Annotated in this window: 80 protein-coding genes (1 of these 80 cut by a window edge); 54 read left to right on the top strand and 26 right to left on the bottom strand. The window is 68.2% G+C overall.

Going from position 1 to position 89,690, the window contains the following annotated elements:
* The 5 genes in view from V7Z82_RS05910 to V7Z82_RS05930 are tightly spaced (at most 60 nt apart) and all read left to right on the top strand, a layout consistent with a single transcriptional unit that may run on beyond the window.
* Positions 1-369, top strand: partial view of a polysaccharide biosynthesis C-terminal domain-containing protein gene (locus V7Z82_RS05910; protein ID WP_334148991.1) — the 3' portion only. Its footprint begins 726 nt before the window's first position; only the last 369 of its 1,095 coding nucleotides appear in the window; its start codon lies off the left edge, out of view; its stop codon occupies positions 367-369.
* Between the two features lie 2 nt (positions 370-371).
* A complete protein-coding gene (gene wecB / locus V7Z82_RS05915) occupies positions 372-1,502 on the top strand; it encodes a non-hydrolyzing UDP-N-acetylglucosamine 2-epimerase (protein WP_334148993.1) in 1,131 nt (376 codons plus the stop codon).
* Positions 1,503-1,562: 60 nt separating this feature from the next.
* On the top strand, positions 1,563-2,678 hold the full coding sequence (locus V7Z82_RS05920; protein ID WP_334148995.1) for a glycosyltransferase: 1,116 nt from the start codon (positions 1,563-1,565) through the stop codon (positions 2,676-2,678).
* A gap of 8 nt (positions 2,679-2,686) precedes the next feature.
* Entirely contained in the window at positions 2,687-3,763 is a 1,077-nt protein-coding gene (locus tag V7Z82_RS05925) for a hypothetical protein (RefSeq protein ID WP_334148997.1), read from the top strand.
* A 31-nt stretch (positions 3,764-3,794) separates the two neighbouring features.
* Complete coding sequence (locus tag V7Z82_RS05930; RefSeq protein ID WP_334148999.1) at positions 3,795-5,000, top strand: lipopolysaccharide biosynthesis protein; 1,206 nt, start codon at positions 3,795-3,797, stop codon at positions 4,998-5,000.
* Positions 5,001-5,026: 26 nt separating this feature from the next.
* On the opposite strand, the gene V7Z82_RS05935 is transcribed toward V7Z82_RS05930, so the two are convergent.
* Entirely contained in the window at positions 5,027-6,229 is a 1,203-nt protein-coding gene (locus V7Z82_RS05935; protein ID WP_334149002.1) for an O-antigen ligase family protein, read from the bottom strand.
* 381 nt (positions 6,230-6,610) lie between these two features.
* Between V7Z82_RS05935 and V7Z82_RS05940 the strand changes: the two genes are divergently transcribed.
* Positions 6,611-7,924 carry a UDP-glucose dehydrogenase family protein gene (locus tag V7Z82_RS05940; protein ID WP_334149004.1) on the top strand — a complete coding sequence of 438 codons (1,314 nt, stop codon included), beginning with the start codon at positions 6,611-6,613 and terminating at the stop codon, positions 7,922-7,924.
* Between the two features lie 22 nt (positions 7,925-7,946).
* Here V7Z82_RS05940 and V7Z82_RS05945 read toward each other — a convergent pair whose 3' ends face one another.
* Positions 7,947-8,999 (bottom strand): hypothetical protein, encoded by a 1,053-nt coding sequence (locus V7Z82_RS05945; RefSeq protein WP_334149006.1) that lies wholly within the window; start codon positions 8,997-8,999, stop codon positions 7,947-7,949.
* Between the two features lie 186 nt (positions 9,000-9,185).
* Here V7Z82_RS05945 and V7Z82_RS05950 point away from each other — a divergent pair, with 186 nt between their 5' ends.
* Complete coding sequence (locus tag V7Z82_RS05950; protein WP_334149008.1) at positions 9,186-11,039, top strand: DUF4012 domain-containing protein; 1,854 nt, start codon at positions 9,186-9,188, stop codon at positions 11,037-11,039.
* Between the two features lie 3 nt (positions 11,040-11,042).
* Here the strand turns inward: V7Z82_RS05950 and lepB are convergent, their stop codons facing one another.
* Entirely contained in the window at positions 11,043-11,744 is a 702-nt protein-coding gene (gene lepB / locus V7Z82_RS05955) for a signal peptidase I (RefSeq protein WP_334149009.1), read from the bottom strand.
* A gap of 86 nt (positions 11,745-11,830) precedes the next feature.
* On the opposite strand from lepB, the gene V7Z82_RS05960 reads away from it, so the two are divergent.
* The gene (locus V7Z82_RS05960) at positions 11,831-12,883 is read left to right on the top strand and encodes an acyltransferase family protein (RefSeq protein ID WP_334149011.1); all 1,053 of its coding nucleotides are present in this window, start codon (positions 11,831-11,833) and stop codon (positions 12,881-12,883) included.
* A gap of 10 nt (positions 12,884-12,893) precedes the next feature.
* On the opposite strand, the gene V7Z82_RS05965 is transcribed toward V7Z82_RS05960, so the two are convergent.
* The 3 genes from V7Z82_RS05965 to V7Z82_RS05975 form a co-directional block, all read right to left on the bottom strand.
* The gene (locus V7Z82_RS05965; protein ID WP_334149013.1) at positions 12,894-13,883 is read right to left on the bottom strand and encodes a MauE/DoxX family redox-associated membrane protein; all 990 of its coding nucleotides are present in this window, start codon (positions 13,881-13,883) and stop codon (positions 12,894-12,896) included.
* A 90-nt stretch (positions 13,884-13,973) separates the two neighbouring features.
* Positions 13,974-14,480: a hypothetical protein gene (locus V7Z82_RS05970; RefSeq protein ID WP_334149015.1), complete on the bottom strand. Its 507-nt coding sequence runs from the start codon at positions 14,478-14,480 to the stop codon at positions 13,974-13,976.
* Positions 14,481-14,675: 195 nt separating this feature from the next.
* On the bottom strand, positions 14,676-15,572 hold the full coding sequence (locus tag V7Z82_RS05975; RefSeq protein WP_334149017.1) for a helix-turn-helix domain-containing protein: 897 nt from the start codon (positions 15,570-15,572) through the stop codon (positions 14,676-14,678).
* A 547-nt stretch (positions 15,573-16,119) separates the two neighbouring features.
* Between V7Z82_RS05975 and V7Z82_RS05980 the strand changes: the two genes are divergently transcribed.
* Positions 16,120-17,220: a PqqD family peptide modification chaperone gene (locus V7Z82_RS05980; RefSeq protein WP_334149019.1), complete on the top strand. Its 1,101-nt coding sequence runs from the start codon at positions 16,120-16,122 to the stop codon at positions 17,218-17,220.
* Here the strand turns inward: V7Z82_RS05980 and V7Z82_RS05985 are convergent.
* The 4 genes from V7Z82_RS05985 to V7Z82_RS06000 form a co-directional block, all read right to left on the bottom strand.
* Positions 17,211-18,671 carry a polysaccharide biosynthesis tyrosine autokinase gene (locus V7Z82_RS05985; RefSeq protein ID WP_334149021.1) on the bottom strand — a complete coding sequence of 487 codons (1,461 nt, stop codon included), beginning with the start codon at positions 18,669-18,671 and terminating at the stop codon, positions 17,211-17,213. The genes V7Z82_RS05980 and V7Z82_RS05985 overlap by 10 nt on opposite strands.
* Positions 18,672-18,777: 106 nt before the next feature.
* Positions 18,778-19,512, bottom strand: a complete 735-nt coding sequence (locus tag V7Z82_RS05990) for an arsenate reductase/protein-tyrosine-phosphatase family protein (protein WP_334149025.1) — start codon at positions 19,510-19,512, stop codon at positions 18,778-18,780.
* Positions 19,509-19,973 carry a VanZ family protein gene (locus V7Z82_RS05995; RefSeq protein ID WP_334149027.1) on the bottom strand — a complete coding sequence of 155 codons (465 nt, stop codon included), beginning with the start codon at positions 19,971-19,973 and terminating at the stop codon, positions 19,509-19,511. The genes V7Z82_RS05990 and V7Z82_RS05995 overlap by 4 nt, the downstream gene beginning before the upstream one ends.
* Before the next feature lie 56 nt (positions 19,974-20,029).
* On the bottom strand, positions 20,030-20,974 hold the full coding sequence (locus V7Z82_RS06000; RefSeq protein ID WP_334149029.1) for a Ppx/GppA phosphatase family protein: 945 nt from the start codon (positions 20,972-20,974) through the stop codon (positions 20,030-20,032).
* Positions 20,975-20,977: 3 nt separating this feature from the next.
* On the opposite strand from V7Z82_RS06000, the gene coaA reads away from it, so the two are divergent.
* From coaA to V7Z82_RS06055, 11 genes are all read left to right on the top strand, one after another.
* Complete coding sequence (gene coaA / locus V7Z82_RS06005; protein ID WP_334149031.1) at positions 20,978-21,955, top strand: type I pantothenate kinase; 978 nt, start codon at positions 20,978-20,980, stop codon at positions 21,953-21,955.
* Between the two features lie 87 nt (positions 21,956-22,042).
* Positions 22,043-23,890, top strand: a complete 1,848-nt coding sequence (gene glmS, locus V7Z82_RS06010) for a glutamine--fructose-6-phosphate transaminase (isomerizing) (RefSeq protein WP_334149033.1) — start codon at positions 22,043-22,045, stop codon at positions 23,888-23,890.
* 130 nt (positions 23,891-24,020) lie between these two features.
* The gene (locus tag V7Z82_RS06015; RefSeq protein WP_334149035.1) at positions 24,021-24,380 is read left to right on the top strand and encodes a holo-ACP synthase; all 360 of its coding nucleotides are present in this window, start codon (positions 24,021-24,023) and stop codon (positions 24,378-24,380) included.
* The gene (gene alr / locus V7Z82_RS06020) at positions 24,377-25,483 is read left to right on the top strand and encodes an alanine racemase (RefSeq protein ID WP_334149036.1); all 1,107 of its coding nucleotides are present in this window, start codon (positions 24,377-24,379) and stop codon (positions 25,481-25,483) included. The genes V7Z82_RS06015 and alr overlap by 4 nt, the downstream gene beginning before the upstream one ends.
* Complete coding sequence (gene tsaE, locus V7Z82_RS06025) at positions 25,480-25,965, top strand: tRNA (adenosine(37)-N6)-threonylcarbamoyltransferase complex ATPase subunit type 1 TsaE (RefSeq protein WP_334149038.1); 486 nt, start codon at positions 25,480-25,482, stop codon at positions 25,963-25,965. The genes alr and tsaE overlap by 4 nt, the downstream gene beginning before the upstream one ends.
* Before the next feature lie 40 nt (positions 25,966-26,005).
* Positions 26,006-26,629, top strand: coding sequence for a tRNA (adenosine(37)-N6)-threonylcarbamoyltransferase complex dimerization subunit type 1 TsaB (gene tsaB, locus V7Z82_RS06030; protein WP_334149162.1), 624 nt, complete (start codon positions 26,006-26,008; stop codon positions 26,627-26,629).
* Entirely contained in the window at positions 26,626-27,132 is a 507-nt protein-coding gene (gene rimI / locus V7Z82_RS06035) for a ribosomal protein S18-alanine N-acetyltransferase (RefSeq protein ID WP_334149040.1), read from the top strand. The genes tsaB and rimI overlap by 4 nt, the downstream gene beginning before the upstream one ends.
* A complete protein-coding gene (gene tsaD, locus V7Z82_RS06040; protein ID WP_334149042.1) occupies positions 27,129-28,196 on the top strand; it encodes a tRNA (adenosine(37)-N6)-threonylcarbamoyltransferase complex transferase subunit TsaD in 1,068 nt (355 codons plus the stop codon). The genes rimI and tsaD overlap by 4 nt, the downstream gene beginning before the upstream one ends.
* Positions 28,193-28,714 (top strand): hypothetical protein, encoded by a 522-nt coding sequence (locus tag V7Z82_RS06045; RefSeq protein ID WP_334149044.1) that lies wholly within the window; start codon positions 28,193-28,195, stop codon positions 28,712-28,714. Before tsaD ends, V7Z82_RS06045 begins: the two co-directional genes overlap by 4 nt.
* A gap of 4 nt (positions 28,715-28,718) precedes the next feature.
* Positions 28,719-29,792 (top strand): hypothetical protein, encoded by a 1,074-nt coding sequence (locus V7Z82_RS06050; RefSeq protein ID WP_334149047.1) that lies wholly within the window; start codon positions 28,719-28,721, stop codon positions 29,790-29,792.
* Positions 29,776-30,987 carry a hypothetical protein gene (locus tag V7Z82_RS06055; protein WP_334149050.1) on the top strand — a complete coding sequence of 404 codons (1,212 nt, stop codon included), beginning with the start codon at positions 29,776-29,778 and terminating at the stop codon, positions 30,985-30,987. The genes V7Z82_RS06050 and V7Z82_RS06055 overlap by 17 nt, the downstream gene beginning before the upstream one ends.
* A gap of 9 nt (positions 30,988-30,996) precedes the next feature.
* Here the strand turns inward: V7Z82_RS06055 and V7Z82_RS06060 are convergent, their stop codons facing one another.
* Positions 30,997-32,214, bottom strand: coding sequence for a class I SAM-dependent methyltransferase (locus tag V7Z82_RS06060; RefSeq protein ID WP_334149052.1), 1,218 nt, complete (start codon positions 32,212-32,214; stop codon positions 30,997-30,999).
* 142 nt (positions 32,215-32,356) lie between these two features.
* On the opposite strand from V7Z82_RS06060, the gene groES reads away from it, so the two are divergent.
* The gene (gene groES / locus V7Z82_RS06065; RefSeq protein ID WP_045279293.1) at positions 32,357-32,653 is read left to right on the top strand and encodes a co-chaperone GroES; all 297 of its coding nucleotides are present in this window, start codon (positions 32,357-32,359) and stop codon (positions 32,651-32,653) included.
* Positions 32,654-32,832: 179 nt separating this feature from the next.
* On the top strand, positions 32,833-33,765 hold the full coding sequence (rarD, locus tag V7Z82_RS06070) for an EamA family transporter RarD (RefSeq protein ID WP_334149054.1): 933 nt from the start codon (positions 32,833-32,835) through the stop codon (positions 33,763-33,765).
* Between the two features lie 54 nt (positions 33,766-33,819).
* Here the strand turns inward: rarD and V7Z82_RS06075 are convergent, their stop codons facing one another.
* Positions 33,820-34,077, bottom strand: a complete 258-nt coding sequence (locus tag V7Z82_RS06075) for a hypothetical protein (protein WP_334149056.1) — start codon at positions 34,075-34,077, stop codon at positions 33,820-33,822.
* Positions 34,078-34,368: 291 nt separating this feature from the next.
* On the opposite strand from V7Z82_RS06075, the gene V7Z82_RS06080 reads away from it, so the two are divergent.
* Positions 34,369-35,625 (top strand): ABC transporter substrate-binding protein, encoded by a 1,257-nt coding sequence (locus V7Z82_RS06080; RefSeq protein ID WP_334149058.1) that lies wholly within the window; start codon positions 34,369-34,371, stop codon positions 35,623-35,625.
* Between the two features lie 128 nt (positions 35,626-35,753).
* Here the strand turns inward: V7Z82_RS06080 and V7Z82_RS06085 are convergent, their stop codons facing one another.
* The 4 genes from V7Z82_RS06085 to V7Z82_RS06100 are packed head-to-tail and all read right to left on the bottom strand — an operon-like array spanning position 35,754 to position 39,791.
* Positions 35,754-36,521 (bottom strand): ABC transporter ATP-binding protein, encoded by a 768-nt coding sequence (locus V7Z82_RS06085; RefSeq protein ID WP_334149060.1) that lies wholly within the window; start codon positions 36,519-36,521, stop codon positions 35,754-35,756.
* Entirely contained in the window at positions 36,518-37,486 is a 969-nt protein-coding gene (locus V7Z82_RS06090; RefSeq protein WP_334149164.1) for an ABC transporter ATP-binding protein, read from the bottom strand. The genes V7Z82_RS06085 and V7Z82_RS06090 overlap by 4 nt, the downstream gene beginning before the upstream one ends.
* 25 nt (positions 37,487-37,511) lie before the next feature.
* Positions 37,512-38,489: a branched-chain amino acid ABC transporter permease gene (locus V7Z82_RS06095; protein WP_334149062.1), complete on the bottom strand. Its 978-nt coding sequence runs from the start codon at positions 38,487-38,489 to the stop codon at positions 37,512-37,514.
* Between the two features lie 3 nt (positions 38,490-38,492).
* Positions 38,493-39,791 carry a branched-chain amino acid ABC transporter permease gene (locus tag V7Z82_RS06100; RefSeq protein WP_442927595.1) on the bottom strand — a complete coding sequence of 433 codons (1,299 nt, stop codon included), beginning with the start codon at positions 39,789-39,791 and terminating at the stop codon, positions 38,493-38,495.
* A gap of 310 nt (positions 39,792-40,101) precedes the next feature.
* On the opposite strand from V7Z82_RS06100, the gene guaB reads away from it, so the two are divergent.
* From guaB to V7Z82_RS06150, 10 genes are all read left to right on the top strand, one after another.
* On the top strand, positions 40,102-41,604 hold the full coding sequence (gene guaB / locus V7Z82_RS06105) for an IMP dehydrogenase (protein ID WP_334149066.1): 1,503 nt from the start codon (positions 40,102-40,104) through the stop codon (positions 41,602-41,604).
* Positions 41,605-41,657: 53 nt separating this feature from the next.
* On the top strand, positions 41,658-41,972 hold the full coding sequence (locus V7Z82_RS06110; protein WP_334149068.1) for a DUF2277 domain-containing protein: 315 nt from the start codon (positions 41,658-41,660) through the stop codon (positions 41,970-41,972).
* A gap of 240 nt (positions 41,973-42,212) precedes the next feature.
* Positions 42,213-43,256: a response regulator gene (locus V7Z82_RS06115; RefSeq protein ID WP_334149070.1), complete on the top strand. Its 1,044-nt coding sequence runs from the start codon at positions 42,213-42,215 to the stop codon at positions 43,254-43,256.
* Positions 43,256-44,245 (top strand): ATP-grasp domain-containing protein, encoded by a 990-nt coding sequence (locus V7Z82_RS06120; protein WP_334149072.1) that lies wholly within the window; start codon positions 43,256-43,258, stop codon positions 44,243-44,245. The genes V7Z82_RS06115 and V7Z82_RS06120 overlap by 1 nt, the downstream gene beginning before the upstream one ends.
* Complete coding sequence (locus tag V7Z82_RS06125) at positions 44,242-44,955, top strand: PHP domain-containing protein (RefSeq protein WP_334149074.1); 714 nt, start codon at positions 44,242-44,244, stop codon at positions 44,953-44,955. Before V7Z82_RS06120 ends, V7Z82_RS06125 begins: the two co-directional genes overlap by 4 nt.
* Positions 44,955-46,442 carry a glycosyltransferase family 2 protein gene (locus V7Z82_RS06130; RefSeq protein ID WP_334149076.1) on the top strand — a complete coding sequence of 496 codons (1,488 nt, stop codon included), beginning with the start codon at positions 44,955-44,957 and terminating at the stop codon, positions 46,440-46,442. The genes V7Z82_RS06125 and V7Z82_RS06130 overlap by 1 nt, the downstream gene beginning before the upstream one ends.
* A complete protein-coding gene (locus V7Z82_RS06135; RefSeq protein WP_334149078.1) occupies positions 46,439-46,585 on the top strand; it encodes a hypothetical protein in 147 nt (48 codons plus the stop codon). Before V7Z82_RS06130 ends, V7Z82_RS06135 begins: the two co-directional genes overlap by 4 nt.
* Entirely contained in the window at positions 46,582-46,926 is a 345-nt protein-coding gene (locus tag V7Z82_RS06140; protein ID WP_334149080.1) for a response regulator, read from the top strand. Before V7Z82_RS06135 ends, V7Z82_RS06140 begins: the two co-directional genes overlap by 4 nt.
* Positions 46,923-48,716, top strand: a complete 1,794-nt coding sequence (locus V7Z82_RS06145; RefSeq protein WP_334149082.1) for a PAS domain-containing sensor histidine kinase — start codon at positions 46,923-46,925, stop codon at positions 48,714-48,716. The genes V7Z82_RS06140 and V7Z82_RS06145 overlap by 4 nt, the downstream gene beginning before the upstream one ends.
* Positions 48,717-48,795: 79 nt before the next feature.
* On the top strand, positions 48,796-50,484 hold the full coding sequence (locus V7Z82_RS06150) for an ABC-F family ATP-binding cassette domain-containing protein (protein ID WP_334149084.1): 1,689 nt from the start codon (positions 48,796-48,798) through the stop codon (positions 50,482-50,484).
* Between the two features lie 114 nt (positions 50,485-50,598).
* On the opposite strand, the gene V7Z82_RS06155 is transcribed toward V7Z82_RS06150, so the two are convergent.
* Entirely contained in the window at positions 50,599-51,684 is a 1,086-nt protein-coding gene (locus V7Z82_RS06155) for an FAD-dependent oxidoreductase (protein ID WP_334149086.1), read from the bottom strand.
* Between the two features lie 73 nt (positions 51,685-51,757).
* Here V7Z82_RS06155 and V7Z82_RS06160 point away from each other — a divergent pair, with 73 nt between their 5' ends.
* The 3 genes from V7Z82_RS06160 to V7Z82_RS06170 all read left to right on the top strand — a co-directional run bounded on the left by V7Z82_RS06160 (position 51,758) and on the right by V7Z82_RS06170 (position 58,524).
* A complete protein-coding gene (locus tag V7Z82_RS06160; protein WP_334149166.1) occupies positions 51,758-52,873 on the top strand; it encodes a GuaB3 family IMP dehydrogenase-related protein in 1,116 nt (371 codons plus the stop codon).
* Between the two features lie 59 nt (positions 52,874-52,932).
* Positions 52,933-53,688 carry an SURF1 family protein gene (locus tag V7Z82_RS06165; protein ID WP_334149169.1) on the top strand — a complete coding sequence of 252 codons (756 nt, stop codon included), beginning with the start codon at positions 52,933-52,935 and terminating at the stop codon, positions 53,686-53,688.
* Between the two features lie 297 nt (positions 53,689-53,985).
* Complete coding sequence (locus V7Z82_RS06170; RefSeq protein WP_334149089.1) at positions 53,986-58,524, top strand: ExeM/NucH family extracellular endonuclease; 4,539 nt, start codon at positions 53,986-53,988, stop codon at positions 58,522-58,524.
* 117 nt (positions 58,525-58,641) lie between these two features.
* Here V7Z82_RS06170 and V7Z82_RS06175 read toward each other — a convergent pair whose 3' ends face one another.
* Entirely contained in the window at positions 58,642-59,448 is an 807-nt protein-coding gene (locus V7Z82_RS06175; protein WP_334149091.1) for a DeoR/GlpR family DNA-binding transcription regulator, read from the bottom strand.
* Between the two features lie 235 nt (positions 59,449-59,683).
* Between V7Z82_RS06175 and V7Z82_RS06180 the strand changes: the two genes are divergently transcribed.
* The 11 genes from V7Z82_RS06180 (at position 59,684) to V7Z82_RS06230 (ending at position 71,517) form a co-directional block, all read left to right on the top strand.
* On the top strand, positions 59,684-60,982 hold the full coding sequence (locus tag V7Z82_RS06180) for an ABC transporter substrate-binding protein (protein WP_334149093.1): 1,299 nt from the start codon (positions 59,684-59,686) through the stop codon (positions 60,980-60,982).
* Positions 60,983-61,062: 80 nt separating this feature from the next.
* Complete coding sequence (locus tag V7Z82_RS06185; RefSeq protein ID WP_334149095.1) at positions 61,063-61,986, top strand: carbohydrate ABC transporter permease; 924 nt, start codon at positions 61,063-61,065, stop codon at positions 61,984-61,986.
* Positions 61,987-61,988: 2 nt separating this feature from the next.
* Entirely contained in the window at positions 61,989-62,834 is an 846-nt protein-coding gene (locus V7Z82_RS06190) for a carbohydrate ABC transporter permease (RefSeq protein ID WP_334149097.1), read from the top strand.
* A gap of 46 nt (positions 62,835-62,880) precedes the next feature.
* Positions 62,881-63,744, top strand: a complete 864-nt coding sequence (locus V7Z82_RS06195) for a ketose-bisphosphate aldolase (RefSeq protein WP_334149099.1) — start codon at positions 62,881-62,883, stop codon at positions 63,742-63,744.
* A gap of 57 nt (positions 63,745-63,801) precedes the next feature.
* Positions 63,802-65,019: an ADP-dependent glucokinase/phosphofructokinase gene (locus tag V7Z82_RS06200; RefSeq protein WP_334149101.1), complete on the top strand. Its 1,218-nt coding sequence runs from the start codon at positions 63,802-63,804 to the stop codon at positions 65,017-65,019.
* Positions 65,016-65,993, top strand: a complete 978-nt coding sequence (locus tag V7Z82_RS06205; RefSeq protein WP_334149103.1) for a class I mannose-6-phosphate isomerase — start codon at positions 65,016-65,018, stop codon at positions 65,991-65,993. The genes V7Z82_RS06200 and V7Z82_RS06205 overlap by 4 nt, the downstream gene beginning before the upstream one ends.
* 63 nt (positions 65,994-66,056) lie before the next feature.
* A complete protein-coding gene (locus V7Z82_RS06210; RefSeq protein ID WP_334149105.1) occupies positions 66,057-66,563 on the top strand; it encodes a DUF3817 domain-containing protein in 507 nt (168 codons plus the stop codon).
* Positions 66,560-68,146, top strand: coding sequence for a glutamine-hydrolyzing GMP synthase (gene guaA / locus V7Z82_RS06215; protein WP_334149107.1), 1,587 nt, complete (start codon positions 66,560-66,562; stop codon positions 68,144-68,146). The genes V7Z82_RS06210 and guaA overlap by 4 nt, the downstream gene beginning before the upstream one ends.
* A 32-nt stretch (positions 68,147-68,178) precedes the next feature.
* Positions 68,179-69,594 carry a glycosyltransferase gene (locus tag V7Z82_RS06220; protein WP_334149109.1) on the top strand — a complete coding sequence of 472 codons (1,416 nt, stop codon included), beginning with the start codon at positions 68,179-68,181 and terminating at the stop codon, positions 69,592-69,594.
* Positions 69,595-69,791: 197 nt separating this feature from the next.
* On the top strand, positions 69,792-70,217 hold the full coding sequence (locus tag V7Z82_RS06225) for a YciI family protein (protein ID WP_334149111.1): 426 nt from the start codon (positions 69,792-69,794) through the stop codon (positions 70,215-70,217).
* Position 70,218: 1 nt separating this feature from the next.
* Complete coding sequence (locus V7Z82_RS06230) at positions 70,219-71,517, top strand: RNA polymerase sigma factor (protein ID WP_334149113.1); 1,299 nt, start codon at positions 70,219-70,221, stop codon at positions 71,515-71,517.
* A gap of 61 nt (positions 71,518-71,578) precedes the next feature.
* Here V7Z82_RS06230 and V7Z82_RS06235 read toward each other — a convergent pair whose 3' ends face one another.
* Both V7Z82_RS06235 and V7Z82_RS06240 read right to left on the bottom strand, forming a co-directional pair.
* Positions 71,579-71,851 carry a GlsB/YeaQ/YmgE family stress response membrane protein gene (locus tag V7Z82_RS06235; RefSeq protein WP_045279323.1) on the bottom strand — a complete coding sequence of 91 codons (273 nt, stop codon included), beginning with the start codon at positions 71,849-71,851 and terminating at the stop codon, positions 71,579-71,581.
* A gap of 183 nt (positions 71,852-72,034) precedes the next feature.
* Entirely contained in the window at positions 72,035-72,946 is a 912-nt protein-coding gene (locus tag V7Z82_RS06240) for a Bax inhibitor-1/YccA family protein (protein ID WP_334149118.1), read from the bottom strand.
* 88 nt (positions 72,947-73,034) lie between these two features.
* Here V7Z82_RS06240 and V7Z82_RS06245 point away from each other — a divergent pair, with 88 nt between their 5' ends.
* Positions 73,035-74,021 (top strand): glycerophosphodiester phosphodiesterase family protein, encoded by a 987-nt coding sequence (locus V7Z82_RS06245; protein WP_334149120.1) that lies wholly within the window; start codon positions 73,035-73,037, stop codon positions 74,019-74,021.
* 21 nt (positions 74,022-74,042) lie between these two features.
* Here the strand turns inward: V7Z82_RS06245 and V7Z82_RS06250 are convergent, their stop codons facing one another.
* On the bottom strand, positions 74,043-74,504 hold the full coding sequence (locus tag V7Z82_RS06250; RefSeq protein ID WP_334149122.1) for a hemerythrin domain-containing protein: 462 nt from the start codon (positions 74,502-74,504) through the stop codon (positions 74,043-74,045).
* A gap of 36 nt (positions 74,505-74,540) precedes the next feature.
* Positions 74,541-74,939 carry a YccF domain-containing protein gene (locus V7Z82_RS06255; RefSeq protein WP_334149124.1) on the bottom strand — a complete coding sequence of 133 codons (399 nt, stop codon included), beginning with the start codon at positions 74,937-74,939 and terminating at the stop codon, positions 74,541-74,543.
* A gap of 220 nt (positions 74,940-75,159) precedes the next feature.
* Here V7Z82_RS06255 and V7Z82_RS06260 point away from each other — a divergent pair, with 220 nt between their 5' ends.
* The 4 genes from V7Z82_RS06260 (at position 75,160) to ligD (ending at position 83,169) form a co-directional block, all read left to right on the top strand.
* The gene (locus V7Z82_RS06260) at positions 75,160-78,294 is read left to right on the top strand and encodes a lamin tail domain-containing protein (RefSeq protein WP_334149126.1); all 3,135 of its coding nucleotides are present in this window, start codon (positions 75,160-75,162) and stop codon (positions 78,292-78,294) included.
* Positions 78,295-78,388: 94 nt separating this feature from the next.
* Entirely contained in the window at positions 78,389-80,866 is a 2,478-nt protein-coding gene (locus V7Z82_RS06265; protein WP_334149128.1) for an ATP-dependent helicase, read from the top strand.
* A 29-nt stretch (positions 80,867-80,895) separates the two neighbouring features.
* Positions 80,896-82,050: an SseB family protein gene (locus V7Z82_RS06270; protein ID WP_334149130.1), complete on the top strand. Its 1,155-nt coding sequence runs from the start codon at positions 80,896-80,898 to the stop codon at positions 82,048-82,050.
* Positions 82,051-82,095: 45 nt separating this feature from the next.
* Complete coding sequence (ligD, locus tag V7Z82_RS06275; RefSeq protein ID WP_334149132.1) at positions 82,096-83,169, top strand: non-homologous end-joining DNA ligase; 1,074 nt, start codon at positions 82,096-82,098, stop codon at positions 83,167-83,169.
* A gap of 3 nt (positions 83,170-83,172) precedes the next feature.
* On the opposite strand, the gene V7Z82_RS06280 is transcribed toward ligD, so the two are convergent.
* A complete protein-coding gene (locus V7Z82_RS06280) occupies positions 83,173-84,216 on the bottom strand; it encodes an ATP-dependent DNA ligase (protein ID WP_334149134.1) in 1,044 nt (347 codons plus the stop codon).
* A 46-nt stretch (positions 84,217-84,262) separates the two neighbouring features.
* Entirely contained in the window at positions 84,263-85,714 is a 1,452-nt protein-coding gene (locus V7Z82_RS06285) for a phytoene desaturase family protein (RefSeq protein ID WP_334149136.1), read from the bottom strand.
* Between the two features lie 71 nt (positions 85,715-85,785).
* Here V7Z82_RS06285 and V7Z82_RS06290 point away from each other — a divergent pair, with 71 nt between their 5' ends.
* A complete protein-coding gene (locus tag V7Z82_RS06290) occupies positions 85,786-86,271 on the top strand; it encodes an SLC41A family transporter (protein ID WP_334149138.1) in 486 nt (161 codons plus the stop codon).
* Between the two features lie 135 nt (positions 86,272-86,406).
* On the opposite strand, the gene V7Z82_RS06295 is transcribed toward V7Z82_RS06290, so the two are convergent.
* The gene (locus V7Z82_RS06295; protein ID WP_334149140.1) at positions 86,407-87,642 is read right to left on the bottom strand and encodes an acyl-CoA dehydrogenase family protein; all 1,236 of its coding nucleotides are present in this window, start codon (positions 87,640-87,642) and stop codon (positions 86,407-86,409) included.
* Positions 87,643-87,739: 97 nt separating this feature from the next.
* Positions 87,740-88,402 carry a TetR/AcrR family transcriptional regulator gene (locus V7Z82_RS06300; RefSeq protein ID WP_334149144.1) on the bottom strand — a complete coding sequence of 221 codons (663 nt, stop codon included), beginning with the start codon at positions 88,400-88,402 and terminating at the stop codon, positions 87,740-87,742.
* Positions 88,403-88,540: 138 nt separating this feature from the next.
* On the opposite strand from V7Z82_RS06300, the gene sucC reads away from it, so the two are divergent.
* Positions 88,541-89,690: ADP-forming succinate--CoA ligase subunit beta (gene sucC, locus V7Z82_RS06305; RefSeq protein WP_334149146.1), on the top strand; the 1,150-nt coding region annotated here is incomplete at its 3' end.

Genomic DNA, 89,690 nt, shown 5'->3' on the forward strand with positions numbered 1-89,690 from the left:
CCGATCGACCTCACCAGGCACGCGGACGCGCGCGGATCGTTCTTCGAGATCATCCGGTCGCACGGTGGTCCGGGTCAGTCGTCGTTCTCCACGACCGTCCCGGGCGTGACCCGCGGCGATCACTACCACCGACGCAAGATCGAGCGCTTCACGGTGCTGCAGGGCCGCGCCCGGATCTCGCTGCGCCGCCTGTACTCTGATGAGGTCGTCTCCTTCGAGGTCTCGGGCGATGCACCCGGTGCCGTCGACATGCCGACGATGTGGTCGCACAACATCACCAACATCGGTGACGACCTGCTGTACACCTCGTTCTGGACCAATGACATCTTCGACCCCGCAAACCCCGACACGATTGCCGAGGCAGTGTGACCATGGCCGACAAACTCAAGGTGATGACGGTCGTCGGAACCAGGCCGGAGATCATCCGCCTGTCCGCGACGATCAAGCTCCTCGACGAGCACACCGATCAGGTCCTGGTGCACACGGGCCAGAACTACGACTACGAGCTCAACGAGGTGTTCTTCGAGGACCTCGGACTGCGTCGTCCCGACCATTTCCTCAACGCCGACGTCTCATCGCTGGGCGCTGCGCTCGGGTCGATCCTCACGAAGACCGAAGAGGTGCTGCGTGCCGAGCAGCCCGACGCGTTCCTCGTGCTGGGTGACACCAACAGCTGCATCTCCGCGGTCATCGCGAAGCGCATGAAGATTCCGGTCTTCCACATGGAGGCCGGCAACCGCTCCTTCGACGAGAACGTGCCGGAAGAGACCAACCGTCGCCTCGTCGACCACGTGGCCGACTACAACCTCGTGTACACCGAGCACGCACGTCGCAACCTGCTCGCCGAGGGGCTGCACCCGTCGAAGATCCTGCTCACCGGTTCGCCGATGCGAGAGGTGCTGGAGCAGAACCGCGAGCAGATCGAGGCGAGCGACGCCGTCGAGCGCGCCGGGCTCACGCCTGGGGAGTACTTCCTCGTCAGCCTGCACCGCGAGGAGAACGTCGACAATCCGGCGCGGCTGCGGTCGGCAGTGGACGCGTTGCAGGCGCTGAGCGAGGAGTATGCCCTTCCGGTGCTGGTCTCCACGCATCCGCGCACTCGCAAGCGTCTGGAGAGCCTCGGCATCGCGGAGAGCGAGAACATCCGCTTCCACCCTCCGTTCGGATTCCACGACTACTGCAAGCTGCAGTTGGAGTCGAAGCTCGTGCTCTCGGACAGCGGCACGATCAGCGAGGAGTCGAGCCTGCTCGGGTTCCCCGCCGTCACTCTGCGCGACTTCATCGAACGGCCTGAGTCCGTCGACACCGGCGCGATCATCACGGCCGGCATCGAACCGGCGCGTGTGCTCGCGGCCGTCCGGGTCGTGCTCGCGCAGAAGCGTCCTCCCTACACGCCGGCGGACTACCAGATCGATGACACCTCGCAGCGCGTCGTGAACTTCGTCCACGGAACCGTTCCTTCGCATCGCCGGCGGCTCGGCCTGCTGTCGAGCGGCGAGTGATGGTCGAGTGGCGACCGCTTCCGGCCGACCGATCGACCTCACGGGAGTCTGAGTCAGCGCATGTCTGAAGCGCTTGTGTACTACTTCGCGTTCCCGCACTACCGCAAGGGAATCCTGAGCGGGCTCCGCGCACAGCCCGACCCGACGTTCGACCTCGTGGCAGGCAGCAGCTCGCGCGCGAACATCAAGGCGCTGGGGGCCGAAGACATCGACGGGCTCGAGATCGTGCGGAGCTTCCGTCTCGGCCCGGTGAGCTGGGACCGCGGCATCGTTGCTCGGGCAAGTTCTCGCCGATATCGGACGGTTGTTCTGGGGCCTGCGACGTTGTCGCTGAGCACCTGGGCGATCCTCGTCGCGCGTCGTCTGAGTGGGCGCCGGACGTTCCTCTGGGGCCAGTGCGGTCGCTTCGGGGATCGCTCGCTGAAGCGTCGCGTGCAGGAGGCGATGAATCGATTGGCCACCGGTCTGCTCGTCTACGGGGAGAACGAGGCCGTCGCTGCGACGCAGCTTGGGCTGTCTCCGCGGCGGGTCACGGTGATCAACAACGCGACCCACTCCAACCGTGACGTCCTGGATGCGAAGGACGACGCTGCCCAGCTTGCTCGGGCCAAGGACGCCGCCGTGAGCGCGCAGCACGAGGGACAGCTGCGGTTGCTCTTTGTGGGGCGACTCAACCACGACAAGCACCTCGACGTGCTGCTGCGCGCCGCAGCGAAGCTGAAGGCACGCCATCCGGGACTCGTCATCGATCTCATCGGCGACGGTGACGCGCGCGCAGATCTCGGCGCGGAGTTCGACCAGGACTGGGTGCGATTCCACGGATGGGTCTATGACACCGACGAACTGAACGAGTATTTCCGGTCCGCGACGTTCGTCTGCTCACCGTTCCATATGGGCCTGCTCGCCATCGATGCGCTGCGAGCCGGGACTCCGGTGCTGGTCCCGGACAATCCGATGAACGGTTCGGAAGTCGAAGCGCTGACGCCGATGGTGAATGCCGTGCGTTTCCCGTCCGGTGAGGAAGACGGCATCGTGGATGCCGTCGGCCGGTGGTTCGCCGCCGTCGGTGACCTCGACCTCGATCTGTATCGGGAAGCGAGGACGACGGCCCTGGCGACCTGGGACCCCGCGGGAGTCGCGGCGGCCATCAAGCGTGCGACAGCGGAGCGAGCATGAGCGCAAGAGTGAGCAGACAGACACCGACGTTCCTGTGGCTGACAGGGCATGTGCGCAACGTCGGCGATTCGATGCTGCGTCGGCCCCTCGCCGATCTGTATCGCGGAGTCGGCCCGATCAGGGTCTGGTCCGGTGCCCCAGCTTCCGGCTACGCTGCCGGGCTGCGGATCTCCGAGGACGAGAGCGCGCCATCGTTCCGGGCATGGGCATGGGAGTTCACGATCGCAGCGCTGCGCGGCCGGCCCACCTTCGCCTTCAATGCCGGCGAGTTCGGGGTCACGAAGGCGTACTTCTTCGGACTGGTGGCTCTGGCGCCAGCTCTCATCCTGGCCCGCGCGAAGGGCTCGCGGATCATTTGGGCCGGTGCGGGCGTGAAGAACCGACGGAAGTACTTCATGTGGCCGTTCGATGCGCTCGCCAAGGCAGCCGCGGATCTGCGATGGCGCGATGTCACATCGACGCCGCTCATGGGGCGGGGGCGGACGATGCCGGACTGGGGCTTCGGCATCGGTCCAGGTGGCGAGTCCGCACCTGCGCTCGACGCTGTGGACCCGACTTCCCGGCACAAGATCGCCGTCTCTCTGCGAGGTGATCGCCGCGAACCATCCGAAGAGTGGCTCGATGCGGTCGATCGCCTTGCGCGCCGACTGGACCGTGAGATCGTATGCATCGTGCAGGTGCAGGACGACGACGCACTGATGCGGCGGGTTGCCGATCGGCTGGGTGCGGAGCTCGTCGGCTGGGGAGATGGCAATCACTGGGCGCAGGAGCAACGGGTCAGGGAAGCGTATTCGCGGTCGGTCCTTGCACTGTCGGACCGGCTCCACGGCTTGGTGATCGCGGCGACCGAGGGTGCGATTCCGCTCGGGTGGTGCGAGGCGACGACCGTGAAGGTGACGAATCACTTCGAGGTCATCGGGGCGGTTGACGTCGGCCCAGGGGATTCTTCGGTCGTCGAGCTGATCGACACGCTCGACGACGCCCGCGTCGATGAGCTGTCGGCGGCCTCGACCGCGCGCGTCCGTGAGGCCCGAGCCCGCGTCGATGCTGTCCGCGAAGAACTTGCGGCGGCGGAACTGCGCTGATGCATTCGTCACGGGGCGACGGTGAGGCGAGATGAGTCGTGAGCGATGGCTGGTCGTCGGTGGGCAAGCCGCAGGACAGCTCGCGACTGTCGCCACGCTGCCGCTGCTGACCAGGATTCTCGATCCCACGCCCATGGGCCTCTACCAGGCGGCCTTCGCGATCGGTGTGATCTTGCAGCCGGTCGCTTCACTGCGGCTGGAGTTCGTACTCCCCGCAGTGCGCGGGCACGGTGAACTTCGACGCCTCGTTCGGTTCTCGACATGGTCGCAGGTGATCTGCGGGGTGCTCGCCGTCGCACTCTTCGCTGTGCTCGCTCTGCTCGGGGAGCATGATGCGGGGCAGATCGCGCTGATGTCCGGTCTTGTCATGGTGGCGTATGCATGGACCGTCGTCGACAATGCGTTGCTGGTCCGGCAGGGGGCGATGCATCGGCTGGCGGTGCGCAACTTGCTCGCGGGGCTGCTCACGGCAGGACTGCAGATTCTCGTCGCTCTGACCGTTCCGAACATCTTCCTGCTGGCGCTCTCGATTCTGATCGGTCGCGCAGCGGCGATCCTGCTGACGCGACGCCGTGCGGAAGCCGACGTCACAGCCGCAGCTGACCAGGCGGAGGACGTGCCGTGGACCGGGAGTCGAGCGATCTACTCCGTGCTTTCCGGGTTGGTGTCATCTGCCTCCTTGCAAGGACTCACGGTGTACGTGACCGCTGGGTTCGGAGCGGCGGCGGCTGGTGCGGTCGGTGTGGCTCAGCGCAGCGCGAGCGCCCCTGTCGCCTTCCTCAGCCAAGGTCTGTCGCAGTACTCACAGGCGAAGATCGCAGCGGTGCTGCGATCAGGCGAAGGTGAGGCCAGGCGCGAGATCCTCCACCAGATCCGCGGCACGCTGCCCATCGCCCTGTTGGCGACGGTCGGACTCGCGGTTTTCGGACCGCTGCTGGCGCCGATCGTGTTCGGTCCCGGATGGGCCGATGTCGGCCCGGTGATCGCGCTGCTCGCGCTTCCGATCGGCCTGCAACTCCTGCTGTCACCGGTGATGTCGGTGTTCGTGATGCTCGGACGCGAGCGCTTGCTGCTTGTTGTGCAGGTCGTCCGGCTGGCAGTCTCACTTGCCGGCGCGTTCATCGCTCAGCTCGTGACCGGTGACGTGCTGCTCAGCGTGCTCGGGTTCGCGATCGGGACCGCATTCGGGTACGCGTTCACACTGATCGCGGTGTGGCGCCTCATCCGCAAGCCCTGAGTCGGTTCGCGACGAGTTCGCCCACGTCAGGTGAGGGCGGGTTCGCGGACGCTCTCCAGCCTCTGCTGTTTCTTGCGCAGCGACCGCTTGATCTTCATCGGGCTGTCGATGACGAATGTCGTCGTCACGAGGAAACCTGCGGTGAGGAGGAACCAGAACGTGCGCGCGTTCAAGTCGCCGGAGAGATTCACGCTGACCAGCTCGGCGGCGAGCAGCGCGAAAACCAGCAGCGCGATCGGATCCTTCGGCGCGCGGACGAGCAGACGCACGGCGACGATCAGAACCACGACCACCGTGATGGCCCCGACCAGCGTGCCCATCTCGGCGAAGATCTCAAGGAACAGGTTGTGAGGCCAGAGGTGCCGCGGATAGCCGGCGGCAGCATTCCAGTTCCCGAATCCCACCCCTTCGGGGTTATTGGCGATGATCTCCCGCGAAAGACCCCAGTAGTACGTTCTGACAGCGTCATCGGCGGTTCCACCCGAGAGGAGAGTCTCGAACCTGCTGCCGGCGAAGAATGGGAGTACCTGTACGGCCCAGATCGCGCCGACGCCACCCACCAGGATCAGTGCGATGCGCCAAACGCGACCACTGCCTGCGAAGAGAGCAAGGACGACAACGCCTGCGATGACACCGAGCACGGGTCCGCGGGAGCCGGACGCAACAAGACCGGCGGCGAGGAGTGCGATGACGCCGAACATCATCCAGGCCGACGCGTACTTCTTCCACCACAGCCAGATCGCGATCAGGATGCCAGTCGCCAGCGCGCGTGCAAGCCAGATCGGGTTGGCCCCGAAGGCGTCCGCTCGGCCGCCGTCGAACCCGAGAAGGGTCACGACCGCGAGACCTGATGCGGCGACGATCCACACCGCACCGAAGGTCTGGAAAGAACGACGATCGCGAAGGAGCGAGGCGGCGAGCGCGCTGATGAGCGTGATCGTGAGCCATTTCTGCAGCTTGTCTTCCCCATACTCGGAGGAAGGCGCGATGGACAGGGCTGTCATTGCAACGGCGCCGAAGAGCAGCAGCACCAGTACGACGGGATGGAACCGCGGAAGCCACCGAAGAAACTCGTAGATGACCGCACCCGCCGTGAGAACGGCAGCGACCAAGGCGATCGGAAATCCCGGGATCGCCGGGAACAGGCTTCCGAGCAGGAGCGCCACGATCAAGACGGAGCGAGAGACACGCCCGAACGCAGAGAGCTGGACGATCGGGGAGAACTTCACGCGTCGAGCTTAGCCGTCGGCTCTCGGTATCCGTATTCGATCCGCTTGCGAACCACACACCGCGGCAGGACTGCACATCCCGCGCAGACAGAGGGCACACGACAGCCGCCCGACCCGCCGACCGATAGTCTTTCAGACGGTGTACGGATGCGGGAGGGGCAGCGTGACTCAGGTGGATTCCGAGCGCTCGGAGTGCCTTCCCGTGGATCGTCGGGCGGATCGTGCTCGCGACCGCCGTCGCACGCGCTGCAGCCTCACGAGGCGCCGTTCCAGCCGGACCGAACGGGCTCGAGTACGCACATTGAAAGGGCCGAGGGCGTCCGCGATCAGCAGTCACGCAGGCTCATCCCCACCGGGGACCCAGAGGAAGAGGACACGTTCATGAAGATCTCGGTTATCGGATGCGGGTACCTCGGAGCTGTGCACGCGGTGTCGATGGCGGAACTCGGCCATGACGTCGTCGGTGTCGATGTCGATGCGGAGAGGATCGCGCTCCTCTCCGACGGCAAGGCGCCCTTCTTCGAGCCCGAACTGGACCAGTTGCTCGATCGCGGGCTGGCTTCCGGCCGGCTCCGGTTCACAACTTCCCCGACGGACGTCGCCGATGCTGATGTGCACTTCCTTGCGGTAGGCACCCCGCAGAAGCAGGGTTCGCATGCTGCGGACCTGACGTACGTGGATGCCGCGTTCGCGACGATCCTCGGCGTCGCGAAGTCGGGCTCGTTGATCGTCGGAAAGAGCACTGTTCCCGTGGGGACCGCGCAGCGCCTCGCGGCGCGGCTTCCGGACCACGACGGTTCGGTGTCGCTTGCTTGGAACCCCGAGTTCCTTCGCGAGGGCTTTGCGATCAAGGACACTCTCGAGCCTGACCGTCTCGTCTACGGTGTCGTCTCGGGAGATCAGGGTCGTGACGACGCCGCGCGCCTGGATGAGGTCTATCGATCTGCGATCACGGCGGGGACACCGCGCATCATCACCGACTACGCCACATCTGAGCTCGTGAAGGTCTCGGCCAACGCCTTCCTCGCGACGAAGATCAGCTTCATCAACGCCATCAGCGAGATCGCCGATGTGGCCGGCGCCGACATCACGGCACTCGCCGACGCCATCGGTCAGGATGCGCGGATCGGCCGACGATTCCTCAACGCGGGGGTCGGATTCGGCGGAGGGTGCCTTCCGAAGGACATCAGGGCATTCGCGGCGCGCGCGGAAGAGCTCGGGAAGGGGAGCTCGCTCGCTTTCCTGAACGAGGTCGACGCCATCAACCTCCGCCAGCGGCAGCGGGTCGTCGACCTCGCCGTCGAGGCACTCGGAGGTTCGGTCAATGAACGTCGGATCGTGATCCTCGGCGTCTCCTTCAAGCCGAATTCCGACGACGTCCGTGACTCGCCCGCTCTCGACGTCGCCGTGCAGCTGAAGGGACTCGGTGCTGACGTCGTCGCGACCGATCCAGAGGGCATCGAGAACGCCCGTCGCCGTCATCCGCAACTGTCCTATGTGCCATCGTCGCGAGAGGCATTGCGCGACGCAGAGCTCGTCGTCCTGGTCACGGAGTGGCAGGAATACCGCGATCTCGATCCGAGTGACGTGGCTTCGCTCGTCGCTCGGCCGCACATCATCGACGGCAGGAATGCACTGGATCCTGTGCGCTGGCGTGCCAGCGGCTGGACCTATCGAGGGATGGGGCGCCCGTAGCGGTCGTCGATCCTGCGCGGGTTCAGCGGATCGTTCTCGAGCGGATCTGCCGGATACCGATCCGCAGCCGCTGGAGCCGGAGCGCTCGTAGACCGGTACTGCGCCCTCGTTCGGACACGGGCCCCGATCGGAGGCTTTCGGCCGTCGGCCACAGAATCCTGAAGATCACTCGGGGACGTCGTCTGAGCGGGACGATGCTGAGGGCAGCCCAGTAGACCCGGAGCGGGGAGCGTTGCAGCCTCCAACGCCAATCGAGGGGCACCTGCGCGTTCGAGTAATCGAGGTTCCGATCGGGGAATGCCAGAGGCAGGGCGGCCGCCAGTGCGTACCCGGCCCCGAACCGTTCGGCCATGTCGATCGACGAATCGCCGGCTGTGCTGAGGATCTTCGCCGCTGCCTCGACCCTCGCCGGTGCCGGCATTTGGCCGCGCAAAGGCCGGACCTCGTTCAGCGCGCTGATCACGGCGTGCAGCTCGGTCGTCGGGGTGCGCACCTTCAGGCCCCCGAATTCTCTCAGCTCCGTCGCCGCATACGCGCCTTCGAACGCATCGGCGGGCGCCGCGGTGATCCCGGGGAACCACGAATGAACGTCGACGGCGCACCCCCATTCGCTCGCACGGAGCGTCAGGGAATGCAGCACACGTGTGCCCGTGAATGCGGAGAATGCCGGCGTCCAGCCCCACCGCTCCATCGCGCGCGCGAACCGCGCCTCGGCACCTGGTTCGACCCAGCAGTCCACGTCACCGGAATGCACTCGGTCGCGAAGACCCTGCGCGTGAAGCGTCGGCCCCTTGATGAACAGGATTCGTGCGCCGATGTCGTGTGCGACGCGCGCAAGCAGTGCGTACACGAGCTCATGCAACGGCGCCGCGAGCCACGGAGTCGCCAGGCAATGGATGCGAGCATGATGGTCGACGTCGCGCGAGGCGATGCCCATCTGCTCCATGTCCGCGACGATGTCGCGCTCATCGGCCGTCAGATCAGCATCTGCGACGGGAGCGTCAACGAGCCTCCGCCAGAGACGGGCGCCCTCACCATGCAGCATGAGCGGGTCGCCTGGAGCGGTCGGCGTCACGATGATCTCGAAGGTGCCGGCTGCGAGCTCGTGCGATCGGACGTCAAGCGCACCGAAGCAGATCGCAACCCAAGAAGACACAAGCGTCATTCTGTCAGACCCCTCGCATCTCGCTCCGAGGATGAGACGTGTCGGTCGGAAGCTGCGCGCACGCGATAATCAGGGAACTGCGCTTGAATAGGTCTGATGCCGACTTCGAACCAGACCAGAGCCAGCCTGCGCGATGACGCGGACCGACGTGATCGGCGGCGGTCCCGTCGTCGCAGCATCATCTGGATCGTCGTCAGTGTCGTGATCGCCCTGCTTGCGGCGGCGCTTGTCATCGGCGGCATTGCCGTATCCAAGGCGCTCACGGTTCGTGACTCATTGACGCCGGCTGTCCCGGTCGCGAGCGGTCTCCCGTCGAAAGTCGTCTCCGGCGATGCGGCTGGTGCCGCCGCGGACGCCGCCACGCTCAAGCAGCTCTCCGAGAAGGCGGTCGCGCAGACGAGCGGCGCCGACTGGCGTATCGCGGAGTGGATCCCTTTCCTCGGTCCGAACCTCTCCGCGATCCGCACCGCGGCCGAGAGCATCGACGAGGTCGCCGATTTCGCCGTCGATTCCCTGCCGAACCTCGATCTCGCGGCATTCCGCCCGGTCGACGGCGCGGTGGATCTCTCGGCGGTGCACCGTCTCGAGGAGGTCGTGTCCGGCGGTGCTGCGACCTTCTCGGCCATCAATGACCGCATCGACGCGACCGATCGGAGCGCGTTGATCCCTCAGGTCGACACCGCGCTCGGCACGCTCGACGACGCCGTGAGCGGCGTCGACGAGACGCTCGGGACACTCGCCCCGATTCTCGACGTGCTTCCTGCTGCCCTCGGCGAGGGGGGAACGCGGACCTATCTGCTGATGTTCCAGGGAAACTCCGAGCTGCGTGCGTCCGGTGGCAACCCGGCTGCCCTCGCGTTGGTCACCGCGACAGATGGGCGCATCGAACTCACCACCCAGGCGACGAGCGTGCAGTTCGCCAATGCGCGGGCCGAGAGCATCTCCCCGCTCGACCCGGAGACGGAGAACATCTACTCCGACATCATCGGCCGCTGGATCCCCAACCTCACCGCAACCCCTGACTTCCCCACCTCCGTCGACATCATCCGCGCCTGGTGGGCCGACGAAGGTCTTCCGCCCTTCGACGATGTCATCTCGACGGATCCGGTCGCCCTCAGTTACCTGCTGAACGCGACGGGGCCGATCCCGCTTGCGACAGGGGAGACCTTGACCAGCGAGAACGCGGTGCCCCTTCTCCTGAACGAGGTGTACTACAACTACGGCGAGCACACGCCCGGCGTGCGAGCTGACGGGTCAGCGCAGGACATGTTCTTCGCCGCGGCAGCTGCGCAGATCTTCAGCACTCTCACGAAGGGCGTGAGCAACCCGATGGCCTTCCTCGATGGACTGCGTCAGGCATCCGATGAGGGGCGGATGAAGATCTGGTCGTCGAATGAGCAGATCGAGTCCATGCTGTCCGGGACCAAGCTCGCAGGCACGCTTCCCGCGAGCAACGACCCGCAGACGATCGCCGGTGTCTACTTCAACGACACGACCGGTGCCAAGACCGACTACTACGCTGACGCGAGCGTCGTCTCCTCGAGCGACCAGTGCACGGCAACGGGTGCGCCGACCTTCCAGCAGACGATCACGTTCGCCAACAACATCACGCCGGAGCAGGCTGCCGGGCTGCCTTATTTCATCACGGGGCCGTTCTACACGCCGGGTGATATCGCCACCGATGTCGTCGTCTACACGCCGGCCGGTGCGACGATCGAGGCCTGGTCCGTCGACGGCGCGCCCGCAACGCTGGTCTCGCAGGGCACTCACCTCGGGCGATCGGTCATCCGGCTCAGCGTCTACACGCCGCCGCAGACGGCCGCGACCATCAACGTCACGATGAAGGGTGCCGAGGGAACAGTCGGCGCAGACTACGGCGCGTACGACGTCTGGACGACACCCATGGTGCGGGAGACGCCGGTGACCATCGACACCCCGGGGTGCGGCTGACCGCTACGGCACCGCCCAGCGCCCCACGGGCCAGAGGATGAGCCCGACCTTGCCGACGACGTCTTCGCGCTTCATCCAGCGCCAGCATCCGTCGTCCCCGGTCTCGAGCCGTCGGCAGCCGATCGCGGAATCCGAGGAGTTGCCGCGGTTGTCGCCCAGTACGAGGTAGGAGTCTTCCGGAACCGTCACCGCGGCGAAGCAGCGGTCGGAGATCGGTGTGGTCGAGCAGTCGAGCCGGCCGGGGACGAACGCGGGATCGTTGAAGATGTACGGCTCGTCCAGGGGCTCGCCGTGGATCATGAGCTCGCCCTCGGCGCTGCAGCATTCGACGGTCTGCCCCGGACCCGCGATCACGCGCTTCACGAGCGTGTGGGCGCCGGAGGGGCCGAACCCGGTCACCTCGCCGATCCAGCGTGCCGCGCTCTTGAACCAGTTGCCGTCGCCGGCGGCATGCTCGCCCCAGGACTCGTCGGCGTCGAACACGACGATGTCGCCGGTCGCGGGCTCTGAGCCGACGTAGGCGAGCCGGTTCACGAGCACTCGATCGCCTGGCTCGAGCGTTCCCTGCATGGACTCGCTTGGCACCACGTAGGGCTTCGCGACGAAGGTCAGGAGCAGCCCGACGACGATGAACGCGAGCACGAGCTGGAACCAGACGCTCCCGGTGACTCGACGCCAGGTCGGGCGGGGCGCGGCTTCGCTCATCGACTTGGCTCCAGATGCGGTGTGAATCCCTCGTGAACTGCCAGACTACCTTCAGGCGCTGGGGCGACCACGGAGGAGAACCGCACGTGACGACGACCGCAGCGACCCGCGCTCGCAGCTCCACCACACAGCGTCTGCCCGTGCCGGATGTGCTCCGGGGCATCGCGATCATCGCGATGCTGGTGGCTCACGCTGCGCCCTTCCTGCCGAACGTTCCCTGGGTGGTGCAATTCCCGACGACGCAGCTGAATGCGGTGGCCTCGCCGCTGTTCGCCCTGGTCATGGGAATCTCGGCGCAGATCGTGTGGAATCGCAGCAAGAGCGTGGGAACGACCCTGCTGCAGCAGGCGATCCGCGCTGCCATCCTCATCGTGTTCGGCGTATGGATGGCGACGTGGGGCTCGTGGGTGGCGGTGATCCTGGCCTACCTCGGGGTCCTGCTCATCGTCGGCGTACCACTGCTGCTGTTCCGCACGCGGACGGTACTCGTGATCGCGGCCGTCTTCGTGGTGATCAGCCAACCGGTTGTCGCCGCAGCGCGCTCCTCGATCTGGCTGATGACACAGCCTCCGGCGGTCCGTGAGATCGGCGCCTGGATCCTGACCGGCCCGTCGTACCGGCTCATCAACCTCGTTCCCTTCTTCCTCGTCGGGGCATTGCTCTTCCGGCACGGGTTCCGCCGGGACCGCCTCCTCGCGGGGCTCGCGGGGCTGGCGGTCGCCGCGTATGCGGCCTCGTGGGTCGGGGAGCGTCTGGCGCCGCGTGCCTCCGCATCCGGCGACTACCTCGACACCCTCCACGACATCGGCCTGGTCTTCGCGGTCTACGTCCTGGTCGTCCTCGCCGTGACGACGCGGCGCGACGGCATCCGTCGGTTCTGGGATGCCGTGTTCGTGCCGATCCGCGCCTGCGGGCAGCTCGCGCTCAGCCTCTATCTGCTGCACGTCGCCGTGATCGCCTGGTGGAACCTGGAGTACGGACGCCCGGCGGAGAACGTGTACCTGGGCTGGCTCATCATCGTCCCCGGCATGATCGCGATCGGCTGGCTGTGGTGGCGGTTCATCGGCACCGGGCCCGTCGAATGGCTGATGGGGCTCGCCACCGGGCGACGCAAGCGCTGGCGCACCACGCGGGGCTGACCGGCCGGGATCAGGCGGACGGCGTCTCGGCGAGTGCCACGATGCTGTCGATGAGCAGGATCGCCTCGTCGCTGCCGAGGGCGAGCGGACCCGCCTGCGTCCCGTCCGAGCCGATCAGGGCGACGACCGGACGCGCGATGCCCACGTCGAGTACAGCACCGAGGGATCCGCCGACGTCGAGCGCGAACTGCACCCGTTCGGGGAGCGTGTGGTCGGGCGCGATGGCCAACGCTCCGTGGATGACTTTCTGGATCACGTAGACATCGGTGAACGGCGCGATCTGTGCCTCGACCTGGTGCAGGTGCGTGAGCACCGTCGCGCACGCGTGGCAGCCGGGGGAGACGAACAGGAGCAGCCGCGCTCGGGTGCTGGGGGCGAGTACGTCGACGATCTGCCCTGACGAGGGGATGACCACGGCGCCGACTCCGTGCGTGAGCGCCGAGGCCACCGAGGCGTCGGCCGATGCGCGTGCCGTCGACCAGGTCGCGAGCGCGATGAGCAGCAGCGCGATCAGCGCCCCGAGGACGCCGACCGACCCGGGGCCGGCGGCGAACGCCTCAGGCACGCCTGGAGGCACGCCCATCACCGACTGGGTGAGGAACGCTGAAAGCAGGAGAGCGGCCGCGATCACGACGAGCACGACGTTGCGCGTGATGAGACGGGGTCCGATCGCTGCCGGCAACCAGTCGCCGAAGCATCCGCAGTCGTCGTTCACGCCGAGGCGGTGTGCGCGCACGACGACCGCCAGCAGGGCGACCGTGAGCAGGAGGGACGCGCCTGAGGCGGCGACGAAGAGCCAGCCGGTGGTGACGATGAGCGAGATCGCCACGATGGCTTCGACGATGATCAGCGCGGCTGCGGCCGCGTTCGGGTTCGCCACTCGGATCTGCAGTGCGTCGAAGCCGGCGCGACCGCGATCAGAGGATCGCAGCTTGCCGATCGCGCTCACGGCGAAGACCGCCGCGAGGAACAGCGCGAGCGGGACGGAGAACGCGATCATGGTGTCTTCATTCTGAGCCACGAGAGCGGCCGGACCTCGAGGGGTCCGGCCGCTCCACAGTTCTGTCGGATCTGTGCGTGTGTCGTGCGATCAGGTGGCCGAGCAGAGGATCAGCGTCGAGTTCACCGCTCCAGAGGTCTTCGCGCCGGTGCCGGAGAAGCCGGTGGGCAGCGTCGCCGCCGCGTTGAGCGTGAACGCGACCGAGATCGACAGCGTCGTGCGGACGGCGAGCGTCGCACCTGCCGCGAGCGGCGCCGTGAGCGTGATCTGGCGGCTGGTGCCCGAGAGCACGTTGACGTTGGCGGTGCCACCGGTGACGCTGAACACACCGATGTTGGCGATACCGGAACCCGTGATGGTGATGGTGGTGCCGGTGGGCAGCGGCTGGGTGCCGCCGGCGGTGATCGTGAAGCCGGGGCCGAGAATGCCGAGCGTGCCGCACGAGCCGTTCAGGGCGAAGGCTCCCACGTCGACGACGCCGGATGCGGCGGCGAGCGGCGTTGCGACCGCGGCTGCGATGACGGGGACGGACCAGGCTGCGCCCTTGACGACAGCGCGGCGCGAAATGCCCTTGTTCTTCTGGACTTCTTCGGTCATTCGAATGTTCTCCCTCTTGATGCAGATGCGGAAAATCCGCGGTGTCATGAAGAGGCGACACGTTGTCTGCATCCCCCAGGAGCCTCGTTCGAGAGCCAAGTTATGGGCGCGACGAAGGGGTTTTCAGGCGAAGGGACGAAGTCCGCGCACTGTGCGCTGATCCTGCGCGCAGCGTGCGTTGAGAGGGGGCTGAGGTCAGCTCTGGCGGCCGGCGCGGAGCGCGCGCGGCGTCGTCTGGTACGCCTCGTCGAGGGCGCGACGAAGGCTCATCGGAGAGTGGAATCCGGCTCGTTGCGAGACCTGCTCGATGCTCAGCACGTCGTACCTGCTGTCCACCAGCAGCGAATGCGCGAGGCGCGCTCGCTGGCGGCGGATCTCGCCGGCGACGGTGTTGCCCGCCTCGGAGAAGACCAGCTGCAGCTGCCGCAGTGACGACTGCACTTCGCGAGCCACGCGGACGGGGTTCAGCGAGGGATCGCCGCACTGCTGGGCGATCACGGCGATCGCGCGGTCGCGGAGCACCTCGTGCGGCGACCCTTGGCCGGTGACCGCACCGATGCGGTCGAGCAGCAGGGCGCCGCTCATCTCCATCACGAGCTGTTCGATCGCGTACTGCTCGATCGCGGACGCTCTGCCTTCGGCTTCGAGCAGATTGCCGATGAACTGCTGCATCGAGGTGTCGAGGAGCCGGCGGTCGGGGTACACGGTCGCGTCCGGCGGCAGCGCAGGCACGAACGACGCGATCGCGGTTCTGGGTACGAGCGCTGCGGTGAGGCGCCAGGCTCCGGCCCACCGCAGTCGGCGGGTGATGCCGTTCGGTGCGATGACCAGACCGCCTTCGGTCTGCACCCAGGGCTCTCCGTCGAGCTTCGCCCACATGGCCTCGGTCTCGACGAACGCGAACACCGAGTGGTCCGGGTAGGCCACGGTCGTGTCGATCGTCAGCTCCGTCGAGAAACCGCTGACCGAGAGCATCAGGACGGCACCGGAGGCGCGCTCGCGAGAGCGGAGCGCGGCGCGATCGCCGACACGGCTGATGCCGTGCTCGGAGAGATCGCGGTCGTCGATCACTCGAGCTTTTGCATGGTTCACGAGTTCCTCCTCCCCGGGAATGCCAGCGCACATCGAAGCAGTCGACCGATACCGAGGCCCCCCTCGACTCGCGGTGCGACTGCCGCTGTTCGCAAGGCTACCGTCACGTCGTTGCGCATTGTGAGCCTGCGCATGTGTATATCGGTTGGCATCATTCGCCGACTCCGAGAGTGCAGAATATGAGACGGCCTCCGGTGGCTGTTCGGCGGGACCACTGGCATGGGAGCGCGACCACGGCTCAGCGGCCACCTGACCGCACCGCGAGCGGGAAATGCACCACTGGTCTGGCATTCTTCGGTCATCACGAGTAGCTCCTCACCGCTGCGGACGTCTCTGCTGTCTGCGAAGAGGCGACACGAACGTCGTCGGAATCCCCCAGGAACCTCACCGTGGGAGACACGCTAGGGGTCCGAGAACTTCTTCTTCATCGAATGGAGAAAAAGCGCGCAGTGAGCACTATCTCTGCGCGAGATGTGCGTTCTGCGCGGAATGTGACGAACGGGTGCCCCCCGTCCGACTGGATCGGGATGCTGGCTAGGCTACGTACATGCCTGATCGTTTCCTCGTCAGCGCGGTCGGTGCTGTGATCGAGATCGACGTCTCGCGCCGCGACCCGTCGTTCCGGAACCGGGTGCACGCGGCCTGGGCGGATGCCGTCTACGAGGGCGACCGGTCCGTCGACGCCACGGCGACTGACCGCCCGGAGCTCGACGACGACGCAGCGCTCGCGATGCTGTCGACCGACGTGACGCTGCTGGCGCTCGCCGAACGCAAGGGCGACGCGCTCTGGATGCTGCACGCGGCCGGGCTCGCCGACGAGCGCGGCAACGTCGTGGTGCTGAGCGCTCCGTCCGGCACGGGCAAGACCACCGCCGCTCGGCACCTCTCCCGTCGCTACGCGTACATCAGCGACGAGACGATCGGGATCGACGAGCACGGGGGAGTGATCCCGTACCGGAAGCCGCTCTCGGTGATCCAGCCCGATCGGATGCACAAGGAGCAGCTCGCCCTCTCGTCACTCGATGGCGGGCGCCCCGTGCCAGACGCGCTCCGCATCGCGAAGATCGTCGTCCTCGACCGCGCCGATGACGGACCGGACATGCCGGAGGTCGAGCAGCTCGACCTGGTCTCGGCGCTGGAGCTGCTCGCTCCGCAGACCAGCTACCTCGGCGATGCCGTTGCGCCTCTGCGAACGATCGACGCGATCCTGGCGGCGACCGGGGGAGCGGTGCGAGTGCACTATCGCGAGGTGTCGACGATCGACGACGTGATCGCCGAGCTGCTTCGCACCGAGGTCTCTGCGATCGAGGTCCATGGCATCGATGCCGTGGACCGTGAGGAACCGACGGCCGAGCCAGCCACAGGCGTGTTCAGCCGCGCCGAGGTCGTCGATGAGCTCGAGATCGCCGACGGGCGAGTGGCGGTGCTGCAGCGTTCCGTCGAAGGCACCACGCTGCGTGTGCTCGACGGCATCGGACCGGCCATCTGGGCGGCTGCGGCTTCGGGCCGCACGCTCGACGAGATCGTCGCAGCCGTGATCGCCGAGCACGGCGCGCCAGAGGGAATCGACGCCGCCGCCACAGTGGATGCGGCGGTGCGGCACCTGGTCGGCGACGGTCTCCTGACCCCGGCGGTCGCTCAGGCCTGACGGCCGCGGCGGCGCACGCCGGGTTCGGCATCGGCCTTCGCGGCATCCTCGTCCTCGGTCTCGCGACCGTAGCGCTCGTAGGCTCCGTAGTACTCGCGTCCGTAGTACGCCGACTCGGCTCCCTTGCGGGGCACCTTGTTCAGCACGACGCCGAGCACGCGGCCGGTGGTGCGCTGGATGCTGGCGATCGCACGCTGCAGCATGTCGAAGGTCGTCTTGCCGGACGAGACGACGACGATCACTCCGTCTGCGTTCGCGGCGAGCACCGCGGCATCCGTCACCGGCAGCACCGGCGGAGAGTCGAGGATGACGATCGCGGTCTTGCTGATCTCCGCGAGGAAGTCCTGCATGCGGTGCGAGCCGAGCAGCTCGCTCGGGTTCGGCGGGATGCGGCCTGCGCCGAGCACGGCGAGGGGCACGTCGCGGTTGGGGCGATGCGCGACGTCCTGCAGCTCTGCACGGCCGGCGAGGATGTCGGTCAGGCCGACGTCGCGGGAGATGCCGAAGATGTCGGCCACCACCGGGCGGCGCAGATCGCAGTCGATCAGGATCGCCCACTGCCCGGCTGCGGCCAGGCTCGAAGCGAGGTTCACTGCCACGGTCGACTTGCCGTCGCCCGGCACGGAGCTCGTCACGACGATCACGCGCGGCGGGTTGTCGACGTCGATGAACTGCAGGTTCGTGCGCAGCTCGCGCATCGACTCGATCGTGTGGTGCGAGACCCCGTGCTGCGTGTCGAGCGAGAAGTCGATGACCTGGCGCTCGCCGTCCATGGTCTTCTCCAGCGGCAGCGTGCCGATGACGGAGACGCCGGTCTCGCGCTCGATGTCACGCGGATGACGGATTCGCCGGTCCACCGTGTGGCGCACGAAGGCGTAGACGAGTCCGATCGCGAGGCCGGCGAGCGCGCCGATGATGAGGTTCAGCCGGGTGTTCGGCGAGGAGGGAGAGGTGGGCAGGCGCGCCGAATCGCCCACGATGAGGCTCACGGCAGCAGGAGAGGTCGCGGTGCCGCCCTCGAGCTTCTCGATCTCGATGGCCATGCCGCGCATCCAGGCCTCGGCCAGTTCCTGCGCGGTCTCCGGGGTCGACCCGGTCGCGGTCACCTTGAGTGCGGTGGTGTCGGTCGGATTCGTGACCGAGACCCGAGAGACGAGCGACTCCGGCGTCGCCTCGAGTCCGAGGTCGTCGATGGCGTGCTCCGCCACCGCCCGCCACGAGCCGAGGTTCAGGTACGACTTCACGCGGCTCTGCGCCAGCTGGTTGCCGACGAGCGCGGCGCCCGAGGTCCCGTCGCCGCCGACGGCCGTGACGATGCCGGTCGTGTCGGCCGCGTAGACCCGCGGCTGCAGGGCACTCCACCCGAACGCGGCTCCAGCGCCGAGAACGGTCGCCACGAGGATCACGATCCAGTGCGCGCGCAGAATACGGAAGTAGTCGCTCAGTTCCACCTGTGATTTCCCCTCACATATCCCGAGGACTCACGCACGGGAAGGCATTGAGAACGAGCATACGGGGCCGCACGCGCCCCCGAGTGACCGATATGCCGGTGCGTCGTCAGCCGAGCGCTGCCCTGACGATCCGTTCCACCTCATCGATGGCAGGGATCAGCTGGGCCGCCGATGCCTCGTACGTCGCCTGCGATCGGCGGTACGGGTCGATCACGTCGTCATCCTCCGCCGCGGCGAGTACGAGACCGCGCTGGTCGCCAAGCAGGCGGAGCGCAGCCGACAGCCGGGCCCGCGGATCCGCGCCCGCGGCATCGGCCACCGCACGAACGGCGTCGTCGGTGAGCGTCGACGCGAGGCGGGCGAACTCGCGGGCCGTGAAGGTCTGCCGCAGTCGGCTCGGCATCATCTGCACGACGTGCGAGCGGTGCTCGCGCGACATGGCGAGCACGAGATCGGACTCGGCGAGCAGCGGTTCGACGAGGTAGCGCGCCACGTGGGCGGAGGCCGCCTCCGGCGATGCGCCGGCGCGCACGGCGAGATCCTGCGCCTGCTCCGTCATGCCGTGGCCGACCATCGCGTGCGTGCCGGCACTGTGCACGCGCACACCGAGCGGCTCCAGACGCGCGCGGAGCAGCACCTCGCCCATCGGGGAACGGCAGATGTTGCCGGTGCAGACCGTGAGGATCGTCGGCGGTGCGCTCGGCTTCGCCGTCGGGATCGTGTCGCCCAGGAGTCCGGCGAGCGGTGATTCCGGCTCGGACGCGGTGGCATCGAGGTTGCGCTCACGCCACTCTCGGCGGCTGACGCCGGGGGGAGGTCCGTCGTCGAAGGGGAAGCTCATGCCTCCACCGTAGAGGCTCGGAAGCGGCGATGAGTCGGTGAGAGGCTGAGCAGCAGGCGTGCCACGACGCACCCGATGATGGTGCCCAGCGTGTTCGCGATCACGTCGGACAGCGTGGGGAAGCGACTCGGCAGCAGCGTCTGCACGAGCTCGATCGTGGCGCTCACGGCGTACCCGATCAGGATGATGAGCCAGGGGCTGCGTCGGGGCCAGGCGGCGGCGAGCAGCAGCCCGAACGGCACGAAGAGCGCGATGTTCGCGAGGAACTCGAACACCGTGTAGCTCGTCGACAGTGCGACGCCGAAGTGCTCCGAGACGTACCGGGCCAGGCGGAACGCGATCCCGGTCACGCGCCCGGCGATCGAGGCGGGCAGCCAGACGATCAGGGCCAGTCCGATCGCGTACGGGACCAGCAGCACGCGGGCGATCACGGCGAGCGTCGGGATGCGGGACACGGGCATGGAGCGAGCCTATGGGGCCAGTCTGAGTGTTCGATCCGGCCGGCGGCAGCTCGCCGTCAGGAGTGTTCGCCGCTCCAGCTCAGCTGCTCGATGTAGCGCAGCAGCACTCCTTCTCGCAGCGCCCATGGAGAGACCTCGAGCTCGTCGACGCGCAGCAGGGTCATCGCAGTGTGCAGGGAGACGGCGGCGGCGACGATCTGGAACGTGCGGTCGGGGGTGATGCCCGGAAGCTCCTGCCGCGCGGATGCAGGGAGACGGGCGAGCCTCGGGATCCAGGAGCCGAGCGAGGCGCGGGGCAGCAGCATCCGTTCGCTTCCCGACCAGCCGGGAACCGGATAGCCGACCAGGCGGGCGAGGGAGCGGATGGCCTTCGACGACCCGACCACGTGATCGGGGCGGGGGAGCGCGGCGAACTGCGGCAGCACGCCGTGCAGCGTCGTGGTGGCGTGGGCACGCAACCGCTCGACGTCGTCCTCACCAGGCGGATCGTTCGGCAGGAACTGCACCGTCATCCGTCCGGCACCCAGTGGGACGGATGCCGCGGCATCCGGCAGCTCCTCGGCTCCCGCCGCGATCTCGAGCGAGCCGCCGCCGATGTCGAGCAGCAGGATCTGTCCGGCCGACCAGCCGAACCAGCGCCGCACCGCGAGGAAGGTGAGCTCGGCCTCGGTCTCGCCGTCGAGCACCTGCAGCGGCTGCCCGAGCGCAGTCTCGATCCTGGCGATCACCTCCGCGCCGTTGCGGGCGTCTCGCACCGCGCTGGTGGCGGTCGCGAGCAGCGCGTCGACCCGCTCGGTCTCGGCGACGCGGCGGGCCTGAGCCACAGCCGCCTCCAGCGCGACCACACCCTCTTCGGCGATCGAGCCGTCGGGTGTGAGGTACCGCATCAGGCGCAGCACCGTCCGGTCACTCGTCGTCGCCAGCGGCCGGCCGCCTGGGCGGACGTCGGCGGCGAGCATATGGACGGTGTTCGATCCGATATCGAGGACTCCGAGGCGCACGGAATGACACTACTCGTCCGCCGTTACGATGGAGGCGTGACCACCGCCGACCCCACGCTGCCGCTGTCTCCGTACCGTGAGATCGGTCGTGCGGAATGGTCGCGGCTCGCGGCCGGCCTCGACCAGCCGCTGAGCGAGACCGAGGTCGTCGAGGTGCGAGGCATCGGCGACCGCCTGAGCATGACCGAGGTGCGCGAGGTCTACCTGCCGCTGAGTCGTCTGCTCAGCCTGTACGCGACCTCGACCAAGCGTCTGGGAGCCGCGACCAGCTCGTTCCTGCAGGAGGACGACACCACCACGCCGTTCGTCGTGGGCGTGGCCGGGTCGGTCGCCGTCGGCAAGTCGACGATCGCCCGACTCCTGCGCGAACTCATGAGTCGCTGGCCGGGCACGCCCCGCGTCGAGCTGGTCACGACCGACGGCTTCCTGTATCCCAACGCCGAGTTGGAGCGCCGCGGACTCATGGAGCGAAAGGGCTTCCCCGAGTCCTACGACCGTCGCTCGCTGATCGAGTTCCTCACCGAGGTCAAGAGCGGCGCACCCGAGGTGCGCGCTCCCTTCTACTCGCACATGCGCTACGACATCGTGCCGGATGCGCACGTCGTGGTGCGCCGCCCCGACGTCGTGATCGTCGAGGGGCTGAACGTGCTGCAGCCGCCGGCCGCGCCGAACGACGTCGCGGTGAGCGATCTCTTCGACTTCTCGATCTTCGTCGACGCCGACAGCGCGCACATCGAGAAGTGGTACGTCGACCGCTTCCTCGCGCTGCGGCAGGGTGCCTTCAGCAATCCCTCCTCCTACTTCAACGTCTTCGCGCACCTCACGGACGAGGAAGCCGTCACGACGGCGCTCGGGTACTGGAACGAGATCAACATGCCCAACCTCGTCGAGAACGTGATGCCGACGAAGCACCGCGCGCGACTCGTGCTGCGCAAGGGAGCGGATCACACCGTGGAGACCGTGCTGCTGCGCAAGCTCTGACGCGGCGACGGTTCAGGGCCGAGACGTTCGCGGCGTCCGTCCTATTGTTCGGACGACTCGCAAAAAAACGACCGTATCTTTGATCCCATGTGTGGAATCGTCGGATACGTGGGCCCTCGCCCCAGCCAGGATGTCCTTCTCGCCGGTCTCGCCCGGCTGGAGTACCGCGGGTACGACTCCGCGGGCGTCGCCGTGATCGACGGCGACGGAGCGCTCGGCATGCGCAAGAAGGCGGGCAAGCTCGCGGTCCTCCGCGACTCGCTGGCCGATTCGCCGCTCGCCGACGGCACGACCGGCATCGGCCACACGCGCTGGGCGACGCACGGCGGTCCGACCGACGTCAACGCCCACCCGCATCTCGCCGACGACGACAAGCTCGCCGTGATCCACAACGGCATCATCGAGAACTTCTCCGCACTGCGCGAGGAACTGCTGGCCGATGGCGTGCAGTTCCGCAGCGAGACCGACACCGAGGTGGCGGCAGCACTGCTCGGTCGAGAGTACGCCGGCAACGGCGGCGACCTGCAGCTCGCGTTCCGCAGCATCGTCAACCGCCTCGAGGGCGCGTTCACGCTGCTCGCGATGCACCAGGACCACCCCGGTCTCGTGGTCGGCGCCCGCCGCAACTCCCCGCTCGTGATCGGCCTCGGCGAGGGCGAGAACTTCCTCGGCTCCGACGTCGCGGCGTTCGTCGAGCACACGCGCAACGCCCTCGCGATCGGCCAGGACCAGATCGTCTCCATCACGCCGGACGCCGTCACGGTCACCGACTTCGAGGGCAATCCCGTCGAGCCCGAGTCGTTCGAGGTGTCGTGGGACTCCGCTGCCGCCGAGAAGGGCGGATGGTCGAGCTTCATGGCCAAGGAGGTCGCCGAGCAGCCCGAGGCGGTCGCGAACACGATCCGCGGCCGCATCCAGGACGGCCAGGTCGTCATCCCGGAGCTCGACGGACTCGACGAGCTCTTCATCGGGATCAACCGCGTCATCATCACCGCGTGCGGCACCGCATCCTATGCGGCACTCGTCGGCAAGTACGCGATCGAGCAGTGGGCACGCGTCGCGGTCGACGTCGAGCTCGCACACGAGTTCCGCTACCGCGACCCGGTGATCGGCGAGGACACGCTCGTCGTCTCGATCAGCCAGTCCGGCGAGACGATGGACACGCTCATGGCCGTCAAGTACGCCCGCGAGCGCGGCGCACGCACGCTCTCGATCTGCAACACGCAGGGTGCGACGATCCCTCGTGAGTCGGATGCCGTCGTCTACACGCACGCCGGCCCCGAGGTCGCCGTCGCATCGACGAAGGCGTTCTCCGCCCAGATCACGGCACTGCTGCTGCTCGGCCTGCACATGGGCCGTGTCCGCGGCTCCATCGCCGACGCCACGACCGATGTCGAGGAGCTCTCGGCGCTGCCGGAGAAGATCGCGAAGGTGCTGGAGAGCGAGCAGGAGCACGTCACCCAGCTCGCCGGTTGGATGGCCGACACCCGCTCGGTGCTGTTCCTCGGCCGCCACGTCGGCTACCCGATCGCCCTCGAGGGTGCGCTGAAGCTCAAGGAGATCTCCTACATCCACGCCGAGGGCTTCGCCGCCGGCGAGCTCAAGCACGGTCCGATCGCACTGATCGAGCCGGGGCAGCCGGTGTTCGTGCTGGTGCCCTCGCCCCGTCACTCCGCACTCGTGCACTCGAAGGTCGTCTCGAACATCCAGGAGATCCGCGCCCGCGGTGCCCGCGTGATCGTGATCGCCGAAGAGGGCGACGCCGCGGTGCTGCCGTTCGCCGACGAGGTCATCCGCATCCCGCTCGCCGGAGCCATGTTCGAGCCGCTGCTCGCGGTCGTGCCGCTGCAGATCTTCGCGATGGCGCTGGCCACGGCCAAGGGCCTCGACGTCGACCAGCCGCGCAACCTCGCGAAGTCGGTCACGGTCGAGTAACCCCCGCCCACTGCCGACCGGCCCCCTTGTGTGCGAGCCACCCCCTTGGGTGCTGCACATACGGGGGCCGCTCGCACTGAAGGGGGTGGGTCGGCAGGGGTGGTCGGCGGGTGCCGAGTAGGCTTGTCCGGTGATCATCGGGACCGGCATCGACCTCGTGGACATCCCGCGATTCGAGCGGACCCTCGAGCGGACACCACGCCTGCTGGAGCGACTCTTCGCCCCGTCCGAGCGTGCCCTGCGACTGGCATCGCTCGCCGCGCGCTACGCCGCCAAGGAGGCGCTGATCAAGGCGCTCGGCGGCTCTGACGGCGTGCACTGGACCGAGATCGAGATCGCTTCCGAGCCATCCGGCCGACCGATCTTCGTGCTGTCGGGCTCGACGGCAGCGGTCGTGGCCGATCGCGGCATCACCTCGTTGCATCTGTCCATGTCCCACGACGCCGGTCTCGCCACCGCGTTCGTCGTCGCCGAAGGAGCACCACTGTGACGGTCCCGTTCCGCGAAGCCACCATCGACATGGATGCGATCGCCGACAACGTGCGGCACTTCCGCCGGCTCACCGGTGTCGAGGTCATCGCCGTCGTCAAGGCCAACGCCTACGGCCACGGCGCCGCAGCATCGGCCGTCGCCGCGCTCGCCGGAGGCGCCACCAGACTCGGCGTCGCCGAGATCCCCGAGGCGCTCGAGCTGCGCAGACAGGGCGTGCACGCCCCGATCATGGCGTGGCTGCACGCACCGGGTGAGCGCTTCGAGCAGGCGGCGGCCGAGAACATCGAGCTCGGGATCTCCTCGTTCGACCAGCTCGAGGCGGCATCCGTCGTCGCGAGCGTCGATCGTCCGGTGGCGGTGCACCTCAAGTTCGAGACCGGGCTCTCGCGCAACGGGATCGCCCCCGCCGACTGGGGTCGAGTGCTCGCCGAGGCCGCGCGTCTCGAGCGCATCGGACGCCTGCGGGTCGTCGGACTCTTCAGCCACCTCTCGAACACCTCGCTCGACGACGACCGTGCGGCCCTCTCGAAGTTCGAGGAGGGGGTCGCCGCTGCCGCGTCGTTCGGCATCCGCCCGGAGATCCGGCACATCGCTGCCACCGCCGCAGCGATCGAGCACGCAGAGATGCGCCTCGACGCCGTCCGGGTCGGCGTCGGCATCTACGGCCTCTCGCCCTTCGACGACCGCAGTTCGGCCCAGCTCGGGCTGCGCCCGGCGATGACCCTCCGCAGCGCGGTCGCCGCAGTCCGCCGCGTCCCGGCCGGAACCGGGGTCTCCTACGGTTACGACCACCGCACCGAGCGCGACACGACGCTCGTGCTCGTCCCGTTGGGATACGCCGACGGCGTGCCGCGCCAGGCATCGGGCAGGCTGCCGGTGTCGATCGGCGGTCGCCGCTTCACGAACGTCGGACGCATCGCGATGGATCAGTTCGTGGTCGACGTCGGCGACACCCCGGTCTCGATCGGCGACGAGGTCGTGCTGTTCGGTGACCCGACGCTCGGCCTCCCGTCGGCGACGGACTGGGCGGATGCCGCCGGCACCATCAACTACGAGATCGTCACGCGCATCGGAGCACGCGTGCCGCGGCGGGCGTCATGAGCATCGACGCAGCCTTCCTCGGTCGCTCGGAGATCGCGACCGCAGAGGCGATGGAGCAGCTCGGCTTCCGCATCGGCGAGCAGCTCGAAGCCGGAGACCTGCTGGTGCTCACCGGACCGCTCGGCGCCGGCAAGACGACGTTCACCCGCGGCCTCGCCGACGGCCTCGGCGTTCGCGGCCCCGTGCAGAGCCCGACCTTCGTGATCGCCCGCACCCACCCCTCGCTCGTCGGGCGCGCGCCACTCGTGCATGTCGACGCGTACCGACTCGGATCCGGCGCCGAACTCGATGACCTCGATCTCGACCTCGCGCGCTCTGTGGTCGTGGTCGAGTGGGGCCGTGGCATGGCCGAAGAGCTCGCCGACGCCTGGTGGGACATCGAGCTGGAGCGCCCGGTGGGCAGCGTCGGTGACGACATCGATGCTTCCGAGCTCGATGCCGATGCCCCGCGCATCGTGACGATCGCACGCGTCGGCGCCTGAGACCAGATCGCGGGTGATGAACGCCGACTACCCTGGGATGGTGATCCTCGCCGTCGACACCTCCCTCGGAACAGCCATCGCTGCCATCGACTCCGATGGCGCATCGAGGGCGGAAGCCGGGACCGCCGATCCGCTCGGACACGCCGAGGTCATCGGCGATCTGCTGGTGCAGGTGCTGACCGACGCGGGGTCCGCCGAGATCACGCATGTCGTCGCCGGCATGGGGCCCGGGCCCTTCACCGGCCTGCGCATCGGCATCGCGGCAGCGCGCGCCTTCGCGCTCGGCCGCGGCATCCCGATCGTCTCCGTGCCGAGCCATCTCGCGGCCGCGCTGACCACGATCGAGACCGACGGCATCACGGGACGGTTCGCGATCGTGACGGACGCGCGGCGTCGGGAGTTCGCCATCACGGTCTTCGACGGGACGGATGCCGACGGCATCCCGAACGTCGTCGTCGACACGGCGCTCATCCGTCATGCGGATGCCGATGCGCACCTCGACGGGATCCACCGCGTCGACGTCACCACGTTGTCGGCTGTCGACCTCGCGCGCGTCGGTGCACGAGCCGTCGCCGCCGGTCGCACGCTCACCGGGGAGGAGCCGCTGTACCTGCGGCACCCCGATGTGTCGGTGCCGGGCGCCCCGAAGAAGGTGGGGCTATGACGCTGCGACCCGCGACCTCGGACGACCTCGACGCCATCATGCTGATCGAGACGCGCTCGTTCCCGACCGACGCCTGGAGCGCCGAGGCGATGCGGTCCGAGCTGGCCAGCCCGCACGGGCGGTACCTCGTCGACGAGCACGACGGCGTCATCATCGGCTACGGCGGTGTGCGAGCACTCCTGGGCAGTGCGGACGCAGACATCCAGACGATCGCCTTCGCCGCGGAGCACCGCGGCGGCGGTCGTGGCCGGGCGCTGCTGCGGGCGCTGCTCGATGCGGCCGCTGAGCGGGGCGCCCGCGAGGTGTTCCTCGAGGTCCGCGCCGACAACCCGGCTGCGGAGGGGCTCTACGTCTCCGAGGGGTTCGAGGAGATCGGCCGACGCCCGCACTACTATCAGCCGGATGACGTGGATGCGATCGTGATGCGCGTCGATCTGCGCAAGCGCGCGTCGACGACACCGGATGCAGCGACCGCAGACCCCGCGAAGGAGGCGACCGCATGAGTGAGCCGCTGGTGCTCGGCATCGAGACGAGCTGCGATGAGACCGGCATCGGGATCGTCCGCGGGCGCACCCTGCTGTCGAACACGATCGCCTCGAGCATGGATGAGCACGCCCGCTACGGCGGTGTCGTGCCGGAGGTCGCCGCGCGCGCACATCTGGAGGCGCTGCAGCCCTCGATCGACGCCGCGTTGGCCGAGGCCGGTGTGCGGCTCGACGAGCTCGATGCCGTCGCCGTGACCAGCGGCCCCGGTCTCGCGGGGGCGCTCATGGTCGGTGTCGGAGCCGCCAAGGGACTCGCCGTGTCGCTCGACAAGCCGCTGTACGCCGTGAACCACCTGGTGGGTCACATCGCCGCCGACATCCTCACGGCGGACTCCGCGCCACTGGAGTACCCCACGATCGCGCTGCTGGTCTCGGGCGGGCACACCTCCCTCCTGCACGTGCGCGATCTCACCACCGACGTCGAGCTGCTCGGCGAGACCATGGACGACGCGGCAGGCGAGGCGTTCGACAAGGTCGCCAGACTCCTGTCGCTCCCGTATCCCGGCGGCCCGGAGATCGACCGGGCGGCGCTCGACGGCGACCCGACCGCGATCCGCTTCCCTCGGGGACTGTCGCGCGCATCCGATCTGGCGAAGCACCGCTACGACTTCTCGTTCTCGGGTCTGAAGACCGCGGTCGCCCGATGGGTCGAGCGCTGCGAGGCGGACGGCGTCGAGGTGCCGGTCGCTGATGTCGCAGCGAGCTTCCGCGAGGCCGTGGTCGACGTGCTCGTGACGAAGGCGCTCGCCGCCTGCGCCGATCTCGGCGTGCCCCGGCTGCTGCTCGGCGGCGGCGTGATCGCGAACCGTCGACTGCGCGAGGTGGCTCTGGCGCGTGCCGAGGCCGCCGGCGTGACCGTGCGCATCCCGCCGCTCTCGCTGTGCACCGACAACGGCGCGATGATCGCGGCCCTCGCCGCTGAGCTCATCTCCTCTGGGCGCCGCCCGTCCACCCTCGCGTTCGGTGCGGACTCGACGCTTCCCGTCACCGAGATCCAGATCGCGGAGGCGGTGGCGACGTGAGCGACGCGACGCGTGATCCGCACCCCGCCGAACACCCGAAGCGCCCGGCGGATGCTGCCGCACGCGACGTCTCGGCGACCCCGACGAGCATCGATCAGCCGAGCGGCGAGGTCGAGCGACCGGCGGGTTCGGCTCGCCTCCCCGGTGCCAGACGCGACGGATACTCGAAGCTGCCCACCGGCCCGGTCGGCATCGAGCCCGTCGTCGCCACCGGTCCCGATATCGATGCGGCCGACGAGCCGGAGTGGACGCCGTCGATCGGCGCCGCACCGGTCGACGACACACGTCTCGCCCCGTGGGCGCTGCTCGCTGCGATCGTGGCGCTCGGCGCCTCGTTCTTCGTCGGCTGGGGCATTCCGGTCGCGATCGTCGCCGTGATCGCCGCGATCATGTCGCTGCGACGCCCGGTCGAGAGCCGCGCGATCGCCCAGTGGGCCCTCGTGCTCGGCCTCTGCGCGATCCTGTACAGCGCCGGCTGGCTGATCTGGGCGGCCATGCAGTTCGAAGTCCTGGGGTAGGCCGATGCTCGGCGCCGAGGAGCGGGACGAACTGCGTGCACTGCAGGCGCGTGCGTACGGACGTGGCGGCGAGCTGAGCGAGGCGGAGGCCGGCAGGCTGCGCGAGCTCTCCCGCCGGCAGGCCGAGACTGCGCCGGTCGAGCCACCGCGCGGCGTCGCTCCGGTTCCGGTGCTCATCTCCGGTGTGCCGGAGGCGCTGGTGGCTCCGCCGCGCGCCGAGGAACCTGCTTCAGCTGCATCCACGTCTGACATCTCGGCTGATGATGCGCCGACGGACACGACTCCGGGCTCCCTTCGCTCCGCCCTGATGACTCATTGGCGCCCTGCGCTCATCGCCGCCGTGGCCGCCCTGATCGTCGGCCTCGGTGCCGGGTGGTTGCTGTTCGGCCGATCGAGCGCCGAGGCGGTCGAACTGACGCCGCAGCAGCAGCAGTGGCAGGCCGCACTCGCCGATGGCGGGTACGATCCGGGGTCGCTGCGTGCGATCGCAGAGCAGGACGGCGTCGTGCTCTGGTATGCGACCAAGATGGCCGGAGAGAAGACCTGTCTCGTGATCGGTGACGGCGAGCAGGTCGAGGTGTCCTGCCAAGGCACCGAGGTGGTGCGGGTCTCCGGGCTGTTGGCCAGGCTCGTGCTCGAGGGTGAGCAGGAGACAGAGATCAGCGGGCAGCTGCTGCTCTCTCCAGGAGGCGAACCGGCGGTGATGGTGAGTGTCTCCGGCATCACCGCCGACACCGCGCCCGTCTACGCGAACGAGGACGAGGAGCGCTTCGCCGAAGGACTGGTCTCTCAGGGGTTCAACGAGAACACCGTGTTCGTCGTGGGATACGACGGCGAACACGCGATCTGGACGGGGTTCCATCCGGAGAACGGGACGCAGTGCCTGATCTACGTGGTGTCGCTGGCGGAGTCCGTGTCGCACTGCGGGGAGGACGGCCTGACCGAGAATCTCTGGGTCGAGTACATCGATCCGCAGACGAGCGAGACCACGCGAGCCGAGTGGAACTGGACCTCGAGTGTCGGCGCGAATCTCGTCATCACCAAGAGCGAGGACACCGGTGATGCCGCAGGGGAGTGACGCCGACGAGCTCAGGATGCTGCAGCGCAAGGCCTATGGCCGCGATGGCGGCCTGACGGATGCCGAGGCGGCGCGGCTGCGGGAACTCGAACACCGGGACGAGTCTGCGGCGGTCGTCTCGGACGCGGCCGATGTGTCCACGCCGCTTGCGGAGACGTCGGCCGCAGGATCCGCCCACACGGATGCCGCCGAAACGCCGGATGCGAGCGAGGCGACGCACGCCGGCACACGCCTCGCCGACAGCAGGCCGGCCGTCGTGGACGCCTCGGGAGACGACACGTCCACCGGTTCCGAGCCGAGGATGAGCCGACTGAAGACGGCGATGCGTGAGCTGCGACGGCAGTGGCGGTTCGCCGCCGCGGCATCCGTCCTCCTGCTCGCGATCGGAATCGGGGCGGGGTGGGCGCTGTTCGGCCAGGACCGTGAGGCGATCGCGTTGACCGCCGAGCAGCAGCAGCGGCGTCTCGAGCTCTACGACACCGGCGACTACGATGAGGGCAGCCTGCGAGCGGTCGGACAGGATGCTGAGGGAGCCCTGGTCTGGTACGGCACGAAGATCGACGGCGAGCAGCGGTGCCTGGTGCTCGATGTCGGTGAGAAGTCCGGTCAGCAGTGCGTGCCGTCCGACGATTCGAGCATGTTCTCGCTGTCGGCGAGCGTGACGATCCCGGGCGTCGCCGATCCGGCGTCGGAGATCGTGAGCAACATCGGTGTCGACGCGTATCTGCTGCTCTCGACGACGGGTGAGCCGATGGTGGCGATTCAGCGCTGGGAGCAGTCGGACGACGTCCGGCTCCAGCAGTTCGTCGGCGATGAGCGGGCCAGAGCCGAGGAGCTGACGGCCGACGGCACGGCGTGGAACCTCTCGATCATCGGCTCCTTCCGGGACGAACCGGTGTGGCTGATCAACGGCGACGCCGACAACAGCATGCAGACCTGTCTCGTCGTCGACGGGGCCGACGGCGAGCGGCAGTGCCTCCCGACCGAGACCGCGATCGAGGACGGGATCAGCACCGTCGTCTTCGTCGACGATGGAGCCGACGGGTCGGAGGCATGGACGATTCAGGTCGCCTACACGATCAGTCAGACGCCGTACCTCGTGATCACGCGGGATCCGACCCCGGCGAGTGTGACCTTCAGCGAGTACTCGGAGAACGACGATCGCAGCGAAACCGGCGGCGATCCGACGGGCTGAGTGCTCCGCTCAGACTGCAGACGGCACCCGATCGGCGAGGATCGCCAGACGCTGCGAGCCGGCTCTGACGAGGATCAGCGTCGCGGACTGGGAACCACGCAGGGTGAGCTTCTTGCGGAAGGCGGCAGGGTCGATGTCGACGCCGCGCTTCTTGATCTCGAGCGTGCCGATGTCCGCCGCCTTCAGCACAGCATTGATCGCCTTCGGGTTCGCCGACATCGTCTCGCGCACCCGGAACGACTGCACGAAGGGGCTCGTCAGTGCGGCATCCGAGGTCAGATAGGCGATCTTCGGGTCGAGCATCCCGGCGTCCAGGCTGCGTGCGACGTCGCCGATCAGTCGTGCGCGGATCACGGCGCCGTCCGGCTCGTGCAGGAACGCGCCGAGCTCGCGCACCGGCGCATCCTCGGTGTCCGCGCCGGCCGTAAGCTCGTGCGAGCGCTCGCCGCGGATGATCAGCGCCGCGCGTCGAACGCCGGGGCGAGCGAGTGCGCCCGTCCAGAGCACGAGCTCGACGACGCTGCCGTCTGCGCTCACCCACTGCGCCTCGGCGTCTTCGGGGAGCGTGTCGCGGTCGTGCGCGGGGCCGAGCTTGATCCCGGTCGGCACCCGAGTCGCGAGCTCGAACGCCCAGTCCAGCGAGGGGGAGTAGTCGTCGGCCGAGACGCGGCGGGTCTCGCTGTGACCCGAGGTGCGGCGGGCCGGGTCCATCCAGACGGCGTCGTAGCCGCTGATGTCGGTCGCCTCCGCGGTCCCGTGCTGCACCACGGCGCCGGACTCGCCATCCTCCGTGTGCAGGAACGGCGCGAGGTTGTAGGCGGCGATCGCTGCGGTGACCTCGTCGGCGTCGACGGCGAGCACGTCGAGTCCTGCGCCGGCGAACGCGAGGGCGTCTCCGCCGATGCCGCAGCCGAGGTCGGCCACGCTCGTGATCCCCGCCTGACGGATGCGCTGCGCGTGCCGTGCGGCGACGCCGAGGCGCGTGGCCTGTTCGAGGCCCGCCCTGGTGAACAGCATCCGTGCGGCGAACCCGCCGAACTTCGCAGACGCCCTCGCGCGGAGCGTGGACTGCCCGACGACCGCGGTGACGAGTTCGGGGGCGTGCCCTGCGGCCCGCAGCCGGGAGACGGCGCCGGCGACCTCGGCGGTCGACACGATCGGATCGGTCCCGTCGAGCAGCGCCAGGCCGTCGGGGGTCAGCAGGGCTCGCAGCTCGGACATCTCCACCCGTCCAGACTACGGCGCGTGTCGCACCGGCTGGCACTCGCATTGCATGAGTGCCAATGGACGGCATAGACTGGATTAGCACTCTCGGGTTGAGAGTGCGAACAAGTCTTTCGTGTCAGCGTCAAGAAAGAAGAGGTAGACCGTGTCGGTTTCCATCAAGCCGCTCGAGGACCGCATCGTCATCCAGCAGGTCGAGGCCGAGCAGACCACCGCGAGTGGCCTGGTCATCCCCGACACCGCCAAGGAGAAGCCCCAGGAGGGTCAGGTCGTGGCTGTCGGCCCCGGCCGCATCGACGACAACGGCAACCGTGTTCCGATCGACGTCGCCGTCGGCGACCGTGTCCTGTACAGCAAGTACGGCGGCACCGAGGTGAAGTTCGGCGCAGACGAGTACCTCGTCCTGTCGGCTCGCGACGTCCTGGCGGTCGTGGTTCGCTGATCTCAGGTTCTTGAGCCTGTCGAATCACAGGTTCTCGGAAGGGCCCGGATGCATCATGCATCCGGGCCCTTCTGCATCCCACCGAAGCGCACAGACAGCCGACCACTGTTTCCTGCCAAAGTGACTCCGCCCCAGCCCACGTGGCGTCGAGGGGCGCGAGCCGGGCATAGGGTTGTGCGGTGAGCCCAGAGACGACCCGTGCGACGCAGACCGCCGGAGTCGCATACGCCGGGGGAGCGTATCTGCTGTGGGGCGTGCTTCCCCTCTACTTCCTGCTGCTCGTGCCGACCGGACCGTGGGAGGTCGTCGCCTGGCGCGTGCTGCTCTCCTTCGTCTTCTGCCTCGTGCTGCTCACGGTCATGCGCGGTTGGGCAGCGCTGAGCGCGATCATCCGCAGCCCGAAGCTGCTGGGATGGACGGCGCTCGCCGGTCTGCTGATCTACGTGAACTGGCAGGTCTTCCTGATCGGCACGCTCACCGGTCACGTCGTCGAGACCAGCCTCGGCTACTTCATCAACCCGATCACGACCGTGCTGCTCGGCGTGTTCGTGCTGAAGGAGCGCATCCGTTCCCTGCAGTGGGCGGCCATCGGCATCGCCACCATCGCGGTGGTCGTGATCGTCGTCGCCTACCGCGCCTTCCCGTGGATCGCTCTCTCGCTCACCGCATCCTTCGGTCTCTACGGCCTCATCAAGAAGAAGATCGGACCAGCGGTCGACGCCGTCAGCGGTCTCACGCTCGAGTCGTTCTGGCTGATCCCGATCGCGGTCGTGCAGCTCATCCTGGTCGCCACGACCCCGGCCGGACTCACCATGGGCGGCAACGGCGCATGGCATGCGGTGCTGCTCGCCTTCGCCGGTGTGGCGACCGCGGTGCCGCTGCTGCTCTTCGCGGCAGGCGCCCGCCGGATCAACCTGACGGTGATCGGCATGATCCAGTTCGTGACGCCCGTCATGCAGTTCGTGATCGGCGTGGCGGTGCTCCAGGAGCCGATGCCCACCGAGCGCTGGATCGGCTTCATCATCGTCTGGATCGCGATCGCGGTCTTCGTCGTCGACCTGCTCCTCGCCGCCCGTCGAGGACGCCGAACCGAGGTCGTCGAACCGGCCTGAATCAGCAGAACGCCTCAGCGCGCCCGGAGCGCGACATGAGGTGGGACTCCCGCGTCACCAGGGCCTGCTCGAGTCGTACCGCCAGCCCGAGGACGTTTTCCTGCACGAGGAGAACGTCTTGTAGCCCATTTCGACATCTTTGAAGTAGTAGCGGTGGCATTCTTGGAGCGTCGGGTAGGTGTGGTCGTACACCTTGTACCACGTGTCTGCCTGAGCGCTCACCGGTGCTGAGATGGCGAGCATGATGGCCATGCCCACTGCTGCGAGGCGGCCGGCGATGCGGTGACGATTGCTCTGGTTCATGGTGCTCATGTCGTTCCTCCAATTGCTCACGAATCTTGAATGTAGCTCAGAGGCTGCCTTCGTTCCCAAGGATTCAGACCTCCGTGGACAATCTCCGCAGAACCTTGCCGCACACCGATGATTGCAAGGCGGCGTCGATCTCGACGCCGCCTGAAGGAGGTGCAAATCGCGCGCACGAACTCGGTATCGGATCGTTAACGCACCGAAATACTTGCGACCCCTGCGCGCGGGTTCCACGCCCTATGGTTAGAGCACCCGACCGTGGTCACGATCCACGCTCAGTTACGCAAGGGAGCACCAATGAATGCACTGAAGGGTTCGCGCAGCGCGAAGATCTTCGCCGGGATTGCGCTGCTCAGCGCATCCGCACTGGTCGTCGCCGGCTGTAGCGGCACGCCGAGTGACAACGCCTCGGAGGGTGGTGGAGACAAGCCCGCCGCCGATCTGACGCTCAAGCTGGGTTCGCTCCTGCCCGCAACGGGATCGCTCTCGTTCCTCGGCGCCCCGATGGAAGCCGGAGTTCAGCTCGCGGTGCAGCAGATCAACGACGCGGACGCCGGCGTGACGATCGACCTGACCAGCGCCGACGAGGGAGACCTCGACAACAAGGCGTACGAGACCTCCATCACGAACCTGCAGAACGCGGGCATCACTGCCATGGTCGGTGCCGCTTCCTCGAGCGTCACGAAGCTGATCCTCGACGGCAACGCCGGTGCCGGCATCCTCACCGTGTCGCCGTCGAACACCTCGCCGGACTTCTCGGGCATCAACCCGCTGTACTTCCGTACCGCTCCGAGCGACAACCTCCAGGGCGAGGTCCTCGGCAACGAGATCGCCGAAGACGGTCACAAATCGCTCGGCATCATCTACCAGAACGACCCGTACGGCACCGGTCTGGCCGAGGCCATCAAGGCGACGTTCGAGGGCACCGGCGGCACTGTCGTCGCAGAGGCGTCGTACAACCAGGGCGACGGACAGTTCAACGCACAGGTCTCTGAGATCGCTGCGGCGAACCCGGACGCCGTGGCAGTCGTCTCCTACGACCAGTTCGCGACCATCGCGCCGCTGCTCGGCAACGCAGGCGTCGACACGGGTTCGCTGTACCTCGTCGACGGAAACCTGAAGGACTGGGGAACCGACGTCTCGGTGAACCTCGAAGGATCCAAGGGCACGCGAGCTGGCGCAGAGCTTCCCCAGGACTTCCTGGACCAGCTCAACGAGGTCTGGACCGCTGACGGAAACGACCCCATCGACGCCGTGACCTACTCCGCCGAGGCCTACGACGCCGTCATCCTCATCGCGCTCTCCGCACTCCAGGCCGGTTCGGTCGAGGGTGCGGACATCGCCGAGCAGATGGGCCCGGTTTCGGGTGGCAGCGGCGACGGAGAGAAGTGCTCCACGTTCGCGGACTGCGCCGAGATCATCAACGGCGGGGGCACGGTCGACTACGACGGCCTCTCCGGCGAGATCACGTTCGATGACCAGAACGACCCGAAGGGCGCGGCTATCGGCGTCTACGAGTTCGACGCGCAGAACACCACGAAGCGCATCAAGTAAGAACGTCACGAAGCCCCGGGTGAATTCGCCCGGGGCTTCGTGCTGTCCGCTGCGAGCGTGACCAGCACACAATGGCTCGGACCGCACACAGAAGGGGGATGCCGAGTGGCATCCCCCTTCTGTGTGTCTCAGGCTGCGTCGGTGCCGAGCGTGCCGAGGTACAGGCCGATGACCTTCGGGTCGTTCAGCAGGTCGCGTCCGGTGCCCTCGTAAGCGTCCTTGCCCTGGTCGAGCACGTAGCCGCGGTCGCAGATCTGCAGGCAGCGTCGTGCGTTCTGCTCCACCATGATCGTCGTGACGCCCGCCTTGTTGATGTCGGAGACGCGGATGAATGCATCGTCCTGGCGCACGGGGGAGAGGCCGGCAGATGGCTCATCGAGCAGCAACACGGCGGGGTCCATCATCAGTGCACGAGACATCGCGACCATCTGGCGCTCGCCGCCCGAGAGCGACCCTGCCCGCTGCTTCAGCCGTCTGCCGAGCTCGCTGAAGATGCTGCTCACGAACTCCAGGCGCTGCGAGTAGATCTTGGGGTTCTGGTAGAGCCCCATCTGCAGGTTCTCCTCGATGGTGAGGGAGGGGAAGACGTTGTTCGTCTGCGGGACGAACCCGACGCCACGGGCGACGAGCTTGTCGGCCTTGAGACCGATGATGCTCTGTCCGTTGAGGGTCACGTCGCCCTCGCGGATGTTCACCATGCCGAAGATCGCCTTCAGCAGCGTCGACTTTCCTGCGCCGTTCGGGCCGATAATGCCGATCAACTCACCCTTGTGGGCGACGAGATTGGCGCCGTTGAGGATGTTCACGCCCGGCAGATATCCGGCGTGCACGTCCTTCAACTCGACGATGACATCGTCGTTCTTGATCTCGTTGCGGACGGGTGTCTCGTCGGTCATGCCTTCTCCTCCTGTGCGGTGGTGTCGGCGGCTTCGGTGGCCTCCTCGGCCTCCACCTCGGCTTCGACCTGCTCGCGGAACTTCACAGCGTCGACATCCGAGAGCACGGGGATGCGACCCGTCACAGCTCCGAGGTCGACGTCCTGATGCGCGCCCAGGTAGGCGTCGACGACGGCGGGGTCTTCCATCACGGTGTCAGGCGGGCCCTCGGCGACGACACGGCCCTCGGCCATGACCACGACCCAGTCGGCGATGTGACGGACCATGTGCATGTCGTGCTCCACGAACAGCACTGTCATGCCGAGGTCCTTGAGATCGAGGATGTGCTCGAGCAGCGACTGGGTCAGCGCGGGGTTCACCCCGGCCATCGGCTCATCGAGCATGACGAGCGACGGGTCGCTCATGAGCGCACGCGCCATCTCGAGCAGCTTGCGTTGACCGCCGGACAGCGATGCTGCGAAGTCCTGTTCCTTGGCATCGAGCTTGAACCGGGTGAGCAGTTCATGCGCACGCTGCTCGATCTCGGCATCTTGCTTGCGCCAGAGGAAGGGGAAGAGCCCAGCCCAGAACCCCTCGCCTCGTTGGTTCGTGGCGCCGAGCTTCATGTTCTCGATCACGGTGAGCAGCGACAACGACTTCGTCAGCTGGAACGTGCGCACCTGACCCATCCGAGCGACCTTGAACGACGGAATGCCGGACAGGTTGGTGCCATCGAACGACCAGGTGCCGCTGTTCGGCTTGTCGAATCCACAGAGCAGGTTGAACAGGGTCGTCTTGCCGGCACCGTTCGGACCGATCAGCGCGGTGATCGCACCGCGCGGAATCTCCAGGTGGTCGACGTCGACGGCGGTCAGGCCCCCGAAGCGGCGTTGCACGGCATCCGCGACGAGAATCGGATCCACCTTCGCGACGCCTGGGACGGCAGGCCCGGACGCGAGACCGGTGGTCTTCGCCCGTGGCGCGATCTTCGCGGGTGTGACCGCGGCTTCATCACTTGACAAAGGTCATCTCCCTCTTGTTTCCGAGGATTCCCTGCGGGCGGAACACGACGATCAGCATGAGCACGATGCCGATGACGATGTATCGCACGACGTCAGCCTGCGCTCCGGACATCGGCAGGTATCCGGCGGTTGCCATGGCTGGCAGGAGCGCGCCGAGGAAGGCGAACACCACCCAGAAGAGCACAGCGCCGAGCGTAGGACCGAACACCGTGGCAGCGCCGCCGAGCAGCAGGATCGTCCAGAGGAAGAACGTGAGCGATGTGGAGTAGCTGCCTGGGATCACCGCAGAGGGCAGGATGAAGATCACGCCGCCGAGTGCTCCGATCACACCACCGACCACGAGTGCCTGCATCTTGTACGCGAAGACGTTCTTGCCGAGCGAGCGCACGGCGTCCTCGTCCTCACGGATGCCCTTGAGCACGCGGCCCCAGGGGCTGCGCATGAGTGCCCACACGACCAGGATCGCCACGGCAAGACTGATCAGGCCGACGACGCGTACCCAGAGGTCGGTCGCGTTGTAGGTCCATGGTCCGAAGCCGTACGTTCCCTCGGGGAAGGGGTTGGAATCCCGGAAGCTCTGGTGGTACCCGGAGAGACCTCCCGCCGAGTTCGTCCAGTCCTTGAAGAGTTCGGTCACGAACAGCAGACGAACCACCTCGGCGGTCGCGATGGTCGCGATCGCGAGATAGTCGGCACGCAGACGCAGCGTGGGGATGCCGAGCACGAGAGCGAACACCGCCCCGCCCAGCAGGCCGACGAGCAGTGCCGCCCACCAGGGGAAGCCGAACGTCAGGATCGAGATCGCGTAACCGTACGCGCCGATCGCCATGAATGCGGCCATACCGAAGTTGAGCAGTCCGGTGTAGCCGAAGTGCACGGCGAGACCGGTTGCCGCGAGTGCGTAGGCGATCGTCGTCGGGCTGAAGAGATAGGAGGCCGTATTGCCGAAAATGCTGCCGAAGTCCATGCGTCAGCCCAACCTTTCTTTTCGTCCGAGGATGCCTTGCGGTCGCACAAGCAGGATCAGGATCAGCGCGACCAGCGCTGTCGCATACTTCAGGTCGGTCGGGACGCCGAGCAGGGTCGAGACCTCGACGGCCATACCGACGATGATCGAGCCGATGAGGGCTCCGATCGCCGATCCCAGACCGCCGAGCGTGATCGCGCAGAACATCAGCAGCAGCATCTGCATACCCATGTCCCATTTGACGCCGGGTCGGAAGTACGCCCAGAGGATGCCGGAGATCGCGGCGAGAACTCCCGCGAGGATCCATACCGTGCGGATGACCTTGTCGACGTCGATGCCGGATGCCGCAGCGAGCTGCGGGTTGTCGGAGATCGCCCGAGTGGCTTTTCCCGTTCGGGTCTGCGTGAGGAAGAACGCCACACCGAGGATGACGATGATGCTCGTCGCCATGGCGATCATGTCGATGTACGACAGAGAGATAGGCCCGAGTCTGATCGGCTCAGGGCTGGCCCCGGGCAATTGCTGCGTGTTGCCGCCGATGATGTACTGCAGACCGTAGCGCAGGGCGAGCGAGAGTCCGATGCTCACGATCATGAGCTGAACGACTCCGAGGCCTTTGCGTCGCAGCGGCTTCCACAATCCGGCATCCAGAGCCCAGCCCAGTGCGGCGCCCCCGATCACTGCGGCGATGATACCGAGCCAGAGCGGCAACTGCCAGACGGAGGTGAACAGCAGTGCGACCACGGCACCCCAGGTCACCATCTCGCCGTGGGCGAAGTTCGACAGCCGCGTCGTTCCGTAGATGAGCGCGGCACCCATCGAAGCGAGGCCGAGCAGCAGCCCGAAGTTCAGCCCGCCGACCATCCGCGACAGCAGCTGATCGATGAAGGAGACGGTGACACGCTCTCCTGCGCCCAGGAACAGGTTGACGATCTTGGTGCCGGTGAGTCCGAATTCGAGTTCGAATGAGGCCGTGGTGCCCGCGATCGGCTGAGTGCCCTCGGGGAGCTGCGCCGCGTCGACGATCACACCATCCGGGAGGGTCGACTCGTCCACCGTGAGTGTATAGGTGTCCTTCTCGGGGACGTACAGACGCCACTTGCCCTCGGCGTCCGTCTCGGTCTCCGCGTCGAAACCGTTGCCGTCGATGGTCATCACCACGCCCTCGACGGGGGTATCACCGTTGGTGATGACACCGGCGAAGTAGAAGTCGGTGACCTCTTGGCCATCGTCGGTCGTGTCGGCCGACGCGGGGGCCGCCGGTTGCAGGAGGAATGCGGAAAGTGCGATCAGGATGCCGATGAAGGCGACCACCCAGGGTCGCTTCCTCTGCACGGTGAGTGTCGTGGGTCCCACGCAACCTCCACTGTGAGTGCTGTCGCCACGGTGTCGGGTCGACCGCGGTGATGGACAAGTGCATTTGAGCGTAGTGTGCCGACCGCGATTCTCCTACAGGCCGTCCCTGGATCAGGAGCGATCGATGCACCCAGCTGGGAATGTTCTCGGGCGCGTCTCGCTTAGAATCTCTATACGGGTGCTGGCCCGTATCGGACGACGACGACCGACTTATTCGAATTCGGAATCGCGCGAACCGCGCGGGAGGAGCCCCCACATGGAACAGCACGATCCCTTCGGTTTCGTCGGACTGACGTACGATGACGTGCTGCTGCTGCCCGGGCATACCGACGTCATCCCCAGCGAGGCGGACACGTCGTCGCGGATCACGCGTCGCATCTCCGTCGCCACCCCGCTGCTGTCCAGCGCGATGGACACCGTGACCGAGTCGCGCATGGCGATCGCCATGGCCCGCGAGGGCGGCATCGGCATCCTGCACCGCAACCTCTCGATCGCCGACCAGGCCGCGCACGTCGACCGTGTGAAGCGCAGCGAGTCCGGCATGATCACCGACCCCATCACGACGACGCAGGACGCGACCGTCGAAGAGGTCGACAACCTCTGCGCGAAGTACCGGATCTCCGGGCTCCCGGTCGTCGATGACGACGGCAAGCTGGTCGGCATCATCACCAACCGCGACATGCGCTTCGTCTCCGGCTTCGAGCGCCAGACCACCTTCGTCAAGGACGTCATGACGAGCGAGAACCTCGTCACCGCCCGCGTCGGCGTCGCCGCCGGCGAGGTCATCGCGCTGTTCGCGAAGCACCGCGTCGAGAAGCTGCCGCTGATCGACGACGAGGGCAAGCTCGCCGGCCTCATCACCATCAAGGACTTCGACAAGAGCGAGAAGTACCCCCTCGCCACGAAGGACGACCAGGGTCGCCTGCGCGTCGGCGCGGCCATCGGCTTCTTCGGCGATGCATGGGAGCGCGCTGAGGCGCTGCGCGATGCGGGCGTCGACGTGCTCGTGGTGGACACCGCCAACGGCCAGTCGCAGGGCGTGATCGACCTCGTCCGTCGCCTCAAGGCCGAGGAGTCCTTCGCCCACATCGACATCATCGGCGGCAACGTCGCGACCCGCGAGGGCGCGCAGGCGCTGATCGACGCAGGCGTGGATGCCGTCAAGGTCGGCGTCGGTCCCGGCTCGATCTGCACCACCCGAGTGGTCGCCGGTGTCGGCGTGCCGCAGGTGACCGCGGTCTACGAGGCCTCGCTCGCAGCGCGCCCGGCCGGTGTGCCGGTGATCGCCGACGGCGGTCTGCAGTACTCGGGCGACATCGCGAAGGCGCTCGTCGCCGGTGCGGATGCCGTGATGCTCGGCTCGCTGCTCGCCGGCACCGACGAGTCGCCGGGTGAGATCGTGTTCCAGTCAGGCAAGCAGTTCAAGCAGTACCGCGGCATGGGTTCGCTCGGTGCGATGCAGACGCGTGGCAAGCAGACGTCGTACTCGAAGGACCGCTACTTCCAGGCCGACGTTCCCAGCGACGACAAGCTGATCCCCGAGGGCATCGAGGGTCAGGTCCCGTACCGCGGTCCGCTCGCCGCCGTCGCGTACCAGCTGGTCGGCGGCCTGCGTCAGTCGATGTTCTACGTCGGAGCGCGCACGATCGAGGAGCTCAAGCAGCGCGGCAAGTTCGTGCGCATCACGTCGGCAGGGCTCAAGGAGTCGCACCCGCACGACGTGCAGATCGTGGTCGAGGCACCGAACTACAAGAAGTAGCCGCGGCGCACGACCCCTTGGGGCTGCGCGCGAATCGGCCTACCCTGGTTCGCATGTGCCGCAACATCGTCCCGCTGAACAACTTCGAACCGGCCGCGACCGACGAGGAGTGCCACGACGCTGCCCTGCAGTTCGTGCGCAAGATCGCCGGCACGACGAAGCCCTCCAGAGCCAATCAGGAGGTCTTCGATCGCGCCGTCGCCGAGATCGCGCACGCGACGCGACACCTCATCGACGACCTGGTCACCACGGCGCCGCCGAAGATCCGCGAGGCAGAGGCCGACAAGCGCCGTGCCCGTTCGGCCGAGCGGTACGAGGCGATCCGGGTGTTCCAGGAGCAGAAGCGGGCCGCTCGAGCGGCATCCTGAGAGAAGTCGTTCCGGCGCCGCATGCCGCGCCGATCGTGTGTCTCGCACGCTGATCGGTGACGTTGCGCGTCGTGTGCGGATGCCGCGCGGTGCTGCGCGCCATCGAAGCGTTGACCGGTATGCCAGTATTTAGGAAAACCCCGCTCGACTTTCCCTCCGAGCTCCTGGTGTTGAAGGGCACCGTGAGATCGACGCCGGCTTTCCACGCGGCAGGGAATTTCCCCAAGGAGAGCTGCATACATGCTTGAGGATGCGCCCCGCGTTCTCGTCGTCGATGACGACCCGGACGTCGCCCTGCTCGTGAAGACCGTGCTGGAGAGGCGCGCCGGCTGCGTCGTCGACCTCGCCGTCGACGGCCAGGCCGCGATCGACCTCGTCGCGACGGTGCGCCCCGATGTGGTGGTCACCGACATCGAGATGCCGGGGATCAGCGGTCTCGAGCTGCTCGCCGAGCTGCGACGACTCATCCCGGGGGTGCCGGTCGTCGTCATGACGGCGCATGTCTCGGTCGACTACGCGGTCTCGGCGCTCCGCGCGCAGGCCGATGAGTTCCTCACGAAACCCCTCGACAACGTCCGGCTGGTCGAGACGGTCACCCGTCTCGTCGAGGAGGGCCGTCGGCGCCGTGAGTCGAACCGACCGAAGAACGTCGTGCTCGCGATCGGCGCGCACCCGGACGACGTCGAGATCGGCGTCGGCGGACTGCTCGCAGCGCACGCCCAGGCCGGCGACGAGCTGACGGTCCTGACGCTGTCCCGCGGCGCCCGCGGGGGAGACGCCGAGAGCCGGCAGAACGAGTCGCTCGCAGCAGCCGAGATCCTCGGCGCCCGGCTCTTCCTGAAGGACCTCGTCGACACCGAGATCTCCGGCGGCGGCGGTACCGTGCGACTGATCGAGGAGGTCGTGCGCGAGATCCAGCCCACCATCGTCTACACGCACTCCCAGAACGACCGGCACCAGGACCATCGTGCGGTGAGCGAGGCCACGATCGTGGCCACCCGGCGGGTCGGCACGGTGGCGTGCTACCAGAGCCCCTCGTCGACGATCGACTTCCGGCCGACGCGCTTCGTGCGCATCGACCAGTACCTCGAGCAGAAGCTGCGGCTGCTGGCGTGCTTCCAGTCGCAGACAGCGAGCCGTGACTACCTCGAGCCCGACTTCGTGAGCGCGACGGCGCGCTACTGGTCGCGCTTCGGCGGCGGACTCGCGGTCGAACCGCTGGAAGTGGTGCGTGAGACGGCCGAGTTCGTCGGTGCACACGAACTGACGAGGCGGGAGAGCTGATGACCAAGCGCGTACTGGTGACCGGAGCCGGGGGACCGGCCGGCGTCGCCGTGATCCGATCGCTGCTCCGGCGGTCCGACCTGACCGTGTTCGCAGCTGACATGGACGGCTGGGCGAGCGGCATCTACCTGGTGCCGGCTGCCCAGCGCCGCCTGGTGCCGCCGGGACGCGACGAGGACTTCGTGCCGGCGCTCGCACGGCTCGTGCAGGAGGACTCGCTCGATCTCGTGATCTCCACGGTCGACGTCGAGCTCGTCGCGCTGGCGAGTCATCGCGAAGAACTCGCGCCGGCGGTCCTCGCCGCGCCGTCGGCCGAGACGCTCCACGCCGCCCTCGACAAGCTCACGCTGGCAGAGCGCTGCGAACCGACCGGCTACGCGCCGCGCACGGTGCTCGCAGGCCCGGACGCCGAGGCAGTGGATTGGGAGTTCCCGGTCTTCGCGAAGCCGCGTCAGGGCGCGGGTAGCCGCGGTATCAGGCTGGTGCCGGACCGCGCCGCCCTCGAGGCGCTTCCCCTGGATGAGGGCCTCATCGTGCAGGACTTCCTGCCCGGCGAGGAGTACTCGGTCGACGTGATCGCCGACGCGCAGGGCAACGTCGTCGCCGCAGTGCCGCGCACGCGCGCACGTGTGGACTCCGGTGTCGCGATCGCCGGTCGGACGCTGCGCGATCCGGAGCTCGAGAAGACCGCAGCATCCCTCGCGCAGGCGATCGGTCTGGTCGGTGTCGCGAACGTGCAGCTGCGCCGCGATCGCTCCGGCCGTGCCGTCCTGCTCGAGATCAACCCTCGCTTCCCCGGCGCGCTCCCGCTCACCATCGCGGCGGGCGTCGACATCCCGTCGCTGGTGGTCGACCTGTTCCTGGGACACGAGCTTCCTGCCAGGGTGCCGTTCCGCGAAGTCGCCTCGGTGCGCTTCCTGGAAGACGTGATCGTCGAGGTCGAGGACATCCTGGTCTCCGAGCATGCGGGGCATCAGGAGGAATCGTGAGCCCGGCGATCCTCCACGGCGATCACCACGTCCACTCGACGTTCTCCGACGACGCCGTCTCCACCCTCGCTGAGAACGTCGCAGCGGCATCGTCCATCGGCCTCACCACGCTGCGACTGGTGGACCACGTTCGGCAGAGCACTACGTGGGTGCCGGAGTACCTGACCGCGGTACGCGAACTCGAGATCCCCGACGGGCTCACGGTGCTCACCGGCGTCGAGGCGAAGATCCTCACGGCGGCAGGTGAACTCGACATCCCGGTGCTGCCGGACGGTGTCGACCGCATCCTGATCGCGGACCACCAGTTCCCCGGCGTCGACGGACCGCTCGGGCCGACGGCGGTGCGCGAGCGCATCGCTGACGGTTGGGCGAAGGACGACGTCCTGGACCAGCTCGTCGAGGCGCTGATCGCCTCGATGCAGCGTCATCCCGGCAATCAGCTGGCGCACTGCTTCTCGATCCTCCCGAAGATCGGCCTCTCAGAGGGCGAGCTGGGCGCTGAACGGGTCGAGGCCTGGGCGCGCGCCGCCGCGGCATCCGACACCCTCGTCGAGGTCAACGAGAAGTGGGCGTGCCCCGAACCGCGCACGCTCCGGGCGCTCCGCGCAGCCGGCGCCGAGATCGTCGCCTCGACGGACAGCCATGTCGCGTCCGACGTCGGACGCTACGACCGCGTCACGGGGCTGCTCGCCGACGCCGGGGAAGCGTGATGGCCGATCTCACCTGGCTGCAGACGACCTTCGTCGTCTTCCTCCTGATCTGTGTCTTCGTCGGCACGCTGCCGGTGATCAACACCGCACTGCAGTTCCTGACGCTGCCGTTGCACGCGTTCCGCAACCACTACGGGAAGGCCGCGCCGTATCATCCGAACGTCGCCGTGCTGATCCCCTCCTGGAACGAAGGCATGGTGATCGGACCGGCGATCGAGCGGCTGCTGCAGCTCGAATACCCCGCCGACCGGTTGCGCATCTTCGTCGTCGACGACGCCTCGACTGACGACACCCCCGAGCTGCTGGCCGCCAAGATGGCGGCCTACCCTGGTCGCGTGCACCACCTCCGGCGGGAGGTCGGCGGTCAGGGAAAGGCGCACACGCTCAACCACGGTCTCGACATCGTGCTCGCCGATGCGTGGACCGAGGCCGTGCTCATCATGGACGCCGATGTGATCTTCGCGCGCGATTCGCTGCGCAAGCTCAGCCGGCATCTCGCTGACGAGAAGGTCGGCGCGGTCACCGCATACATCGCAGAGGGCAGCAGGGACCGCAACTACCTGACCCGCTTCATCGCGATCGAGTACGTGATCGGCCAGCTCTCCGCTCGCCGCACGCAGAACGTGGGCGGCGCGATCGCCTGCCTCGCCGGCGGCGCACAGCTGCACTCGCGGGCGAACCTCGAGGCGATCGGCGGACGGATCCCCACCGGCACCCTCGCCGAGGACACCATGACCACGTTCGAGGGGCAGCTCAAGGGCCGCCGCATGGTCTTCGAGCCGCACGCGGTCGTCCTGGCCGAGGAGCCGCGCACGATCGACAGTCTGTGGAAGCAGCGCCTTCGCTGGGCGCGTGGCAACGTGCAGCTCACCTCGATCTACCGCACGCTCTGGTTCCGGCCGAGCCGCCTCCACAACCTCGGCAGCTTCGCGTTCGGACTCGCGTGGTTCACGATCCTGCTCCTGCCGGCATTCATGCTGCTGGCCGCAGCGGCGATGCTCACGCTCCTCGTGCTGCACAGCGACATCGCGGAGTTCGTCTTCCGCCTCATGTGGATCTCGGCGGCCTGCGTCTATCTGTTCTCGATGCTGTACGCCGTGCAGCTGGACGGGCGGATCGGGCGGCAGTCCTGGCGCGAGGCGCTCATGTTCCCGGGGCTCGGCGCGCTGATCCTGATGGCCATCGCACTGTTCCCGTGGCTCTTCGAAGAGGGCCTCGCCGAGCTCGGGCTGGGACTCACCGACGAGTCGCGGTTCACGTGGGCCGTGATCTTCTACCTGTGGGGACCGATCTCGATGCTGGGCATCTGGCTCGCCCGGGCGGTCGAGCCGCTGCCCGGCGGCCGGTTCTTCGCGGGGCTGCTGCTCTACATCTGCGGGTATGGTTCGCTGTTGTGCGCGATCACCGTCGATTCGTACATCAAGGAGTGGCGTCGCGCCGACGCCTCATGGATCAAGACCGAGAAGATCGGACGGGTCGACTCATGACCGAGACACCTTCGCAGGAGGCGGCCGAGGTCGAGGAGATCGCCGCTGACCTGCGCCGGGAACGACTGCTCATTCCGCAGGCGCTCCTCGCCGCAGGCATCGTCGCGGTGATCGTGATCGTGCGAGAGCTGTTCCTGCGGTGACCCGTCCGCTCGCCCTCCTGGTCGAGGACAGCGTCGATCAGACAGCACTCCTGCGCCGATACCTCGATCGAGAGGGATTCGACGTGTTCGCGGCACCGGATGCCGAGACCGCGATCGCGGCCTTCGCCGGCATCGATCCTGTGGTGGCGGTGCTCGACCTGCTTCTGCCCGGCATCTCGGGGCAGGAGTGCGCACGACTGGTCCGCGAGCGCTTCCCGGAGTGCTTCCTGGTGATCAGCTCGGTGCTCGACGCCGCGGACTATCCGCCGGCCGATGCCGCGCTGCCCAAGCCCATCATCGGAGCGGACATGCACGAGATCCTCGGACGCGTGCAGCGATGAACGCGGCGACGCCGCTCGACCGCGCGGAGAACAGCTGGTACCGGCTGTTCGACAACCCGAGCCCCCTGCTGAAGCAGGCCCCGACCGCGATCGCGATCGTGATCTCGGCGCTCGTGGCGTGGCTCAACCCCGAACTGCCCTTCACCAACGGCTTCTCGGCGCTCGCCGGCCTCGTCCTGGTGCTCGGCGCGACCGTGCAGGCGGCGGCGCTCAGCATGCTGCGGGTGTACGAGGGCTGGGTCGTGCTCATCATCCCGATGATCGACATCCTCGGGCTCGGCCTGTTCCGCGCCGGGACCGGCGGAGCGACATCGGTCTTCGGGTCGCTCGTGCTGCTCCCGGTCGTCTGGATCGCGGCGGCTCCCGGCATCCGCTACGTCTTCGCGGTGGGGGCGCTCACGTCGGTCGCGCTGCTCATGCCGTACTTCGCGAGCCCACCGGACACTCCGGTCGAATGGCTGCGGGGAGTGGTCGGACCGCTCGTGTTCTCGGCGATGGCCGCCGTGGTCAATGAGCTCTCCCGACAGCAGCGTGTGCGAGCGGAACAGGCCGAGAGGCTGGTCGCGGAGCGGACGGCGGCTCTCTCCGACAACGTCGCGATGATCGTGCAGCTGCGCGAGAAGGAGCACCAGTACCGTTCCCTCGTCGAGTCGTATGAGGGCCTGTGGTCGTCCATCACGGCGCAGGCTGTGATCGCCACGGACCACAGCGGGTGGATCACGGCGTGGAATCCCGGGGCAGAGCGTCTGCTCGGCCTGACCTACGCAGAGGCGACGCAGCACGTCCGTGTGGATCGGTTCTTCTCGGCATCGTCGCTGACCGCGCTGGCGAGCGACTGCACGGTCGGTGAGCGAGCCGACGACGCCGCCGATCTTCCTGCGGGGCTGCGGGCGCTGTTCGCGGGTGCAGATGACGAGCAGAGCGTCGAGAGCGATGTCGACGTCGTGACGGCGGCGGGGACCGCGGTTCCCGCTCGCGTCACGGTCAACCCGTACAAAGACGGTGAGGGCACGCAGCAGGGCTATCTGCTCGTCGTCACCGATGAGAGCAGGGCCGTCGAGGTCGCGCGCATGAAGGACGAGTTCGTCGGCATGATCTCGCATGAGCTGCGGACGCCGCTGAGCGCGATCATCGGCTTCCTCGACCTGCTCCAGAACGACCCTGGTCAGCCGCTGACCGAGGACCAGCAGGAGTTCGTCGGCATCATCGAGCGCAACGCGCAGCGCCTGCTCAATCTCGTGGGCGACCTGCTGTTCACGGCGCAGGTCGAGTCGGGGCGGTTCCCGCTCGACCGAGCGGATGGCGACATCGCAGAGATCGTGCGCTCGGCCGTCACCTCGGCAGGGCCGCACGCGTTGCGCGAGGGGATCTCGCTCACCGCGGACGTGCCCGATGGTCCGCTGCGACTGCTCATCGACGCCGGTCGGATCGGACAGGCCGTCGACAACCTGCTCTCCAACGCGATCAAGTTCACGCCGACCGGCGGCAGCGTCGTGGCGCGGATCCGCATGGTCGACAGCGGGGTCGAGCTCTCGGTGCGGGACACCGGCGTCGGCATCCCGGCGGACGAGCAGGCGATGCTGTTCACCCGGTTCTTCCGCGCATCGACGGCGACGCAGAACGCTGTCCCCGGCGTCGGTCTCGGGCTCACGATCACGCGGGCGATCGTGATCGCGCACGGCGGGACGATGGACATGACGAGCGAGGTCGGCGTCGGCACGGAGTTCCGGTTCACGCTGCCATCGGCACCGCGCACCGAGGTGCTGCACACCCTCAGCCTGACGGAGTGAGCAGCGCGGTGCCGGAGACGGCTCGCGACTGATAGCCTGGTCGGCTCGCCAGTCGCGGGCGGAAGGACGGCCTCGCACTGTGGGCTCCATCGATGTCTCCGGCGTCTCGCTGACGCTGCCCGACGGCAGACCGCTGCTCGACGACGTGACGTTCCGCGTCGGTCAGGGGTCGACCAGCGCGCTGATCGGTCCGAACGGGGCCGGCAAGACGACGCTGCTGCGGATCATCCGCGGCGACCAGGCCGTGGATGACGGTGTCGTGACCATCGACGGCGGCCTCGGCGTCATGGACCAGTTCGTCGGTCACGGCGAGCCCGGGCAGACCGTGCACGAGCTCCTCGTCCGTGTCGCGCCTCGTCGCATCCGAGCCGCGGCCGAGGCCCTCGAGGCAGCCGAGAACGCGCTGATCGATCGGGACGAGCACGATACGCAGATGGCATACGCCTCCGCGATCTCGGAGTACGCGGACGCCGGTGGCTACGAGCACGAGACGGTCTGGGACCAGTGCACGGTCTCGGCGCTGGGCCTGCCGTTCGAGCGGGCGCGCTACCGCGAGCTCACCACGCTGTCCGGCGGCGAGCAGAAACGGCTCGCACTCGAGGCGCTCCTTCGCGGACCCGACCAGGTGCTGCTGCTCGACGAGCCGGACAACTACCTCGACGTCCCGGCGAAGCGCTGGCTCGAGGCGCAGCTGCGCGAGTCTGCCAAGACGGTGCTGCTCGTGTCGCACGACCGCGAGCTGCTCGCTCGCGCCGCCGATCGGCTGATCAGCCTCGAGCCCGGTGGTGCTGGATCGACCGCCTGGGTGCACGGCGGTGGTTTCGCGACGTACCACCAGGCCCGCAGCGATCGGATGGACCGGCTCGACGAGCTGCGGCGGCGATGGGACGAGCAGCACGAGAAGCTGCGCATCCTCGTCGCGAACCTGAAGGTGAAGGCCTCGGCGAACGACGGTTTCGCCTCGCGCTACCAGGCTGCCCAGACACGGCTGCGGAAGTTCGAGGAGGCAGGGCCTCCGGAGGAGCGCCCGCCGTCGCAGGAGTTCGACATGCGGTTGCGCGGTTCGCGCACCGGCAAGCGCGCCGTGGTGGCGACGGGCCTCGAGCTCACCGGGCTCATGCGGCCCTTCGACGCCGAGGTCTGGTACGGCGACCGCGTCGCGGTGCTCGGCTCGAACGGGTCCGGCAAGTCGCACTTCCTGCGGCTGCTCGCGCGAGGCGGCAGCGACCCCGATCCGACGCTCGGACACCTGACGGCGGCGGGGGAGCAGGTCGGCGCGGTCGCGCACACCGGGCGCGCAGTGCTCGGGGCCCGTGTCGTGCCCGGGCTGTTCGCGCAGACGCACGCGCATCCGGAGTTCGTCGGCCGGACGCTCCTCGAGATCCTGCACCGCGGCGACGATCGACGCAGCGGGATGCCGCGGGATGCCGCCAGCTCGGCGCTCGACCGCTACGGGCTGGTCCGTCAGGCGCAGCAGACGTTCGAGTCGCTCTCAGGAGGCCAGCAGGCTCGTTTCCAGGTGCTGCTGCTCGAGCTGTCGGGGGCGACGCTCCTGCTGCTCGACGAGCCGACCGACAACCTCGACCTGGAGTCGGCTGAGGCGCTCGAGCAGGCGCTCGCGCGCTTCGAGGGAACGGTGCTCGCGGTCACGCACGATCGCTGGTTCGCCCGGTCCTTCGATCGCTTCCTGGTGTTCGGCTCCGAGGGTGACGTCTACGAATCGGGCGAGCCGGTCTGGGACGAACGCAGGGTGGCCAGGGCGCGCTGACCTGCGTCCCTGGGTCCACCTGGGTCCCTGGGTCCACCTGGGTCCCTGAGCCTGTCGAAGGGCCCGCCTCCCTGGGTCCCTGAGCCTGTCGAAGGGCCCGCACCGAACCGGACGTCAGGCGAGGCGGAACGGCTCGGCCGCGCGAGCGGCCGGGTCGACCGCGAGATCGGCGAGCACGGCGCCGATCCCGGTCGCGAATTTGAAGCCGTGCCCGGAGAACCCGGCACCGACGACGGTGCGACCCCGGCGGTCCAGCACGAAGGTGCCGTCGTCGGTTGAGGTGTACGTGCAGCTGATCGGCACGGCGCTGTCGGGGTCCAGCCCGGGCATCCACTCCCGCACGTATTCGCGCAGGGCGTCCTGATGCGTCGGCAGGTGCGGCCTGGCATCCGGATCGATCTCGTCGCCGACCCGGTGGAAGCCGACCTTGACCCCCTCGCCGGGCGTCGGCATGCCGTACACCGTGGCCGGGTACTCGGGCGGACCGACGACGTGGTTGAACGACGGCCACGCGGCATCCGTCGTCTGCGCGAAGTGCGCAGGTGTCTCCTCGGTGACCGTGAGGCGCGGCAGGCCGAGGCGCGACAGCATCCTGCTCGTCCAGGCCCCTGCGGTGACGACGACGGTCTCGGCGTGCAGCCGCGTGCCGTCGGCGAGTTCGAGCACGCCGCCGGCCGGATCCTCGCCGATGTGCGCGACCGGGGTGTTCCAGCGCACCTCGCCGCCACCGGCGACGATGCGCCGTTCGAGCTCGCGCAGCGCATCCGCCGCGCGCACGACGCCGGCGTCCGATGACCACAGCACGTCGCCGTCGAAGCGCATCCCTCGCCAGCGTCGTGCGCTCTCGGCCGCCGACAGCAGCTCGGCGTCGATGCCGCGGGCAGTGAGTCCGTCGCGTACGGCTGCGACGTCGAGGTCGCCGTGCGTGACGAGGCCGTGCAGCCGCAGCAGCGGCTCTCCGTCGACAGCGCCGAGGGCGTCCCAGCCGGCGCGGGCGCGCGCCAGGAGGTCGAGGTAGTGGTCCTCGACGTAGGCGTTGTTGAAGTTGCGGGTGGCGCCGTGCGATGCGCCCTCGTGGTGTCCGCGGGCGAATCGCTCCAGCACCACCGGACGCCGCCCTCGCCGGGTCAGCTCCCATGCCGTAGCCAGCCCCATCACGCCGCCGCCGACGATCGCGATGTCCACGGTCTCGCTCTTCATTGGTCCTCCTGGAGTCGGTTCCAGTCTCCCAGTCATCGCGCACTCACGGCCCCGGTAGGCTGGAGGGGTGACCATGGAGATCGAGCTCGGCCGAGGCAAGCGCGCGCGCCGCGCGTACACGTTCGACGACATCGCGGTGGTGCCGTCCCGGCGCACGCGCAACCCGGAGGACGTGTCCACCGCGTGGACGATCGATGCCTTCGGCTTCGACATCCCGGTGCTCGGCGCGCCCATGGACTCCGTCGTGAGCCCGCAGACCGCGATCATGCTGGGCAAGCTCGGCGGTCTCGGCGTCCTCGACCTCGAGGGGCTGTGGACCCGGTACGAAGACCCGGCGCCGCTCCTCGCTGAGATCGCAGGCCTCGACGAGAACCAGTCGACCGCGCGGATGCAGGAGCTGTACTCCGAGCCGATCAAGCCCGAGCTCATCACGGCGCGGATCGCGGAGATCCGCGACGCCGGCGTCACCGTGGCCGGGTCGCTCACACCGCAGCGCACGCAGGAGTACTACGACACCGTCGCCGCCGCCGGCGTCGACCTGTTCGTGATCCGCGGCACCACGGTGTCGGCCGAGCACGTGTCGAGCGTGGCCGAGCCCCTCAACCTCAAGAAGTTCATCTACGACCTCGATGTCCCCGTCATCGTCGGCGGAGCCGCGACCTACACCGCGGCACTGCACCTGATGCGCACCGGTGCCGCCGGCGTGCTCGTCGGCTTCGGCGGGGGAGCAGCGTCGACCACGCGTGCCACGCTCGGCATCCATGCGCCGATGGCCACAGCGGTCTCCGATGTCGCCGCAGCTCGTCGCGACTACCTCGACGAGTCCGGCGGACGCTACGTGCACGTGATCGCAGACGGCGGCGTCGGCACCTCGGGCGACATCGTCAAGGCCCTCGCGATGGGCGCTGATGCGGTCATGCTCGGCGTCGCGCTCGCGCGTGCGACCGATGCACCCGGACAGGGATTCCACTGGGGTCCCGAGGCGCACCACCCGAAGCTGCCCCGCGGCCGTCGTGTCAGCGTCGGCGGCATCGGCACGCTCGAGGAGATCCTCTACGGCCCGGCGCTCGTCGCCGACGGCACCGCCAACCTGATCGGCGCGCTGCGCAAGTCGATGGCGACCACCGGGTACTCCGACCTCAAGGAGTTCCAGCGGGTCGAGGTCGTCCTGGCTCCCTACGAGGCCTGAAGGGCTCGCGCACGACCGTGACATCACCGCTGCAGTTCCCGCCGACGCTTCGTGAGGTCATGCTCCGCGGTCGATGGATCGGGGTGCTGCTGCTGTGCCTGGTCGTCGCCGGTGTGTTCGCGTGGCTCGGCCAGTGGCAGCTGGAGCGCGCGATCGACACCGATCCGCCCCCTGCCGGTGTGACCGAGCAGGTGCAGCCCCTCGACGGGACCCTCGAACCGGGGGTCTACCTCCCCGAACCGCTGGTCGGACAACGCGTCGAGACCGAGGGCAGTTGGATCCCCGGCGACTTCCTGGTCGTCTCGAACCGCTTCAACGGCGGGGTCGAGGGGTACTGGGTCACCGGACAGCTCCGCGTCGCCGAGCGCACCTCGATCGCGGTCGCGGTCGGCTGGGCTCCGGATCGCGAGAGCGCGGATGCCGCAGCAGCCGAGCTCGAAGCGGATGCCGACGGCAGCACCGTCGCGATCACCGGCCGCATCATCTCCGACGAGGGACCGTCCGTGCCGCCGCGCACGGAGCCCGATCGGATGGACCGGATGTCTCCCGCCACGCTCCTGAGCCGCTGGCACGACACCGAGCAGCTCGATGTCTACCGCCCGTACCTCGCGTCGACGACGGCGTCCGCAGGGCTGGTCGACATCGATTCCCCCGCACCGGACGAGATCTCGCCGGTCAATTGGCTGAACGTGTTCTACGCGGTCGAATGGGCCATCTTCGCCGGCTTCGCGTTCTACCTCTGGTACCGCTTGGCGAAGGACGCGTGGGAGCGCGAAGTCGAGGAATTCGAGGATGCCGCAGCGGCATCCGTCTGATCGATTCCCGCGCTGATCTGAGGCGAGGACTCGTCATCGGTCGCGCCTGCCGCACCGATGATCACTCGGTGTCCAATCGGCAAACACCATTGAGGATGTCGGGACCGCTCCGTAAGCTCGCAACATGTGTGCGGGCTGGGAGGTCCCAGTGCGCGCCGTGACAGATTCATGAGAGATGTCGCTACACCGACCGAGGAGACCGCACCGATGATGTCCGCTCCAGAGGATGGGAACCGCATGGTCCCCGTCTCGCACCGCAGAAACAGGGGGCGCGTCGGCGCTCTCGCACTGACCTGTGTGGCAGCACTGGGCTTCGGCTCGCTGACCGCAGCGCCCGCGTTCGCAGACACCACCGGGACGGGGGTGGTGATCAATGAGGCGTACCTCTCCGGAGGCAGCGCCGGTGCCGCGTTCACGAACAAGTTCGTCGAGCTGTACAACCCGACGTCCGAGCCGGTCACCCTCGACGGGTTCTCGCTGCAGTACCGCTCGGCGACCGGCACGGCGAACTTCAACGGTGTCGCACCGCTGACCGGCGTGATCCCCGCAGGCGGCTACTACCTGGTGCAGGGCAACAGCAACGGGACCAACGGCGCAGCGCTGCCCGACCCCGATGCGGTCAGCACCCTGACCCCGAGCGGCACCAACGGCACGCTCGCGCTCGTCGAGGGCACGGCGCCGGTCGCGTTGACCCCCGGCTCGGTCGCAGGCGTCGACGGCGTGGTCGATCTGCTCGGCTACGGCACGTCGAACACCTTCGAGACCGCGGCGGCGACCCCGCCCACAGGGAACACCGACGTCAAGTCGCTGAACCGCACGAACGGTGCTGATACCGACGACAACAGCGCGGACTTCTCGCTCTCCGCCACGATCACCCCGCAGAACTCCGGCGGCACCGATCCGGGAACGGATCCGGGCACCGATCCCGGAACGGACCCCAAGAAGGTCTCGATCGCCGAGGTGCAGGGCACCGCCGACGTCTCGCCGCTGAACGGCCAGACCGTCACGGTCGAGGGCGTCGTGACCGGCGACTACCGCACGGGCGGCTACAAGGGCATCTCGATCCAGACCCAGGGCTCCGGCGGCGCGAACGACGCGACGCCCGGAGCATCCGACGGCGTCTTCGTCTTCCTGAACGCGCTGGCTCCGAACCTCGCGATCGGCGACCTCGTCTCGGTCACCGGCTCGGTGAGCGAGTACTTCGGCCAGACCCAGGTGAACCCGACGGCGCTCTCGGGCATCACGGTCGTCACCCCCGGTGCAGGCGTCCCGGAGGTCACGCCGCTGCCCGACACCGTGCGCGGCGCCGACCGTGAGCAGTACGAGAACATGCTCGTCGCGCCCACCGGGTCCTACCGCCTCGCCTCGAGCCACCAGCTCTACAACTTCGGAACGCTGTGGCTGAACCCGGGCGAGTTGAACGTCAAGAGCACCGAGACCACGCGTCCCGGCGCCGAGGCCGCGGCCATCGCCGCGGCGAACCGCGCGAACCGGATCCTGCTCGATGACGGCTGGTCCGTGCAGGTCGGCAACAGCACGCACCCCGGCGAGCAGCCGTACTTCACGACCGACACGGTCGTGCGCAACGGCGACACCGTCGACTTCAGCGACACGGGCTACGTGCTGCAGTGGGGCTTCGACGACTGGCGTCTGCAGCCGACCGTGCCGATCGACGACGCATCGCCCGCCTCGCTCAAGGCAGGGTTCGAAGCCACGAACGCGCGCACGACGACGCCGCCTGAGGTCGGGGGCGATGTGCAGGTCGCGTCGTTCAACGTCTACAACTACTTCACGACGCTGCAGTCCGAGAACCCTGACGCGCGCGGAGCGGCGAACGCCGCCCAGTTCGCGATCCAGAAGTCGAAGATCGTCGCGGCCATCAACGGGCTCGACGCCGAGATCGTCTCGCTCATGGAGATCGAGAACTCGGTCAAGCTGGGCAAGCCGATCGACACGGCGCTCAAGGATCTGGTCGCCGGTCTGAACGCGGACGCCGGCAGCGAGGTCTGGGACTACGTGCCGACGCCGGACGCGCTGAACAACGCGGCGACGACCGACTTCATCACGAACGCGATCATCTACAAGAAGGACGCCGTCACGACCGTCGGTGACAGCGCCACGGTCACCGACGAGACCGTGTGGGGCAACGCCAGAGAGCCGATCGCCCAGGCGTTCGACATCGACGGCCGCGTGGTCACGGTGGTCGCGAACCACCTGAAGTCCAAGTCGCCGCCCTCGGGGGCCGGTGCTGAGCCGGCCGATGGTCAGGGCTTCTTCAACGCCGACCGCGTCGGACAGGCGAACGCGATCCTGGCATTCACCGAGACGCTCGAAGACAGCACCGGCAGCAGCGACATGCTGCTGATCGGCGACTTCAACGCCTACGGCAAGGAAGATCCGATCGACGTCTTCACCTCGAAGGGCTGGAGTGACCTGGTCGCCGACAAGACCGACGGGCAGTACACCTACTCGTTCGACGGCGCGCTCGGCTCGCTCGACCACGTGATCGCCTCGCCCTCGCTGAGCGCGTCGATCACGGGCGCCGGTGTCTGGACGATCAACTCGCCGGAGTGGAGCGACCGCGGCTATGCGTTCGGCGCCACCGAGGCAGGGACGCCGTACCGGTCCAGCGACCACGACCCGATCATCGTCGGCGTCTCCTCGGAGATCCCGCCGGTGAGCATCGACGTCGTCACGATCAACGACTTCCACGGACGCATCGAAGCCGATGGTGCTGCCGCAGGAGCTGCGGTCGTCGCGGGCGCCGTCAAGCAGTTCCGCGAGGCGAACCCCAACACGATCTTCGCCGGAGCCGGCGACCTGATCGGCGCGTCGACGTTCACGTCGTTCATCAACGACGACAACCCGACGATCGACGCGCTGAACGCGGCCGGTCTCGATGTGAGCGCCGCGGGCAACCACGAGTTCGACCAGGGCTGGGAGGATCTGCGCGACCGTGTGCAGGACCGAGCTGACTGGGAGTACATCTCGTCGAACGTGTTCCTCACCGAGACCGGCGAGCCCGCGCTCGCACCCGCCTGGGTCAAGGAGCTCGACGGTGTGAAGGTCGGCTTCATCGGCGCGGTCACGGAGGACCTCGACTCGCTCGTGTCGCCGGAAGGCATCGCTGACCTCGAGGTCCGCAGCATCGTCGACTCCGTGAACGCGGTGGCCGACGACCTGCGCGACGGCGACGCGTCGAACGGCGAGGCCGACGTGATCATCCTCCTGGTGCACGAGGGCGCGGCCAGCGTCGAGCTCTCGAGCATCACCGAGGACTCTCCGCTCGGCGAGATCGTCTACGGGGTCGATCAGGACGTGGACGCGATCGTCTCGGCGCACACGCACCTGGCGTACAACCACGTGATCGACGGACGACCGGTCGTCTCGGCCGGCCAGTACGGCGAGAACCTGGGGCTGATGAACCTCCAGGTCGACCCGAAGACGAAGGAGCTGCTCTCGATCACCAACCAGATCAAGCCGCTCACGGCTGCGGGCCAGCCGCTGTACCCGGCGGTGCCTGAGGTGGCGGACATCGTCGCGAAGGCGAAGGCCGAAGCCGACGTGCTGGGTGCGATCAAGGTGGGCGATATCACGGCCGACTTCAACCGTGCTCGCCAGACGAACGGCTCGGAGAACCGCGGTGGCGAGTCCACCATCGGCAACTTCGTCGCCGACGTGCAGAAATGGTCGACGGGTGCCGACATCGCACTGATGAACCCGGGCGGCATCCGCGCCAACCTGACCTACGCCTCGTCCAACGCGTCGGATCCGGACGGCAACGTCACGTACCGCGAGGCGGCGACGGTGCAGCCGTTCGCCAACACGCTCGTCACGCTCTCCCTCACGGGTGCGCAGCTGAAGGGCGTGCTGGAGGAGCAGTGGCAGCCGGCCGGTTCGGCTCGACCGTTCCTGAAGCTCGGCGTCTCGGAGGGGCTGGTCTACGCATACGACCCCGCCGCGGCACAGGGTTCGCGGGTCACCTCGATCACACTGAACGGCACACCGATCGACCCGGCGGCGAGCTACACGGTCGCAGCCAACTCGTTCCTCGCGGCGGGTGGAGACAACTTCTTCACCTTCAAGGAGGGCACCGGCAAGCGCGACACCGGCAAGGTCGACCTGCAGTCGATGGTCGACTGGTTCGACGCCAACAAGACCGCGACACCCGATCAGGCGCAGCGTGCGGTCGGCGTCTCGGTCAGCGCAGCGGATGCCGACGGCTACAGCGCGGGCGACCAGGTCACCGTCTCGCTCTCCTCGCTCGCGTTCAGCGCGGGGGAGCCGGCACCAGGCGAGGTGACGCTCTCTCTGGGCGGCACGCAGCTCGCAAGCGGCGCGGTCGACCCGACCATCGTCGACACGACCGATGAGGCAGGGCGGGCCAGCCTGACGTTCACTGTTCCGTCGGGTGTCTTCGGTGAGCAGGTGCTCACCGTGGCCGTCGCCGGGACCGGGACGACCGTGCAGGTGCCGTTCACGATCAACGGGGAGGAAGCCTTCGCCGGAACGATCGACCTCGGATCCTCGAAGGTGACCGCTGGCAAGAAGCTCCAGGTCACCGGAGCAGGCTACCTGCCGGGCGAGACCGTGAGCATCGAGTTGCACCCCAAGAAGGGCAACCCGGTCCAGGTCGGCACGGTCACGGTCGGTGCAGACGGCACGTTCAGCACCTCGGTCACCGTGCCGAAGAGCGCACCGTCCGGAAAGTACACCGTCGCGGCGGCGCAGGCCGATGGGGATGCGGCGACCGCCACGGTCACCGTCAACCGCCCAGGCGGCATCATCGGCGCGATCCTCGACTGGCTCTGGAGCCTGATCAGCGGATGGTTCTGATGGTTCTGATCCAGTCCTGACGGGTGCCGAACCGGCCCCTCTGATGCGACCCGGCCCCCTGAGTGCTTCACTCAGGGGGCCGGGTCGCGCTCAGGGGGCCGGTTCGGCACGTGTGCTTCAGGGCGTGAGCACCTGCACGTCGGCCTGGGCGAGGGCTGCGGCGATGTGCGGGGGCGGCGGTGCATCCGTGATCAGGTAGTCGGCCTGGTCGAGGTGCGCGATCTGCGCGAAGAAGCGCCGGTCGAGCTTCGAGGAGTCGGCGAGGATGGCGGTGCGCTCCGCGCGCTGCATCATCTCGGACATCATCGCGGCATCACCGAGGTTCGAGGCAGAGTATCCCTCCTCGTCGACGGCGCCGACACCGATCAGGGCGAGGTCGCAGCGGATGTCGACCTCGGGGCCGCCTGGCGTCATCGTGAACGTGACCGGCCCTGTCGTCGCCTGCGTGATCGAACGGACCGCGCCCCCGAAGAGGTAGAGGTCGCGGAAGGCCGACGGCGCGATCTCGGCGGGGATGCGCAGGTTGTTCGTGGCGATCGTCAGGTCCTGATGGTTGCGCAGCGCGCGTGCGACAGCGAGCGTCGTGGTGCCGGCGTTCAGCATGACCACCGAGCCGTTCTGCACGAGGTCGGCGGCGATGCGGGCGATGCGCTCCTTCTCCTCGGTCTGCACGCGCATTCGCACATCGAGTGCGCGGTCCTTCAGCGGACCGCTCGCGGTGCTGACGGCGCCGCCATGGGTGCGGACGAGCACGCCCTCCCGGTCGAGCTGGTCGAGATCTCGGCGGATGGTGTCGATCGAGACGCTGAAATGCTCGGCGAGATCGCTGACGGTGACCTGGCCGGTCTGCTCGACGTAGGAGGCCAGATCGGCCTTTCTTCCTGCAGGGAGGCGACGTCGTTGTGCCGTTCCAGAAGCTTCCATGCACACATCTCTAGCACATGAACGCGGACAACGCCGCATACATGCGCAGAAAACAGCATTCCTGATCCGTCGGCGACTTTCCGCGTGCTGACGCGGAATCGGCGGAGGATTGGTCGCAACTTGTTTCGTGCCAACCCTTGACGTTTCTGCAGATGTCGGCATAACATTGCTCAAAACCGCATGAACAAGCACCGAAGCGCGTCATGCGGCACCATCTCGAAGAGGAGAAAGTGTGATGACCACAGTGGGACGAGGGCAGCGGCGGACCCTGAAGATCGTCGGCGCCGCGACCGCAGCCGTTTCGATGCTGGTGGTGGCTGGTTGCACCCCCAGCACGTCCGGCGACAGCGGCGGCAGTGACGGTGACGTGACGATCGAATTCGCGCAGTGGTGGGAGCCCGAACTCCCCGACGGCGAGTTCCGCGCGTTGATCGACAAGTTCGAAGAGGCGAACCCCGGCATCACGGTCGACCTCGTGAGCGGCCCGTACGCATCGACCAAGGAGCAGCTCTTCGCGGGCGCGGCATCCGGCACCATGCCCGACGTCGTCGGTCTCGACGGCGCCTGGGTGAACGACTTCGCCTCGCAGGGCGTCATCTCCGACCTGAGCGCGCTCATGAAGGAGTACGACTACGACGACAGCGAGCTGGCGAGCCAGATCCAGGTCGACGGCAGCACGTACATGATCCCGGTCGTGAACTTCGTGTACCCGATGTTCACGAACGACACCCTGCTGGCCGAGGCCGGCGTCACCGCCCCGCCGACCACCCGCACCGAGTTCGCGGATGCCGCGGCGAAGGTCTCCGCCCTCGGCGGCGATGCGTCCGGCTGGGTTCTCCCGCTGTCGCTCGAAGCGCCGAACGGCGTGCAGAACGACGTCATGTCGTGGGTGTGGGCCTCCGGCGGCTCGATGCTGAAGGACGGCAAGCCCGACCTGACGAACGACGACGTCACCTCGGCGGTCGACTTCATCGGCGGCCTGTGGGACGACGGCTCGATCGCCTCCGGCTCCTTCACCATGAAGGAGCAGGACAAGGTCGAGGAGTTCACGAACGGTCGTGTCGGCATGATGATCGACTCGCTCGCGCACATCAACCTGATCCGCGAGACGAATCCCGACCTGAAGTTCTCGATCTCGGCGCTCCCCGCTGAAGACGGATACGACGGCGAACGAGGCATCCCGTACGCATCGTGGGGCATCGGCGTCGCCGAGAACTCCGAGCACAAGGAAGCCGCGTTCAAGCTCGTCGAGTTCCTGATGAGCGAGGACACCAACTCCGAGCTGTCGACCATGGCGAAGGCGTTCCCCGGCAACTCCAAGTCCGTGCCCGACTTCGTGAACGACGACGAGCTCTTCAAGAAGGCGTTCGAGATCTACCAGGCGGGCTACCCGGCGAACGAGTTCACCGGACTCCCCGTCGCCGAGGAGCTCATGCGCCTGCTCGGCGAGCAGCTGCAGGCGGCCTTCGACGGACAGCAGTCGATCGACGACGCGCTGAAGAAGGCACAGGAGGCCTGGGAAGCGGAGTTCTGACTCTCCCGCCTCCCACCTGAACTGGGTGCCGCATCGCCGATGCGATGCGGCACCCGACCAACCAAGGAGTACCGGTTCCCATGAGCCTCAGAACCCACGACGACACCGAGGTGATCGTCACCGGGGTCTCGCTGTCACGCCGCCGTCGGCAGCTGCGCAAGACCACGGAGTCCTACGCCTTCCTCTCGCCGACGATCATCCTGCTGTTCGTGCTGATGATCGTCCCGATCATCATGGTGATCGGGTACTCGTTCCAGGACAACGTGATCCTGAACAAGTCGCCGGAGTTCGTCGGCATCCAGAACTACGTGGAGATCCTCTCGGATCCCGGGTTCTGGAAGGCCACCGGCAACACGATCATGTTCACCGTCGCCAGCGTCGTCGCGCACCTCGTGCTCGGACTCGGCTTCGCGATGATGCTGAACAGCCCCCTGCTCGGCGGCTTCGCCCGCTCGCTCTTCCGGGCCCTGTACGTGCTGCCGTGGCTCTTCACGGTCGCCGTGATCGCGGTCCTGTGGCGCATGCTCCTCGCCCCCAACGGCGTCATCAACTTCCTGCTCAACACCGACATCGAGTGGCTCGCCTCACCGCAGCTCGCGCTCGGCACCATCATCTTCATCAACATCTGGGCCGGCTACCCGTTCTTCATGGTCAGCCTGCTCGCAGGCCTCCAGGGCATCCCGAACGAGCTCAACGAGGCGGCGACCGTCGACGGCGCAGGCGCGATCCAGCGCTTCTGGAACGTGACCATCCCGCAGCTCCGCCCGATCATCATCAGCCTCGTGCTGCTCGACCTGATCTGGACCTCGCAGCAGTTCGCGCTGATCTGGATGACCACCGGCGGTGGCCCGATCGATGTGACCGAGGTGCTCAGCACCTTCACCTACAAGCTGGCCTTCGCGAAGTACGACTTCTCGCTCGCGGCGACCTCAGCCGTCCTCGTGCTCCTCATGTCGATGGTGCTCGCCGTGTTCTACGTCCGTCACCAGAAAGCGAGGGACTGATCATGGCGCTCACCGTCAAGGCTCAGCGCAGCGTCCAGAAGACCGGTGTCACGATCGGCCTCATCCTCGGAGCCGTGTTCGCCGCAGGACCGGTGCTCTGGATGCTGTCCAGCTCGTTCAAGTCGAACACGCAGATCTTCGAGCTCCCGCCGCGGCTGATCACCGACACGTTCTCGTTCGACGCCTACATCGCGATCTTCACGAACCCCGAGACGATGCGGTTCTTCCTGAACAGCTACATCGTCGCGGGCGCTGTGACGATCCTGACGCTGATCGTCGCGATCCAGGCCGCCTACGCCTTCAGCCGCTTCGAGTTCCGGGGCAAGCGCATCCTGAACGTGGTGATCGTCAGCGTGCAGGCCGTGCCGCCGATCACCCTGCTGATCCCGTACTTCGGGCTCATGGTCGGCCTCGGGCTGTACAACTCGTACCTCGGCCTGATCCTCACCTACATGGTGTTCACGCTGCCCTACGCGATCATCATGATGACCGGCTACTTCAACACCCTGCCGAAGGAGCTCGACGAGGCGGTGCGCGTCGACGGCGCCGGATCCATGACCGCGCTGTGGCGCATCCTCGTGCCGATCTCCGTGCCCGGCATCGTCTCAGTCGGCATCTACACGTTCATGATCGCGTGGAACGAGTATCTGTTCGCGCTGACGCTCACCCGAACGATCGACATGCGCACCGTGCCCATCGGCATCCAGCTCCTGATGGGGCAGCACTCCTACGAGTGGAATCAGATCATGGCGATGAGCGTGCTCGGTTCGATCCCGGTGCTGATCCTCTTCCTCTTCTTCCAGCGCTACTTCATCAGCGGGCTCACTGCGGGCTCCGTGAAGAGCTGACCTTCGTCACCTTTCACTTCGACCATCACGAAAACAGGAGAATCACGTGCTCTACACCGGCAAATCAATCCTCGATGTCGCGAACGCGAACAACTTCGCGATCCCCGCGTTCAACATCAGCGACTGGGCGATGTTCAACGGCATCATCGACATCAGCGAGGAACTGTCCGCACCGGTCATCATCGCGATCCACCCGGACGAGGTCTCCCACATCACGACCGACCTGATCGCAGCGATGCACTCGCGGGCGCACCGCGCCAGCGTCCCTGTCGCGATCCACTGGGACCACGGCGGCACCTACGAGCAGATGATCGTCGCGATCCAGGCCGGCTTCACCTCGGTCATGATCGACGCCTCGCTGCTGCCGTTCGATGAGAACGTGGCGCTCACCCGCAAGGTCGTCGAAGCCGCGCACGCGGTGGGCGTGCAGGTCGAGGGCGAGCTCGGCACCATCGGCGCGAACGACAGCTACGGCGAGTCCGGCGCAGCGGAGATCATCTACACGAACCCGGACGACGCGGTGCGCTTCGTGAACGAGACCGGCGTCGACAGCCTCGCGATCGCGATCGGCACCTCGCACGGCCTGTACCCGGCTGAGAAGAACCCCGAGCTGCGTCACGACCTGCTCGAGCAGATCAAGGCAGCGGTGAAGATCCCGCTCGTGCTGCACGGCGGATCGTCGAACCCGGATGCCGAGCTGCGCCGCGCGGTGGAGCTCGGCGTCAACAAGATCAACATCTCGAGCGACATCAAGGTCTCGTACCACAACCGCATGCGTGAGATCCTCGGAACCGACGAGCGTCTGCGCGAGCCGAACGCGATCCAGCCGGAGCCGATCGCCGCCATGAAGGTCACGGCGGCTGAGAAGATCAAGCTGTTCGGTGCAGACGGCAAGGCCGACCTGTACTGAGCGACGCGTTCGAGGGGGAGGGCGATCGAGGGATGATCGGCGACGGGAACAGTGACAGTGAGTGACAGGCAGCTCGTGCTCGGGCTCGGCGGCACCGTCGACTTCGAGCTGCGGTGGGACTCCGCCGTGATCGAACGGCTGGCGCACGAGCATCGGGTGCGGCGGCATGAGCTGACGCCCTCGGCGCCGGTCGTCGACGAGCGGTCGCTGCTCGTCACGGTCCTCGCGTTCGTCGCTGCGGGCACAGGGGCTGAACGGTTCGTCGCCTCCTCCGAGGTCGTCGAGGGGTTCGCGTCGCACTTCGCGTACGACGTGACCCTCGGCGGCACCGGGGTGCGGGCAGGACTCGTGCTCGACAGCCTCGGCATCCCCAGCGTGCAGCACCTCGTGAGCATCGACGACAACGTGCGGCGGCTGCTGCCGTCGGCGATCACGATCCTGTCGTCCGCTGAGCACGACACCCTCGACCCGCACCTGATCGTGCAGTATCCGGTGGGGGCGACGGTGCGGCTGCTCGACGGCGACATCGTCTCACCCGCCGCGAATCGGCTGATCTTCGCGAATGACCCGCCGAACCGCGAGATGGCGCTCGCCGCCGGATTGCCGGATGCGCTCGCCACGGCGTCCGCGTTCCTGATCTCCGGCTTCAACACGATGCAGGACCATGCGCTGCTCGAACAGCGGCTCGACGAGATCGTGCTCGCGATGCGGCGGCTCCCCGATGACGCACTGGTCTACTACGAGGACGCCGGCTTCTACACGCGGGCGTTCGCCGAGACGGTGCGGGGGCGCCTGCTGCCGCACATCGACGTCTACGGCATGAACGAGGACGAGCTGCAGGAGTACGTCGGCCATGCCGTCGATCTGCTCGACGCAGCCGACGTGGTGCGTGCCCTGGGCGAGGTGCAGCGGATCATCCAGGTGCCCACGCTCGTCGTGCACACCAGGCACTGGGCGATCGCGGTCGGCGCGGATGCCGCGCGTCACCGTGACGCCGTGGAGAGCGCGGTGCGGGTGGCCGCGACCCGATATCGGCTCGGTGATGACTTCAGCGCTGCCGAGGCCGAGGCGACCGCAGCGATGGCACGACACCGCGGTGGGGCAGTCCTCGTGGATGCGGTGGAGCTCGCGTTTCCGGATGCGGTCGGCGTTCCGGCCTTCGCGCTCGACGTCGCGCACCCCACGACGATCGGTCTCGGCGACAGCTTCGTCGGCGGTTTCCTCGCCGCACACGCACACGCACACGCACATGCACAGGACGGATTGCAACGATGAACCCGATACGACTCTCCTCGAACCGCCCGCCGGAGCGCTTCTACCGCGGTGGCGAGCGCCTCGATGCCTTCCGTGGCGAGAGCGGTGCGACCGAGCGCGTGCCGGAGGACTGGGTAGCGTCGACCACGACGATCCGCGGCGAGGAGACGCTCGGTCTGAGCACCCTGCCGGACGGACGCGTGCTGCGCGATGCCGTCGAGGCCGACCCCGTCGCCTGGCTCGGCGCCGAGCACGTGGATCGGTGGGGTGCGGACATCCGTCTGCTGGTGAAGATCCTCGACGCCGGCCAACGGCTTCCGGTGCACGCGCATCCGCATGACGATTTCGCCGCCACGCACCTGGGGCGCGCGCACGGCAAGGCGGAGGCCTGGTACATCCTCGAGGGTGGGCCGGTGCACATCGGCCTGCGCGATGACGTCGACCCGGCAGCGCTCGCCGAGCTGGTCGCCCGGCAGGACGTCGATGCGCTGCTCGGCCTGCTGCACGAGATCCCGGTGGCCCCTGGGGATGTCGTGTGGGTGCCCGCGGGGGAGCTGCACGCGATCGGCGCCGGTGTGCTGCTGCTCGAGCTGCAGCAGCCGGAGGACCTGTCGATCCTGCTCGAGTGGGAGGGGTTCGCGATCGACGGTCCCGGGCTCGGGCACCTGGGGCTGGGCTTCGAGCTCGCTCTCACGGCGGTGAACACCCACGGCCGCAGTTTCGACGACATGCGCAACATCGTGCGGAAAGCGCCCGCCTCCGGCGCCGCGCTCCCGTTGGACGCTGACGAGTACTTCCGCCTCGATCGGTTCCCGGTCAGCGGCGTCGTCACGATCGAGGCCGGCTTCTCGATCGTGGTGGTGACCGCCGGTGCCGTCGAGATCGCCGGTGAGCGCTTCGGCGCCGGATCGACCCTGCTGGTGCCCGCGAGTGCAGGGCAGCTCACGGCGATGGGTGACGGAGAGCTGCTGGTCGCGCGTCCACCGGCGGCCTGAGCCTGACCAGACCAGCCGCCCGGTGCTCCTTCGGCGCATTCTCGCGCCGACTAGACTGGTCGCATGCCCGAACCGAAAGTCGCCAGCTTTCCGGCGATCCGTGGTGCGCTGAAGTTCTACCAGATCGCGTCGATCATCACCGGAGTCATGCTGCTCCTGCTGCTCGCCGAGATGGTGCTCAAGTACACGCCGATCCACCTCGAACTCTTCGCCGGAGGGTCGGGAGGAGCGCTCTGGTTCGCCGGCGTCCTCGCCGGACCCGACTGCCAGTGGTGGTCGCTGTTCGCCCCGATGACGAACTCCTGCGAGATGACCTCGCTCGGTGACGGGTTCAACCTGTCGCTGTTCATCCTGGTCGCGCACGGCTGGTTCTACGTCGTCTACCTGTTCGCGTGCTTCCGCATGTGGAGTCTGATGCGCTGGCCGTTCCGCCGCTTCATCCTGCTCGCACTCGGCGGCGTCATCCCGCTGCTCTCCTTCATCATGGAGACCATCGTCGCCCGCGAAGTGAAGACCTATCTCGCCACAAGAGAGGCCGCTGAGGCCCCTGCCCCGGAAGGTGTCCGTTGACCGAACAGTCAGAGACCCAGCAGCGCCCAGCGCTCGTCGTCGACTTCGGCGCGCAGTACGCGCAGCTGATCGCCCGTCGTGTCCGTGAGGCCGGTGTCTACAGCGAGATCGTGCCGCACACCGCCACGGCGGAGGAGATCGCGGCCAAGAACCCGGTCGCCATCATCCTCTCCGGCGGTCCGTCTTCGGTGTACGAGGAAGGCGCTCCGCGCCTCGACCCCGCAGTCTTCGAGCTCGGTGTGCCGACGCTCGGCATCTGCTACGGCTTCCAGTACATGGCTCAGACCCTCGGCGGCGAGGTCGCGAACACCGGCCTGCGCGAGTACGGAGCCACGGATGCCGTGATCTCCGGCGACGGCGGGACGCTGCTCGGCGGTCAGCCCGCAGCGCAGAACGTCTGGATGAGCCACGGCGACCAGGTCGCCAAGGCACCAGAGGGCTTCGATGTGCTCGCGACGACGGATGCGACCAAGGTCGCCGCCTTCGCGAACGAGGAGCGCGGCTTCTACGGCGTGCAGTGGCACCCCGAGGTCAAGCACTCCGACCACGGGCAGCAGGTGCTCGAGAACTTCCTGCACAAGGGTGCCGGCCTGGCGTCCGACTGGAACAGCGGCAACGTGATCGCCGAGCAGATCGAGCGGATCCGCGAGCAGGTCGGTGACGCTCGCGTCATCTCCGCGCTCTCCGGCGGCGTCGACTCCGCCGTGTCAACGGCGCTCGTGCACAAGGCGATCGGCGACCAGCTCACCGCGGTCTTCGTCGACCACGGCCTCCTCCGCAAGGGCGAGCGCGAGCAGGTCGAGCAGGACTACGTCGAGTCCACCGGTGTGCGGCTGATCACGGTCGACGCGGCAGAGACGTTCCTCGGCCACCTGAAGGGTGTGACCGACCCCGAGGAGAAGCGCAAGATCATCGGCCGCGAGTTCATCCGCGCGTTCGAGAAGGTGCAGCTCGACCTGGTCGCCGAGGCGAAGGCCTCCGGCGGCGCTCCGGTGAAGTTCCTCGTGCAGGGCACGCTCTACCCGGACGTCGTCGAGTCCGGCGGCGGGGCAGGCACCGCGAACATCAAGTCGCACCACAACGTCGGCGGGCTGCCGGACGACCTCGACTTCGAGCTGATCGAGCCGCTGCGCGCCCTGTTCAAGGACGAGGTCCGCGCGATCGGTCGCGAGCTCGGCATCCCGGAGGCGATCGTGGGACGCCAGCCGTTCCCCGGACCGGGCCTCGGCATCCGCATCATCGGCGAGGTCACCCAGGACCGTCTCGAGATCCTCCGCGAGGCAGATGCCATCGCGCGCGAGGAGCTCACGAAGGCGGGCCTCGACCAGGAGATCTGGCAGTGCCCTGTGGTGCTCCTGGCCGACGTCCGCTCGGTCGGCGTGCAGGGCGACGGCCGCACCTACGGTCACCCGATCGTGCTGCGTCCGGTGTCGAGTGAAGATGCCATGACGGCCGACTGGACCCGCCTGCCCTACGACGTGCTGTCGAAGATCTCCAACCGCATCACGAACGGCGTCCGCGACGTCAACCGCGTCGTGCTCGACGTGACGTCGAAGCCGCCGGGAACCATCGAGTGGGAGTGACGGAGTCGCGCTCACTCGACCATGAGCACAGCGTGGCACTCGATCGCGCCGGCGAGCGAGTGGGAGTGACGGGTGCAGGCGTCCTGCCGGACGCCGACTACCTGGTGCTGTCGAGCCGCCTGATCCCGGGGCTCGACGGCGGGTACACGATCGCGACCCTCGCGCGTGCCAGGCAGCTGGCCGGTGCCGGCGTCGGGGACGGCGCCGGGCCGCAGCTGCTGACGTTCGATCCCGGCACGCTCGAGGCGCACGCCGAGCATCGCGCGACGTTCGTGGAGCGCGGCGCCCTGACCGACCCGTCCCGGCTGCGCAACCTCTTCGACGAGGCGAGGGACGATGATGGGGGAGCGGCCGAGTGGCTGCTCGCCGCTGCGGACCCTGCCCTCACGGCGAACGACGGCGTCGAGTACCGGACGATCGCGGATGCAGAGGGGCGGCCGTTCGTGGCGCTCCCGGTGATCGCGGGCGATCCCGATTGGCACCTGAGCACCGAGCCGGTGCAGGTCTTCGGCGGCGACGGCGTCGTGGTCGGAGGGCTTCCGGGCTTCGGCGGGATCTACCGCGCCTGGCTGCAGCACGTCACGGCCGGTCTCGGCGAGCGCCCGATCGTCGTGATCTGCGAGTCCCGGCAGCTCGGCGAGCTCATCGTCGGCTGGTCCGACCCCCGCGTCCGCATCCTGCACACCATCCACACGATCCACCTCGAGGCCCCTTACACCGCGGACGCCCCGATGAACGCGCTGTGGACGCGCTGGCTCGGCCTCGCCGACCGCTTCGATGCGGTGGTCTGGCCGACCGGCACGCAGCGCGACGACGTGGTCGCCCGATTCGGCTCGGCGGCGCAGCACGAGGTCGTGCCCAATCCGATCCCCGCGGTCGAGCGCCGCGACGACCTGCGCGAACCGGGACTCGTCGTGGCGCTCGGACGCCTCGCGTCGGGCAAGCGCGTGGATCACGCGATCCGTGCGTTCCTCGCCGCCGACGTGCCTGGCACGCGCCTGGAGATCTGGGGCGGCGGACCCGAGCAGGATGCCCTCGCGGCGCTGATCGACGAGCTCGGCGCCGGCGACCGCGTCGTGCTCGCCGGGTACACCGACGACCCCGGGCGGGTGCTCGACCGCGCGTCCGTCGTGGTCACGGCGACCGCCTTCGAGGGACAGCCGCTGTCGATCGTCGAGGCGCTGCTGCATGGAGCGCCGGTCGTGTCGTACGACGCCCGCTACGGCATCCGTGATGTCCTCGAACAGGGCGGCGGCGTGCTGGTGCCGTACGGCGACGAGGCAGCGCTGGCGGATGCGCTGCGCAGTGTGCTCGGCGACGAGAGCCTGCGGGCACGCCTGAGCGCAGAGGCACCCGAGGTCGCCGCGGCCTGGAGCCCGGAGCGTTCGCTCACCGCGCTCACCGCGGCGATCTCCGACGCCGTCGCGCGGCCCTCGCGCCGCGCCTGACCGCGGCGCGTCCCCTCGCCCGAGAGCGCGGCCCTTCCGGTCGCGGTTCGCGCCGTCGCGCGCGCCCGGAAGCAGCGTGAACTGCGACCGGAAGGAGCATCCGAGAAAAAGTTCCGGAGGATGTCGATCCTGGCGATTCCCATTCGACGTCTTGAGTGAGAGGGTCGAGAAGCCGGCCCCAGAACAAGGAGAACATCATGAAGTACATGCTCATCATGCGCGCGACCGACGAGGCCGTCGAGGCATACAAGGAGACCCCCTTCGAGCAGGTCATCGAGGCCATGGGGAAGTACAACGAGTCCATGATCAAGGCGGGCGTGCTCGCCGCCGGCGAAGGTCTGACGGATGCCGCCGAGGGATTCGTCGTCGACTTCAGCGCCGAGACCCCGCTCATCACAGACGGCCCCTACGGCGAGACCAAGGAGCTGTTCAACGGCTTCTGGATCCTCGAGGTGTCGAGCCGCGAAGAGGCGGCGGAGTGGGCCAGCCGCGCACCTCTCGGTGCTGGGTCGTTCCTCGAGGTGCGCCGCGTGACGGACGCCTCGGACTTCCCCGCCGACAACGAGTGGATCGAGAAGGAAGCGGGCTGGCGCGAGGACCAGGCGCAGCGCGCGCAGCAGTGACATGAGCGACGACGCCTCTGCAGGCAGCGAGACCGCGCGTTCCGCCCCCGCCCCCGGGTCGGCGGAGCGTGCCGTCGCCGCCGTGTGGCGCATCGAGTCTGCACGCATCGTCGGCACGCTCACCCGCCTGGTCGGGGACTTCTCGCTCGCCGAGGATCTCGCGCAGGAGGCCCTGGTCGATGCCCTGCGACAGTGGCCGGTCGAGGGCGTGCCTCGCACGCCGGCAGCCTGGCTGACCGCCGTGGCGAAGCGGAAGGCGGTCGACGGCTGGCGCAGACGCGAACGCCTCGACGAGCGCATCGCCGTGATCGCCCATGACCTGGAACGCGAACAGGCGGATGCCCCGGATGCGCCGTGGGATCCGGATGCCGTCGACGACGACGTGCTGCGGTTGATCTTCATCTCATGCCACCCAGTGCTCTCGCGGGAGGCCCAGGTCGCGCTCACACTGCGGGTGGTCGGCGGCCTGTCGAGCGAGGAGATCGCCCGCGCGTTCCTCGTGCCGACGGCCACGGTGCAGCAGCGGATCGTGCGAGCCAAGAAGACCCTCGCCGCGGCGCACGTCCCGTTCGAGTTGCCGCCCCGGGAGGAGCACGCGGCACGTCTCGGCGCGATCCTCGGCGTGCTGTATCTGATCTTCAACGAGGGCCACGCTGCAAGCAGCGGCTCCGACTGGATGCGCCCCGAGCTGAGCGTCGAGGCCATCCGTCTCGCGCGGGTGCTGGTCGCGCTCGTGCCCGGGGAGCCGGAGGCCTACGGGCTGCTCGCGCTGATGGAGCTCACGGCAGCGCGGTTCCCCGCTCGCACCGATGCGCACGGCGACCCGGTGCTGCTGGCGGATCAGGATCGCAGCCGCTGGGACCGCAGCCGCATCGCACGGGGTCGTGCCGCCCTGGCGCAGGCCGACGCCCGGGGGAGAGGTCGAGCGGCGTACAGCCTGCAGGCCGCGATCGCGGAGTGCCATGCGGTCGCATCCTCGATCGACGAGACCGACTGGGACCGCATCGTGCTGCTCTACGAGGCGCTGGGGCGGCTCGCACCGTCACCCGTGGTCGAGTTGAATCGGGCCGCGGCCGTCGCGATGGCGACCGGACCGGCATCCGCCCTCCGCATCATCGACCGGCTCGACGCGTCCGGGGCGCTTCGCGGTTACCACCTGCTGCCGGCCACCCGGGGAGAGCTGCTGCTGCGGCTCGGCCGCGAGCAGGAGGCCAGGAGCGAATTCGCCGTGGCGGCTGGACTCGCCGGCAACGACCGCGAGCGGAGGCTGCTGGAGCAGAAGTCCCGCGGGACAGAGTGACCGCCCCCTCCGACAGCGAATGCGCTGCCGAAGAGGGCGGTCATGTGGTGACGTGAAGACGTCAGCTGCGAGCCTTGCTGCCGCGACCGACGATCAGGCCGTAGATCAGCAGCACGATGATCGAACCGCCGATGGCGAGGAGCCAGGTGCCGAGGTCCCAGAACTCCGTGAGCGGACGGTTGAGGATGAGGCTGCCGAGCCATCCGCCGAGCAGTGCGCCGACGACGCCGAGCAGCAGCGTGATGAACCAGCCGCCGCCCTGCTTGCCGGGGAGGATCAGCTTGGCGATTGCTCCGGCGATGAGGCCGAGAAGAAGAAATCCGAGGAAACTCATGGTTTGCTCCTTGTTTGCTGTCGAGGACTCCCAGGGTGCCGGGTGTCCGAGAGACCACTCTTCACCAGATTCATAGAATTCGCGAAAAACGCCTCACCCCTTGCGCACAGGTGCCCGAGTATGCGAGAGGCCCGTCTCCCTCCGGGGAGACGGGCCTCTCGGACGTTCGTGCGGTGCCGTGCGTCAGTTGTTGCCGCGGGCGATCGCGATGATGCGAAGGATCTCGACGTAGAGCCAGACGACCGTGACCATGATGCCGAAGGCGCCGAGCCAGCCGTACTGACGGGGAGCGCCGTTGCGCACACCCTGCTGGATCTGGTCGAAGTCGAGCACCAGCGAGTACGCGGCCATGATGACCACGAGCACGCCGATGATCAGGCCGAGCGGGATGCCGGCGATCGTCGCGCTGTACAGGCCGAATGCCTGACCTGCGGGAAGGACGCCGGTGAACATGAGGACCAGGTTCAGCAGCGAGAAGACGAGGTAGCCGCCCATGGCGATCAGGAAGATCTTGGTGGCCTTCTTCGACGCGCGGATCTTGCCGCTCGCGAAGAGCGCCAGGGTCACACCGACGACGGCGACGGTCGCGAGGGTCGCCTGCATGACGATGCCGGGCCACATGACCTCGAAGAACGCGGAGATGCCACCGATGAAGAGACCCTCGAACGCCGCGTAGGCGAAGATCAGCGCGGGGCGCACCTTCTTGCGAGACGTGAAGGTGATGACCATCGCGAGCACGAATCCGCCGAGCGCGCCGATGATCCACGGCATCATGGAGACGCCCTGGGTCGGGTCGAGGCGCGTGCCGCCGAGGGTCCACACCCAGCCGACGACGGCGGTGACGAGGAGGATGGCGAACAGGCCGGCCGTCTTCCACACCGTGTCCTCGACGGACATGCGGTCGGTCTCGATGGCTCCGGCGGGCGGAGCGGCGTACATGCCCTCCAGCTGCGCGTTGGCGGCGGCGTCCATCGTCCCGTGCTGGAACGAGGCAGCCTGCGCACCCTGAGCAGCCTGGGGTCCGCCCGGGTAGGTCGCGACGTTCCGCGGATCCTGCTTCTGGAACGCCGGGTTGTTGAATGCGAAGTTGCTCATGGTGGGCCTCACTCCAAAGGGGGTCATAGGTCGCTTACGTCTACGATACTCGGGCGGTCGAGTCGCGGGGGTGTTCTACGCTGAGAGCGTGCCCAGGAAATCACCGCTCGTGATCGGACACCGGGGAGCGCCCGGCTATCGTCCTGAGCACAGCAGATCGTCGTACGAGCTCGCCTTCGCGATGGGTGTCGACGCCGTGGAGCCCGACATCGTCGCCACGAAGGACGGCGTGCTCGTCGTCCGGCACGAGAACGAGATCTCCGGCACGACCGATGTCGCCGAGCATCCGGAGTTCGCCGATCGGAAGACCACGAAGCGGGTCGACGGCGAGGCGCTGACCGGCTGGTTCACCGAGGACTTCACGTGGGACGAGCTGTCGGTGCTCCGAGGTCGCGAGCGTCTGCCGGAGGTACGGGCATCGAGCGCGAGCTTCGACGGCGCCCAGGGCATCCTTCGACTCACCGACCTGCTCGACCTCGTGCGGGCAGGGTCCATCGAGCACGGTCGCGAGATCGGCATCGTGCTCGAGGTCAAGCATGCGACGTACTTCGCCGGCATCGGACTCGATCTGGTGCCGCTGATCGTCCGCGACCTGCGTGCCGGCGGATGGGCCGACGGGGAGCTGCCGCTCGTGATCGAGTCCTTCGAGTCGACCGTGCTGGGTCAGTTGCGCGACACCGGCATCAGCGCCTCCTACATCTACCTGATCGAGGCGTCGGGGCGGGCGTACGACCTGCTGTCCGCGCAGGGCAAGAAGGCGCAGACGTACAAGGCGACCGTGACGCCGCAGGGCCTGAACGGACTGGTCGGCACGGTCGACGGCATCAGCGTCAGCAAGAAGATGCTGCTCGCACGTGGCAACACGATCGTCGAGGATGCGCACGCCCGCGGCCTGCAGGTCTTCACGTGGACGTGCCGTCCGGAGAACGCGTTCCTCGCAGCGGAGTTCCGCGGTCCCGGCGGCAAAGACGCCTATGGCGACTACGAGGCCGAATGGGACGTCATCCGGCGCACCGGCGTCGACGGTGTGTTCGTCGACCACCCCGATCTCGGCGTGAGCGTCTTCCGCGACTGACGCGGGCAGCGGACAGGTCGCTCAGAACGGCCCGAGCACGTCGACCACGTCGCGGTCGAGCGCGAGCGCGCGCAGCGGCACCAGGATCTCGCGCTCCTCGAAGCGGAAGTGCGACTCCATGATCGCGCCGATGCCGTCGAGGTGCCGCTCGATCGACGTGGGGTCCTCATCGCGCTCGGCTGCGCGGCGCAGTGCGCTCAGCAGATGCGCGAGCATCGAGTGGTCCTGCATGAGTGTGTCGATCACGTCGCCGAGTTCCGGATGCTCGGCTCGGAGCGCCGGGAACAGCGTGCGGTCCTCGCTCAGGTGGTGACCGTCGAGCGCTGCGCAGAAGCCGATGCAGAACAGTGTCAGCTCTCGCGCGGCATCCGGTGCCTCCTCGCCGCCGGCGAGCGCCTCGCGGGTGGCGGCGAGTGCGGCGCGCAGCCGGGTGTGGGCGTCGCGCAGCTCCTGATCCCAGGCGTGCAGGCGTGCGGCATCCATCGCGTCAGTCTAGGCGCGTGCCAGCGCCGGACCGAGTCAGAGCGTGCGGTCGAACGCGCCCCTGCGCGTCGAGACGATCTCCTTGCCGAGCGGCGCCAGCGAGACCGGCACCATCTTGAAGTCGGCGATGCCCATCGGGATGCCGATGATGGTGATGCAGAGCGCGAGGCCGGAGATGATGTGTCCGATCGCGAGCCACCAGCCGGCGAGGATCACCCAGAGCACGTTGCCGAGGAACGACCCGACTCCCGACGTCGGCCTGCTCACGACCTCGCGGCCGAATGGCCAGATCGCATAGCGCGCGATGCGGAACGACGCGATCGCCCACGGGATCGTCACGATCGGGATGCACAGCAGCACACCGGCCAGCAGGTAGCCGAGGAACAGAGCCCAGCCGGCCAGGATGACCCAGATGACGTTGAGGATGGTGCGCATGCCCTGATCATCTCACCTGCCCGGGGTCGCGCCTGAGCATCCGCCCGGAGGTCCACGGTTCGTGCCTGCCTCCCGGAACCCGCATCGCCTGACCGCCACGCGGTGACGCGGGACAACCGCAACCCCGCGTTCACTCGGCGTACACCGTCGAGCCGCCCTGCGGCCATGCGGTGTCGATGGTCTGATCGGGTACCCGTCTGCATACCCGATCAGGAGTCCCATGTCCCGCCTGCATCGCGGGGTCTCGGTCACGGTGGTCTGCGCTCTCAGCGCTGCCGCCCTGCTCGCTGCCCCCGCCGCCGCCATCGGCGCCACATCCGGAGCCAGCCCCACCGAGGTCGCAGCGCCGCTCGCGGCATCCGGCCTCGTGCTGAACGAGATCGTCTACGACGACGCGCAGACGGGGCTGGCCGATCAGGTCGAGATCTACAACGCGGGCACCGAGACGGTCGCGCTCGACGGATGGAAGATCTCAGACGAGAAGCGTGACGTCTTCGGCCAGGCGCCGGCCGGCACGACGCTGGCTCCAGGCGCGTTCCTGGTGCTCGTGAAGGACGTCGACTTCGACTTCGGGCTGGGCAAGGGCGACGAGGTCGTGCTCTTCGACCCGAGCAACGCCGTCGTCGACTCGTACGCCTACGAGAACACGGCTCCGCTGTCGGTGTGGGCCCGCTGCCCCGACGGCACCGGCGAGTGGGCGCCGGCGACTGCCGCGACGCCCGGGGCTGCGAACGACTGCTCCGTCGCGCCGGTCGCCGGCTCCGTCCGGATCAACGAGGTCGACTCGCAGCCGGCCGACTGGGTGGAGTTCCACAACCCCGGCACCGCGGCGCTCGACATCTCCGGCTACGAGGTCCGCGACAACTCGGACGACCACCGCTGGCAGTTCCTTCCGGGCACGACCATCGCAGCCGGCCAGTACCTGCTCGTCGAAGAGGGATCGATCGGCCTCGTGAACGGCGTCGAGACCGCCTTCCGCGATCCGATCGGCATCGGCAGTGCCGACCGCATCCGACTGTTCGACACGACCGGCACGCTGGTCGACGACACGAAGCCGTGGAACGGCCACGCCGCGATCGACGGCGACGCCGGAGCTGCCACGCTCGCACGCTGCCCCGACGGCGTCGGCGAGTTCGTGCTGGCGTACCCGACGCCGGGAGCGAGCAACTCGTGCGTGCTCCCGTCCGTCGTCATCAACGAGATCGAGTCGAACGGCGACGCCACCGACTGGGTCGAGGTGCTGAACACCGGTTCCACGGCGGTCGACGTCTCCGGCTGGACCGTGATGGACAACGACCCGAACGGTCATGCGAACGAGACCACGCCGCTTCCTGCCGGCACGATGCTCGCGCCCGGCGCGTACTTCGTGTTCGACCAGCCGACGAACTTCGTCTTCGGCCTCGGGAACGGCGACACCGTGACCATCCGCGACGCGAACGGCAACACGGTCGCCGAGCACGTCTACACCGCGCACGCTGCTGGTGTCCTGGCACGCTGCGCCGACGGCACGGGCGACTTCATCGACATCGCCGTCTCGACCAAGGGCATGCGCAACGCGTGCGGCAACCCGGTGCGCATCAACGAGGTCGAGTCGGACGGCGGTTCGCCGGACGATTGGATCGAACTCGTCAACCCGACCGCGGGCGCGCTCGACGTCGCAGGCATCGTCGTGAAGGACGACGACGACGCCCATGCCTACACGATTCCCGCCGGCACCACGATCGCCGCCGGGGGCTCCCTCGTGATCGAACGCGATGCACTCGGCTTCGGCCTCGGCGGCGGCGACACGGTCCGCGTGTTCGACGGCGATCTGCTCGTCGACGAGACGTCCTGGGGCGAGGGCCACGCGGCCACCACGTGGGGCCGCTGCCCTGACACGACCGGCGCCTTCGCGGTGACGGCCGAGCCGACCAAGGGAGCACCGAACGTGTGCGCCGGCGAGATCGAGGTCACGCCGTGGCCCGGTTCTGCCGAAGTGCGCGTGCTCGACGACATCCCCGCGTTCCTCGAGGACAGCTCGGGACTCGACGTGCAGGAGACCGCCGACGGTGCGTTCCTGTGGGCCGTCGACAACGGCGAGGGGCGCATCTGGAAGCTCGACGCGAACGCCGACGGTTCGGTCGCGAAGGCTGACGGCTGGGACGCGGGCAAGCGGGTGCGCTTCCAGAAGGACGCCGCGAACCCCGGCGCCGCAGGCCCCGACACCGAGGGCATCACGGTCGACGGCGACGGCCTCGTCTACGTCGCCTCCGAGCGCGACAACAGCGCGAAGGGCGTGAACCAGAACATCGTGCTGCAGGTGGATCCTGATGCCGCGGCCGGCGACCTCGTCGCGCAGCAGGAGTGGGACCTGACGGCCCTGCTCCCCGCCGTCGGCGCGAACCTCGGCATGGAGGCCGTGCAGTGGGTGCCGGACTCGGCGCTCGCCGGCGAGCTCTTCGACGACAACACCGGTGCCGCCTACGACCCGGCAGGCTATGCAGGACACGGCGACGGCCTGTTCTTCGTGGCGGTCGAGGACAACGGCCACGTCTACGCCTTCGCGCTCGCCGCGGACGGCGGCGCGACCCTCGTCTCCGAGATCGCACCGGGGCTCGCCGGCGTCATGGCGCTGGACTACGACAGCGTGCGCGACGTGCTGTGGGCCGTGTGCGACGACGGATGCGGCGGCCAGTCCGCCGAGATCACCCTGAACGGCACCGACCAGCCCGGTATCGCGCATCACGCTCGCCCCGCAGGCATGCCCGACATCAACAACGAGGGCTTCGCCACGGCCCCGGCCTCGCTGTCGGTCGACGGACAGCGCCCGGTCTGGTGGTTCGCAGACGGCTTCGCCTCGCAGTCGCTGCGCGTCGGCACCCTGCCTGGGGGCGAGACCGAGACGCCGGGCGGCACCACGCCGCCGCTCCCGGGCTCGGCCCTGGTCGCCGACAACCGCAACGGCGTCACGATCAACCCCGCTGCCGCTGCCCCCGGGGAGCGCGTCGTCGTCTCGGCCGGCGCCGACCACGCCGGCGCGCAGATCGCAGTCTGGCTGTACTCCGACCCGGTGCGTCTTGCCACCGGCGCTCTGGATGCATCCGGTCGGATCACGGTGACGATCCCGACGGATGCCGCAGCCGGCGCGCACCGCATCGCGGTCTTCGCCACGGACGGCGACCTGCTGGGCTGGGGCGACCTCACGGTCACCGCAGCGAGCGGTGGTGCGACGGACGGCGGCCAGGCTGACGGTGGCCGGGCAGACGGCGGCCTCGCGAACACGGGAGGACAGCTCCCGGTCGTGGCGATCACCATCGCGCTGCTGATGCTGACCGCCGGTGGACTCATCGTCCGTCAGCGCAGGCGAACGGCCTGACTCATGCGTCGAGGGCAGGGAGAGCACCCCCCGCCCTCGACGCGTGCCCTCCTCGTGTCCGGGTGTCGGCGACCCGGCCTAGACTCAGAAGGCCATGACCGAAGCTCCCCTCATCGTCTCCGGAACCGCCGGCCCGCAGGGTCAGGACGACCTCCTCGCCGGCCTCAACCCGCAGCAGCTCGAAGCCGTCACCTCCCGCGGCCCAGCGCTGCTCATCGTCGCGGGCGCAGGCTCGGGCAAGACGAGCGTGCTCACCCGCCGCATCGCCCTGCTGCTGCGCAACCGAGAGGCATGGCCGAGCCAGATCCTCGCGATCACCTTCACCAACAAGGCGGCCGGCGAGATGCGCGAGCGCGTCGCAGGGCTCGTCGGCGACGTGGCGCGCGGCATGTGGATCTCGACCTTCCACTCGGCGTGCGTTCGCATCCTGCGCCGGGAGGCAGAGCACTTCGGCTTCACCAAGACCTTCACGATCTACGACTCCGGCGACTCGCGCGCGCTGATCAAGCGCCTGGTCAAGGAGCACGAGGCCGACGCCTACGGCCTGACCCCTGCATCCGTGCAGTCGCGCATCTCGAAGCTGAAGAACGAGCTCGCGGATGCCGAGTCGTACGCACGCGATGCGAACATGTCCGATCCGGCCGAGCGCATCTTCGTCGAGCTGTTCGCCGACTACCAGCGGCAGTTGCGCAAGGCGAACGCCTTCGACTTCGACGATCTGATCGGCCAGACCGTCTACCTGTTCCGGGCGTTCCCGCAGGTCGCCGACACCTACCGTCGCCGCTTCCGCCACATCCTGGTCGACGAATACCAGGACACGAACCACGCCCAGTACGCGCTCATCCACGAGCTGACCCGGCCGATCTCCGGTTCTTCGGCGCCGGAGCCGTATGCCTCGAACGGCATGATGATCTTCGAACCAGACCCCGAGCCGCACCCTTCATCGGGCTCGGGGACCGACACCGGGGGAACCTCGCTCACCGTGGTCGGCGACTCGGACCAGTCGATCTACGCGTTCCGCGGCGCCGACATCCGCAACATCAGCGAGTTCGAGCGCGACTTCCCCGGCGCGAAGGTCGTGCTCCTGGAGCAGAACTACCGCTCGACGCAGAACATCCTCTCGGCTGCGAACGCGGTCATCGGCAACAACTTCGACCGCAAGGACAAGAAGCTCTGGAGCGACAAGGGTGACGGCGACGCCATCATCGGCTTCACCGGGTACTCGCAGCACGATGAGGCGCAGTTCGTCGCCGACGAGGTCGAGTCGCTGCGCCGTGCCGGCATGCCGTACTCCGAGATGGCGGTGTTCTACCGGACGAACTCGCAGTCGCGCGCATTGGAGGAGATCTTCATCCGCTCCGCCGTGCCGTACAAGGTCATGGGCGGCACGAAGTTCTACGATCGCGCCGAGATCAAGGATGCGCTCGCCTATCTCGTGGCCGTCGCGAACCCGGCCGACGACATGTCGGTCCGCCGCATCCTGAACAAGCCGCGTCGCGGCATCGGCGACGTCACCGAGACCGCGATCGCCCGGTTCGCCGAGGAACACGACATCAGCTTCCGCGATGCCCTGGCGAACTCCACACAGCTCGGCTTCGGACCGAAGATCCAGGCGGCGATCGCGCATCTCGACGAGGTGCTGGCCGAGGCCACAGCGATCATGCTGCCGGCCTCCGGCGAGCTGCCGCCGCCGACCACGGTCGCCGACGGCCTGAGCCTGCTCCTGTCGAAGAGCGGCTACCTCGATGCGCTGCGCGCCAGCCGCGACCCGCAGGACGAGGCGCGCGTCGAGAACCTCGACGAGTTCGTCGCCGTGACCCGCGACTTCGCCCGCAACAATCCCGAGGGCACGATCGTCGACTTCCTCACCGAGGTCGCGCTGGTGTCGGATGCCGACGACCTGGAGGACGAGTCGGGCACCGTATCGCTCATGACGATGCACACCGCGAAGGGTCTGGAGTACGACGCGGTCTTCGTGACCGGCGTCGAGGAAGACCTCATCCCGCACCGCATCTCGGCTGGTGAGCCCGGCGGTCCGCAGGAGGAACGCCGACTGTTCTACGTCGGCATCACCCGCGCCCGCAAGCGGCTGCACCTGTCGCTCGCCATGACCCGCGCGCAGTTCGGCGAGGTCACGGTCGCGATGCCGAGCCGCTTCCTGCAGGAGATCCCGGCCTCGCTGATCGACTGGCGCCAGTCGCCGGGCGACGTGAACTCCCGGGGTGGGATGCAGTCGCGCGCCCTGAACGCGCGTCGAGCCGGCGGGTTCGGCGGCTCCGGCTCGGGCGATCGCTTCGGCGTGAAGCCGCTGCCGGGCAGGGAGTCGCTCAAGCCGCTCTCGACCGCGATGGACAAGTTCCCCAATCGCGTCACGGCAAAGATGCGCGACAACGGCGATCTCGAACTGACGGCCGGGGACCGCATCCGGCACACCGATTTCGGCGAGGGCCGGGTCGACGCCGTCACGGGCGAGGGTGCGAAGCGCATCGCGCACGTGCGCTTCGACTCCGCGGGGCAGAAGAAGCTCCTCATCAAGGTCGCGCCGATCGAGAAGATCTCCTCCGCGTCATAGCGCGGCTGCGGCGGGTTAGGCTGGCAGATATGGCCCTCTTCTCCCGCCGCAAGAAGTCCGTCGACGATGCCGTCACCGCGTCGGACGACGTCACCGAGACCGACGCGATCGCTGCAGACGACGCCCCGACTGACACGCCCGAGCCCGAGGTCGCCGCGCCGTCGATCGGCATCTCCGTGCAGGCATTCCGCGGCGTCGGCGCTGCCGCAGGGCCCGAGGTCGCGCTGCCGGACGCGGTTCCCGACGTCGACGACGCGGCTGCGCCTGCGGTCACGCCTCCGACCGTCTCGGCACCGATCCGTCCGACGTCCGCCCCCGCTGCGGTGCCGATCGATCCGAGCGACCGGCGTCTTCCGCTCGGTCCGCTGCTGCCCCCGGAGCAGACCGAGACCGTCGCCGGCATGAAGGACAACGTCCTGCTGCGCGAGGCACTCACGCAGATCGAGGCCGGCGCGACCAACGAGCAGCTGCTCGGCGTGATGCGCCAGGCACTGCAGGGTCATCTGTACATCCGCGTCAATGGCGATGCCCGTGCGCAGATCAGCGAGGGCAAGCCGCTGGCCGTCGCTGTGGTCCGTGACGGCGAGCGCCAGTTCATGCTCGCGTTCAGTTCGGCGGCCGCCGTGCGCGACTCCGTGCAGCTCGAGCCTGACCCCGCCGCAACGTCCGCCGTCGCGCAGCCCGTGACCTCGGTGCTGCAGCAGGTCGTCTCGGGCGATTTCGCCGGCCTCATCGTCGACAACGCCTCAGCGCCGCACCGCGTGGTCTTCCCCACGGAGCTCCTCGAGAAGACGCTCGAGCAGGCCGACGTCGACATGCGGGTCAAGTCCATCCTCGCCGCGCCGCGCGAGCAGGACTCGATGAAGAAGGTCGGCGAGGCGCTCGCCGCCACCCGCATGTGGGTCGCCGTGAACGACGGCAGCGGTGGCGGACAGGTCGGCATCGCCGAGGCGCAGACCACCGACGGCAAGCGGTTCCTGCAGCTGTTCTCGCACCCGCTCGAAGTGATCGCGCTCGGTCGTGGTGATCGTCCGCTGCCGTTCACGCCTGAGCAGCTCGCCAAGGTGCTCTCGAGCCACGAGGAGATGGCCGGCGTGATCGTCGACTCGGCCGGGCCGTCGATCGTGGTCGACCGCGCGGCGCTCGCCCCGGTGCTCGTGCTGGCGGTCGATCTGGGGGACTGACCTCCGGGGGTTCCGCGCCGAGGGGTCGCGCCCTAGGGTCGGAGCATGGCCTCAGAACGCGTGACAGTGACCGTCGCCGACTCCGATGGAGAGCGCGATGTCGCGCTGTCGAGTCCGAACCGCGTCGTCTGGCCGGACGTCGGGATCACGAAGGCCGAACTGGCCGACTACGTGCAGATCGTCTCGACGCCGTTCCTGGCGGCGAACGGCAACCGCCCGGTGTCGCTCGAGCGCTTCCGCGACGGCGTCGGCGGGGCTGACGACACGCATGCAGCTGGCTTCTTCTCGAAGAACCCGCCGAAGGGCACCCCCGACTTCGTCGACGCGGTCACCGTGACGTACAACAGCGGGCGGCAGCATCCGCAGATCGTGTTGAACCGCGCGAGCGCGATCGTGTGGGCCGTGCAGATGAACACGATCGTGTTCCACCCGTGGGCGTCGCTCGCGACGGACGCCGACGATCCCATCGAGCTGCGCATCGACCTCGACCCGCAGCCGGGAACCGACTTCGCGGATGCGGTCACGGCGGCTCACACGCTGCGCGAGGTGCTCCGTGAGGCTGGGCTCGAGGCCTTCGCCAAGACGAGTGGCAACCGCGGCCTGCATGTCTTCGCGCCGATCGAGCCGACGCACGAGTTCCTCGACGTCCGCCATGCGGTGATCGCCGCCGGACGCGAACTGGAGCGACGGATGCCGGAGCAGGTCACCATGAACTGGTGGAAGGAAGAGCGCGGCGAGCGCATCTTCGTCGACTTCAACCAGGCCAACCGGGACCGCACCATGGCCGGTGCCTACAGTCCGCGCGCCCTCCCGGCAGCGACCGTCTCGACGCCGGTGCACTGGGAGGAGCTCGACGGTCTGGACCCGACCCGGTTCACGGTTCGCAGCATTCCGAAGCGACTCGAGGACGTCGGAGACCCGTGGGCCGAGATGCAGGCGGCTCCCGGTCGCATCGACACGCTGCTGGAGTGGTGGCAGCGCGATGTCGACAACGGCCTCGGGGAGCTGTCGTTCCCTCCAGAGTTCCCGAAGATGCCGGGCGAGCCTCCGCGCGTACAGCCGAGCAAGAAGGTCGCCGCGAACTGGGAGGAAGACGGCTCGCCCGCCGCGGATGCCTGAGGCTCAGCCGAGCACGTCGGCGAGATCGTATCCCGCCACCGTGTCGAGCTGATCGTAGGTGCAGGAGCGCGCTTCGCGATCCGGGCGCCATCGCTCGAACTGCACCGTATGCCGGAAGCGGGCGCCCTCGAGCTGGTCGTACCGCACCTCGAGCACGAGCTCGGGTCGCAGCCGCACGAACGAGACGTCCTTCGCGCCGCTGAACCGAGATCGCTCGCCCTCGCCGGTCACCGCCTCGCCCGCGTCGTCGCGCTCGACGAGCGGCTCGAGCTCCCCGACCAGCTCCTGCCTGCGCACGTCGCTCCAGGCGGCGACTCCGCCGACCTGACGCAGCGTGCCGTCGCTGTCGTACAGGCCGACGAGCAGGGAGCCGACACCCGACCCCGACTTGTGCACGCGGTAGCCGAGCGCGACGACGTCCGCAGTGCGGGCGTGCTTGATCTTGATCAGGGTGCGCTTGCCCGGCGCGTAGGGCTGGTCGAGGGGCTTGGCGACGACACCGTCGAGGCCCGCCCCCTCGAACTCGGCGAGCCAGCCGACGGCCGCATCCCGGTCGCGCGTCGTGCGGGTGATGTGCAGCGGATGCGCGACGCCGGACATCATCGCCTCCAGCCGCGTGCGCCGTTCGTGGAAGGGCGTGGCGAGCAGATGGTCGTCGCCCTGCGCGAGCAGGTCGAATGCGATGAACATCGCGGGCGTCTCGGCGGCGAGCTTCGCGACCCGCGAGGCGGCGGGGTGGATGCGCTGACTCAACGCCTCCCAGTCCAACCGCTGCGCTCCCTCCGGGCCGGTGGCGACCACGATCTCGCCGTCGAGCAGGCAGGGACCGGGCAGCAGAGACGGCACCGCCTCGACGAGCTCGGGGAAATAGCGTGTCAACGGCTTCGCGCCGCGCGACCCGATCTCGACGGTCTCGCCATCCCACGAGATGAGTCCGCGGAATCCGTCCCACTTGGGCTCGTACAGCAGCCCGCCCGGGGTCTTCGCCGGGTCCGGCACGGTGGCAGCGGCCTTCGCGAGCATCGGAGCGGGGATCTCGTAGGGCATGGCACCATCCTGGCCGCCGAGCATGCCGAGCGGAAGAGCGAGCGGCTCAGCCGAAGAGCTCGGACAGCGACGCCGGCGTGCCGGCGTCCTCGAGTGCGGTGCGTGCTGCGTGCCAGCCGGCCATGCCGTGCACGCCGGGCCCCGGCGGCGTCGACGCCGAGGCCAGGTACACGCCCTGCATGGGCGTGCGCCAGGGCGTCGTGGAGAGCGCCGGCCGGCGAAGCGCCTGGCGCATGTCGAACAACCCGCCAGAGATGTCGCCGCCGATCTCGGCCGGGTTGATCGCTTCGCGAGCGGATGCGGGGACGGCATGGTGCGCGAGGATGCGGTCGCGGAAGCCAGGGGCGAACCGCTCGATCTGCGCCGTGATGCGCTCTGTGGGATCGAGCGCTGACCCGGCCGGCACGTGGATGTATGCCCAGAGCACTGCCTTCCCCGCCGGCGCACGCGTCGAGTCGAACACCGACGGCTGCACGAGCAGGACGTATGGTCGGTCGTCGACCCGGCCGGCAGCGACCGCATTCTCGCTCGCCCACACCTCGGCTCTGGTGCCGCCGAGATGCACGGTCGGCGCCTGCGCGACGTCGGAGTTCGCCCACGGCACCGGCCCGTCGAGCGCGAAGTCGACCTTCGCGACGCCCGGCCCGTACCGGTATCCGGAGAGCGTGCGAGCGTAGCCGGCGGGGATATCGGGGTGGGTGAGCGCGAGACGTGGGGAGGTGTTCAGCACGAGCAGGTCGCCGCGGCTCGGGTCGCCCCAGTCGAGTGCGCCGAGGTCGGTGACGTGCACATCGGTCTCGACGGCGCCGCCGTGTGCCTCGATGTCGGCGGCCAGTGCGTCGGCGATCGTCTGCGCACCGCCACGCGGGTAGGCCCAGCCGCCGGCGTGGCCGTGCGCCGCCAGCAGCAGCCCGGCGGCGGCGGCGGCCAGGGAGGGGAGCGGTGCGTTCGCGTGCGCGACCACGCCGGACATCAGGGCAGGGGCCGCGTCGCCGAGGAACGCGGTCGTCGCGAGCGGGGTGCCCTGCTCCAGCATCCGGATCGCGTAGCGGGCAGCGGTGATCGGGTCACCGGGAACGCGCAGCAGCTGATTCCCGGTGAAGTCGACGACTCCGTCGATGTGCGTGCTCAGCGGGCGAAGGCGTGCGAGCCAGGCGTCGCCGTCGATGCCGAGGCCGGCGGCGGTGCGTTCGATGTCGCGCCAGGCGATGGCAGCGCGGCCTCCGTCGAGCGGATGCGCGTAGGAGATGTCCGGGTGGATCCAGTCGACGCGATCTGCGAGACCGAACGCCCGGAAGATCGGGGAGGAGCGGGCAGCCGGATGCACCGCCGAGCACACGTCGTGGCGGAATCCGGGGAGGGTGAGCTCCTGCGTCCGGAGACCGCCGCCGATCGTCGAGGCGGATTCGAGCACTCGCACGTAGTAGCCCGCTCGGGCGAGCGCCACCCCCGCGGCGAGACCGTTCGGGCCGGAGCCGATCACGGTCGCTCGTGCCATGACCTCAGTCTCGCACGGTCACTCGACGCATGCGGTCGAAACCGCCCTCAGGACGTGCGATCCTGGAACTGATGAAAGAAGTACAGGGGCCGACCCCCGCAGGCACCTCACGTCCATACCGTTCGCTCCCGGAAGCGCTGCGCGCGCACCGCATCGACCCGTCCAACCACGCGTTCATCACGGCCATCGTCGATGCGATCGGAATCAGCTCGTTCATCGACCGAGGCCGCTACATCGAGGCCATCCGCCGAGGTGAGGGCGCGGCACTCCACATCGGCCGCACGTACACGAACGGCTTCACCGAGGACGAACGACTCGTCGTCGGCTCGGCGGCGCTGCGACTGCAGCCGAGCGAGGGGCGAGCACCGCTCTTCTACGTCAGCCACCCGAGCGAGTTCATCCCGCTGACCCCCCAGCGTGCGCCGAAGCGCGCCACGACCCCTCGAGTCTCGGCACCGCGCGAGCGTGCCTCGAAGCCGGTCGAGGAGCGGGACTACGGCGTGTGCGACGTCTGCTTCATGGTGAAGACACCGGCCGGCGGCTGCGGCTGCGACTGAGGCGGACGACGCTTCGACAGGCTCAGCGACCCAGGGCGGTGGCTCCGGGACGCAGGGCGGCTGAGCGACCCAGCGCGGTGGCTCAGGGACGCAGGGTGGCGGAGCGACCCAGGGCGGCGGAGCGACCGGGGCGGCTCAGGCGAACGCGCTCATCCCGGTGATGTCGCGGCCGAGCAGCAGCGCCTGCACGCTCTCGGTGCCCTCGTACGTGTGGATCGCCTCGATGTCGGCGAGGTGCTGCATCACGCCGTTCTCCAGCAGGATGCCGTTGCCGCCGAGCAGGTCGCGGGCCGTCGAGGCGATGCGCCTCGCGGCGCGTGTGTTGTGGAACTTCGCGAGCGACGCCTGGGTCGGTCGCAGCTCGCCTGCTGTCTCGAGGTCGGCGAGGCGGCGGCAGTACAGCTGCATGGCTGTGACGTCCTCGAGCATGTGGGTGAGGCGCTCCTGCACCATCTGGAACTTCGCGAGCGGCTTGCCGAACTGCACGCGCTCGGTGGCATAGGCCAGGGCGGCCTCGTAGCAGGCGATCGCATGGCCGAGCGCCGACCAGGCGACGCCCGAGCGGGTGGCGTACAGCACGATCGAGGCGTCCTTGAAGCTCTTCGTTCCGGGGAGCACCGCGTCGAGCGGCACGCGAACATCATCGAGCACGATGTGCGCCTGGTGGATCGCTCTGAGTGAGGCCTTGCCGCGGATGACGGTGCCCGTGTAGCCGGGGGTGTCCTGCTCCACCAGGAAGCAGCGAACCGATCCGTGCTCCTCTGCGGTCTCGTCGTCGACGCGCGCCCACACGAAGGTGATGCCCCCGGAGGCGCCGTTGCCGATCCACTTCTTCGTGCCGCGGAGCACCCAGCTGTCGTCCTCGCGCCGTGCCGTGGTCTCGAGCGAGACGGAGTCGGAGCCGTGGTCGGGCTCGGTGAGGGCGAACGAACCGAGCACCGAGGCATCCGCGAGTCCGGTGAGCCATCGCTCCTGCTGCGCGGGCGAGCCGAAGAGTGCGAGGGTGCGCAGCGCGAGTCCGCCCTGCACGGCGAGGATCGTGCCGAGGGAGCCGTCTCCGCGGGAGATCTCCATGTTGACGAGGCCGGCGGCGAGCGGCGACAGCCGCGTGAGGTCGGGGTGCTCGATGCCGTCGACGACGAGATCCATCTCGCCCATGCGTCTGGCGGCGTCCAGCGGGTACTCCGCGCGGTCCCAGGCATCCGCCATCTGCGGGGCGACCTCGTCGACATACGCCTTCGCGCGATCCCAGGCCGCGCGGTCGTCGGCGGGGATGTCGGCGAACACCGCGTAGTAGTCGGTGTCCTGGCGGCCGGTGATGTCGTACGAGGCGACGCGTTCGCCGGGGAACGGGGAGGCTTCGGTGCTCATGGGGGCTCCTTCGGTGGCACCAAGTATCGTACGCCCCGATACTCGGTTCCACCACACGAGGCGGACTCGACGCGGCCCCGCCGCGGAGAGGCGGCTGTCAGTCGAGCTGCGTCCGCAGGCGGCGCGTGACCTCGGCGATGGGCATCGACCGCGGGAACACCGCGACGACGACGTCGTCCGGAGCGCTCTCCGGCGCCTCCGCTGCGACACCGTACCGGCGACGCACATCCGCCAGCGCGTTCTGCAGGGTCGAGAGCGGTACCTTCCTGGTGCCGCGGAGCAGCTGACGCAGCACATGGTTGTGCACGGCGGTCACGAGTGCAGCGAAGGCGACGGCGTCGAGCGGGTCCACACCGGGCAGCGCACCGCGCAGGTAGTCGTCGAACAGTCGCTCGTAGCGGAACACCGTGATGATCTCGCGCTCGCGCAGCACCGGCACCTCGCGCACGATCTGGTAGCGGCGTCTGGCGAGCTCCGGGTCGTTCGCGAAGTGCGAGAAGACGGATTCGGATGCCGCGCACACCGCGGCCCACGGGTCGTCATGCCCCTCGGCGAGGAACTCCCGCAGTCGGTCCAGGAGCGCCTCGTGGTCGGCGAACACCACGTCCTCCTTGCCGCCGAACTGACGGAAGAAGGTCGACCGCGACACGCCTGCGGCCTTGGCGATCTGCTCGACGGACGTCTGGTCGAACCCCTGCGCGGCGAAGAGCTCGAGCGCTGCGGCGACGACGCCGGTGCGCAGTTCTGCGGATTCGTGCATGGCGAAAGCCTAGACCTCAGCGCGCTGCGGGCGCAGACGGGCAACAGGAGCGCCCATATCGAGGTAGTAGGCTGGGGGACTGGTCGATGTCTCGACATCGAGAGAATTACCAGACAGCAGCCCAGTGAAGGAACCACAGTGGATCTGTACGAGTACCAGGCACGAGACGTTTTCGAAAAGTACGGAGTGCCGGTTCTCGCCGGCATCGTCGCGGACACCCCTGAAGAGGTGAGGGCGGCTGCCGAGAAGATCGGCGGAGTGGTCGTCGTCAAGGCTCAGGTGAAGACCGGCGGCCGTGGAAAGGCGGGCGGCGTCAAGGTCGCCAAGACCCCCGACGAGGCGTACGAAGCAGCGAAGGCCATCCTCGGCCTCGACATCAAGGGCCACGTCGTCAAGCGCGTCATGGTCGCGCAGGGTGCACGCATCGCCGAGGAGTTCTACTTCTCCGTGCTGCTCGACCGCGCCAACCGCTCCTACCTGAGCCTCTGCTCGGTCGAGGGCGGCATGGAGATCGAGGAGCTCGCAGTCGAGCGCCCTGAGGCGCTCGCACGCGTCGAGGTCAACCCGCTCACGGGTATCGACAAGGCGAAGGCCGTCGAGATCGCGCGCGCGGCGAACTTCCCCGAAGACCTGATCGAGAAGGTCTCCGACGTCTTCGTGAAGCTCTTCGACGTCTACAAGGGCGAGGACGCGACGCTGGTCGAGGTCAACCCGCTGGTCCGCACCGAAGAGGGCGACATCATCGCGCTCGACGGCAAGGTCACGCTCGACGACAACGCCTCCGAGATCCGTCACCCCGAGCACGAAGCGCTCGAGGACAAGGACGCTGCCGACCCGCTCGAGGCCAAGGCCAAGGCGTCCGGCCTCAACTACGTGAAGCTCGACGGCGAGGTCGGCATCATCGGCAACGGCGCAGGACTCGTCATGTCGACGCTCGACGTGGTCGCCTACGCGGGCGAGAACCACAACGGCGTGAAGCCGGCCAACTTCCTCGACATCGGCGGCGGCGCCTCGGCCGAGGTCATGGCCGCCGGCCTCGACGTCATCCTGAACGACCCGCAGGTCAAGAGCGTGTTCGTCAACGTCTTCGGTGGCATCACCGCGTGCGACGCCGTCGCCAACGGCATCAAGGGCGCACTCGAGACGCTGGGCGCCACGGCCTCCAAGCCGCTCGTCGTGCGTCTCGACGGCAACCGCGTCGACGAGGGCCGCGCGATCCTCGCCGAGTACGCGCACCCGCTCGTCACCCTGGCCGCCACGATGGACGAGGGCGCCGACAAGGCCGCCG

Source organism: Microbacterium sp., assembly GCF_036823965.1.
Classification (GTDB): Bacteria; Actinomycetota; Actinomycetes; order Actinomycetales; family Microbacteriaceae; genus Microbacterium.

Bases quoted from the DNA above. Each gene is read 5' to 3' on its own strand.
- V7Z82_RS06120 (WP_334149072.1), top strand. From the start codon at position 43,256: ATGACCAAGCGCGTACTGGTGACCGGAGCCGGGGGACCGGCCGGCGTC.
- V7Z82_RS06095 (WP_334149062.1), bottom strand. From the start codon at position 38,489: ATGGACTTCGGCAGCATTTTCGGCAATACGGCCTCCTATCTCTTCAGC.
- guaB (WP_334149066.1), top strand. From the start codon at position 40,102: ATGGAACAGCACGATCCCTTCGGTTTCGTCGGACTGACGTACGATGAC.
- V7Z82_RS06240 (WP_334149118.1), bottom strand. From the start codon at position 72,946: ATGAGCAACTTCGCATTCAACAACCCGGCGTTCCAGAAGCAGGATCCG.
- V7Z82_RS06260 (WP_334149126.1), top strand. From the start codon at position 75,160: ATGTCCCGCCTGCATCGCGGGGTCTCGGTCACGGTGGTCTGCGCTCTC.
- V7Z82_RS06175 (WP_334149091.1), bottom strand. From the start codon at position 59,448: ATGGAAGCTTCTGGAACGGCACAACGACGTCGCCTCCCTGCAGGAAGA.
- tsaD (WP_334149042.1), top strand. From the start codon at position 27,129: ATGAGTGAGCCGCTGGTGCTCGGCATCGAGACGAGCTGCGATGAGACC.
- V7Z82_RS06145 (WP_334149082.1), top strand. From the start codon at position 46,923: ATGAACGCGGCGACGCCGCTCGACCGCGCGGAGAACAGCTGGTACCGG.
- V7Z82_RS06080 (WP_334149058.1), top strand. From the start codon at position 34,369: ATGAATGCACTGAAGGGTTCGCGCAGCGCGAAGATCTTCGCCGGGATT.
- V7Z82_RS06300 (WP_334149144.1), bottom strand. From the start codon at position 88,402: ATGCACGAATCCGCAGAACTGCGCACCGGCGTCGTCGCCGCAGCGCTC.
- V7Z82_RS06180 (WP_334149093.1), top strand. From the start codon at position 59,684: ATGACCACAGTGGGACGAGGGCAGCGGCGGACCCTGAAGATCGTCGGC.
- V7Z82_RS06155 (WP_334149086.1), bottom strand. From the start codon at position 51,684: ATGAAGAGCGAGACCGTGGACATCGCGATCGTCGGCGGCGGCGTGATG.
- V7Z82_RS05930 (WP_334148999.1), top strand. From the start codon at position 3,795: ATGAGTCGTGAGCGATGGCTGGTCGTCGGTGGGCAAGCCGCAGGACAG.
- V7Z82_RS06280 (WP_334149134.1), bottom strand. From the start codon at position 84,216: ATGCCCTACGAGATCCCCGCTCCGATGCTCGCGAAGGCCGCTGCCACC.
- ligD (WP_334149132.1), top strand. From the start codon at position 82,096: ATGGCCTCAGAACGCGTGACAGTGACCGTCGCCGACTCCGATGGAGAG.
- V7Z82_RS06265 (WP_334149128.1), top strand. From the start codon at position 78,389: ATGACCGAAGCTCCCCTCATCGTCTCCGGAACCGCCGGCCCGCAGGGT.
- V7Z82_RS05920 (WP_334148995.1), top strand. From the start codon at position 1,563: ATGTCTGAAGCGCTTGTGTACTACTTCGCGTTCCCGCACTACCGCAAG.
- V7Z82_RS05995 (WP_334149027.1), bottom strand. From the start codon at position 19,973: ATGCCCGTGTCCCGCATCCCGACGCTCGCCGTGATCGCCCGCGTGCTG.
- V7Z82_RS06250 (WP_334149122.1), bottom strand. From the start codon at position 74,504: ATGGATGCCGCACGCCTGCACGCCTGGGATCAGGAGCTGCGCGACGCC.
- V7Z82_RS05980 (WP_334149019.1), top strand. From the start codon at position 16,120: ATGCCTGATCGTTTCCTCGTCAGCGCGGTCGGTGCTGTGATCGAGATC.
- V7Z82_RS06050 (WP_334149047.1), top strand. From the start codon at position 28,719: ATGCTCGGCGCCGAGGAGCGGGACGAACTGCGTGCACTGCAGGCGCGT.
- V7Z82_RS06085 (WP_334149060.1), bottom strand. From the start codon at position 36,521: ATGACCGACGAGACACCCGTCCGCAACGAGATCAAGAACGACGATGTC.
- V7Z82_RS06185 (WP_334149095.1), top strand. From the start codon at position 61,063: ATGAGCCTCAGAACCCACGACGACACCGAGGTGATCGTCACCGGGGTC.
- V7Z82_RS05970 (WP_334149015.1), bottom strand. From the start codon at position 14,480: ATGACCGAAGAAGTCCAGAAGAACAAGGGCATTTCGCGCCGCGCTGTC.
- V7Z82_RS06230 (WP_334149113.1), top strand. From the start codon at position 70,219: ATGAGCGACGACGCCTCTGCAGGCAGCGAGACCGCGCGTTCCGCCCCC.
- V7Z82_RS05990 (WP_334149025.1), bottom strand. From the start codon at position 19,512: ATGAGCTTCCCCTTCGACGACGGACCTCCCCCCGGCGTCAGCCGCCGA.
- V7Z82_RS05965 (WP_334149013.1), bottom strand. From the start codon at position 13,883: ATGATCGCGTTCTCCGTCCCGCTCGCGCTGTTCCTCGCGGCGGTCTTC.
- V7Z82_RS06130 (WP_334149076.1), top strand. From the start codon at position 44,955: ATGGCCGATCTCACCTGGCTGCAGACGACCTTCGTCGTCTTCCTCCTG.
- lepB (WP_334149009.1), bottom strand. From the start codon at position 11,744: ATGAGCGAAGCCGCGCCCCGCCCGACCTGGCGTCGAGTCACCGGGAGC.
- V7Z82_RS06165 (WP_334149169.1), top strand. From the start codon at position 52,933: ATGCTCCGCGGTCGATGGATCGGGGTGCTGCTGCTGTGCCTGGTCGTC.
- wecB (WP_334148993.1), top strand. From the start codon at position 372: ATGGCCGACAAACTCAAGGTGATGACGGTCGTCGGAACCAGGCCGGAG.
- V7Z82_RS06075 (WP_334149056.1), bottom strand. From the start codon at position 34,077: ATGAGCACCATGAACCAGAGCAATCGTCACCGCATCGCCGGCCGCCTC.
- glmS (WP_334149033.1), top strand. From the start codon at position 22,043: ATGTGTGGAATCGTCGGATACGTGGGCCCTCGCCCCAGCCAGGATGTC.
- V7Z82_RS05940 (WP_334149004.1), top strand. From the start codon at position 6,611: ATGAAGATCTCGGTTATCGGATGCGGGTACCTCGGAGCTGTGCACGCG.
- V7Z82_RS06205 (WP_334149103.1), top strand. From the start codon at position 65,016: ATGAACCCGATACGACTCTCCTCGAACCGCCCGCCGGAGCGCTTCTAC.
- V7Z82_RS06135 (WP_334149078.1), top strand. From the start codon at position 46,439: ATGACCGAGACACCTTCGCAGGAGGCGGCCGAGGTCGAGGAGATCGCC.
- V7Z82_RS06255 (WP_334149124.1), bottom strand. From the start codon at position 74,939: ATGCGCACCATCCTCAACGTCATCTGGGTCATCCTGGCCGGCTGGGCT.
- V7Z82_RS06160 (WP_334149166.1), top strand. From the start codon at position 51,758: ATGGAGATCGAGCTCGGCCGAGGCAAGCGCGCGCGCCGCGCGTACACG.
- tsaE (WP_334149038.1), top strand. From the start codon at position 25,480: ATGAGCATCGACGCAGCCTTCCTCGGTCGCTCGGAGATCGCGACCGCA.
- rimI (WP_334149040.1), top strand. From the start codon at position 26,626: ATGACGCTGCGACCCGCGACCTCGGACGACCTCGACGCCATCATGCTG.
- V7Z82_RS06110 (WP_334149068.1), top strand. From the start codon at position 41,658: ATGTGCCGCAACATCGTCCCGCTGAACAACTTCGAACCGGCCGCGACC.
- V7Z82_RS06295 (WP_334149140.1), bottom strand. From the start codon at position 87,642: ATGAGCACCGAAGCCTCCCCGTTCCCCGGCGAACGCGTCGCCTCGTAC.
- V7Z82_RS05950 (WP_334149008.1), top strand. From the start codon at position 9,186: ATGCCGACTTCGAACCAGACCAGAGCCAGCCTGCGCGATGACGCGGAC.
- V7Z82_RS06270 (WP_334149130.1), top strand. From the start codon at position 80,896: ATGGCCCTCTTCTCCCGCCGCAAGAAGTCCGTCGACGATGCCGTCACC.
- V7Z82_RS06210 (WP_334149105.1), top strand. From the start codon at position 66,057: ATGCCCGAACCGAAAGTCGCCAGCTTTCCGGCGATCCGTGGTGCGCTG.
- V7Z82_RS06235 (WP_045279323.1), bottom strand. From the start codon at position 71,851: ATGAGTTTCCTCGGATTTCTTCTTCTCGGCCTCATCGCCGGAGCAATC.
- V7Z82_RS06055 (WP_334149050.1), top strand. From the start codon at position 29,776: ATGCCGCAGGGGAGTGACGCCGACGAGCTCAGGATGCTGCAGCGCAAG.
- V7Z82_RS06285 (WP_334149136.1), bottom strand. From the start codon at position 85,714: ATGGCACGAGCGACCGTGATCGGCTCCGGCCCGAACGGTCTCGCCGCG.
- V7Z82_RS06290 (WP_334149138.1), top strand. From the start codon at position 85,786: ATGAAAGAAGTACAGGGGCCGACCCCCGCAGGCACCTCACGTCCATAC.
- V7Z82_RS06225 (WP_334149111.1), top strand. From the start codon at position 69,792: ATGAAGTACATGCTCATCATGCGCGCGACCGACGAGGCCGTCGAGGCA.
- coaA (WP_334149031.1), top strand. From the start codon at position 20,978: ATGACACTACTCGTCCGCCGTTACGATGGAGGCGTGACCACCGCCGAC.
- V7Z82_RS06115 (WP_334149070.1), top strand. From the start codon at position 42,213: ATGCTTGAGGATGCGCCCCGCGTTCTCGTCGTCGATGACGACCCGGAC.
- V7Z82_RS06190 (WP_334149097.1), top strand. From the start codon at position 61,989: ATGGCGCTCACCGTCAAGGCTCAGCGCAGCGTCCAGAAGACCGGTGTC.